Annotated in this window: 97 protein-coding genes (1 of these 97 cut by a window edge); 45 read left to right on the plus strand and 52 right to left on the minus strand. The window is 61.3% G+C overall.

Annotated features, from left to right (window positions below; translation table 11 throughout):
* Positions 1–285: 285 nt before the first annotated feature.
* Positions 286–570, minus strand: coding sequence for a 2Fe-2S iron-sulfur cluster-binding protein (locus SM753_RS14950; protein ID WP_138798779.1), 285 nt, complete (start codon positions 568–570; stop codon positions 286–288).
* A gap of 5 nt (positions 571–575) precedes the next feature.
* Complete coding sequence (locus SM753_RS14955) at positions 576–1,070, minus strand: GNAT family N-acetyltransferase (RefSeq protein ID WP_135535966.1); 495 nt, start codon at positions 1,068–1,070, stop codon at positions 576–578.
* 292 nt (positions 1,071–1,362) lie between these two features.
* On the opposite strand from SM753_RS14955, the gene SM753_RS14960 reads away from it, so the two are divergent.
* From SM753_RS14960 to SM753_RS14985, 6 genes are all read left to right on the plus strand, one after another.
* Entirely contained in the window at positions 1,363–2,283 is a 921-nt protein-coding gene (locus SM753_RS14960) for a Phenylacetic acid catabolic protein (RefSeq protein ID WP_135535965.1), read from the plus strand.
* 4 nt (positions 2,284–2,287) lie between these two features.
* Positions 2,288–2,683 carry a metal-sulfur cluster assembly factor gene (locus SM753_RS14965; protein WP_135535964.1) on the plus strand — a complete coding sequence of 132 codons (396 nt, stop codon included), beginning with the start codon at positions 2,288–2,290 and terminating at the stop codon, positions 2,681–2,683.
* Positions 2,680–2,901, plus strand: coding sequence for a phenylacetic acid degradation PaaB family protein (locus tag SM753_RS14970; protein ID WP_135535963.1), 222 nt, complete (start codon positions 2,680–2,682; stop codon positions 2,899–2,901). Before SM753_RS14965 ends, SM753_RS14970 begins: the two co-directional genes overlap by 4 nt.
* A complete protein-coding gene (locus SM753_RS14975; RefSeq protein ID WP_323192215.1) occupies positions 2,894–3,655 on the plus strand; it encodes a Phenylacetic acid catabolic protein in 762 nt (253 codons plus the stop codon). Before SM753_RS14970 ends, SM753_RS14975 begins: the two co-directional genes overlap by 8 nt.
* Positions 3,656–3,659: 4 nt before the next feature.
* Entirely contained in the window at positions 3,660–3,827 is a 168-nt protein-coding gene (locus tag SM753_RS14980; protein ID WP_323192216.1) for a hypothetical protein, read from the plus strand.
* Between the two features lie 125 nt (positions 3,828–3,952).
* Entirely contained in the window at positions 3,953–4,795 is an 843-nt protein-coding gene (locus SM753_RS14985; RefSeq protein ID WP_135535960.1) for an enoyl-CoA hydratase/isomerase family protein, read from the plus strand.
* Here the strand turns inward: SM753_RS14985 and SM753_RS14990 are convergent.
* Both SM753_RS14990 and SM753_RS14995 read right to left on the minus strand, forming a co-directional pair.
* The gene (locus tag SM753_RS14990) at positions 4,792–5,946 is read right to left on the minus strand and encodes an acyl-CoA dehydrogenase family protein (protein ID WP_323192217.1); all 1,155 of its coding nucleotides are present in this window, start codon (positions 5,944–5,946) and stop codon (positions 4,792–4,794) included. The genes SM753_RS14985 and SM753_RS14990 overlap by 4 nt on opposite strands.
* 110 nt (positions 5,947–6,056) lie before the next feature.
* Complete coding sequence (locus tag SM753_RS14995; protein ID WP_323192218.1) at positions 6,057–7,508, minus strand: aldehyde dehydrogenase family protein; 1,452 nt, start codon at positions 7,506–7,508, stop codon at positions 6,057–6,059.
* A 135-nt stretch (positions 7,509–7,643) separates the two neighbouring features.
* On the opposite strand from SM753_RS14995, the gene SM753_RS15000 reads away from it, so the two are divergent.
* Together SM753_RS15000 and SM753_RS15005 are read left to right on the plus strand one after the other, a co-directional pair.
* Positions 7,644–8,813, plus strand: coding sequence for a thiolase domain-containing protein (locus SM753_RS15000; RefSeq protein ID WP_323192219.1), 1,170 nt, complete (start codon positions 7,644–7,646; stop codon positions 8,811–8,813).
* On the plus strand, positions 8,810–10,219 hold the full coding sequence (locus SM753_RS15005; protein WP_323192220.1) for a zinc ribbon domain-containing protein: 1,410 nt from the start codon (positions 8,810–8,812) through the stop codon (positions 10,217–10,219). The genes SM753_RS15000 and SM753_RS15005 overlap by 4 nt, the downstream gene beginning before the upstream one ends.
* Here the strand turns inward: SM753_RS15005 and SM753_RS15010 are convergent.
* The 5 genes from SM753_RS15010 to SM753_RS15030 form a co-directional block, all read right to left on the minus strand.
* Positions 10,189–11,139 (minus strand): MBL fold metallo-hydrolase, encoded by a 951-nt coding sequence (locus SM753_RS15010; protein WP_323192221.1) that lies wholly within the window; start codon positions 11,137–11,139, stop codon positions 10,189–10,191. The two genes, SM753_RS15005 and SM753_RS15010, sit on opposite strands and share 31 nt — an antisense overlap.
* A complete protein-coding gene (locus SM753_RS15015; RefSeq protein ID WP_323192222.1) occupies positions 11,136–12,527 on the minus strand; it encodes a UbiD family decarboxylase in 1,392 nt (463 codons plus the stop codon). The genes SM753_RS15010 and SM753_RS15015 overlap by 4 nt, the downstream gene beginning before the upstream one ends.
* Positions 12,524–14,023 carry a UbiD family decarboxylase gene (locus SM753_RS15020; RefSeq protein ID WP_323192223.1) on the minus strand — a complete coding sequence of 500 codons (1,500 nt, stop codon included), beginning with the start codon at positions 14,021–14,023 and terminating at the stop codon, positions 12,524–12,526. The genes SM753_RS15015 and SM753_RS15020 overlap by 4 nt, the downstream gene beginning before the upstream one ends.
* Complete coding sequence (locus tag SM753_RS15025) at positions 14,020–14,520, minus strand: hypothetical protein (RefSeq protein ID WP_323192224.1); 501 nt, start codon at positions 14,518–14,520, stop codon at positions 14,020–14,022. The genes SM753_RS15020 and SM753_RS15025 overlap by 4 nt, the downstream gene beginning before the upstream one ends.
* Before the next feature lie 127 nt (positions 14,521–14,647).
* Positions 14,648–16,429 (minus strand): archaea-specific SMC-related protein, encoded by a 1,782-nt coding sequence (locus SM753_RS15030; protein WP_323192225.1) that lies wholly within the window; start codon positions 16,427–16,429, stop codon positions 14,648–14,650.
* 306 nt (positions 16,430–16,735) lie between these two features.
* Here SM753_RS15030 and rdfA (SM753_RS15035) point away from each other — a divergent pair, with 306 nt between their 5' ends.
* Entirely contained in the window at positions 16,736–17,389 is a 654-nt protein-coding gene (gene rdfA, locus SM753_RS15035; protein ID WP_323192226.1) for a rod-determining factor RdfA, read from the plus strand.
* A 79-nt stretch (positions 17,390–17,468) separates the two neighbouring features.
* Here rdfA (SM753_RS15035) and SM753_RS15040 read toward each other — a convergent pair whose 3' ends face one another.
* From SM753_RS15040 to SM753_RS15050, 3 genes are all read right to left on the minus strand, one after another.
* Positions 17,469–18,377 (minus strand): EamA family transporter, encoded by a 909-nt coding sequence (locus SM753_RS15040; protein WP_323192227.1) that lies wholly within the window; start codon positions 18,375–18,377, stop codon positions 17,469–17,471.
* Between the two features lie 144 nt (positions 18,378–18,521).
* Positions 18,522–21,854, minus strand: a complete 3,333-nt coding sequence (fdhF, locus tag SM753_RS15045; protein ID WP_323192228.1) for a formate dehydrogenase subunit alpha — start codon at positions 21,852–21,854, stop codon at positions 18,522–18,524.
* Positions 21,851–23,455, minus strand: a complete 1,605-nt coding sequence (locus SM753_RS15050; protein ID WP_323192229.1) for an NADH-ubiquinone oxidoreductase-F iron-sulfur binding region domain-containing protein — start codon at positions 23,453–23,455, stop codon at positions 21,851–21,853. The genes fdhF and SM753_RS15050 overlap by 4 nt, the downstream gene beginning before the upstream one ends.
* Positions 23,456–23,669: 214 nt before the next feature.
* On the opposite strand from SM753_RS15050, the gene SM753_RS15055 reads away from it, so the two are divergent.
* Positions 23,670–23,942, plus strand: coding sequence for a hypothetical protein (locus SM753_RS15055; protein ID WP_135535946.1), 273 nt, complete (start codon positions 23,670–23,672; stop codon positions 23,940–23,942).
* 696 nt (positions 23,943–24,638) lie between these two features.
* Entirely contained in the window at positions 24,639–25,841 is a 1,203-nt protein-coding gene (locus SM753_RS15060; protein WP_135535945.1) for an orc1/cdc6 family replication initiation protein, read from the plus strand.
* A gap of 188 nt (positions 25,842–26,029) precedes the next feature.
* Here the strand turns inward: SM753_RS15060 and SM753_RS15065 are convergent, their stop codons facing one another.
* The 4 genes from SM753_RS15065 to SM753_RS15080 form a co-directional block, all read right to left on the minus strand.
* Positions 26,030–26,413: a hypothetical protein gene (locus SM753_RS15065; protein WP_323192230.1), complete on the minus strand. Its 384-nt coding sequence runs from the start codon at positions 26,411–26,413 to the stop codon at positions 26,030–26,032.
* 114 nt (positions 26,414–26,527) lie between these two features.
* Positions 26,528–27,349, minus strand: a complete 822-nt coding sequence (locus SM753_RS15070) for a polyprenyl synthetase (protein WP_323192231.1) — start codon at positions 27,347–27,349, stop codon at positions 26,528–26,530.
* A gap of 5 nt (positions 27,350–27,354) precedes the next feature.
* Positions 27,355–28,830: an MATE family efflux transporter gene (locus tag SM753_RS15075; protein ID WP_323192232.1), complete on the minus strand. Its 1,476-nt coding sequence runs from the start codon at positions 28,828–28,830 to the stop codon at positions 27,355–27,357.
* Positions 28,830–29,429 (minus strand): TetR/AcrR family transcriptional regulator, encoded by a 600-nt coding sequence (locus SM753_RS15080; protein ID WP_323192233.1) that lies wholly within the window; start codon positions 29,427–29,429, stop codon positions 28,830–28,832. Before SM753_RS15080 ends, SM753_RS15075 begins: the two co-directional genes overlap by 1 nt.
* Positions 29,430–29,604: 175 nt before the next feature.
* On the opposite strand from SM753_RS15080, the gene SM753_RS15085 reads away from it, so the two are divergent.
* Complete coding sequence (locus SM753_RS15085) at positions 29,605–30,207, plus strand: TetR family transcriptional regulator C-terminal domain-containing protein (protein WP_323192234.1); 603 nt, start codon at positions 29,605–29,607, stop codon at positions 30,205–30,207.
* Between the two features lie 128 nt (positions 30,208–30,335).
* Here SM753_RS15085 and SM753_RS15090 read toward each other — a convergent pair whose 3' ends face one another.
* Positions 30,336–30,761 carry a zinc ribbon domain-containing protein gene (locus SM753_RS15090; RefSeq protein ID WP_323192235.1) on the minus strand — a complete coding sequence of 142 codons (426 nt, stop codon included), beginning with the start codon at positions 30,759–30,761 and terminating at the stop codon, positions 30,336–30,338.
* A 228-nt stretch (positions 30,762–30,989) separates the two neighbouring features.
* Here SM753_RS15090 and SM753_RS15095 point away from each other — a divergent pair, with 228 nt between their 5' ends.
* Complete coding sequence (locus tag SM753_RS15095) at positions 30,990–31,616, plus strand: TRIC cation channel family protein (protein ID WP_323192311.1); 627 nt, start codon at positions 30,990–30,992, stop codon at positions 31,614–31,616.
* A 132-nt stretch (positions 31,617–31,748) separates the two neighbouring features.
* Here SM753_RS15095 and SM753_RS15100 read toward each other — a convergent pair whose 3' ends face one another.
* Positions 31,749–32,123, minus strand: coding sequence for a DUF6176 family protein (locus SM753_RS15100; RefSeq protein ID WP_323192236.1), 375 nt, complete (start codon positions 32,121–32,123; stop codon positions 31,749–31,751).
* Positions 32,124–32,252: 129 nt separating this feature from the next.
* Here SM753_RS15100 and SM753_RS15105 point away from each other — a divergent pair, with 129 nt between their 5' ends.
* The 5 genes from SM753_RS15105 (at position 32,253) to SM753_RS15130 (ending at position 39,560) form a co-directional block, all read left to right on the plus strand.
* Complete coding sequence (locus tag SM753_RS15105) at positions 32,253–35,129, plus strand: bacterio-opsin activator domain-containing protein (RefSeq protein WP_323192237.1); 2,877 nt, start codon at positions 32,253–32,255, stop codon at positions 35,127–35,129.
* An 81-nt stretch (positions 35,130–35,210) separates the two neighbouring features.
* A complete protein-coding gene (locus SM753_RS15110; protein ID WP_135535938.1) occupies positions 35,211–35,357 on the plus strand; it encodes a rubrerythrin-like domain-containing protein in 147 nt (48 codons plus the stop codon).
* Between the two features lie 15 nt (positions 35,358–35,372).
* Positions 35,373–36,662 carry a glutamate dehydrogenase GdhB gene (gene gdhB / locus SM753_RS15115; RefSeq protein WP_323192238.1) on the plus strand — a complete coding sequence of 430 codons (1,290 nt, stop codon included), beginning with the start codon at positions 35,373–35,375 and terminating at the stop codon, positions 36,660–36,662.
* A gap of 378 nt (positions 36,663–37,040) precedes the next feature.
* Positions 37,041–37,616 (plus strand): DoxX family protein, encoded by a 576-nt coding sequence (locus tag SM753_RS15120; RefSeq protein ID WP_323192239.1) that lies wholly within the window; start codon positions 37,041–37,043, stop codon positions 37,614–37,616.
* A 306-nt stretch (positions 37,617–37,922) separates the two neighbouring features.
* Entirely contained in the window at positions 37,923–39,560 is a 1,638-nt protein-coding gene (locus SM753_RS15130; protein ID WP_323192240.1) for an NAD-binding protein, read from the plus strand.
* Between the two features lie 136 nt (positions 39,561–39,696).
* Here the strand turns inward: SM753_RS15130 and SM753_RS15135 are convergent, their stop codons facing one another.
* The 3 genes from SM753_RS15135 to SM753_RS15145 all read right to left on the minus strand — a co-directional run bounded on the left by SM753_RS15135 (position 39,697) and on the right by SM753_RS15145 (position 42,333).
* Positions 39,697–40,590: a universal stress protein gene (locus SM753_RS15135; protein WP_323192241.1), complete on the minus strand. Its 894-nt coding sequence runs from the start codon at positions 40,588–40,590 to the stop codon at positions 39,697–39,699.
* A 275-nt stretch (positions 40,591–40,865) separates the two neighbouring features.
* A complete protein-coding gene (locus tag SM753_RS15140) occupies positions 40,866–41,564 on the minus strand; it encodes a hypothetical protein (RefSeq protein ID WP_323192242.1) in 699 nt (232 codons plus the stop codon).
* 112 nt (positions 41,565–41,676) lie between these two features.
* On the minus strand, positions 41,677–42,333 hold the full coding sequence (locus tag SM753_RS15145; RefSeq protein ID WP_323192243.1) for a metal-dependent hydrolase: 657 nt from the start codon (positions 42,331–42,333) through the stop codon (positions 41,677–41,679).
* Between the two features lie 237 nt (positions 42,334–42,570).
* On the opposite strand from SM753_RS15145, the gene SM753_RS15150 reads away from it, so the two are divergent.
* Together SM753_RS15150 and crcB are read left to right on the plus strand one after the other, a co-directional pair.
* Positions 42,571–42,987 (plus strand): CrcB family protein, encoded by a 417-nt coding sequence (locus SM753_RS15150; RefSeq protein WP_323192244.1) that lies wholly within the window; start codon positions 42,571–42,573, stop codon positions 42,985–42,987.
* Complete coding sequence (crcB, locus tag SM753_RS15155) at positions 42,984–43,334, plus strand: fluoride efflux transporter CrcB (protein WP_323192245.1); 351 nt, start codon at positions 42,984–42,986, stop codon at positions 43,332–43,334. Before SM753_RS15150 ends, crcB begins: the two co-directional genes overlap by 4 nt.
* Before the next feature lie 690 nt (positions 43,335–44,024).
* Here the strand turns inward: crcB and SM753_RS15160 are convergent.
* The 4 genes from SM753_RS15160 to SM753_RS15175 form a co-directional block, all read right to left on the minus strand.
* Positions 44,025–44,309 carry a hypothetical protein gene (locus SM753_RS15160; RefSeq protein WP_323192246.1) on the minus strand — a complete coding sequence of 95 codons (285 nt, stop codon included), beginning with the start codon at positions 44,307–44,309 and terminating at the stop codon, positions 44,025–44,027.
* A 97-nt stretch (positions 44,310–44,406) separates the two neighbouring features.
* Positions 44,407–44,559 carry a hypothetical protein gene (locus tag SM753_RS15165; protein WP_323192247.1) on the minus strand — a complete coding sequence of 51 codons (153 nt, stop codon included), beginning with the start codon at positions 44,557–44,559 and terminating at the stop codon, positions 44,407–44,409.
* 165 nt (positions 44,560–44,724) lie between these two features.
* Complete coding sequence (locus SM753_RS15170; protein ID WP_135535928.1) at positions 44,725–46,020, minus strand: O-acetylhomoserine aminocarboxypropyltransferase/cysteine synthase family protein; 1,296 nt, start codon at positions 46,018–46,020, stop codon at positions 44,725–44,727.
* A 195-nt stretch (positions 46,021–46,215) separates the two neighbouring features.
* Complete coding sequence (locus SM753_RS15175) at positions 46,216–46,656, minus strand: TRAM domain-containing protein (protein WP_323192248.1); 441 nt, start codon at positions 46,654–46,656, stop codon at positions 46,216–46,218.
* A 915-nt stretch (positions 46,657–47,571) separates the two neighbouring features.
* Between SM753_RS15175 and SM753_RS15180 the strand changes: the two genes are divergently transcribed.
* Positions 47,572–48,336 (plus strand): IclR family transcriptional regulator, encoded by a 765-nt coding sequence (locus SM753_RS15180; protein WP_135535926.1) that lies wholly within the window; start codon positions 47,572–47,574, stop codon positions 48,334–48,336.
* Positions 48,337–48,443: 107 nt separating this feature from the next.
* Here the strand turns inward: SM753_RS15180 and SM753_RS15185 are convergent, their stop codons facing one another.
* A complete protein-coding gene (locus tag SM753_RS15185; RefSeq protein WP_323192249.1) occupies positions 48,444–49,307 on the minus strand; it encodes a fumarylacetoacetate hydrolase family protein in 864 nt (287 codons plus the stop codon).
* Between the two features lie 97 nt (positions 49,308–49,404).
* Here SM753_RS15185 and SM753_RS15190 point away from each other — a divergent pair, with 97 nt between their 5' ends.
* The 8 genes from SM753_RS15190 (at position 49,405) to SM753_RS15225 (ending at position 57,199) form a co-directional block, all read left to right on the plus strand.
* Positions 49,405–50,844, plus strand: a complete 1,440-nt coding sequence (locus SM753_RS15190; RefSeq protein WP_323192250.1) for an aldehyde dehydrogenase family protein — start codon at positions 49,405–49,407, stop codon at positions 50,842–50,844.
* Between the two features lie 108 nt (positions 50,845–50,952).
* Complete coding sequence (locus SM753_RS15195; protein ID WP_323192251.1) at positions 50,953–51,174, plus strand: hypothetical protein; 222 nt, start codon at positions 50,953–50,955, stop codon at positions 51,172–51,174.
* Positions 51,175–51,244: 70 nt separating this feature from the next.
* Positions 51,245–52,327, plus strand: coding sequence for a D-xylose 1-dehydrogenase Gfo6 (gene gfo6 / locus SM753_RS15200; protein ID WP_138798809.1), 1,083 nt, complete (start codon positions 51,245–51,247; stop codon positions 52,325–52,327).
* 98 nt (positions 52,328–52,425) lie between these two features.
* Entirely contained in the window at positions 52,426–53,292 is an 867-nt protein-coding gene (locus SM753_RS15205) for an MBL fold metallo-hydrolase (protein ID WP_323192252.1), read from the plus strand.
* Between the two features lie 67 nt (positions 53,293–53,359).
* Positions 53,360–54,535 (plus strand): mandelate racemase family protein, encoded by a 1,176-nt coding sequence (locus SM753_RS15210; protein ID WP_135535918.1) that lies wholly within the window; start codon positions 53,360–53,362, stop codon positions 54,533–54,535.
* Between the two features lie 86 nt (positions 54,536–54,621).
* Positions 54,622–55,290 carry a phosphoribosylanthranilate isomerase gene (locus SM753_RS15215; RefSeq protein WP_138798810.1) on the plus strand — a complete coding sequence of 223 codons (669 nt, stop codon included), beginning with the start codon at positions 54,622–54,624 and terminating at the stop codon, positions 55,288–55,290.
* Positions 55,287–56,207, plus strand: a complete 921-nt coding sequence (locus SM753_RS15220) for a carbohydrate kinase family protein (RefSeq protein WP_323192253.1) — start codon at positions 55,287–55,289, stop codon at positions 56,205–56,207. Before SM753_RS15215 ends, SM753_RS15220 begins: the two co-directional genes overlap by 4 nt.
* A gap of 62 nt (positions 56,208–56,269) precedes the next feature.
* Positions 56,270–57,199 carry a nucleoside hydrolase gene (locus SM753_RS15225; RefSeq protein ID WP_323192254.1) on the plus strand — a complete coding sequence of 310 codons (930 nt, stop codon included), beginning with the start codon at positions 56,270–56,272 and terminating at the stop codon, positions 57,197–57,199.
* Between the two features lie 90 nt (positions 57,200–57,289).
* Here SM753_RS15225 and SM753_RS15230 read toward each other — a convergent pair whose 3' ends face one another.
* Complete coding sequence (locus tag SM753_RS15230) at positions 57,290–58,696, minus strand: ADP-ribosylglycohydrolase family protein (RefSeq protein ID WP_323192255.1); 1,407 nt, start codon at positions 58,694–58,696, stop codon at positions 57,290–57,292.
* 139 nt (positions 58,697–58,835) lie between these two features.
* A complete protein-coding gene (locus tag SM753_RS15235) occupies positions 58,836–60,491 on the minus strand; it encodes a 5'-nucleotidase C-terminal domain-containing protein (protein WP_323192256.1) in 1,656 nt (551 codons plus the stop codon).
* A 304-nt stretch (positions 60,492–60,795) separates the two neighbouring features.
* On the opposite strand from SM753_RS15235, the gene SM753_RS15240 reads away from it, so the two are divergent.
* The 6 genes from SM753_RS15240 (at position 60,796) to SM753_RS15265 (ending at position 68,489) form a co-directional block, all read left to right on the plus strand.
* A complete protein-coding gene (locus SM753_RS15240; protein WP_323192257.1) occupies positions 60,796–62,103 on the plus strand; it encodes a Tat pathway signal protein in 1,308 nt (435 codons plus the stop codon).
* Between the two features lie 109 nt (positions 62,104–62,212).
* Positions 62,213–63,364 carry an iron transporter gene (locus tag SM753_RS15245; protein WP_323192258.1) on the plus strand — a complete coding sequence of 384 codons (1,152 nt, stop codon included), beginning with the start codon at positions 62,213–62,215 and terminating at the stop codon, positions 63,362–63,364.
* A gap of 145 nt (positions 63,365–63,509) precedes the next feature.
* Entirely contained in the window at positions 63,510–64,577 is a 1,068-nt protein-coding gene (locus SM753_RS15250; protein WP_323192259.1) for a BMP family protein, read from the plus strand.
* An 87-nt stretch (positions 64,578–64,664) separates the two neighbouring features.
* Positions 64,665–66,233, plus strand: coding sequence for an ABC transporter ATP-binding protein (locus SM753_RS15255; protein WP_323192260.1), 1,569 nt, complete (start codon positions 64,665–64,667; stop codon positions 66,231–66,233).
* Positions 66,230–67,444, plus strand: a complete 1,215-nt coding sequence (locus SM753_RS15260) for an ABC transporter permease (protein ID WP_323192261.1) — start codon at positions 66,230–66,232, stop codon at positions 67,442–67,444. Before SM753_RS15255 ends, SM753_RS15260 begins: the two co-directional genes overlap by 4 nt.
* Positions 67,437–68,489 (plus strand): ABC transporter permease, encoded by a 1,053-nt coding sequence (locus SM753_RS15265; protein ID WP_323192262.1) that lies wholly within the window; start codon positions 67,437–67,439, stop codon positions 68,487–68,489. The genes SM753_RS15260 and SM753_RS15265 overlap by 8 nt, the downstream gene beginning before the upstream one ends.
* 240 nt (positions 68,490–68,729) lie before the next feature.
* Here SM753_RS15265 and SM753_RS15270 read toward each other — a convergent pair whose 3' ends face one another.
* From SM753_RS15270 to SM753_RS15285, 4 genes are all read right to left on the minus strand, one after another.
* Complete coding sequence (locus SM753_RS15270; RefSeq protein WP_323192263.1) at positions 68,730–69,638, minus strand: EamA family transporter; 909 nt, start codon at positions 69,636–69,638, stop codon at positions 68,730–68,732.
* 90 nt (positions 69,639–69,728) lie between these two features.
* On the minus strand, positions 69,729–70,655 hold the full coding sequence (locus SM753_RS15275; RefSeq protein WP_323192264.1) for a nucleoside hydrolase: 927 nt from the start codon (positions 70,653–70,655) through the stop codon (positions 69,729–69,731).
* A gap of 473 nt (positions 70,656–71,128) precedes the next feature.
* A complete protein-coding gene (locus SM753_RS15280) occupies positions 71,129–72,325 on the minus strand; it encodes an integrase (RefSeq protein WP_323192265.1) in 1,197 nt (398 codons plus the stop codon).
* A gap of 225 nt (positions 72,326–72,550) precedes the next feature.
* A complete protein-coding gene (locus tag SM753_RS15285; protein WP_323192266.1) occupies positions 72,551–73,660 on the minus strand; it encodes a Xaa-Pro peptidase family protein in 1,110 nt (369 codons plus the stop codon).
* Between the two features lie 222 nt (positions 73,661–73,882).
* On the opposite strand from SM753_RS15285, the gene SM753_RS15290 reads away from it, so the two are divergent.
* From SM753_RS15290 to SM753_RS15300, 3 genes are all read left to right on the plus strand, one after another.
* Positions 73,883–74,647: an IclR family transcriptional regulator gene (locus tag SM753_RS15290; RefSeq protein ID WP_135535905.1), complete on the plus strand. Its 765-nt coding sequence runs from the start codon at positions 73,883–73,885 to the stop codon at positions 74,645–74,647.
* 643 nt (positions 74,648–75,290) lie between these two features.
* Positions 75,291–76,463 carry a pyridoxal phosphate-dependent aminotransferase gene (locus SM753_RS15295; RefSeq protein ID WP_323192267.1) on the plus strand — a complete coding sequence of 391 codons (1,173 nt, stop codon included), beginning with the start codon at positions 75,291–75,293 and terminating at the stop codon, positions 76,461–76,463.
* Positions 76,464–76,638: 175 nt separating this feature from the next.
* Positions 76,639–76,989, plus strand: coding sequence for a cupin domain-containing protein (locus SM753_RS15300; RefSeq protein ID WP_135535904.1), 351 nt, complete (start codon positions 76,639–76,641; stop codon positions 76,987–76,989).
* Between the two features lie 311 nt (positions 76,990–77,300).
* Here the strand turns inward: SM753_RS15300 and SM753_RS15305 are convergent, their stop codons facing one another.
* Both SM753_RS15305 and SM753_RS15310 read right to left on the minus strand, forming a co-directional pair.
* On the minus strand, positions 77,301–78,452 hold the full coding sequence (locus tag SM753_RS15305) for an FAD-dependent oxidoreductase (protein ID WP_323192268.1): 1,152 nt from the start codon (positions 78,450–78,452) through the stop codon (positions 77,301–77,303).
* 566 nt (positions 78,453–79,018) lie between these two features.
* A complete protein-coding gene (locus SM753_RS15310) occupies positions 79,019–79,801 on the minus strand; it encodes a 2-amino-3,7-dideoxy-D-threo-hept-6-ulosonate synthase (RefSeq protein ID WP_135535902.1) in 783 nt (260 codons plus the stop codon).
* Positions 79,802–80,203: 402 nt separating this feature from the next.
* On the opposite strand from SM753_RS15310, the gene SM753_RS15315 reads away from it, so the two are divergent.
* Both SM753_RS15315 and SM753_RS15320 read left to right on the plus strand, forming a co-directional pair.
* The gene (locus SM753_RS15315) at positions 80,204–82,303 is read left to right on the plus strand and encodes a heterodisulfide reductase-related iron-sulfur binding cluster (protein WP_323192269.1); all 2,100 of its coding nucleotides are present in this window, start codon (positions 80,204–80,206) and stop codon (positions 82,301–82,303) included.
* Between the two features lie 304 nt (positions 82,304–82,607).
* On the plus strand, positions 82,608–84,191 hold the full coding sequence (locus SM753_RS15320) for an aldehyde dehydrogenase family protein (RefSeq protein WP_323192270.1): 1,584 nt from the start codon (positions 82,608–82,610) through the stop codon (positions 84,189–84,191).
* A 261-nt stretch (positions 84,192–84,452) separates the two neighbouring features.
* Here the strand turns inward: SM753_RS15320 and SM753_RS15325 are convergent, their stop codons facing one another.
* Positions 84,453–85,244 (minus strand): SDR family oxidoreductase, encoded by a 792-nt coding sequence (locus SM753_RS15325; RefSeq protein ID WP_135536996.1) that lies wholly within the window; start codon positions 85,242–85,244, stop codon positions 84,453–84,455.
* A 747-nt stretch (positions 85,245–85,991) separates the two neighbouring features.
* A complete protein-coding gene (locus tag SM753_RS15330) occupies positions 85,992–87,023 on the minus strand; it encodes a proline racemase family protein (RefSeq protein ID WP_323192271.1) in 1,032 nt (343 codons plus the stop codon).
* Positions 87,024–87,439: 416 nt separating this feature from the next.
* Between SM753_RS15330 and SM753_RS15335 the strand changes: the two genes are divergently transcribed.
* Entirely contained in the window at positions 87,440–88,888 is a 1,449-nt protein-coding gene (locus SM753_RS15335) for a sodium/proline symporter (RefSeq protein ID WP_323192272.1), read from the plus strand.
* A 232-nt stretch (positions 88,889–89,120) separates the two neighbouring features.
* Here SM753_RS15335 and SM753_RS15340 read toward each other — a convergent pair whose 3' ends face one another.
* The 4 genes from SM753_RS15340 to SM753_RS15355 form a co-directional block, all read right to left on the minus strand.
* Positions 89,121–90,092: an ornithine cyclodeaminase family protein gene (locus SM753_RS15340; RefSeq protein ID WP_323192273.1), complete on the minus strand. Its 972-nt coding sequence runs from the start codon at positions 90,090–90,092 to the stop codon at positions 89,121–89,123.
* 826 nt (positions 90,093–90,918) lie between these two features.
* Complete coding sequence (locus SM753_RS15345; protein WP_323192274.1) at positions 90,919–91,305, minus strand: metalloregulator ArsR/SmtB family transcription factor; 387 nt, start codon at positions 91,303–91,305, stop codon at positions 90,919–90,921.
* 322 nt (positions 91,306–91,627) lie between these two features.
* Entirely contained in the window at positions 91,628–92,968 is a 1,341-nt protein-coding gene (locus tag SM753_RS15350; protein WP_323192275.1) for an RNase J family beta-CASP ribonuclease, read from the minus strand.
* 521 nt (positions 92,969–93,489) lie between these two features.
* The gene (locus tag SM753_RS15355; RefSeq protein WP_138798828.1) at positions 93,490–93,819 is read right to left on the minus strand and encodes a YbjQ family protein; all 330 of its coding nucleotides are present in this window, start codon (positions 93,817–93,819) and stop codon (positions 93,490–93,492) included.
* 342 nt (positions 93,820–94,161) lie between these two features.
* On the opposite strand from SM753_RS15355, the gene SM753_RS15360 reads away from it, so the two are divergent.
* Complete coding sequence (locus SM753_RS15360; RefSeq protein ID WP_135537003.1) at positions 94,162–94,440, plus strand: hypothetical protein; 279 nt, start codon at positions 94,162–94,164, stop codon at positions 94,438–94,440.
* Between the two features lie 35 nt (positions 94,441–94,475).
* Here the strand turns inward: SM753_RS15360 and SM753_RS15365 are convergent, their stop codons facing one another.
* The 8 genes from SM753_RS15365 to SM753_RS15400 all read right to left on the minus strand — a co-directional run bounded on the left by SM753_RS15365 (position 94,476) and on the right by SM753_RS15400 (position 105,479).
* The gene (locus SM753_RS15365; protein WP_135537004.1) at positions 94,476–94,715 is read right to left on the minus strand and encodes a DUF2061 domain-containing protein; all 240 of its coding nucleotides are present in this window, start codon (positions 94,713–94,715) and stop codon (positions 94,476–94,478) included.
* Between the two features lie 351 nt (positions 94,716–95,066).
* Entirely contained in the window at positions 95,067–97,694 is a 2,628-nt protein-coding gene (locus tag SM753_RS15370) for a heavy metal translocating P-type ATPase (protein ID WP_323192276.1), read from the minus strand.
* An 87-nt stretch (positions 97,695–97,781) separates the two neighbouring features.
* Complete coding sequence (locus SM753_RS15375) at positions 97,782–98,372, minus strand: AsnC family transcriptional regulator (protein ID WP_135537006.1); 591 nt, start codon at positions 98,370–98,372, stop codon at positions 97,782–97,784.
* A gap of 813 nt (positions 98,373–99,185) precedes the next feature.
* Positions 99,186–100,028, minus strand: a complete 843-nt coding sequence (locus tag SM753_RS15380; protein WP_323192277.1) for a hypothetical protein — start codon at positions 100,026–100,028, stop codon at positions 99,186–99,188.
* Between the two features lie 271 nt (positions 100,029–100,299).
* Positions 100,300–101,388: a hypothetical protein gene (locus SM753_RS15385; RefSeq protein WP_323192278.1), complete on the minus strand. Its 1,089-nt coding sequence runs from the start codon at positions 101,386–101,388 to the stop codon at positions 100,300–100,302.
* Positions 101,389–101,487: 99 nt separating this feature from the next.
* A complete protein-coding gene (locus tag SM753_RS15390) occupies positions 101,488–103,293 on the minus strand; it encodes an archaea-specific SMC-related protein (protein WP_323192279.1) in 1,806 nt (601 codons plus the stop codon).
* Between the two features lie 2 nt (positions 103,294–103,295).
* Complete coding sequence (gene rdfA, locus SM753_RS15395; protein ID WP_135537010.1) at positions 103,296–103,937, minus strand: rod-determining factor RdfA; 642 nt, start codon at positions 103,935–103,937, stop codon at positions 103,296–103,298.
* Between the two features lie 243 nt (positions 103,938–104,180).
* A complete protein-coding gene (locus tag SM753_RS15400; protein WP_323192280.1) occupies positions 104,181–105,479 on the minus strand; it encodes an amidohydrolase family protein in 1,299 nt (432 codons plus the stop codon).
* Between the two features lie 194 nt (positions 105,480–105,673).
* Here SM753_RS15400 and SM753_RS15405 point away from each other — a divergent pair, with 194 nt between their 5' ends.
* Positions 105,674–107,011 (plus strand): amidohydrolase family protein, encoded by a 1,338-nt coding sequence (locus tag SM753_RS15405; RefSeq protein WP_323192281.1) that lies wholly within the window; start codon positions 105,674–105,676, stop codon positions 107,009–107,011.
* A 64-nt stretch (positions 107,012–107,075) separates the two neighbouring features.
* Here SM753_RS15405 and SM753_RS15410 read toward each other — a convergent pair whose 3' ends face one another.
* On the minus strand, positions 107,076–108,794 hold the full coding sequence (locus SM753_RS15410) for an inositol monophosphatase family protein (protein ID WP_323192282.1): 1,719 nt from the start codon (positions 108,792–108,794) through the stop codon (positions 107,076–107,078).
* A gap of 265 nt (positions 108,795–109,059) precedes the next feature.
* Positions 109,060–110,415 carry a 7,8-didemethyl-8-hydroxy-5-deazariboflavin synthase subunit CofH gene (gene cofH, locus SM753_RS15415; RefSeq protein WP_323192283.1) on the minus strand — a complete coding sequence of 452 codons (1,356 nt, stop codon included), beginning with the start codon at positions 110,413–110,415 and terminating at the stop codon, positions 109,060–109,062.
* A 212-nt stretch (positions 110,416–110,627) separates the two neighbouring features.
* On the opposite strand from cofH, the gene thrC reads away from it, so the two are divergent.
* Entirely contained in the window at positions 110,628–111,887 is a 1,260-nt protein-coding gene (thrC, locus tag SM753_RS15420) for a threonine synthase (protein WP_135537015.1), read from the plus strand.
* Between the two features lie 166 nt (positions 111,888–112,053).
* Here thrC and SM753_RS15425 read toward each other — a convergent pair whose 3' ends face one another.
* Together SM753_RS15425 and SM753_RS15430 are read right to left on the minus strand one after the other, a co-directional pair.
* Positions 112,054–113,091 (minus strand): LLM class flavin-dependent oxidoreductase, encoded by a 1,038-nt coding sequence (locus tag SM753_RS15425; RefSeq protein ID WP_135537016.1) that lies wholly within the window; start codon positions 113,089–113,091, stop codon positions 112,054–112,056.
* 249 nt (positions 113,092–113,340) lie between these two features.
* Positions 113,341–114,981 (minus strand): D-aminoacylase, encoded by a 1,641-nt coding sequence (locus tag SM753_RS15430; RefSeq protein WP_323192284.1) that lies wholly within the window; start codon positions 114,979–114,981, stop codon positions 113,341–113,343.
* Positions 114,982–115,100: 119 nt separating this feature from the next.
* On the opposite strand from SM753_RS15430, the gene SM753_RS15435 reads away from it, so the two are divergent.
* On the plus strand, positions 115,101–115,343 hold the 5' portion of the coding sequence (locus tag SM753_RS15435) for a Zn-dependent hydrolase (protein WP_323192285.1). The gene runs 990 nt beyond the window's last position; the window shows 243 of its 1,233 coding nt (coding positions 1–243); the start codon lies at positions 115,101–115,103; its stop codon lies beyond the right edge, outside the window.

Raw genomic sequence — 115,343 nt, forward strand, 5'->3', positions numbered from 1 at the left:
TGTGAATGCGCTGGCGTACACCGAACACGGCAAGACGAATACGCGGAGCGTCGGTATAGAGACCGAACGACCCGATTAGCGGAGTCTGCGGCCGGCTCTGGGAACTATCGTCTTTGTCTCGTAGTAGTTCCATTTCTCGGCCCACTGTTCCCACACCCTTAGGGCGTGTCACACTTGGCGTATACGGGTTCCGTATACGGATTCAGCCGCGGAGTAGTGACTGACAGAGATCGATATCAAGAGAATCACGATGGTACGACGGCGTGGGATGAAACTCTGGCCCTATCAGGGACTCTCGTCCGTCTCGATCTTCATGTCGGATAGGGGCCTTGCGATGCAGGTCAGGACGTACCCTTCCTCCTTCTCGCTGTCCGAGAGGAACATGCCCTCGGTCTGTTCGACGTCACAGTCGGTCTCCCGCATCGCACAGCAGACGCCGCAGATTCCCATACGGCACTGATAGGGGAGGTCGATACCCGCTTCCTCCGCGGCTTCGAGGATCGACTGGTTCTCCGGGACTTCGAGCGTCACGTCTCTGTCGACGAGTTCGACGGTGTGCGTCTCGACCATGTGAACTACCGTTCCTCGGTTGATTTTTCGTACACGTGCTCGACGGGTTCGAAGCCGAACTCCTCGTACACCTGCGCGGCATCATCGTCGCCCTCCATCACGTCGATCCGGTAGAAGTCGACCTCGTGGGGGCTGCCGGCGAACCAGTCGTGGGCCTCGTCGAGCAACGCTTTTCCGACGCCTTTCCCCTGATGCTCGGGTTCGACGTAGTGCCCGTTGATGTACCCGTGGTCTTCGAGTCGGAATATCGGATGGTCCCCCATCACGCGCCCCTCGAGAGCGCCGATGAGCTCTCCGGTCTCCTCGTCTTCCGCGACGACGACCATTCCGTACTTCGAATCGACGAGTTGGTTCTCGAAATACTGCAACCAGCGGTCGTCGGCGTCCTCTTTGTGACGGTATCTGTCGTCGTACTTGGAGAGGTGGTCAGTGAATCCGTGCCAAAGGTCGAGCAGTTCCTCTCCGTCGTCCAACGTCGCCTGTCGAACGTCGTACGTCATGTGATACCGAACGAACCCGATTGACAAAAAAGATCCTGTCGAACGGATCTGATACCCCCCGAGGGATCAAACAGCGAAGACCGGCCGCACGAGAGTTCATCTCCTACGTTCGCGGGTGCGTGTCGACTATGGTCGAGGTCACGTTCGCCGTTGAATGGGGTACCGGCCGCCCCGCACGTTGTGGACTACTCGATTCAGACCCTGACGAGGATCCGGTTGTCAGAGCCGATACGCGCAACGTATACAGAAAACAATTATAAACCTGGCCCGGTAAGTCGATACTGTTCGAACCATGCCCACAGAGAAACAGTTGAAAGAACAGGTGCAAAACGGGAAGATGATCGAGTCCGAGGAGGAGATGACGGAGGGCTACAAGGAGGCGCTCAAGCAGATCCTGCTGGTGTCCGGAGACACCGAACTGATGAGCGCGCCGGCGTACTACGACCAGTCGCTGAACGCGCCGTCGCTCGACGCACGTACCTCCTGCGTGAGCGTCATTCAGGACGAACTCGGTCACGGCCACATCGCGTACCGCCTGCTCGAAGACCTCGGCGAGGACCGCGAGGAACTCATCTACGGGCGCGAACCGTACGAGTTCCGGAACACGTACGGGTTCGACCAGCACATCGAGAACTTCGCCGAACTCGTGACCGCACACGGGATCTTCGACCGTGCGGGGATGGTCCTACTCGGCGATATCTACGAGAACACGTCGTACGCGCCGTGGAAGCGCGCGCTCACGAAAGTCGAGAAGGAAGAGCAGTTCCACCTGCGCCACGGCGAGACGTGGATGCGCCGGCTGGCGAACAAGAACGACAAAACCAAAGACAAGCTACAGGAAGCCGTCGACTGGATGTTCCCCATCGGCGTCGAATGGTTCGGCATGCCCGACGACAAGAAGCGCAACACCGACCAGCTGGACTACCGCATCAAGGGCAAATCCAACGACGAACTCAGACAGGACTGGCTCTCGCGGACGCTTCCGCTGATGGACGAACTCGACCTGGACGTGCCGGCCCACCACGACGAGGAGGCCGACGAGTACGTCCTCGAATACGACCTGCCGATCGCTTTCGACGCTGAGAACAAGGACTGGCGGATGAACGAGCACATTTCATGGTCGGACGTGCTCGACCGCTGGCGGGACCGCGGCCCCGCCAACGAGAAGTACGTGAACCTCATCCAGTCCGGAAAAGTCGATGTCGGTATCTGATACGATGGCAACGACAAACCGAAACGTCGACAGTTCGGCCGGACCGCCACGAACCAGCGAATTCATCGAGAACCGTCGGACGGACTCGACCCCGTTCGAGGAGCGCCTGTGGGACGCGGTCGACGAGATCCCCGACCCGCACATCCCCGTCAGCCTCGTCGAGATGGCGATGGTCTACGACGTCGAGGAGACGGACGGACACGTCGACGTCGAGATGACGTACCCCTGCATGGGGTGCCCGGCGTACGACATGATCCAGAACGACGTCCGGAGCTGTCTCCGGGTCATCGAAGGCGTCGAGTCCGTCGACGTCGAGGTCGTCTGGGACCCCGTGTGGTCGAAAGACATGCTCACAGACGAAGTTCGCGAGAAAATGCGAGAATCCGGGATCGGACTATGAGCGACACTGAGAAATACGAAGTGTTCGCCCGCAAGAACCAGGGCGACGACACGAAACACGTCGGCAACGTCAGCGCGAAAAACGGAAGGCTGGCCAAGATGTACGCACACAACACGTTCGACGAAGAGGACTGGGACTACATGGCGGTCGTCAGACAGGGAGACCTCCTCGAGGTCGAACACGGAACTCCCAGAACCACGGTGACCACCGATGAGTGACTGGCCAGATGAGGCGGTCGAGTACCTTCAGGCGATCGCGGACACGAAGCTCGTCCTCGGCCACCGGAACGCCCAGTGGAGCCTGGCCGGGCCGTCGCTGGAGGACGACATCGGCGGGTCCAGCGCCGCCCAGGAGGAAGTCGGTCACGTCCGACAGTTGTTCCGCATGCTCCAGCAACAGGGACGGGACGACGACTGGCTCCAGGGCGACCGCGATCCGACGGAGTTCAACAACGTCTCCGCGCTCGACGTGATAGACGGCGAGTGGCCCGAGTACGTGGCGACGATAGCGCCCGCTGACCGGGCCGCGTGGTATCTCCTCGATGCGATCGACCGGGACGACATGGACGGGATGATCACGAAGATCGGGGAGGAAGAGTACTTCCATCTGGAGTATCACGACGCCAGACTGGAGACGCTGGCGGAGGAGTACCCCAGCAGGATCCAGGAGACGCTCGAAGAGACGCTTCCGCAGACGATGGCGTTCATCGGCCCGTCTACGTACGACGACGACGCCGACCCGCTGCTTGACGCCGGGTTCACCGACACCTCGATAGCGTCTATCAGAGACTCGTTCGCCGACCATTACCGGGAACTGTTCGACGACACGCCGGTGTCGCTCGACGGCGTCGACTGGACGGCCCCCGACCCGGACGACTGGGACGAAACCCGCCGTCGAGTCGGGTCGGGCGGCATCAGCGATGAGGACATCCGTCAGCTCACCGGCGAAGAGAACGCGATGTTCGCGAGGTGACACCGTGACCGACTCGGGAGAGCCGACGGTCGAGTGTCCGCACTGCGGTTCACAGGACACTGAGCAGGAGTCCGCATTCGGGAGCGAAGTGTCCAAATCGCAGTACTACTGCAACGGCTGTCACACGGTCTTCGAGCGGATCAAGTGGGAAGGGAAGCAGCCGGACGAGTAGCGAAACGGTGGCGATCCGGATTTCCCGGAATCGGCGGATAGCGCCGCTTAAACTGTCTTTCTATGGACCTCAGCACATATCCTGAGGGAAAATTACTTATAGACGGATGGTATTGCACTGTGTGTATGCAATCGTTTAGTGAGCTTGATCTGGAATATTTCCAGACAGAGCTGGAGGACAACGTAGGAACCATCCGACTCAACCGACCGCCGGCGAACGCGCACAACATCGACGTGCTCCTGGAGCTCCAGCGGGCCGTCGAGACCGTTCGCTTCGACGAGGAGGTTCGCGCCTGCCTGTTCGGCAGCGCGAACGAGAAGTTCTTCTCGACCGGCTTCGACATCCAGGCGCTACAGGACGAGTCCGGCAAGCAGGTCGGCTACGCCAGCCAGACGAGCAAGGAGGTCATCATGAAGATGCGCACGACAGACACCATCTTCATCGCGATGATCGACGGCCACTGCATGGGCGGCGGCCTCGAACTCGCGCTAGCCTGTGACTTCCGATACGCGGGCAACGACGACGACTACAACGTCGGTATGCCGGAGATACACCTCGGACTCATCGCCGGCGAGGCCGGGACGCAGTTGCTCCCGCGGTACATCGACCGCTCGACCGCCCTCGAAATGATGATCACGGGCGAGACTGTCACGCCCGAGGAAGCCGTCGAGCGCGGGATCTTCGACGAGGTTCACCCGCCGGACGAGGTCGAGGACGAGGCGTTCGAGTTCGCACGGCAGATCACCGAAAAATCGCACCTGGCGGTCGGGAACAACAAACTGGCCGTCAACGAGGGGCTCGAAATGCCGCTGTCGGACGCGCTCGCTCACGAGCGCGAGCTCCAGAACCGACTGCTCGGATCGGACGTTGCAAAGGAAGGCGTCGACGCGTACCTCGGCGACCACCAGCCGGACTTCAAGGCCGTCGAACTCGGCGACAAAGAACCCGGCGCTCCGGACGACGACTAGAGGTTCAGCGCTTCCGACGCGGCTGTTGTTTTCTGTATCTCGGTCGTTCCGCCGATGATACTCAGTATCTTCGCGTCCCTGTAGTACCGTTCGAGCGGCAGGTCCTTGCTGTACCCCTTGCCGCCGTGGACCTGCATCGCGTTCCGGGTGACGAACTCCGCGGCGTCGCTCGCGACGTACTTCGCCTTGCTCGACTTCCGGGTGTCCCCGTTTCCGTCGGCGATAGCCTTCGCGGAGTCGTAGACGAGATGGCGCGCGCCGTCTAGCTGGGCGTCCATTTCGGCGACGAGTACCTGGACGGCCTGATACTCTCCGACCGGTTGCCCGCCCTGCTCGCGGTCGCCCGCGTAGTCGATCGCGTCGTCGAACGCGGCGGTCGCTAACCCCGTCCCGATGGCCCCCAGTCCAGTCCGGGCCATGTCGATTGTTCCCATCGCGATGCGGAACCCGTGTCCGACATCGCCGAGCAGCGCCGACTCGTCGACGCGGACGCCGTCGAGCGTCGAGTCCCCGGTCACGTGGCCGCGCATGCCCATGAACTCCGTCCGGTCGAAGGTGAACCCCTCCCGTTCGTCGACGCCGGGCATCAGGAACACGCTCACGCCGTGACTGTCCTCCGGGGCGGGCCGCCTGCGTGCCACGACGAGATGAACGTCCGCGACGCCGGCGTTCGTGCCGAAGGACTTCTCGCCGTTTAGCAGGTAGCCGTCGTCGTCCGCCTCGGCGACGGTCGCGAGTTCGCTCGGGGAACTACCGGCACCAGGTTCGGTCAGCAGCATCGCACCGGTCATCTCGCCCCGCGCCATCGGCTCAAGATACCGCTCTTTCTGTTCCTCGCTGCCGAAGTTCGCGATAGGGAGCGCGGCGAACGTGTGGCCCTGAATCGTCTCCGCGACGGCACCGGAGGCCTGTGCGATCTGCTCGACCGCCAAACAGTACGAGAGGAAATCGGAGCCCTCGCCGCCGTACTCCTCGGGCAGTAGGATCCCGAGCAGCCCCCTGTCACCCGCTTTCTCGACAACGTCTCGGGGGAACTCGTCAGTTCGTTCGATGTCTTCGGCGTCCGGTTCGACGACTTCGGACGCGAAGGTCGCAGCCCGGTCACGGAACTCACGGTGCTCGTCGGAGAGCGCGCTCTCGATGAGACTCATACACTGCTACACGCGGGGCACGACACCATAAAAGTTCTCAGGAGACGGGAACGCTGACGAACTTGCCCCCAGAACGTTACCGACGCGAGGCGAGAGGCGGCTCCGAGACGTTACTCCAGGTTGACGTTCACGTTCTTCGTCTGGGTGTACTCGTGGAGCGCCTCGGTCCCCTGCTCGCGGCCGTAGCCGCTCTCCTTGAAGCCGCCGAAGGGGGTCTGGGGCTGCGTGACGGGATATTCGTTGACGCTGACCATGCCGTAGTCCAGATACTCGGCGACCGTGTGGGCCGTTTTGAGGTCGGAGGTCCACACGCCGGCCATCAGTCCGTACGGGGAGTCGTTGGCGATCTCGATCGCCTCCTCCCGGTCGGAGAAACTGATCACCGAGAGTACGGGTCCGAATATCTCCTCCTGCGCGATAGTCATGTCGTTCGTCACGTCCGTAAACACCGTCGGCTCGACGAAGTATCCGGCGTCCTTGTCCTCGGGGACGCCGCCGCCGGTGGCGACGGTCGCTCCCTCCTCCTTCCCGGTCTCGATGTAGTCGAGGACCTCCTGTTGCTGGCTCTCGCTCACGGTCGGCCCCATCTGGCCGTCGTCGTCGATGCCGCTTCCCAGCGGCGTCGACTCCGCTCGCTGGACGACGCGGTCGACGACCTCGTCGTGGACCGACTCGTGAACGACCAGACGCGACCCGGCCCAGCACATCTGGCCGGCATTCATGAAGATGCCGTAGTGACAGCCGGCGGCCGCCGCGTCGAGGTCGGCGTCGGGGAAGATGACGTTCGGCCCCTTCCCGCCGAGTTCGAGCGTGACGCCAGTGACGTTCTCCGATGCGCGCTCCATGACGCCCTTGCCAACGCCCGTGCTGCCGGTGAAGGCGACGTGGTCGACGTCCGGGTGTTCGGCGAGTCGGTTTCCGGCAGTGCTGCCGCGGCCGGGGACGACGTTCAAGACGCCCTCGGGGAGACCCGCCTCCTCCGCGGCCACGGCGTAGTACAGCGCCGAAAGCGGCGTCGTACTGGAGGGTTTCAGCACCGCCGTGTTACCACAGGCGAGCGCCGGCGCGAGGCTCCGGCCCGCGAGCTGGAACGGGTAGTTCCACGGGATCACGTGTCCGGTAACGCCGACCGGCTCGCGAACGGTGTAGTTTAGTCGGTCGCCGGGAACGGGGACCTCGTCGCCCTGGATCTTGTCGGTCCAGCCGGCGTAGTACCGGAACGTTTCGATGACCATGTCGATGTCGAGCGACGCCTCGAACGGCGTCTTCCCGTTGTCGTGGGACTCGACGTTTACGATCTCGTCCTTTCGCTCCTCGATGGCGTCGGCCATCGCGTGCAGATGCTGGCCGCGCTCGCGAGGTCCGAGCGACCGCCACTCCCCGTCGCGGTGGGCGGCCTCGTACGCCGCTGCGACGGCGCGGTCCACGTCCGCTTCGGCCGCCTCCGCGACATCGGCGTACGGCTCTTCCGTGGCCGGATCCTCGGTGACGAACGTCTCGCCGCTCTCCGCGGCGGTCCACTCTCCGTCGATATACAGGGTCGTCGGTCCGGAGTAACTCATACACGCGAGGGTACTGTTTGAGACAACAAAAGTGTACGGCATCCGGTTCCGAAAAGAGTGCGAAACCCCAGCGCTCCATCCCGTCCAGGCGGCGGTACCTACAACCTTTAGTTTCGCCGGTGATTACACCGACGCATGCGAGACGCATATGTGATGGGAGCCGGCCAATCTCCGTTCGGCTCCTTCCCAGAGGAGACGTACCTGACGCTGTTCGACGAGGCGTTCGATTCCGCACTCGACAGCGTCGAGGGGGACTTCTCCCCGGACATGATAGAGGAGGCGTACCTGGGAACGCTCGGCGTCGGCGGCCGTCAGTTGGGCCTCTCCGGGCCGGCGGTGACCGAACACGTCGGCCTCCACGGCATTCCCACGACGCGGGTCGAGAACGCCTGTGCCGCGAGCGGCTACGCCTTCCGGCAGGCGATCACCGCCGTTCGGTCAGGCATGGTCGACGTCGCCCTCGCGGGCGGGTACGAGGTGATGACCGACGCGAGTTCCGACCACACGCGCTGGTGGTTGGGCGTCAGCGGCCAGACCGAATGGGAACGGACCAGCGGCACGACGTTCGCCGGAGTGTACGCCCAGATGGCAAGCGCGCACATGGAACAGTACGACACGACCGTCGAGGACCTGAGCCGCGTCGCGGTGAAAAACCACGGCAACGGCGCGCAGAACCCGAAGGCCCACCTCGGCTTCGAGTGCTCGCTCGACGACGCCGTCTCCGCGCCGCCGGTCGCGGACCCGCTCAACCTCTATCACTGCTGTCCGACGACTGACGGCGCGAGCGCCGTGGTCGTCGCCAGCGAAGACGTCGCAAAGGAGTACGACGACGCGCCTGTCCGGGTCGCCGGAACGGGCGCGTCCAGCGGCAAGGTCGGCCTCTTCCAGCGGGAGTCGCTGACGAGTATCCCCGCGAGCGTCCGCGCCGGCGAGGACGCGTACGAGGCAGCCGGTATCGGCCCGGAGGACCTGGATTTCGCGGAGGTCCACGACTGTTTCGCTATCGCTGAACTGCTCGCATACGAGGACCTCGGCTTTTGCGACCGCGGCGAAGCGGGGCGACTCCTCCGTGAAGGGGTCACGGACCCCGACGGCGAACTGCCGACGAACACGAGCGGCGGCCTGAAATCGAAAGGGCACCCGATCGGCGCGACGGGGACCGGCCAGATCGTCGAGGCGTTCGAGCAGTTACGCGGCGAGGCCCACGTTCAGGTCGACGACCCGCGGTACGGGCTCGCTCACAACGTCGGCGGGAGCGGGGGCGGCGTCACGGTTCACATCCTCGAACGGGAGGAGGCAGCATGAGGGGGGTCACCGCCGCCGGGGTCTACCTCCCCCGGTTCCGGCTCTCGACTGAGGAGACGCAGGAAGCGTGGGGAACAGCCCACGCGTCCGGGATCGAACGGAAGGCGGTCCCCGCCGCCGACGAGGACGCACTGACGATGGCTATCGCTGCGGCGGAACGAGCCCTGGATGGGGGACCGGTCGACCGCGGCTCTCTGAACCTCGTGGCCGCCGCCACGACGACGCCGCCGCTCGAAGAGGGCGAGTTCGTCCCGCGGCTTGTCCGAGCGCTCGACCTGCCGGCCGACGTCGCGAGTTCGACCGCCACCCAGCACGCCGCGGCCGGCGCGGAGGCGCTCGGGCGAGCGCTCGACGCCGACGGCCCGGCGCTCGTCGTCGTCAGTGACTGTCCGGCGGGGGATCCAGCCGATGCGGATCACCCCCTCGGAGCGGGCGCGGCCGCGTTCGTGATCGACGACGATCCCGTGGTCGCGGTCCGAGATATCGCGTGGCACAGCGACGACACGCCCGGCGTCCGCTTCCGCGAGCGCGGCGAGGAGAACGTCGAATCGCTCGGGATTACGACGTACGAACGGAACGTCGTGCGCGAGGGCGTCACGGAGGCCGTCTCTGCACTCGACGTGGACGCTGAATCGGCGACCGGCGCTGCGGTCCACCAGCGCGACGGGAAGTTCCCCTACCGCGCCGCAGGGGACGCGGCGCTTTCCAACGAAGCCGTGGCGGCGGGAACAGTCGTGGATCAGGTGGGCGATTCCGGCGCTGCCACCGTTCCGATCGGCCTGCTCTCGGCGCTCTCCGAGGCGGACGGGTCGGAACTGACCGTCGCAGCCTTCTTCGGCAGCGGTACCGCGGCCGCGGTCGCGTTCGAGGGAGGTCTTCCCGTTACCGGGATCGACGCCGTCGACGGCGGTGACCCTATCGACTACACGGCGTATCTCCGGGAGCGGGGGTACGTGGTGGAGGGCGAGGTCACCGGCGGCGGCGCGCACGTGAGCATCCCGACGTGGCGTCGGTCGCTCGACCAGCGGTACCGGCTCGTCGCGGGGGAATGCCCGAAGTGCGGCGGCGTCACGTTCCCGCCCGAGGGAGCCTGCCAGGCGTGTCACTCGCGGGTGGAGTTCGAGCAGTTCGAAGCGCCGCGGACCGGGACGGTCCGGGCGCTAACCGTGATCGGCCAGGGCGGCGCGCCGCCGGAGTTCGCGACGCTCCAGCAGCGTGACGGAGCCTTCGCCGTCGCTATCATCGCGCTGGACGCCGAAGACGGAGCCGTGACGCTCCCGGCGCAGATCACCGACACGGACCCCGAGTCGGTGGACGTGGGCGACACCGTCCGGGCCACGATCCGGCGGATATACACGCAGGAAGGGGTGCCCCGTTACGGCGTCAAGTTCACGCCGGACGGGTAATCGTCGAGGCGGGGAGCGTACCGGATCGGGTCACCGTCGCGGCGCTCCACGACGCCGAGCGCGGCGAGTCGCCGGAGGTGGGCGGCCGCCTCACCGGCACCGAACTTCGCGTGGATCCCGTCCATCTCGCCGAAGAGGTCGCGAGCCGCGGCCCACGGCGTTGCCTCGCCCGCGTCGGCGACCGCGCGAAAGGCCTTCGCCGCGCGGTCGCGGTGATGCTCCCGCACCGACGCCACCGCGGCCTCGATGTCCACCGTGGTCCCGTGGCCCGGTTCGCCGCGGTCGAACTTCGCGTTCACGCGGTCTATCGACTGCAGGTAGTCGGCGAGCGGGTCGTCCATCCGCGTATCGCTGCCGCCGACGTTCGGCGTGTACGTCGGGAGCAACAGGTCGCCGAGAAACAGCGTCCCCTCGTACACGAACGACGCGTGGCCTCCCGTGTGGCCGGGCGTGTGGACGAAGGCAACGCCGGCGACGAGGTCGCCGTCAGCGTGAGCGCGAACTGCGTACTCGTCCGGAACAGGCGAAGGTCGGTCAGATTCGACGAGCGCCGCACACACCGGGTCGGGGACGCCCCACCGCCGGAGCGTCTCGGCGTCGCGGTTCAGGCGTCGGTCGCGGGCGGCGGCGTACTCTCCGACGAGCGGCGCGTCCTCGGCGTGCATGTGAACTGTCGCGCCCGCCGCCTCCGCGAGCCGACACGCCAGGCCAGCGTGGTCCATGTGCCAGTGAGACACGAGGACGTGTTCGACCTCGCGAACCGGAAGTCCGGCCTCGTCGAGGCCCGTTCGAAGGGCATTCCACGTCGTCTCCGTCGGGGAACCGGGATCGATTACGACCCCCTCGTCGGGGAGGGCGTACGCGCTGTTAACCCCCTCGGGCGACCCTGCACCGAGCGGGATCCGTTCGACGGCGGTCATCGTATCTCCTCGTCGAATCCGAGGTCGTTCCAGCGGTCGAGCGCCGACTCGCGGATGTTCTCCGGGAACGACGACTCGAAAGTCACCCGCGGCGCGATGTAATCCTCGTCCCATCGGGGGTCCCAGGTCGCGCTGATGTACAGCCGCGATCCCGTCTCCCCGTCTCGGCGGTACATCGGAGCGCTCGCGGCGGGCGCGTTCGGGTCGCTGAATATCCAGTCGTTGCCGGGATGGGCCTTCACCCACATGTCGTCCAGCGCTCTGGCGAGGTCGGTCGGCTCCGCGTACTCGTCCAGTACCAGCACCTTGTCGAAGAACTCGGAGAACGAGAAGAGCGCGTTCGCCAACTGCCAGTCGAACCCGGAGTAGAGTATCTCGCTCGACACGAGACACAGCCCGAGACGGCCTTCGACCGGAAGCTGGATCCACGACACCGGCGAAACCCCCCAGTACCGGTTCACCCGGCGGAACAGCGCCGCCGCCTCGACCAGACTCGTCAGGTGAATGTCGTCCGTCAGCGGCGCACCGAGCGGAGTGAAGGGGACGACGGGGTCCTCACGCAGTGCGAGCGAATCGGCGCCGAAGACGGCCGCTGCCGTCTCGCAACCGCGCTCCCAGATCGCCGACGACCCCTCGAACGACTCGTCGACCGGTCGTATCGTCCCGTCGACCCTGACCTCGGCGCTTGCGGGAACGACCCGGTCGCCGACTCTCGACAGCGGGATATCGTCGAGGCCGCACGCCCGCTGAGGGACTTTGATAAGCCCCCCGTCCTGTGTCCACCCCTGGAGCGCCGCGAGCAGGGACGCACCGGGGACGCCGAGGACGACGCTCGCCGGACGCTCCCCGTCGCACCAGTCGACGAACCGACGGGGGACCGAGATGCGAAGCCGAGAACTCCGGTGGACGTAGCCGCGAACCGGTGCCCACGAGGTGGTTCCATCGCGTTCGACGGCGACGAGTCCGAGGGTGAGTAGCTGTCTGCCCTCGTCGGCGACCGTCGGAAGCCCGAGCGAGTAGAGGTCCACGTCGTCCTCGACGGTCGCGGCGGGATCGACGAACACCGCGTCCTCTATCGGCCGCATCTCCCTGTCCGAGAGCACGTCGAGAAGGTCGGCGTATTCGCACTCCCGACCCAGCCCGATCGACGCGGCGATCCGACGCCAGGGTCGATGGTGACGGCTCGAAATCTGGTCCGGGCCGGCGTAGACGCCGCTTGCGAAGTCCACCTCACCCGAGGTCGATCCGAAGTGGATCGCTTCGCAGTTGTGCCGGAGCGCTTCGGTTGCGACTATCGCGCCTTCCTCGTCCCAGTGGACACGTTCGTCTACCGTCAGGAGGTCGTCTGCGGCGCGGAGGGCGTCGAGGTGTTCTCTGAGAGATGTCATCGTCCCGTCTCCCCCGGGTCGATGAACTGCAGGTGGTCGGCGTTCGCTCCGGCGTCAGTGAGTAACGTCTGCGCCCAGTACCGCGTATCGACGTCCTCGACCGTCGGGTCGGGGGCTTCGTCCTCGCCTCTGGTGGCGTCGATGTACGCCTTCGCCGTCTTCGCTTTCGACGTCCCCGTCTGAACGTTGCCTTTCTCGCTCGGCGTCTGGTAGATGTTCAGCGGGACCTTCGGCATCGTCTCGACGCCGAACTGGTGGAAGTCCTCGTCCGGGTCTGCGTGCAACGCGAGCGATTCAAGGACCGCGCGCTGGTCGAGGGGGTCGACATCAGCGTCGACGAAGACGAAGAAGTCTACGTGGAGCATCCCCCACGTCGTGAAGATGAAGTTCGCCAGTTCGTGGAGATAGCCCGGGGACGTCGAGTTCGTCGAGATGACGTACACCGTCCGCGGCGTCGACTGCCACGGCACGCAGAGGTCGATATCGAACCCGCCCGCCCGGAGACCGAGCGTCGCGTCGGGGCCCACGCACCCGATCTCCATGGAACTCGTCGAGTTCTCGGTGTAACCGACGCCCGTCCCCTCGACACAAAACGGAACGATCGGGCGTTTCTGATGGGTGATCGCGGTGACCTCGAGCGCGGGCATGGACCGTCGCGGTCCGTGCATGTATCCGAAGTAGTCGCCGAACGGCCCCTCGTCGCGTCGCGCGTTCGGAACGATCTCCCCCTCGATGACCATCTCCGCGGTCGCGGGCACCATCAGGTCGTTCGTTTCGCAGGGGACGAGTTCGATGGGGGACCCCTTGAGACCGCCAGCGAACTCGACCTCGCTTCGACCCGTTGGGATCCACATGACGGAACTGAACTGGACGGCGGGTTCGGCCCCGACGACGATAGCGACCGGCATCGGTTCGTCGCGGCGCTCGTACTTGTAGTAGTAGAGGTTCGGCGTCTGCTCGCCGGCCAGCAACAGCACGCTCGCAGTTTCGCTGTCGTGGATCATCGTCCGGTGGTACGACCAGTCCACCCAGTCGGAGTCCGGGTCCGGCGCGACGAGCGTGTGGAGATTCGAGTACCGACCGCCGTCGCCCGAATGGATGTACGGCCACGGGTAGTCGAGCAGGTCCACGTCGTCCGTGTTGACCACCTCCTTACACGGTGCGTCCGAGGCGGAGACTGATTCGGGGCCCCGGGGGTCCTGTAGCCTATCGATGGTCATCTCGTAGAACTCCCGCCGGGACACGTCCGGAGGCATCCCCATCCCGAGCGCGATGCGGTCCCAGGGGCGGCGCTGGGACCCTCGGTACGGGTCGCCGGCCAACTGCGCGCTCTCCGTTTCGTTCGACTCGAACAGGGGGATCTTGTCGTCGTGTTCGTTCGCCAGCATCGTGATCGCGCTCGCTTCCAGGTTCCACGACACCGGCTCTTCGATACGAGTTAACTGGTCCTCCGCTTCGAGTTTCTGCAGGTACTCACGGAAGCTATCGACCGTCATGATCCGTCGCCGTCGCTTCCAGTGAGTTCGCGCTGTTCGCGTTTGACCTTCAGGTCGACGTACTCGTCCACCAGATCGGGGTGTGCGTCCGAAAGATACTCGAACATGATAGTCCGACTCGCCTGAGAAACCGAACTGTACTGCCCGGTCTCGACGAGATACCGAAGTAACGTCTTCACCTCCTCAGACCGCGTGTTGATGACGGTCGGGTCGCTCTCCGTTTCCTCCATGACCGACTCGAGTACGTTCCTGTCGACGCTCTCGGACTCGATGTCGGTTTCGAGGATATCGATAAACCACTGTTCCTCCGTGTTCTCGTGGGGACCTTTCACCACTATCAGCGGGTCGGGATCCGCGAGGTCCTCTCGGTCCCGGCTAACCCTGGCTCGCGTGCTAAAGATCTCTTTCGTCTCCCTGTCGGTAATCTGAATGCTGATCTCCTCCTGCTCGGGGTGCGGGGGCAGATTGGTTTCGGAGGTGACGTATTCGTCGGACATACACGGTGGTATGTGTTTCCAAGTCGCCAAATAAAGTCTTATCGTGTGCTAACAGGGATGTGTCAGTCGAGAGCGGGTCTCCGAAGAGCGTCAGCCGGATACAGCGGCGATCCGCGCCGAATCAGGGTCAGGGAGCGACTTCCGTGTCTTTGGTGATAACGTTCCACTCGTCAGGGTCTATCACGTTCCCGTCGAACGAACTGTGTTCCGGGTACGCGGTGAACACGAGGATGTCCACCCTATCGTCGAGGTAGTCCACGAGGGTCGCCAGATTCTCCTCCGTGAGACCGCCGAGTTGGTCTAACAGCATGACCGGGACGTCGTCGGCGACCTCGAACGCCTCGTGGCCGGCGAGCGCAGCGACGATCCCGAGCAGTTCCAGTTCCCCTTCGCTCAACGCGTCGATGCTCGCTTCGCGGCCGTTTCTGGCGACGACGAGGTCGAAGGTGCTGGTCAGTCGCGCCGTCTCGAAACTCGTATCGAACCGGTCGAGCAGGTCGGCGATAGCGTCGTCGAACGCGTCGCGTGTCCGCCGCTTGATCTCCTCTTTCCGGTTCCGGAGCGATTCGATCTCCGCTTCGAGTTCTTCGTACTCCGTTTCGAGGACGGATCGCCGTTCTGCCTGCCGTTCGGCCCGCTCTAACTCCTCGCGTTTCTCGTCCAGTTGCGTCTCCGTGTGCTTTATCTCGCTTTTGATCTCCGTGAGTTCGTCGCTGTGCTCGGAAACGGAGTCGTTCAGGTCCGCTATTCGCTCGTCGAGGCTTTCGAGACGCTCGGTCGCCGATTCGAGGCTCTCGCGGCGGTCGGCGAGTTTCGTTTCGAGGTCGTCGATCTGCCGTTCGAGGTCGTCGCGACGGCGACCGGCTTCTCGGATCTCGTCTTGTTTGCGTTCGAGTTCCTCCGCGCGTTCGTCGTATTCGGCGGCCTCCGCCTTCAACTCGGAGATGCGCTCGCTCAGATCGTTTAGGTTGTCACGGAGTTCGTCCTCGGAGGTCTCCCCGCCACAGACCCAGCAGTTGAACTGGTCTTCGAGGAGGCCGTGGTCGACGTTCGTTAGGAGGTCGCCCCGGTCCTCCTCGAGTACCCGTTTGTTCACCGAATAGACCGACTGGAGAAGATCGACATCGCCCTGAATCGATTGCTGCTTCTCGCGGGCCTCGGCCAGTTCGGCGGTTACGTCCTCGTCGGGAACTGAGAGCGATTCGTACTCCTCACGGACCTCCTCTAGCTTGTTCTCTATTCGCGTTACGGAATCGGACAGTTGCTCTTTCCGCTGTTCCGTCTGAGACAGTTCCGCCTGAAGTTTGCTCAGTTCCTCTCGGTCCGAATCCTCGTCCCGTTCGTCCGTCTGGTCCAGTTCATCGCGAGTCGCTTCGAGGTCGTCAAGTTCGTTCGCGAGTTGTGTCACGTCTTCCTGGAGACTGGGGAGCCGTCGAGCGGCCTCTTGTGCCTGTTCGAGTTCCCGTTCGATGCTGGACCGTTCGGCTTTCCTGTCGGCGATTTCGGCTTCGATATTCTCGAAATCCAGCGGCTTCGCGAGTAACTCCTCCAGATTATCGCCCCGACGGACGACCTGACGGATCGCATTGTCCTCGTCGAGAAACGCGTACAGGTCAGCGCGGATCCGGTCGTACTCGTCATCAAGGAACGGCTCCCCGTTACGGACAACGGTGTCGTTGCGACGTTCGAGTTCGACGGAGTACTCCCCCTCCGGCGTTTCTAGATCGACACGTCCGGAGGTCTCACCTTCGGTTAGCGGCGTCTCGGTCCCCATCGAAGTCTCGATAGCCTTCAAAAAGCTAGATTTCCCCTGCCAGTTCGCACCCTGAACGACGTTTCTCCCGGGTCGGATATCCGCGGACCCACTCCGTATGCCGGCTATATTTTCGGACTCGACGGTCCATTCCATACAGGGTATTCGGTCGCCACTCGTTAAGGTTTACTGTTATTACTATCTTACATATCAAAATACCAATCCTGGCCATCGTGATTCGGAATATACACCATCTATAGCCGTCTAACCAGGCATTAAGAGAATTATACAATATTATATTTCTCCGAGACCGGAGAGCGAACTGGGAATATTCCCGGAGCCGAAGCGCTCATAAATGAACTAGTAGTGAATACTTTAACGCCTCCCGTCCGACAACCTTTTTGTCGGTAGAGACTTTCATTCGGGCACAGAATCCGACGCAGTAGTACTCTATCAAGGACAATGAGCTGTAAAATCGACACGGTCGTACAGAAACACGATCTCGACATCTCGCAGGCCGGGTACGGAGATATCGACGAGTATCTCCTCCAGCGCTGGACGGGCGAGGACGGGCGGCCAGCCGAGGGGTATCGCTCACTCACTGAGTGGTTCAACAAACGTCTACTCAAGCGGGTGTACGACGAACACAACCGGCAGACGACGGGGGTCAAGGTAGAGAGCGAATACGACGTGTTACAGTCGAAAGACGAACTCACGAGACGGGAGTTGGAGGACGACCTCCGCACAACGGGGATCGACGCCGACGAGGTGACGGCGGACATGATCTCGTGGAGTACGATGCGACACCACCTCAACGACTGTCTGGACGGTACCAAAGAGACGGAAACGGCGGATTCGGACTGGGAACGCAAGAGCGTCGAAATAGCCAGCGAGCAGGTAGAGGAGAAAGCCGTCGAGGCGGTTCGGTCGCTCTCGTCGAAAGGTGAGATCGCCGACTCCGGAGAACCCGGCATCGCCGTGAACGTGAATCTGTCCTGTCCCGAATGCCACGTCCAAACGCCGTTTTCCAAAGCAGTCGAACGGGGATACGTCTGCGGTGACCACGCTCACGACGACCCGGAAAACGGGGACGGCGAGTCAACGCGATCGCTTTAGATTAGCATCGGTAGCCAGGTTTCACGTTAGCTGTTCCAACCAACCTCCTGTGGTCTCCGTAATCAGACGGACTGACACGCTACCCGTTGACGGTGATTATCAGGACGCCGGCGATGACAGCGACCGACGCGGCGACGAGCTTCCACGTTACCCGTTCGAGTCGGTCGGGCATGAAAACGGCAGACAGCAACACGACCCACAGCGTGTTCGTGATGACGATCGGCGTGACGATACTTACTGGTGCGATCTCTAATGCGCCGTAGTAGCCCAGAAGGAACAGTGTATTTGCGATTCCTGCAAGCAGGAACCACCGCATACCGCCGTTGCGGAGCATCGACCGGTCCGGCAAACTGTTTCGCGACCGGAGATAGAGCGTGAATCCCAGGATCGCCGCGCTCGTTTTGACGACGAGCCCGACGGGTGCGGGCGTCCCTTCCTCGAACGCGAACTTGGCGAAGACCGGTTCTAACCCGTACGCGAACGCCGCTCCCAGCGGGATCACCAGCCCTATCAGGAGTTCCGACTTCGCCAGGTCGTCCGGGTTCTCGTTGTTTGTCTCCCACGCGATGGCGATAATGCCGCCCATCACAAGCAGAATACCCGCGAGATGCAGTACAGTCAACTGTTCGTCGAGCAGCATGATCCCGAACACCGTCGACGTGAGAGCCCACGCCGCCACGATGGGCGTCGTCCGACTCGCTCCGATGCGGTTGATACTCGTGTACGTTAGCAGTCGCCCGAGCAACGTTCCGACGAGTCCGGCGGCCATGAACCAGATCCCGGAAACGTACGTGAGGCCGTACTCCGGATAGTACGCGACGCCGACGAGCGGGAGGAGAACGACCACGTTCACGCCGATGACGACGACGACCGCCTCGTTCGCGTTTCCCTCGTCGGTTCCCATCCTGATGAACAGGTTCTGGGAGGCGATAGCCAACGCGGCACCGAGCGTCATCACAACGGCGAGGAGTGTCGTCGGGTCTACCATCGTATTTGTTATCTTTTCCTCGGATGCGATTATATGTCTGTGGTAGTTCTGTACGTCCAGAACGGATTAAGGTAACAGTCGGTAGATCGCGTATTATCCGTATCTCCGACCGGTTCCACGTCCTGCCGTTCTGTCACGGTATCGTTAGTCGTCCCCGGTAACTTCGTTGCTCCCCTTCCCTGCGTCAGGGCTTTGGAGCACGGTTTCGTCGGTTTCAGGCCCGATCGGCTCGGCGCGAACGCTCGATACCTTGAATTCGGGGATACCCGCCTGCGGGTCGAACGTCTCTTGCGTGAGCGTGTTCACCGCCCCGGCCGCGAAGTGCATCGGAATGAACAGCGTTCCTGGACCGACGCGGTCTGTCACCTGCGCTTTGACGATTATCTCGCCGCGACGGGAGCCGACGCGAACGTATTCGCCGTCCGAAACGCCGAGATCGGCGGCCGTGTCCGGATGGACTTCGACGAAACTCTCGCCGACGTGGCGCATCAGCCCCTCGACGCGACGGGTTATCTGACCGGTGTGCCAGTGATACAGCACCCGGCCGGTCGTGAGCGTGAGCGGGTACTCCTCGTCGGGTACCTCGCCGGGATGGCCGCTGTCAGCGGGGACGAAGCGTGCCAACCCGTCGTCGAAGTTGAACTCCCCGTCCTCGTAATCGTAGAGATACGGCGTCCCGGCGTGGTCTTCGTCCCAGCAGGGCCACTGGAGGCCGTGTTGATCCCCCGATTCGAGCCGGTCGTAGCTGACGCCGCCGTATATCGGGGCGAGGTCGCTTATCTCGTCCATGATCTCCCGCGGGTGGTCGTAGTCCCAGCCGTATCCCATCCGGTTTGCCAGCGCCTGCGTGATCTCCCAGTCTTGCCGGGCGTCTCCCGGCGGGTCGGCCACGCCGCTGACCCGCTGGATTCGCCGCTCAGTGTTCGTGAACGTCCCCTCTTTCTCCGGCGACGTCGCCGCAGGGAGGACCACGTCGGCGTGGTCCGCCGTCTCGGTCATGAAGATGTCCTGGACGACGAGGAAATCGAGTTCCTGAAGCGCCTCCTCGGCGTGCTGGAGGTCAGGTTCCGAGAGCGCCGGGTTCTCGCCGACGACGTACAGTCCACGCAGGTTCCCATCGTCGGCTTCGGAGAGCATCTCCGGGACCTTCAGCCCCGGTTCTTCCGGCGGCCGTTCGCCCCACTCGGCCGCGAATTTCTCGCCGACCTCGTCGTCGGCGGGATCCTGATACCCTGGGAGACTGCCCGGCAACGTTCCCATGTCTCCGCCGCCGCCCTGCACGTTGTTCTGCCCGCGGAACGGGGAGAGTCCCGCACCGGGTTTCCCGACCTGCCCGAGCGTGAGCGCCAGGTCCGTGAGCGCGAGGAGGTTCTGGGTTCCGTTGCTCTGTTGAGTCATCCCCATCGCCCACCCGAAGACGACGCTGTCGGCTTCGGCCAGCGTCTCGGCCGCCGATTTCAGTTCCTCTGGCGGGATACCGGCCATCTTCTCAACCATCTCGGGGGTGTACGACTGGACTTTCTCCCTGACGCGTTCGAATCCGGTCGTGTTCCGCTCGATGAACGCCTCGTCGTGGAGGTCCTGTTCAATGATGTACCGGATGAGGCCGTTGATCCAGGTCACGTCGTACCCCGGCGTCGTCCGCGTGAACTGGTCCGCGTGCTCGGCGATTCCGACCTTCCGCGGGTCGAACACCACTAGATCGGCCCCGTCGCGGACGTTCTGTTTGATCCGGGTCGCGAGTACCGGATGGGATTCCGTGGTGTTAGAGCCGGTGATTAGATAGGCGTCGGCCTCGCCGATGTCCTCGTTGATCCGATTCGTCATCGCGCCGTAGCCGAGAGTCTGTTGCAGTGCCGCGACCGTCGACGAGTGACAGAGCCGTGCGCAGTTGTCGATGTTTTTCGTCCCCAACACCTGACGGGCGAACTTCTGGACGAGGTAGGCCTCCTCGTTGCTTCCTTTCGAGGACGCGAGACAGCCGAGCGCGTCGATTCCGTGCTCGTCCTGGATATCACGTAGTTCGGCTGCAACGTAGTCGAGCGCCTCATCCCACCCGACGCTCTCGAATTCGCCGTCCTCGTTGCGGACGAGCGGTTCGGTGAGCCGACCCTCGCTGTTGGCGAACTCGTGACCGAACTTTCCTTTCACACAGGTCGAGAAGTTGTTCGCCGGAGCCGAATTGGGGTCGTCGACGGGCCGAACGCCAAGGCTCTCACCGTCCTTGCCGACCATCTCGAAGCGACAGCCGACCGCACAGAACCCGCAGGTCGTCTCCTCGGTGTCGAGGCCGCGCTTTCTGTAATCGCCGACCGCCGTCGCGATATCGAACAGGCGGCCTTCCGGGATCGCGCTCGCGGCGACGTTCTCGGCGGTGTGTTCGCCGAACAGCAACGCCTTCCGGCCGTAGTCCTCGGCGAGATCGGTCAGACCGCGCTTGCTTCGCGCCACGAATCGAGCCAGCCCGGTTTTCGTTTCGGTGCTGGAGCGGATAACGCCCGTGTCCGGCCCGCCGCTGCGGTTGGGCGCGGTCGTGTCGTCGAGCGTCTCGACGTCGTCCGCCTCGATCACCGTCCCGACGGAGTTTCGCTGGGTGAACCCGGGCAGCGGAAGCGTCGTCGTCTCTCCCATCCCTTTCTCCGTCAGCGCCCCGGTCGGACAGACGGTAGCGCAGTGTCCACAGGAGACACACGTCGAGTCCCCCATCGTTTCGGCGTCGGACTGGAACCCGATCCGGGTGTCCTCGCCCTGCCCTTCGATACGGAGTACGCCCTCGACCTGCACGTCGTTACAGCCCTCGACGCACCGGTTACAGAGGATGCACTTGTTGCGGTCTATCTGGATGAACGACGACGTGTCGTCTATCGGCTCGTACTCGTCGCGGTCGTCGAACACCCCGTAACGGGGGTGGTCGACACCCTCGCTAATGGCCGCGTCCTGAAGCTCACATCGGCCGTTACCGTTGCAGGTCGTGCATCGAAGGTTGTGATTCGAGAGGACGAGGTCGAGGTTGACGCTTCGGCTCTCCTCGGCGTCGGGCGTATCCGTCTCGACCGTCAGACCGTCCTCGGCCGGGAACGAACAGGACGGAACGAGCCCGTACTCCTCCGTCTCGACCATGCAAGTGCGACACTCGCTTCGGGGGCCGATCTCGTCGCTTCCGTCCCCCTCCCGGTCGTAGTAACAGAGCGCGGGGACATCGGCGTCGGCCTCGACGCCGTCAGCGCCCGGATCGACGCGTACGGTCTCGTCGTCGACGGCCTGCATGGCGTCGATAACTGTCGATCCGACCGGTACCGTGACCAGGTCACCGTTCACCGTGACTGTCGTCGGGCCGGAGCCGTCGGTTCCGACGTCGGGGTCGTTCGCCGTGCCGGTTTCGAACTGCGCCGTGACCGGCGTGTTGTGCTGTGGGTCTTCGAGGTCCGGGACGCCCGGAAGTGGTTCGTCGGAACTCGTGGAATCGTCAGTACTCATAGTTTCTCCGTACAGGTACCGCTCGGACAGCGGCCGTTCGCGTGGGCCTTGAACTCGGGTTCGAACTGGTCGATCGCCGTGACGACGGGTCGCGGTGCGTGGGCACCGGTCTTGCAGTTGCTCGTCCGCTGCATGACGCGGCCGAGTTCGCGTATCTTGGCCGTCTCGAACGACCCCCGGTACACCTCGCGCAGGAGTTCGGTGAGCTGTTGAGTGCCTTCCCGACCCGGAACGCACCGACCGCTGTTTTCCGCGGCCGCGAAGCGGGCGCGTTCACCCGCAGTCGCGACGGCACAGCGCTCGTCGGACAACAGTTCGACGACCCCGTCCGTTCCGAGGCCGGCGGCGGCAAGCGACTGCGCGGTCGGTGCCACGTCGAGGTCTCGGGTAATGCCCCCGAGAACGCCCCCGACGCACGCCATCTTGAACGGTCCAGTCATCCGAACGGCCTCGCGAACCGCGCCTATGCTTCCGGTGGAATCCAACTCCACAGTCGCCCGATCTGTCACGTCACCAGTCACGGTCACGAGTCGCGTGCCGGGGTCGGCCGCCGCCGGATCGAACGCGTCCGGGTCCCGGATCGCGTACTGCACCTGCGCGAACGTTCTCGGCGTGTGAACCACCGTCGGACGACCGTACAGACCGTACTCCGCAGGTGACGGTGGCTGAATTCGGGGTTCGATCCGGTCGGCCCCTTCCATCGCTTCCAACGCGGCGGTCGGTCCGCCGGCGCGATACTCGTCGGGGCCGGCGACGAGTTGTGGGACCACGGACAGTTCGGTGTCAGCTGCCTCGATCGCGCGCTCAAGATGCCGCTGGAGACCGGTGTCCGACTCGGGAACGTAGATTACCGCGTCGTCGGCACCGACGTACTCGGCGACGGCCGCGACGCCGTCGAGAACCGACAGCGGCGCTCCGGCAAGTAGTATGCGGTCCGCTCGCGTCCGTCTATCCGCGTCGTTCGCGTTAACGACGAGGACGGGATCGCCGTCAGTTTCCCGCACTCGCTCCCACGCGTCGGTGACAGCTTCGTCCTCGGTAGCGTCGCCCCGACCGCGGCCGAGTAAACCGATATCGGCGGCGACGCCCGCGCCTCGACTCGTCGAAACGAAATCGTGGTCGCTCGGATCGAGAGGGTCTACCCAGCCACACGGTCCGAGGATTCGTCTCCGGCCGACGCTCAGCAGGCTATCAGTCGGGACGGGTAGCGTCGATACGTCCCGGTCGTGCTCGACGACGCCGTCCGCACCGTCGGGGAGGATATCGGGCCCATCGCCAAGGTGGTCTGGTCCGTCGGCGGGGATGTCCTGACCGTGGGCATCTCCGTCAACGCCTCCTGTCGCCAGTTCACCGGACTCCGCATCGGCGACGATAGACCGTACCGTCGACGGGTCCGGGTCGGCGTAAAACCAGGTCCGATCACCCGCGGTTACGAGGACGAGCGGCTCGAGTTCGGTGATTCCGGTCGGCCCGGTCCGGACGACTGCAACAGTGTCAGCAGCGTCGCGAGCAGCGGTTAGCGCTCCGGGTTCACGGCCCCACGGCACGTCTGACGAAATACGCACGACTGGTGAGCGGCCGTCCGTTCCCGATTTACCCATTATCACTCTTCCAAAGCAGTTCAAGAGTTAAAGCTTACCGTACCGGGTATACTGAGTGTCCCGAAATATGAGGTCACGTTTCTGTGATCGTTTCGCTACTCTCACCACATTCGGAACCACGAGGGTAGTATGGAATTGACTAACCGGCGGGAACTGCGTCGGTCAGGTCTCGGATCCGAAGAGTACAGGCACGGCGGACTCTATACATCGCCCGATGGCAAATCCACGATTCGACGAACTCAGAGAAGAGGCAGCAGCGGCGGTCGGTGACGACGACCTTCGCTCCGTCTACACCGGTCTCATCCACGAGGACGGGCAACACGAGTACTACTTTGGGAACGACACGGAAGAGGCAGCGGAGTTGCGGGAAACGGCCGCGGTTCAACTCGGGATGATGCTCCGCGTCCTCGCGGACCGGTCCGATAGTAGCATCGACGAAATAACTGACCTCGCGGTTGAGCGCGCTGAGGAGATGCAGTTACGGTGAACGAACGGTTCTCTCGCTTCCAGACACCCCAGGCAACGAGTGAACGGGCGTTACCCCACACCCCAGATAACGAGTGAAAAACTGGATGGCAACACCCCAGACAACGAGTGAAAACCGTGCGTGTATTCGCTTCAAACGGTAAATTACGCCGGTTACACACCCCAGACAACGAGTGAAGAGAGCGAGCACACACACCCCAGGTAACGAGTGAAAACGCAAATAGGTACATCGGTGGATCAGACGATCAGAGCGATTACGGAAAAATAAACAAACAGGATAAAGCCAAAAGAGCGATCACGACACAGATAGCTAGAGCAAATATAAAAGAGACAGCTATGTGGTTACACTCAAACGATCAAAACCGGCAAGACGAACCACACCGCTAACGCTCACTACGCGTTATTATATATCTAGGTGTACAAGCAATACATACATACATACAGTGTCAGTAGAAGCCTCAGTACGACATATTTCGCTTATATCGGCTCTAGAGTCCTACCCTTTATATAACAATCGCGCTTGCACCGTGAGTTGCCGGGTGGCGACTCTCCGCGTTTTCACTCGTTGTCGGGGGTGTGCGTATGGAGTGGTTCTTATACTACTCTCCGGGTATAGCGACGCAAAACGGTAGGATAGCCGTTTTCACTCGGTACGAGGTCCCGGGGTTTTATACTTCACCGCCGTGACGGGTCAGCTATGACGGATCGTGAACTCACCGAATACAACGGCGATGACCTGTTCGCGACGGGTGATATCTTCGCCCGCCGTGAACTTCTCCGGGTCGGTCACGTTCCCGACCGGGACCGGATCGTCGGCCGCGACCAGGAGCTACAGAGCGTCGGGCAGGCGCTCGGCCCGGCGACGGACGGCGGCCCACCGTCGAACGTCGTGATATACGGGAAAACCGGGACCGGAAAGAGCCTCGTCGCCCGGCACGTCACACAGCGGGCCAGCCGGACCGCCGTTCAAAACGACGTCGCGTTCTCCCACGTCTACGTCGACTGTTCGGATGCGGACACCGAAACGCGAGTCGCACGCGAGATCACGACTCAACTCGCGGCTGAAAACGACGATACTCCCGATATTCCCCAACAGGGTATCGGCGCGAACGAGTACTACCGGTACCTCTGGGACCTCCTCGAATCACGCGATACCTGCATCATTCTTCTCGACGAGATCGACATCCTTCGGGACCAAGACGTCCTCATGCAACTATCGCGAGCCGAGGAGACCGGAAAGACGGACTGTTATCTGGGTGTCATTTCGATCAGTAACAAGATCGAATTCCGTGACCGCCTGAGCGAGCGTATCGATTCGAGTTTGCAGGACGAGGACATCATCTTTCAGCCCTACGACGCCGGCCAACTCCGAACTATCCTCGAAAACCGCCGCGACGCGTTTCAGGAGGGGGTCCTCGCCGACGCCGTGATTCCGAAGGTCGCAGCGCTGGCCGCACGCGAACACGGGGATGCTCGAAAGGCGATCAACATCCTGCAGAAAGCAGGCGAACTCGCCGAGCGGGAGAACGACGACTACGTTACCGAAGACCACGTCGAGCGTGGCCAGCAGAAAGCGGAGGTACAGCGGTTCCAGGAACTCGTGTCGGGGTCTACGCCTCACGTCAAGTATCTACTCCGCTCGTTGGCTCAACTCACCGAGAACCATCAGAGCGACGCGTTCGCGACCGGCGAGATATACAGCGTGTACCGCGACATCGCCGCAAACGAGGGAAGCGATCCGCTCAGTCAGGACCGCGTGTATCGTCTTCTCAAAGAGCAGTCGTTTCTCGGGGTTACGGAGTCCAGACACACCGGTGGCGGGAAAAGCGAAGGAAGCTATCTAGAACACCGCCTCATGCGAGGGACCGATATCGTTCTTCAGGCGCTTGACGAGCAGTAGAACCCGGAACTGACCATTTGATCGGGACTCTCGTACAAGGACGTGATTCCTGGGACAATGATCGGTTCCCTCGTACAGGGTCGTGATCCAGACCTCTTCGACGGAGCCGTGGATCACTGTAGAACGTTCGGATACCGTGATTCGGCGCACATCTGAACCACACCAATTAGTAGTTGATACGTCCGACGTCAACGGATTCGTTCGAGTAACCCGTCGTCCGTTCGATAGGCGAACTCCACGGCGGCCGCTCCGAGCAGGATACAGAGTAACAGAACACCGTACAGATACAGATGTACTGGGCTGTTCGGCGACATCGTCCTATTGATGAGGAACATCCCAAGCACATACGCCAATCCCCCACCGATTCCCAAATTTGAAAGCGATATTTCACTCGCTACAGCGATCCCGACACCGACCCCGCCCGCAACTAGCAGGACGAGAGCTATCGTCAGGCTATTTCCGATCTGCTCTCCGATAGACGCCCAGTAGACGTTGTTCGGCGGCCAGAGAAGATAGCCAGAAACAAAAAGCACCGTCGTACTCACGAAGATTTCCGTGATTCGACGGTTCATACGTTCGTATTGCCGTACTCTATTATAAACTCTCGGACCAGTGAGTTAAAAATGGAGACTGTGCGAAATTCATCGCTGCCGTGGACAATTCATCGCTGCCGTGGACGCTAATCGTCAATCGGAGACGCCATGAACCGACCCCGATCCAGTTCCTTCGACGAAGGTTCGCAGGAAACTCGTGTCGTATGCGGATGAAAGATGACAAAGCGATTTCTCGGCCTCGTCCAGTCGCTTTTCGGCGTGCTGGCGAAGTTCCCTTTCCTCGGAACCCTGGAACACGGAAAGAACGTCTCCCCCTCCCGAACCGAACGTTAATTGTATCTGATGTCCCGTACCGAATCCACGCCCGACCGTCGCGAAGTGCTGCCGGTGGGTACTATCGACCCCGGCGAGTGTCGCTCCGATAACGGCCGCACCTTCACCGAGAACGCCCGCCGTGTCGTCGATAAACGAACGGCAGTCAGGGGCTGTCGGGGTCGATGAGTAGTTGGTACTCAACGCACCGATGACCGACTCCTGAACGGCGGTAAGCGTCTCGAAACACGCTCCGAGGTGGGCGTTGTTGATCTCACTGAGCGCCGAGTACGCCGACGTGTACAGGTAGTCACCGGAAAGTAACGCGGGCATCGGATCCCGCGTCAACGAGTGAGCTATCCCGTTGTCGAATTGGATCAACAGTTCGCTCCGCAACCGACAGTACCCCCGGAGTAGTTCGACCGCCGTTGCCGCCGGGAGGACTGTCCCGGGATCTCGGGAAGCGGGAGTCGCTATCGATTCGAACGAAAGCATCAGTAGCTGACCGTACTTCCGGTCGTCGTACTCGTCGACCGTCTCCCGGGCCGCTGTTAATCGGTCTTTGTCCGCGGGTTTCAGCACACTTTCAAGATGGCTGTCGATCTCGGCTCGCAGCTCAGTGAGAGAGCGTTCGTAAGTCATTGTTGTCAGTCGTCTGTTGCTGTTGGCTCACCACCAGTGTCGTCGACGGCTACGTCCGAACCCGCTTCCGTGAGGTCGTTCTCCCGCCACGTCCCGCGCTGATACCACGCGTAAGCGATCACCGCGCCGGCCACGTTCGATATCGCGAACGAGAGCCAGATACCCGTCTCGCCGATGACGCCGGCTGAAACCCACGCGATCGGGAACCGTATCACTCCGAGCATCAGCACGGAAATCGCCGCCGCTGTGAGGGTCTTCCCGGCGCCGCGGAAGCTTCCAGTGTAGGCGCGCATGATCCCGATGAATCCGAACGACAGCGCGACGTACCGCAGGAACTCCGCAGAGATATCGACCACCTCGGAGTTAGTCGTAAACACGTCGGCGATAGGGGCCGCGGCGAACCAAACGACGATCCCGGCCACCGTGAGGACGCCGAAGAGTGTTTTCGCCGCGAGCGCCGCTGCCTGTTCGGCGCGGTCGGGCTTGTCCGCACCCATGTTTTGCCCCGTCATCGTTTCGACGCCGCGGGCGACTGCGATCGCCGGGAGGAAGATAACCGAGAAGACGCGCGTTCCGATCCCGTACGCGGCGACGACCGGATCCGGAAAGAGCGCGACGATGAACAACAGGAGATTCATCGACAACGCCCGTCCTGTCCCTTCGACAGACGCGGGAAGGCCGATCCGAACGAGACGGCGGAGGTACGAGAGATCGGGCACCATATCCCGGAGGTGGATCTGGACGCCACGCGTCCCGCGGAACATGATCGCCAGTCCGACGACCAGCGCGAGGCCGCGCGAAAACACCGTCGCGATCGCCGCTCCTTCGATACCGAGTTCGGGGAACGAAACCGTCCCGACGATCGGCGCGTTCTCGACGACGGTCCACCCGAAGATCAGGAACGGGTCGATGATGATGTTGAGGACCACCGAGCCGAACATGACGAGCATGGGGGTTATCGTGTCGCCGTAGCCCCGCATGAGCGCGACGAACACGAAAAACCCGAACATGAACAGCAGGCCCAGCGAGATGACTTCCATGTAGCTCGACGCCATCGGCAGCACGTCCTCAGAGGCGCCCATGACTTCGAGGAACTCCTCGACGAGGAAGTACCCGACTCCACCGAGGAGTATCGACGCGATGATGGCGAACGTCACGGTCTGTGACGCGGCGTACTCGGCCTCTCGCTCCTCGCCAGCACCCGTATACTGTGCGACGAGGACGCTTCCAGCGACCGAAATCCCCATTCCGAGCGAGATGAGCAGAAACACCATCGGGAACGCGAAACTGATCGCCGCCAGCGCGTCGGTGTTGTACTGACCGAGCCAGAACGTGTCCGCGAGGTTGTACGCGGTCTGAAAGAGGTTCGTGATGACGATCGGCATCGACAGGAAAAAGAGCGGCTTTCCGATGCCGCCGGACGTGAGGTCGAACTCCTCACGACCTTTGAATAGCGACCCGATCCGACTGCGGACACCCATCAGTACGGTACCTCCGCTGTCGTTTCGCCGATCAGATGTGTCTCGACGTACTCGATCATCATCTCGTCGAGTCTCTCGACCGAACGGTCGACTACGACCCCTCTCGTCCGGGCTCCAGTGATCGCTGTCGTGAGGAACTCCGCGACGAGTTCGTGTTCGATGCTGTCGTCGAATTCACCTGTCTCTATCCCGTCCGCCAAGATCTCCTGAATCCGACCAAGCAGGGCTTCGTCGAACTGGGTAAGCTTGGTCTGAACACCCTCGTTGTAGGGTGCCTGAGCCTTCACCTCTAGCATCGCGGTGTGAAATTCCGTTCCCGGAACAGCGTCACCGTCCGCGAGCAGCGTATCGAACAGCGAACGGAGTTGCTCGCGAGCGGTTTCACCGGACACTGTCTCGATCTGGGCCATGTATCTGTCGTAGAGGTGATCGAGAAACGCGGTGAACAGCTCCTCTTTCGTGTCGTAGTGGTAGTGTATCGAGGCTTTACTCCTCTCCGCTTCGGTGGCGATGTCCTGTAGCGTGAGATCGGCGTAGCCACGCTCGCAAAGAGCGCGGTATGTCGCGTTCAGTATCTCGGTTCGTGGTCCTTCGTCCATCTCAGTTAGTACGAACACTTACTAACCAGTCAGTCAAAAGGCTTTGGAACGACGGTAGTTTCAACTGGGGCTCGTGGCGGTTCCACCGAGGCGACAAACTGAGCGTTCGGTCCGGTGGCCGGCTATCGGATGCAGTTCAAAACCGTTATCTACCGTACGATAGTCTCAATACGTAATGGCCGATCCGCCGGAACGACCAGTCTCGGACCCGGACGAGGAGATAATGCGCGCTACATACCGGGCACTTCGCGAGTACGGGTACGCCGATCTCACGATCAAGCGGATCGCCGAGGAGTACGGGAAAACGACCGCCGCAGTTCACTACCACTACGACACGAAAGAGGACTTGCTGGCGGCGTTTCTGGACTTTCTCCTCGGTCAGTTCAGGGACGCGGTTCACGAGGTCGAAACGACCGATCCGGAGCAGCGATTGACTCTCCTACTGGACAAACTCCTCGTCGACCCCGAGGACCATCAGAACCTCCTGATCGCGATGCTCGAAATGCGGAGTCAGGCCCCGTACAAGGATACGTTCAGCGAGCGATTCGAACAGAACGACGAGTACATTCGGTACATGCTCAAAACGGTGATCGACCAGGGGATCGAGGAGGGCGTGTTCAACGATGTCGACGCAGAACACACCGCCCGGACGCTTATGACTATCGTCGACGGCGCTCGAACCCGCACGGTCGTACTTGACGACACGGATGTACTCGCAACGGCGAGAGAGAGCGCCGACGAGTACGTTACCGCCGTACTGTTGCGCGAAGATGGATAGTCCGGGCTGACGGGACGAAGCGACGTATCCGGAGTTCCTCCGAACTTCCGGGGATACGTCCGTCTGTCCGCACCGGTTTAGCAGGTTCTTCCGAAGATAGCTGCTATCAGTTCCAGCGCGTTGTGCTACTACTGATCATCCGCTCTCGTCGGGGATGTTCCGTCTCGCTCGCCTAGTTCTGTCGTACACCAGTGACAGAACTCGATGTCGCTATCGAGTTCCTTCCCGCAGTGAGGACAGTGTGACAGTTCTCCATCTTCGGTGGGTGTCAACCTATCGAGCGCGTTCTGGGCGTGAGCGAGGAAATACGCGTCGAGGACGCTCATTCCGCCCACGACGAGGGTCGGTGCGACCGCCAGGGGATCGACCGCGTTACCGTTCGCAAGCGCGTCTAATGCCGCCGGGTCGACGAAGAGGGTAGTGACGCCGAACAGGATAGCGAGCCATCCCAGCGCACGCCGCCATCGTTGGAGATATATATGGCCGAGCCCTGTGGCGAGCGCTGCGAGCAGTGCCGCGAGCCACGGACGTTTTTCTGAAGCTGACTGGCTCATACGTTGACTAACCAGTTAGTTAGCAATAAGTCTTTTTCACGTCGTCCACGATATCTGACAATACCGTCGTTATCTGTACGCTCGGTTTGTGCCATCCCGTCGACAGCAAATACGTAGCGCTCCTACCCGTCGACGATAAATGCGTAGCGCTCAATACACTCGCTGCCTTGAGGGAAACCAGTGGTTCTGGACCTCGCCAAAGGGTTGTTGCTTGACCCGTTCGCCGTGATGAACACGGTCGGACTGGTCGCGTTCGCGTTGGTAGGTGCGTCCAAGGCGATACGCGAGGAGTTCGACCTGTTCGGCGTGACCGTCGTCGGACTCGTAACGGCGTTCGCTGGCGGGGCGACGCGGGACGTCCTCGTGAACCGGATTCCGTTGGCCCTCAGGTCGTTAGGCGAGATAAGTCTCGGGATGCTGGGCGTGGGCCTGGCAGTCGGTCTGAGTGTCGTGTTCGACTCGCCGGACGACCACGCAGGAACGTTGATATCCGATGCGATCGGGCTCGCTGCGTTCACCACTGCTGGTGCCATCGTAGCGACCGACGCCGGTGTCTCGGGTTTCGGTGTCGTCGCCATCGCGACGATAAACGCAGTCGGTGGGGGCGCGTTCGCCGACATCCTGCTGGACCGGTCTCCCTTTATCCTGTTTGACGACTTCTACGCGAGCTGTGCAGTGCTCGGTGGAAGTACCTATTGGACACTGGTCGCTATCGATGCGTCCGCGAGCGCCGCAGCGATGGTATGTGCTGCCGTCACTGTCGGAGTACGGTTGGCGGCGGTAAACTACGGCTGGACTCTCCCGACGGCGCAGATGTTGGACGTGGCTTCCGAAAACCTCGGTCGGAGAAGATAAGTCGCGTCACGAGCAGTGGTAATCCTCGAAACAGCGACCTCCGGTCATCGGAACACCTCCGACCGGCGGAACACCTTCGATCGCACTCTCGATATATCATTGTGGTGGGGCCGCTCAGAGCGCGAGCTTAGATCACGCCCGGCGGTCAAGCGTCGAGGCGAAAAACAGCGTCTCGAGTCGGTTTCGCTCCTCGTCTCCGTCGCGGGCCGGTTCCAGACAGACCTCGTTCAGTACCGCCTCGTGTTCCGCGCTCAGCTCTAACAGGTCCTGATCGTCGATATCCTCTCGGTCCAACTCGGGCGGGAAATCGTCGCTCTGTTCTATGTAGTAGTAGAGGACGGGCCCCTCGCCGTCATCTTGGAGGAACGCGGCTTCCGTGTAGACCTCCTCTAAGTTCAGGCCACGCTCGAACAGTTCCTGTCTGTCGTCAAGCGAGTCGAAGTAATCGCGAAGCTGGTCCACTTTTTCCGGATCGACGCGCCGTTTGGAGAGAATGGCATCGACCATGCATAGATCCGGTACCTAATGTGTTAATATAAATGTTCTACAACCGCGTTCGAAAACCCGAGCACTAGATCGACAACGTATCTCTCGTATGAGTCAGACTTTTCGCCGCCAAGGTACTCAGATGACCGTATGGTACCGAACGGGGATACGTGCGGATCTCACCCTGACTATCGTATTCTGCTCGTCGGTCCGGACGAATGGCAGGACAAGGCCGGACCGGCTACCGCCCGACTGAACGGAATCCGAGTGACAGCCGTCACGACTGCGGAACAGGCCCGGAAGACGCTGGTTTCGGACGACCCGGTCGACTGTGTCGTCAGCGCCTACAACCTGGAAGGGACGACAGGGATTCGGTTCTCTGCGGAATCTATCGTGCAAAACGCCGCATCTGCGTTCGTTCTGGCACCTCTAACGGATGATATGCCTCCGGACTCGGGAACCGAGTCCGAACACGTGACCTGGGTGGTGCCGTTATACGCTGACGACGCGGGCCCAACCGGGGTTGGCGGACTCCGCACCGTTCTTTCACGGGAGCGTAAGTACACCCGCGACAGACAGCAAGCGGCCCAGTTCCGCGGTGTCTTCGACAACCCGGACCAGTTCGTCGCAGTCCTGGCGACGGACGGAACCATACGGTCGCTCAACGAAGCGGCGGCCACCCTTTTGAACGCGTCCGCAGAAACGGTCACTGGCAAGCGGATATGGGCCCTTCCGTGGAAAGACGGGAATCCCCAACGGCGGACAGTCCAGAAGGCTCTCCGCGGTGCTGCTGACGGATCCTACACCGAATTTGAGGGCGTTCTTTCACCGTCGAACGGTACGGCCAGCGTCGGCAACGAAGTCAGACTCAGGTTTCGCATCCAACCGGCCGCGGGTGACGGAGGCGACAGGCTACTCGTTCAGGGTGAGATGCTGACCGAACGGGAACGCCTCGAAGCCGAACTTCGCGCGTCGGAGGAACTCCATCGCGTCACCCTGAACAACATGACCGACACGGTCCTCGTTACGGACGACGAAGGGGAGTTCACGTACGTGTGCCCGAACGTTCACTTCATTTTCGGCTACGCCGCCGAGGAGATACACGAATTCGGGACTATCGACGCACTCCTCGGTGAGGAACTGATTGACCCCGACCGCCTCGAATCCGAAGGCGTTCTCACCAACATCGAGTGTACGGCGACTGATAAGAGCGGCACGGAGCACACGCTGCTCGTTAACGTCCGAGAAGTGTCTATCCAGGGCGGAACCAGACTTTACAGCTGTCGAGACATAACCAAGCGGAAACAACGGGAGCGGGCGCTGACACAACTTCAACAGACGAGCCGAAACCTGTTGTATGCGGAGACCAAGGCTGAGGTCGCAAACAGAGTTACCGCGGATGCGACTACCGCGCTCCCAAACGGTGGGATCGCACTGTATCACTTCGATGGAGCGGAGAACACGCTCTATCCGATGGCAGTTTCGGATCCGCTTCGGAAGATGCTCGGTTCGTTGCCCGAGGTGAGTCTCGACCAGCGGACATCTATCAACAGGGCCTTCGTCGAAGAGCGGGTGATACAGCCCGACGAGACCGACGTATCGGACGATCTGCAACCCCTGTTTACGAACCTAGACGACTTCGCTGCGATGTCGTTGGGGGAACATGGCGTGTTGCTGGCAGCGACGGTCGACGGGCCGTTCGACGGTGTAAACAAGGAAATCGCCGAGTTACTCGCGGCGACGACGGAGGCCGCGTTCGACCGTCTCGACCGGGAGTCGGAACTCCGAGAACGCGACGAGAGACTGCAACAGCAGAACCGTCAACTGTCCGAGATAAACCAGATAAACGAGATTATCCGAGAGATCGACCAGGCGATGGTTCACGCTGAAACCAGAGAGGAGATCGAAACCACTGTCTGTGAGCGCCTCTCCGCCAGTGACCGCTTCGCATTCGCCTGGATCGGTGAGAGTGCCGCGCGCAACCGCCGACTCCATCCGCGCGAGTGGGCCGGCGACAATCAGGGGTATCTGGATAGTATCTCCCTCTCGACGATGGACGACCAGACCCTCTCCGAGCCATCCCTCCAGACCATGCAGGACCGGTCTCTGACGGTTATGGATAACGTGGCCAATCAACTCCACGAGGCGACGTGGTGTAAGGAGGCTGTCTCGCGGAACTTCAACTCCATTCTCTCGATCCCGCTGGTCTACGACGACGTACTCTTCGGGACGCTTACGGTTTATCACAACGACCCGAACTCCTTCAGCGAGACGATTCGAACGGTGTTCAGTGAACTCGGTAGCACTATCGGCGCCGCAATAAACGGGATCCAGCGCAAAGAGGCACTCCGCAGCGACTCCGTTTTCAGACTGGCGTATGGGATCCGCGATCCATCCTTCGTTCTCTTCCGTCTCGCCAAATCGCTCGATTGTACTCTCGAGGTGAAAAGTGAGGTCACACAGGCGGACGAGACGACGCTCATCTTCGTCACCGTAGAGAACGCGTCAGCCGCGACCGTCGTCTCCGAAGCCACGTCGCTCGTCGATGTCACTGCCGGTGAGGTGATACGGGAGACGGAAAACGGCGGACTCGTGAGCCTCAAAGTACGCGATCCGTTTGTCACGTCGTCGCTTGCGACTCACGGCGCGACGCGCAGGACCCTCGAAGCATCGCCGACGGGAGTTCGTCTCGTCGTCGAAGTCCCCGATTCTGCGACGATCCGGACCGTCGACGAGATGCTCTCCGGTCAGTTCACGGATGTAGAACTGACGTCACAGCAAAAACAGACGCGTCCGTCTGAACCTCAACAGGAACTCGGGTCGCTGATGACAGAGCGCCAAGAAGAGATCGCTCAGGTCGCGTATCATAGCGGCTACTTCGACATGCAGCGAAACGTGTCCGGCCGGGACATCGCGACGACACTCGACATCTCACACACCGCCTTCTACGACCACATTCGCCGTATCGAGCAGAAGTTCTTCGCTGCGCTGTTCGATCGCCAGCAACAGTACATTACGGTTGAATAGTAACCCTTCGAACGCCGCACCGGGGTTTACTATTCAACTCCCTCATCTTTAATCCGATACCAATAAGGTAGAGCTGTTACTATGGACCGAGACGTGGAGTCCGACCCTGAGGCAGAATCGACGTACGAATGCTTGGGCTGTGGGCACATGGCCACGGAGACGAACCACCCCACTGACTGTCCTGAGTGCGGAGATACGATGCGAAACCGCGGTACACCGTTCGAATAACAACGAACACGATACATGCCCGCTAACACAGTTACAGACTCTGAATCAGACGACGAACCGGAACACGAATCCGCTCTAGAGACGGCCCGCCGACAGCTCCGCGAGGCGGCCACGCACGTCGACGTCGATCCTGGCGTTATCGAACGTCTCAAACACCCGACCCGGGTCGTCGAAGTCGCCGTGCCGCTCAAGCGCGACGACGGTAGCGTCGAGGTATTTACCGGCTATCGAGCACAGCACGACGACGTCAGAGGCCCCTACAAGGGAGGGCTCAGATACCACCCTGACGTATCGTCACAGGAGTGCGTCGGACTGGCGATGTGGATGACGTGGAAGTGCGCCGTCATGGACATCCCGTACGGCGGAGCGAAGGGTGGGATTATCGTCAACCCGAAAGAGCTCAGTACGGACGAAAAGGAGCGACTCACCCGCCGGTTCGCCGAGGAGATCCGCGACGAGGTCGGTCCGAACCAGGACATCCCCGCGCCGGACATGGGGACAGACGCGAAGACGATGGCCTGGTTCATGGACGCCTACAGTATGCAGGAGGGCGAAACCATCCCCGGGGTCGTCACTGGCAAGCCGCCGGTCATCGGCGGGAGCTACGGCCGCGAGGAGGCACCCGGCCGAAGCGTCGCCATCATCGCTCGCGAGGCTATCGACTACTACGACAAAGACATCCGGGACACCACCGTCGCAATTCAGGGGTACGGCAGCGTCGGAGCGAACGCCGCCCGCCTCCTCGACGAGTGGGGCGCGGATGTCGTCGCTGTTAGCGACGTTAACGGCGGAATTTACGATACTAGCGGTCTCGATACTCAGTCGGTTCCGTCGCACAAGGAGGAACCGGAAGGTGTCATGAGTCAAGAGGCCCCGAACACGGTAACGAACGAGGAACTCCTGGAACTCGACGTCGACGTCCTCATTCCCGCCGCGATCGGGAACGTGATCACGATCGACAACGCCGACGATATCAAGGCCGACATCGTCGTCGAGGGGGCAAACGGTCCGACGACTTCCGGTGCGGATTCCATCCTCAACGAACGCGATATCCCGGTCGTCCCCGACATCCTGGCTAACGCGGGCGGTGTGACCGTGTCGTACTTCGAGTGGCTACAGGACATCAACCGCCGCAAGTGGTCGAAAGAACGGGTCCAAAACGAACTCGAATCGGAGATAATGTCGGCGTGGGACAACGTCAGAGCGGAGGTCGAGGCGAGCGACACGAGTTGGCGGGACGCGGCTTACATCGTCGCGCTGAACCGGATCGGCGCAGCGAAGGAAGCACGCGGTCTCTGGCCATAACCGCGATCTGCTACGACGGTCCTGGGATTTGACTGTTTGTCCATAACGGGCCGCGTACGAACTATTTCCGGTACGTGCAACCCGTTTGGACCGAACTCTTGTCGGAACACGCTCTCGCCCCAACGAGTTGCGACTCCATGAAACACTGAGAACGCGGTGCTGACGCGGTGACTGTACCGACTATCGGTATTGGTCCCCCTTGGTTCAGGCGGCGGGTCTGATCGCGTACTCTTGGTCCGTTCGCTGGTTGGTCGTAACGCTGACCGGTTCCTCTTATATTATTTTGATAACTTATAGAAAAACCGTGCCAATGATTACCTAAATAGATATATATACTCGCTCTGCGTACATAGAAATAGGAAGTTTCCTTCCGTCACCATGACTACATCCACTCTCTCGCCAGAAACCCGCAACACGTTCGAAAGCACCATCGGCGGTTACACCGTCAGCGGTCGCGCCCACAGCCTCTCCGCGTGGTTCGTGCTCTCGCTCCGTCTAATGATGGGCTGTGCGTTCGCGTCCTCCGGATTCACGAAGATCACGGCTGCCGAACCGTTCAGTGCGGGCGGCTACCTCACACACGTCGCGGCGACCAACGGGAACCCGCTGGCTGACGTGTTCGCCTGGATGGGATCGACCCCGTGGTTCGTGGAGTTCGCGAACGTCGCGGTCCCGTGGGGCGAACTGTTCATCGGCCTCGGCCTGCTCGTCGGAGCGATGGTCCGCCTCGCCGCGTTTTTCGGCGCGCTCATGATGCTCATGTTCTACTTCGGGAACTGGGATATCGCTCACGGCGTCATCAACGGCGACTTCGCGTACATGCTCGTGTTCCTCGCCGTCGCGGCCTTCGGAGCCGGTCGCATCCTCGGCGTAGACGCCTGGATTGAGAACTACGACATCGGTGGTCAGACGCTCACCGAACGATTCCCCGCTCTCAGGTACGTTCTCGGATAGCGGCCGAAACTGTTCGGCGCGGACCCGAACGGACGCCGTACTCCGGGGTACGAACCGGCCCAGACCGCTGAACTCTATTTTATCCACTATTCTCTGTCCGTCATCGACGACTTGTCGTCACCGTTCCTGACTTCAGGGCACGTTGACTGTTACCCGTCCGCGGAGACGACTGTTGGTATCGGCGGACGTACCGAATCCTGATGTTCTTCGCTGCATTGTCGTCCGCGTTCGCTGGACTGCTCCAACGACTCACGCGCAAACGGTTACAGCCGACAGTATAAATACAGACAAAAAACACCCTCTCGTATGTCATTGCGCTCCCGCCGGACCGGCTTCTACCTGGCGTTGGTCCTCGTAACGACTCTGGTTTTCACCGGGGCGTACAACACAGGTATGGCGGTCTGGGAGAACCGTCCGCAACCGCTGTACCGCTCTCTCGAAGTGGTCATCCAGAGCTTTACCACAACCGGGTATGGCGAAGACGCGCCGTGGCAAACGCCGCAGATGAACGTCCTCGCGATCACGATGCAACTCGCCGGTATCGGGCTGATCCTCACCGCCGTGGACGTGTTCGCCGTCCCGTGGCTCCGGGACGCGCTTACTCCGACGGCTCCCACGGCAGTCTCGGATGCTCGGGGACACGTCATCATCTGCGACCACACCCCCAGAACCGACGCCTTCATCGAGGAGCTAGACGCTCGGGGACGCGAGTACGTCCTCATCGAATCCGATCAGGACGCGGCACGCGACCTCCACGAAGCGGGGTATAACGTCATTCACGGAGAGCCGGAGTCGACAGAAACGCTAGCGAACGCACGAACGGCTTCGGCGATAGCCGTCGTCGCCGACGCCGCCGACGATACGAACGCGAGTATCGCTCTCGCGGTCCGCGACGCCTACCCCGACGTGCGCGTGATAACGCTCGTACAAGACGCAGAACTCGCCCAGTACCATCGAGCGGCCGGCGCGAGCGAGGCCCTTTCTCCACGGCAGTTACTCGGCGAGAGTCTGGCAGAGCAAGCCCCCACTGCTGTCACGACGGATATCGAGGACGGCGTCGAGATCAGCGATGATCTCGAACTTGTCGAACTCACAGTCGCGGAAGACAGCGACCTCTGTCATCGGACGTTCGCGGAGGCGAAACTCCGGAACCGGTTCGGCGTGAACGTGATCGGCGCGTGGTTCAACGGCGACTTCGAGACGCCCGTCGACCCGGCCGACGAACTGGTGGCCAGAACGAGACTCCTCGTAGCAGGTAAGTCCGACCAGATAGCCGACCTGCAGGAGGCGACGTCCTCGACCGTCCGGGAGTTTTCCCCACAACACGTCGTCATCGCCGGGTTCGGTGACTCCGGGCGGGCCGCCTACGAGGCCTTAGTGGGGTCTACCACCCGGATTTCCGTCCTCGATATAGAAGACGAGGAACGCGTCGATACTGTCGGTGATGCCCGCGATCCGGACGTGTTAGAAGCGGCGGGTATCGAAGACGTATCGGCACTGATCCTCACGGTCGCAGACGACACGACCGCGGTTTTCGCGACGCTCATCGCGCGAGAGCTGAACCCGGACCTCCACATTGTCGTCCGGGCAAACGAGGAAGCGGACGTGAAGAAACTGTATCGAGCGGGCGCGGACTACGTGCAATCGTTAGCCACGGTCAGCGGACGTATGCTTGCCTCGACGGTGTTCGAGGACGAGGAGGTGCTGGCGTTCGACAAGCAGGTCAGCGTCGTGCGCCTCCCTGCCGGTAAACTAGCGGGAAGCACGCTCGTCGATGAGGCGGTCCGAACGGTAACCGGTTGTACTGTCGTCGCGGTAATCAGAGACGGAGACACGGTCACCGAGTTCGATCCGTCGACGTTCGCGTTCGAGGCCGATGACGAAGTCATCATCGCCGGTACTGATGAGGCTGTCACTCGGTTCGAGCGACAGTTCAGCGGCTAGTCCGTCGTGTTCGATCCGCGTGTCTAACGAGGGGGTAGTCTTTCTTCTGTCCCTGCTGTCTGTCTCTTTCGAATCCTCACCCGTGCCGACCGATCTGTACGTGCGGTTCTTTTTGTCGGGAAGTTCGGAAGCTGTGTCAGTCTTTGGACTGTTGTGGGGAAACTGAGAGTACAGGAATCTCCGACTCTCTGACGATCCGTTCGGTCGTACTACCGAGAACATATCGTTCGAGACCTGTTCGACCGTGCGTTCCCATTGCTATCAGATCGATCTCGTTCTCGCGTGCATACTGGAGCAGATCGCTCGACGGGATCCCTTCTCGAACGCTGGTAACTGCGTCGAGGCCGGCCTCTCTGGCGCGTGTCGCGATCGCTTCCGTCGCTGATTCACCCTGTGACCGGAACTGGTCTAGTAGTTCGGTTGGTGGGGTAACGTTCGGGTTGGCTGCGAGCGAACTCACGTCTACGACGTTAACTGCGTGGATGCGTGCGCCCGCTTCCTGTGCGATCGCGATCCCGTGGTCCATCGCCGCAGTCGCGGGTTCGCTCCCGTCTGTCGGAACGAGTATTTCGTCGTAACTGCCTGCTGGTGTGTTCTGTTCGGTCGCACGAACGGTCAGTACGGGAACGTCTGAGAGACGAACGACGCGTTCAGTTACACTACCCGTGATGTAACGGTTGATACCCGACCGACCGTGTGTCCCCATCGAAAGAAGATCGATCCCGTTCTCGTCGACGTATTCGAGTATCGCCTCGGACGGTTTTCCCTCGATGATTTCCGTGTGGATGGAGTCCGTCTCTTCTGCGACAGCCTCGACTGTCTCGATCGCGTTCGACCCTTCCTCTTCGAGTCGTTCGACGAACTCACGACTGACTCCTCCCGCATCGAATATTCCGCCTGCCGCCGTAACGTCGATCACGTTGAGCAGATGGACTGTCGCGTCAAACCGGCGTGAGAGTGCCAGTCCGTGTTCGCACGCCCGAACCGCGTGTTCGCTCCCGTCGGTCGGGACGAGAATTGTGTCGTACATGTGTTACGTAACCATTCGATCCATCTTCTCTTAAAACAAGGCCGTTATTCCCGGACAATGAGACTAACCGGGGGACATCTTGTCGGTCGGGACTCGCCCTGAGCCTCGCTTGTCGCCCGACGATCGGTGCCGACTGCCATGAGTTCCGCCGTCGTCGAGTCAGTTCGAACTACGTTGACGCTGACCGGTGGTCAGTCCCGCGCTCGCCCATTCAGTAGTTCGCGTTCGAACGGTCAGTCCCGCACCCGAACGTTCAGTACTCTGCGTTCGAACGGTCAGTGTCTGCGTCCATACGAAACGGTCAGCGCCATCAGTACGGAACCCACGACGATTACGACGCCGCTTCCCAGTACCAGCGATCTAGTTGCTCGCGGGAACTGCTCGGCGACCGGAACGAAGACTCGAACGTCCAGAGAGACGACCAGGAGTGCCCCTAAAACGTCGAACACGAGGTCCAGTGTGGTGTCACGCCTCCCGTAGTGTACGAGAACTGGTTCGACGTCGTACCGTTCACCGATGTCACGCGCGACGAGTTCTATCAACTCCCAGAACACCCCGCCGGCAAACGTAAAGAGAACCGTCAGCACCGCTATCAGCCCGAACGGGAGACCGAAACCGTCCCCACTTCCGGCCACGACGATCAGACTGTCGTAGAGAAGCGCTGCAATAAGCGCCGCGGAAACCGTATGGGTGAGAGAGTCCCACCACGGGATCGAATCGTACGGACCCAGCATTCCGAACGAGTGCAAACAGCCGGCCGCCGCGATCCACAGAGGTAACTCCGGTCCGAAACTGACACTCTGGGCAACGAGGAACTGAACGACGAACTCGACGACCGCTGGAAGTAGCGTGGCGCCGAACGAAACGAGCGCGTTCACGAGGGCGGCGGCGTTCCGCCGACGAATCGCTTCGAGTAGAATCACAACGATACCGGCTTGGAACAGCACTACGCCGGCAGCGGCTAGTTCTTCCATTCGTCCACACTGCCCGTACACGAGGCTAGTACGTGGCGATTACGGTTCTCCGATGGGCTGAAAAGGGACTCGATAAAGACTAAGCCGGAAGCGAGACAAGCGCTCGAAACCGTTATTCGTCCACCGTATTCGAGGATAGTTGTTCTCCCGAACGAGCCAGATAGCGCGCAGGAACGAGTGCGACGATACGCTTCGAAGAGTCGAAGTCGAGAAGGAGGCCAACCAGTCGGTCGGCAACCGCGGGGAGAGCACGTCGCACGACGGAGTAGACGGCGGCGACCGCCAGGGATCCGATCGCCAACAACCGTGGAACGCCGCCGAGAGCGATCAGCAATGGGCCGGCGAGCGCCACAGACAAGAGGAGGTCCTCGGGCGCTCCGTCGTACCGAACCCAGTGACGGGGCGCGATCCATCGACCGCGGCGGTGGTCGAATACGGCCCGATTCGAAGTCGCTTCCCACGGACGTAGCTCTAGCCCGCCACCGAAGATATCCGCGACGCTGTGGACGGCAGCGCCGATCAGGAAAAACAGGGCGGCTATCGGTTCAGCCGAGGGGTGCAAAACGGTGACCGGAACTGTCGCGACTGCGAGTACGCTGTAGTACACCGGATAGTGGAGCGTCTTCCGATGTCCGATGTACATATCGAGGTCCGGAACGACGCCGCCGAGAAATCCCGCAACGAGTGCGACCCCGGCGAACTCAGGCACGGCGAGTGCGTACGGCAGGGCGAGTAGCATGCCCGCCAGGGCGTGTGTTGGAAGCATCATCGTGTTGGATTCAAAGGGTCCCAAGTCACCTTAACCCGTCGGTCGTCCACGGTCGAACACTGCCTCCTCGGAACGTAACTGTCCGTGAGACAGTACTGACAGTATCGAGAACTTTCGTCGCCGGCCGCATTTCCGCACTGTGATAGAACGAACGAACTCGTTTGCCACCGGCGTGACTACTGTTCTTTTAAGTACCTACCGTATATACGCAGTACTACCCGCCTATTCAGAATAGACATGTCACGACCGGATTCGCCCGGCACAGTTGCTCTCGTCATTCTCATAGCGATCGGCGGGGCGCTGGGCGCGAACGCGCGGTATCTCGTCGGGACGGTCGTATCGGGACTCGGCGGGACGTTCGTGGCGAACGTTCTCGGCTGTTTCTCGCTCGGTCTGCTCGTGTACGGGACCCAGCGCACGGACCTGATCGCCGAACGGGCGAAACTGCTCCTTGGGACTGGGTTTCTCTCCTCGTTTACCACGTACAGCACGTTCGCTCTCGAAACGGCGCAGTCGGAACCGGTAATCGGTGTCGGCTACGTCGTCGCCAGCTACGCAGTCGGATTCACCGCCGTCTTGGCAGGCCGCTCGACGGCACTGCGCATCACGCCCGACCCGTCAGCGGCGGGCCGAACGGGTGAGTGTGACGCGTGATAGATCCGTCGTATCTGGTCGCCGTCGGCGGCGTCCTCGGAGCGCTACTGCGTCACTTCGTCAGTCGGGCCGTCCCGAGCGAAGCGTTTCCGCTGGGGACGTTCACCGTGAACGTCCTCGGGAGTTTCGTCCTCGGTCTAACAGTCTTTCAGGAGTTCGGAAACGAGGCGTTTCTGCTCGTCGGAACCGGAGCCTGCGGTTCCTTCACGACCTTCTCCTCGTTTTCGGTCGATGTTGTCCGACTCTGGGACGACGACCGCCTCTTATCTGTCGGGTACGCTGCGGCGAACCTCTTTGGTTCACTGTCGGCTATCGCCGTCGCATGGTTCCTGTCCCGCGGATTGTGACAACGATGCGTCGGCCACGGACGTTCCGGATTGCAGAAAAGGGTATAACTTATCACATATGTGGTTATTTATACCTGTAGAATATGTGGTTGGTTATATCTCCGGCTGATAGCGCTTAGCATTCGTCGCAGAATGTCTGTATTATAATTTTCAGATACAATCTTAGAAACCGGAATATCTGATTCCGAACGGTCCCAAGAAGAGTCCACGACTTGGTGCAGAAGGTCGATATACAACCCGCCGGCGACGCGAGTCCGAACACGTTGCGCTCGATGATGCCGTGATCTGAACCAACAGCCAGCAGTTCTACCTGTACGACGCCGTCGATCCCGTAACGAACGAGTTCCCATATCTAAGGCTCTTTACGACGGCTACGAAAGCATCAACGCGAAGCTTCTCCGAGAGAGATCCAGGAGAAACACGATGTCGAAGACGCAGTGTTTTTCGTCGCTCACGCCTAGAATCTACGGGTTGCACTTCACCGATCTGGCTTCCGATTTCAGACGGTTCGGCAGAGAAACCAGAATGCTGGCTAACGTATTTTCAAAGAGACAAAACGATGAATCTCCTCGTTCAGCGATAGCTTCAATCACGTAAGCCAGTGACTGTCAAAACGTCGTTGCACGCCTTCGCCGTTTGGTGGAACTTGCTAAACAGGATGGGACTGCTCGTGCGACCCGCCGCAGGTGGTCAGATAACGTCGTCGGGGTCGTGGATGTCGGCCATCCGTTGAGCTTCGACGGCGTACTGTTCCTGCAGGTCCGGGTCGTTGACCGAGCCGAGATTGTCGAGGTCGGCGTCGACGGCGGCGGTCGTTTCGCGCACGTCGCCGAAACTGGTGAGCGCTCGTTCCTTGCGGAAGTACCGCTCACCGTCGGTGGTTGCGTAGGTGAGGATGATCATGTTCTGTTCGTCGTCGGAGTACGTTCGTTCGACCAACCACACCTGAACGCTGTCGTCGGACTCGTCGCGCATACCTTCGCGTTCACGAGCGACCCGGAAATGCGTAGTGATAGGGACTCCGTCGCAGTGTCAGGACGACAGTGGGCTGGAACCGGCACCCCAGCCGTACTCAGGGCCGCCCGCCGGTGACTGTCTGGTCACGAAAGGCCGTGTGCCGATCCGTCCACTCTACGACGGACGTGGGGTTCAGCGTCGGGCGCGACCCGTTGATGACCACTGCCTCGTCCGTATCGCGGTCCACGTTCCCGTGTTGGCTCCTCATCCTGAGTATTGACCAACAGTGAGTTGCACCTGGCCCGGGTTCCACGAGGACTTCATGGGTTTCGCAAGTACTCCACCAAGTTATGTATCAAACTTCCACTTTATGGGTTCGCGGACACGGCTTGAGTTAGAACAGCAAAGAATCGGGCAGGAATCGAACTTTCCTTCAGGTCGCTGCGTCGATAGCCGCTTCCAGATCGGCGATGATACGGCCGGGGTCCTCGATTCCGACGGAGAGGCGAACGAGGTCGTCAGTCACGCCGGAGGCATCCTTTTCAGCGTCGCTGAGTTGCTGGTGGGTCGTACTGGCCGGATGGATGATCAGCGTCTTTGCGTCACCGACGTTCGCGAGCATACTCGCGAGCTCCGTCGATTCGACGGTTTTCCGGGCGGCGTCGTACCCACCGGCCAGTCCGAACGTTATCATCCCGCCGTAGCCGCCGTCGAGGTACTCGCTGGCGTTCTCGTGGGTCGCGTGGGATTCGAGGCCAGGGTAGTTCACCCACGACACGTCCTCGTGGGCCTCGAGGAACTCGGCGACCGCCATCGCGTTTTCGGAGTGGCGCTCCATCCGAAGCGGGAGCGTTTCAAGTCCCTGAAGGGTCTGCCACGCGTCGAAGGGGGCCTGCTGGTTACCGAGGTCGCGCAGTCCGCGGGCGATGGCGGCGTAGGTAAACGCCGCTTCACCGAACGTCTCCGAGAAGTTGACGCCGTGGTACGCCGGGTTGTCTTGAGCGATTTCGGAGTACTTCTCGGCGTGTTCGTCCCACGGGAAGGACCCGCCGTCGACGACTACCCCGCCGATGGTCGTCCCGGAGCCGTGGAGCCATTTCGTCGTCGAGTTCCACACGAGGTCGGCCCCGTGTTCGAGCGGACGGCAGAGATAGGGCGTCGCGAACGTGTTGTCGACGAGCAGGGGAACACCGTTGTCGTGGGCGATATCGGCGATCCGCTGGATGTCCGGCGTGTCGAGCGCCGGGTTCCCGATGGTTTCGACGTGGACGTACGCAGTGTCCTCGTCGATAGCCTCCTCGTACTCGTCGTAGCTTAGCGTGTCGACGAACCGGGTGGAAATCCCGCGCCGTTCGACGGAGTGCGTGAAGTAGGTGTAGGTCCCACCGTACAGCGAGGATGAGGTGACGATATTGTCCCCGGCCTCCGCGAGCAGGAAGGTTGTGAGGTCGAGTGACGCCATCCCCGAGGCGGTGACGGCTGCCCCGACACCTCCTTCGAGTGCGGCAAGTCGCTCCTGCAGCGTTTCGAGAGTCGGGTTCATCAGCCGCGAGTAGATGTATCCCGGTTCTTCGAGTGCGAACTGGGCCGCCGCGTCGTCGGCGTCGTCGAACACGTACGACGTGGTTTGATAGAGCGGCGGAGCCCGTGCCCCGGTGGCCGGGTCCGGCTCCTGGCCGGCGTGTAACGAGTCGGTCGCGAACGAACGGTTGTCGGGATCGTCGCTCATAGACAGACGAACTGGCCCCTGCGTTATTATGGTGGGTGTGACAGACCAATCTTGCCGATTCCGATGACGGAGGAGTTGAGTCCCCCGAACCATTGATGAGGCGACGTGCTTCGAGTGCTTTTTCTAAGATCTCTGAGAATACGGCTTTGAAACAGCGGTTTTCGATGCCTTCCGCCCGGGAGCGTTCGTGGCGCGTTATTCGTAGTAGTCCTTTCGCTCGGAAACCCGTCCGAAGGCGACGTTCGGCGTCACGTCCGTGATCTCCGCGACGACGCGTTCTCCGACCTCTGTATCGGGGACGATGACAACGTAGCCCCGTTTCACGCGAGCGATCCCGTCTCCCTGTTCACCGATATCTTCGATGGTAACTGTGCGTTGGTCGCCTTCCTCGACAGGGAGGTCTGGATCGGTTCGCCTCTCTTTGGGTTCACTCTCCCGAAGAGATCGCCCGCTACTCGTCTCCTTTTCGGACTCTCCGTCTGCCGAGTCACTTGGCAACAGTGCTACACGGTATACCTCTCCGTCTTTTGCAGCACCGACTGTGATCTCTTGTCGCGGTATCTCGATCACCGCAGAGCCCTGTCGGTTGTCGACCCGCGCGCTGAATAGGCAGAGGAGGTCGTCTGAGTCTTCCATCGGTCTCTTCATGGGGCAACCGAGAATATCGTAATGAGTCTACCGGTACTCGGCAATATCCAGTGTTCACTCGTACCTGCGTGATGACATCGTTCCGCTTGTTCTACCTCCGGTTGGACAGTGTCATCAGAGATCTGTGCAGTATAATTAACAAAATAGTTACACCTGTGGCGAAGTTCCCACGGCGATGTACGAAGAGATCGCTGTAGAGAGTGCAGGTTCACTACGAAGTAATATTGCACAACCTATGGAATATTCGCGGGGAAACGCTAGTCCGTTGCAGGGGGTGTCTTCGGTCACAATGGGATTGCTCCGATGGTTCTGGGACCGACCCGACTCACGGCGAAACAGAATGGACGACGATCCTGGGTCATCGTTCGTATGCATGATTAATAGGGTATATTGACCGAAAACATGTGAAGTGGTGAAATCTCACTCTGACCGAAGATTTTCCGAAAACCCATTTTATCCGCGAAGCAGGTCGCTACCTCTCCCCTGATATGGTGGTGAATACTCGACAGGATGGTTGTTATAATATTGTCTATATTGCGAATTACAAAGGCGGCTGACGACCGGAAGAACGCCTCAATAATCGCCTATTAGACGTGGTATACAGAAGATCGGATCGTCGTAGATTATTATTGTAATTCTTACATAGGTGTGAGGGGCGGGAAGATTTTACACTGATATGACTGTAATAGGTATCGCCGCAGTCTGTTCACCACCGACGAACGCCGGTCGGTTTACTACCGATTGCAGCGGTCGGCGACGACTATGGATCGACTATCGTTGTCCCGTAATCCGCCGGCAACCGAAAAAACTGGCACCGAGTCGTGCAATGTCGACCTTAGCCGATCAGAACGTTCGCCACAGGTGAACGGATAGATACTTATGGAAAACAACATTGTACTATGTATGGGAAAGCAAGCGTCCAACCCGGTCCGGTCCGTCGAGACGGCGTTCGAGGTTCTGGAGACGCTCCGTCGCCTCGACGGGGCGGGCGTCACCGCCGTCGCGAACGAACTCGACCTGCCGAAAAGCAGCGTTTACAACCACCTCGAAACGCTCGAACAGGAGGAGTACGTCGTCAAACAGGGTTCCGAGTACTACGTCGGTCTGCGCTTTCTCGATCTCGGCCGGTACGCCCGTCAACGCGACGACCTCTACGAGACTGCGCGTCCCGAACTGGAGTCTCTCGCCGACGAAACCGGCGAACTCGTCAACCTCCTCGTCGAGGAACACGGACAGGGCGTCTACCTCTGTCGGGTCCGCGGCGACAAGGCAGTCAACGTCGCGGCGAGTACGGGGAACCGCGTCTATCTGCACAGCACCGCGCTCGGAAAGGCAGTCCTCGCACACAGCTCGGAGTCGCGGGTCGACGAGGTTCTGAACAGGCACGGAATGCCGACCGAGACTGAACGGACGACGACCGATCCGGCCGAACTAAAGGATCAACTCGACGAAATTCGTGAGCGAGGCGTCGCGTTCGACCGGGAGGAGCGGATCGCCGGTCTCTGCTGTGTCGCGGTGCCCATTCTGGGTGACGACGGGCGACCGATCGCCGCGATCAGCGTCTCCGGTCCCAAGAGCCGGATGAAAGGCGAACGTCTGGAATCGAAACTCCCTGAACTGTTAGAGAGCGCGGCGAACGTCGTCAAACTGAACCTCACCTACTCGTAATTTCCCGATTCGTGTAACGGCGTTCGGCTACGCGAAACCGCGTTCACTATGGACGAACGGACGTTCTCAGACTTGTCGTGCGGAGTTATTGCCGGCAAAACGGCGTTTCAGACTTCGATAACGGGATTGAACAGATCCCCGACGCCCTCGATAGTGATTGTGACCTCGTCGTCAGGCATGAGAGTGAACCCCTCTTCCGGGACGAGCGACGTCCCGGTAAGCAGGACGCCGGTCTCTGGAACCGCGTTGTGTGCGCGCCAGTAGTCGACGAGTTCCTCGCAGGTCCGGGCCATCTTCCCGGTCGAGGTCTCGTCGTCGTACAGCGTCTCGCCATCGCGGACGATGGACATTGAGATGGTCAGGTCGTGCGGGTCGCCGATCGCTTCGGAGGAGGCGATGCAGGGTCCGAGGGCACAACAGCGGTCGTACACCTTGGCTTGCGGGAGATGAAGCGGGTTTTCACCCTCGATCTCGCGACTGCTCACGTCGTTGCCGACCGTGTAGCCGACGACCTCCCCGTCGTAGAGGACGATCCCGAGTTCCGGTTCGGGGACGTTCCACGAGGAGTCACCGCGGACGCCGATCGCCTCGCCGGGGCCGACAGTCCGACTCGGTGTCGCCTTGAAGAATATCTCGGGGCGTTCGGCCTCGTAGGCGTCGAGATACATCTCCGGCATGCCGCTCTCGGTCTCGCGGGCCTCCTCGCTGATCTCGTAGGTGACGCCTGCGGCCCACACCTCGTCGGGAACCAGCGGAAGCGCTGTCTCGTCCGGGTGAACGTCGACGACGGGAGCGTCGGAGGTGAGGTCGGACGCGAGCGCGTCGACGCCTGTGCCGGCGACGTTCGCGGCCGCCGCGAGGTCGGTGAACCCATCGAGACGGGGTTTGACCGCCGTGAGGTCATACGTGGCGTCACCGTCGGCGGCGAGCAGACTGATGTCGTTACCGCTGGCAAGACGATAGTATCGCATGGCTGGACTGAGTGCCTCGTTTGTGATAAATCTCCCGTCGCCGTCAGGACGGATACGAGGGTAAAGCGTTATGGGCGAACGGACACAAACGCTGAGTATGGCGACAGAGTACTCGAACTACGTCGACGGCGAGTGGACGGCCTCGAACAGCGGCGAAACATTCGAAACGCGGGACCCAGCAAATCCCGACGAGACCGTCGCAACTTATCCGCAGTCGGACGCGGAGGACGCCGCGGCGGCCGTTGAGGCGGCCGTCACTGCCAGCGACGAGTGGGGGGCGACCCCCGGCCCCGAACGCGGCCGGATCCTCTCGCGAACCGGCGCGTTGCTCGCCGAGCGGAAGGAGGAACTGACAGAACTCCTCGTACGCGAGGAGGGTAAGACCCGCAGCGAAGCCGGCGGCGAGGTTCAGCGCGCCATCGACATCTTCGACTACTACGGCGCGAAGGCGAGCGACCTCGGTGGCACGGTCAAGGGGTCCAGTTCCAGAAACACGAACCTCTACACGAAAAACGAGCCGGTGGGCGTCGCCGGCCTGATCACGCCGTGGAACTACCCCATTGCCATCCCCGCCTGGAAGATCGCGCCCGCGCTGGCGGCCGGCAACGCCGCAGTCATCAAGCCCGCGTCGCTCGCGCCAGGTGTCGTCCACGAGATGGCCAAAGCGCTTGACGAAGCTGGACTCCCGGACGGCGCTCTCAACGTCGTTACCGGCCCCGGCAGTGAAGTCGGTGGTACTATCGCCAGCCATCCCGACGTGGACGCCATCTCCTTCACCGGCAGCACGCAAGTCGGGAACGGCGTCTACGACACTGCGACGGACGACGGCAAGCGCGTCCAGCTAGAGATGGGCGGCAAGAATCCGACGGTCGTCTCCGACTCCGCTGACGTCGAGGAAGCCGCCGATATCGTGGCGGCGGGAGCGTTCGGCGTGACCGGTCAGGCCTGTACCGCCTGCTCCCGGGCCATCGTCTACGAGGAGGTGTACGACGAGTTCGTCGACGCGGTCGTCGACCGCGCGGCGGCGATCGAACCGGGACACGGCCTCGACGACCCGGACATGGGTCCTCACGTGAGTGAGTCCGAACTGGAGAGCACGGCCGAATACGTCGAGGTGGGCCAGGACGAGGGTGCCACTCTGGAGACTGGTGGCAACGCGATAGAGGGCGACGGGTACTTCGTCGAACCGGCCGTCTTCTCCGACGTCGAACCGGACTTCCGGATCGCCCAGGAGGAGATCTTCGGTCCGGTGCTTTCGGTCATTCCCGTGAGCGGCTACGAGGAGGCGCTCGACGTGGCCAACGGCGTCGACTTCGGCCTCTCGGCCAGCATCGTCACTGACGACCACACCGAGGCAAACCGCTTCGTCGAGGAGGCCGAATCGGGCGTCGTGAAGGTCAACGAGAAGACGACCGGACTGGAACTGCACGTCCCGTTCGGCGGGATGAAAGCGTCTTCCAGCGAAACCTACCGCGAGCAGGGCGACGCAGGTCTGGATTTCTACACCATCAGCAAGACGGTGTACGACAACTACTGAGCGCGTCGGTCCGCCGGAGTTTTTCGAACGGAACGTACGCGACCGAGAGAACGCGACCCGCGGTCAGAAGTAGTCGTCGAGGTCGTCGCCGTCGAGGGCACAGACCGGGTGCTGGAACTCATCGAGCGGATGCGCGACCGGGGAATCTCCGTGTTGTTCATCTCGCACAACCTGGAGTACCTCCAGCGTGTCGCTGACCGGATCAAGGTGCTCCATCAGGGCCACGACGCCGGCGTGTTGGACGCCGAGTCAGTTACTCGCGACGAGGTCGTCTCGCGGATGGTAAGCGGCCGGTCGGGCGTGGAAGAGAGCGAACAGCAGACGGCCTGACCCGAACCCTTCGGTCGTCGTCGCCCCTGCCAACGCAACGCATATTACGTCCGGGTGAGAGGATCACTGCATGGAGATAGAAGCGCTTGCCGACGACTTCGAGCGGCGGGACTGGCAGGAGATCACCGAGACGGACGACCCTATCCGCTTTGCCATGATCGGGGTCGGCTGGTGGACACGGGAGCAGGCGATGCCCGCCGTTGCGAACGCGGACCTCTGTGAAACGACCGTGCTGGTCAGCGGCGACCGCGAGAAGGTCTCGGAGGCCGCCGAGGAGTCTCCGACTGTCGAACGTTCGATCACCTACGACGAGTTCCACGAGGGCGCGGCGAGCGACGCTTACGACGCCATCTACGTCGTTACGCCGAACGCGCTCCACCTCCCCTTCGTCGAGACGGCCGCGGAACTCGACAAAGCGATCCTTTGTGAGAAGCCGATGGAGGCGACGATAGAGCGTGCCGAGCGGATGGTCGAGGTCTGCGACGAGCACGACGCGACGCTGATGATCGCCTACCGGATGCACACCGAACCCGCGGTCCGGCGCGCGAAAGAATTCATCGACGAGGGGCTGATCGGCGACCCCGTCTTCGTCAACGGTAACATGACCGAGCCGATACTCGATCTGGTGCCCGACCCCGACCAGTGGCGACTCGACGGCGAGCTATCGGGCGGGTGTGCGGTCATGGACATCGGCCTGTACCCGTTGAACACCAGCCGGTTCCTGCTTGATGAGGACCCCGTGAGAGTACGCGGCACGGTCGCGTCGGTGCAGGAGGAGTTCGATGACGTACCGGACGAGCACGGCGCGTTCCAGCTCGATTTCCCGAACCACGTGTACGCGGTCTGTACGGCCAGCCAGAACGCCTACATGGCGAGTCACATCTCGGTTATCGGGACGGAGGGACGAGTCCGCGTCGAACCCGCCTTCTACCCGTGGGACGACCGGGCGCTCACCGTCTCGCGCAGCGGGACGACGTTCGACGTGGATTTCGAGGGGATAGACCAGATGGAAGAGGAGTTCGAGTACTTCTCACACTGCCTGCTGGCCGGCGAGGAGCCGTATCCGGACGGCGACCACGGACTGGTCGACATCGAGGCGATCAAGGCGGTGTACGAGGCGTCGGAGACTGGAACCACGGTCGAACTGGACTGAGTATTCCGGGGTACGTCCGGTAATTGGCCACGACGACGGCCGGTTCGGTCCGCCCCTTGTACCAACGTTTTTGGTCCGTGCCGACGAACGTCCGAGATATGATACGTTCGACCTGGGGCGACTGGTTCGTCCGGGAAGAGATCGAGGGGGCCGACCCCGGCGACGGAGTGATTGTCTGGTATCTCGGCTGCAACGGGTTCGTCCTCCGGTCGCAGTCGACGACGCTTTACATCGACCCGTACTTCGGGGCGGGCGACCCGCCGAACATCATCCGGATGATCCCGGTGCCGCTCTCCCCGGCGGACGCGACGGACTGCGAGGCCGTCCTCGTCACGCACGAACACATCGACCACATGCATCCGCCGTCGTACAGCCCGCTGGTGAACGACCTCAGCGCGGATCTCCACGCGCCGGCCGCGTCCTACGAGTCGCCGGATTACGACGGCGACCTGGAAGTGCCCGACGAGCGGCGCAACGAGATAGCGGCGGGCGACGACTTCGAGGTCGGCGACTTCACCGTCCACGTTCGGGGCGCGAACGACCCCGACGCGATAGAACCGGTGAGCTACGTCGTCGAACACGACGCCGGCACGTTCTTCCACGGCGGCGACAGCCGGCCCGCCGAGGCGTTCGAGGCGGTCGGAGCGGAGTTCGACCTCGACGTCGGCGCGCTCGCGTTCGGCTCCGTCGGGGAGATATACAAACCCGAACTCGGCCGCGGCGAGCGGACCCGCTGGTACATGGACGAGAACCAGGTGATCGAGGCCGCCAACCAGCTCGGGCTCGATAGGCTCGTCCCATCCCATCACGACATGTGGCAGGGCGTCGGCGCGGACCCGAAGGTACTGCACGAACACGCGGCGTCTCACGAGTATCCACGAGTCATCGAACCCCCCCACGTCGGCTGTTCGTTCCGGCTTGCGACGCCCGGTATCCGACGGATCGGCGCGCTTGGCGGGGAGTAAACCCCGACGAGGACGGGTTCCGTCCGGGGTGGACAGTTTTATTAGCCGGACCTCGGAAAGCTACAGCATGGCACCGACGATTACGAAGATAGTGAGCCGCGAGTTCGAATATCCGCTGGAGGACGTCGGCACCGACGAACACGGGTTCAATCTCGTGTACGAGCCGGGTGAGACGACCTATCGGAAACTGTTCGGCGTGAAGATCCACACCGATGAGGGGATCACTGGCGAGTACGTCGGCGGGAACTCGCCGGCCGCGGCCCAGTACAACATCATCGCGAAGTACCTGATCGGGAAAGACCCCCTCAAGCGCGAGAAACACTGGTCCGAGATCAAGCGCGCACTCCGCAAGTACGACCGGATGGGGATCGGTCCCATCGACATCGCGCTCTGGGACTTCGCCGGGAAGTACTACGACGCGCCGATCCACGAACTGCTGGGCACGTACCGCGAGCGTATCCCCGCCTATGCCTCGACGTATCACGGCGACGACGCCGGCGGACTGGACTCCCCCGAGGCGTTCGCCGACTTCGCCGAGGAGTGTCGCGACGAGGGGTTCAGCGGGTTCAAGATCCACGGCTGGGGCGGCGGTGACGAGTCCCGGGACCTCTCCCGGGAAGTCGAGGCCGTCCGTGCCGTCGGCGAGCGAGTCGGCGACGAGATGGACCTGATGCACGACCCGGCCTGCGAACTGGAGACGTTCGCCGACGCGCTCGAACTCGGCCGCGCGGTAGACGAGCAGGACTTCTTCTGGTACGAGGACCCGTTCCGCGACGGCGGTATCTCTCAGCACGCCCACCGGAAACTCGCCCGGAAACTCGACACGCCGATCCTCCAGACCGAGCACATCCGGGGCCTCGAGATCAAATCCGACTTCGCGGCCAACGACGCCACGGACTTCCTGCGAGCGGATCCAGAGTACGACGCGGGTATCACCGGGGCGATGAAGGTCGCCCACATGGCCGAGGCGTACGGCCTGGACGTGGAGTTCCACGCGCCCGGCCCCGCTCAGCGCCACTGCATCGCGGCGTGTCGCAACTCCAACTACTACGAGATGGCGCTGGTCCACCCGCACTGCCAGAACACCCAACCGCCCGTCTACGAGGGGGGCTACTCCGATATGATGGGCGCCGTCGCCGACGACGGCACTGTCGCCGTGCCGGACGGACCGGGCCTCGGCGTGGAGTACGACTGGGAGTACATCGAGGAGAACACGACCGGCGACGTTCACACGTACGAGTGAGCGGACGGCGGGTTCGCCCGCAGTCCCGTGAGTGCCGGTACCGGACCCCGTGAAGCTTATTGTAGTGGCCTTCGAATCCTGTTTTCGTGATAGTTCAGATCTATTCGCTGACGTCCGTCGACGACGTGCGAGCCTGTGCCGACGCCGGCGTCGACCACATCGGTGTCGCCGCTGGCGACCAGGACCTCCCTGCGTCCATCTCAAACGACCACGCACGGACGCTCTTCGAGGAGGCCCCCGACGAAATGTCCACGGTCGCGCTTACCGTCGAGACGGACATCGACGAGATACGCTCCTACGCCGAGGACGTCCGACCGGACATACTGCATCTCTGTCCGGACGTCGACGCCCTGACGGTCGACGAGGTACGCGAGGTTCGGGAGGCGATCCCGGCGTCGATGGACGTGATGCGCGCGCTCGACGTCGTCGACGACGAGTCGGTCGACGTGGCGACGCGTCTCGACCCCGTCTGCGACTGGTTCCTCCTCGACACGGCCACGGACGCCGTCGAGGGGATCGGTGCGTCCGGCGAGACCCACGACTGGTCGATAAGCCGAGAGATAGTCGAGGAGACCGAGACCCCGACGATCCTCGCCGGGGGGCTCTCGCCGGAGAACGTCGCCGACGCGGTCCGGGCGGTCGACCCGGCGGGCGTCGACTCGTACACTCACACCTCGCGGAGCGAACGACAGAAGGATCCGGAGAAGGTTCGCGAGTTCGCGCAGGCCGCCCGAACGGCCGGCGAGTCGCCGTGACCGACTCCAGCGTCGTCGCGGTGGGGAACACGCTCATCGACCACACTTACCACCTGACGAACCTCCCGGGTCCGGACGAGGGGGCGTTCGTCCGGAACTACGAGCGGCGACTCGGCGGCGTGGCGACGAACGTCGCGACGATCCTCGCCCGGTTCGGGCACGAGACCGGGGTCGTCTCCTGCGTCGCAGACGACGAGGACGGGGACGACGTCCTCGACCGCCTCGACTCGTCGCCGATCGACCACGTGACGGTTCACCGCCTCTCGGGCGGTCGGACGTCGTACTGTCTCGTCCTCACGGACCCGGACGGCCAGCGGGCGATCATCGGCGGCGGGGAGTCCGCCCTCGAACTCTCGCTCACCGAGGCCGACGTGGAGACCGTCGCTGACGCGAACGCCACGTTCACGTCTGCCTACGCACCGCTCGACGTGGTCGAGACGCTCGCTGCCGTCGACACTCCGCTCGTCTACGACCTCGCTGGCGAGTTCACCGACCTGACCGACCGCGGTCTCACCCGGGGGGCGCTCGACGGCCTCGCGCCCGATATCGACCGGTTCGTCGCCAACCTCACCTCGGTGCGGTCGTATCTCCGAACGGACGCCGGGCCGCGTGACTGCTGTGCTCGACTCCGCGCGCGGGGCTTCGATGCGGGGGCGGTCACGTGCGGGTCCGACGGCGTCTACCTGTTCGAAGGGGACGCAGTCCGGGAGATACCGGCGTTCGAGGTCTCCGTGACGGACACGACCGGTGCCGGCGACGCGTTCACGGCGGGGCTTATCCACGCCTGGGTGCTCGACGGCGTCGGGATCGAGGACGCCGGCCGGTTCGCCAGCGCCGTTGCGGCGCTCAACTGTACCGAGACCGGTGCCCACTCCGGTTCACCTACGCTGGCCGATGTCGAGTCGTTTCTGGACTGACCGGTGGCGCGGCCGCCGCCATACGGTATAATTATAACCCTTGCCCAGAGGATCGTAGTCACATGGTAACACGAGTACATCTCGACGTAGACCCCGGGAGCGACGACGCCGTAATGATCGCGATGGCGCTCGGCCACCCGTCGATCGAGGTCGCGAGCATGAGCACCGTCGGCGGTAACTCCACCGTCGACAACACCACGCGGAACGCACTCGCCATACTCGAACGGTTCGACCGGACCGACGTTCCGGTCGCGCGCGGGGCGAGCGAGCCGATGGAAGGGACGTTCGACACGGCGGAGTGGATCCACGGCGAGAACGGGATCCGCGGCGATCTGTCGGAGCCGTCGACGGAACCGGTCGAGGCCCACGGCGCGGAACTGATCGTTCGGCAGGCCCGCGAGCACGGCGACGACATCACAATCGTCGCGGTCGGCCCGATGACGAACCTCGCAATGGCGCTCCAGCTAGAGCCGTCGCTCCCCGACATGGTCGACGGCATCTATCTGATGGGCGGCGCTGCGACGGTCGCGGGGAACAAGACGCCGATGGCCGAGGCGAACTTCCACAACGACCCGGTCGCCGCAAGTAGAGTGATCCAATCCGGACGGCCGTTCATGGCCGGCTTGGACGCGACCCACGATGCGACCGTTTCGGGGGAGATGATAGACGAGTACTCCGGACTCGACGAACCGTACGACATTGTCGGTCCGTGGCTCGACTACCCCGACGAGATCAAGAGACTCGGCGGGGGGATGGACCCTGCGATCCACGACGCGGCGGTCGTGGCCCACCTGATCGATCCGGAAGTCCTGACCTTCGAGTCGTACTACCTCGACGTCGAGACTACCAGCGGGCTCTGCCGGGGAGCGGTCGTCTGCGACGAGCGGAGGGTGACCGACAACGACCCGAACGCTGAGGTCGCGGTCGCGGCCGACACGGGGCGGTTCAGAAGCGTGTTCGAGGAGGCCATCGACGGACTCCTCGAAGGGTGATAGGAGCTGTTGTACGTCAGTTCGGTAGTTCGTCGATGCGGGGTCGGCGAACACCGGGACACAGGTCCAACAGTCCTTGAGAGTGGTTCGCTATTCGCCCGTCTCGCGAACGAGAGAGAGCGTCTCGGCGGCGAGGTCCGAGATCGGCTGTCGCTGGTAGGAGACGAGCGACGTCTCCACTGTGTCGTCGAGCGGGTCTGTCCAGTCGTTCGGGAGCGCCTCGGCACCGTGGAGTAGCCCGAGAATCGACCCGAGAGTCGCCGCGTGCGAATCGGTGTCGAACCCGGCCTGGACGGCCAGACAGAGCGACTCGCCGAAGTCGCCTTCTCCCCAGAGGAGTCCGATGGCGAGTACCTCCGCGTTACTGATCGTGTGGACCCAGTCGAACTGGTTCGATTCGTCCCACCGCTCGTGGACCCGCTCCACGGCCTCCTCGTAGTCGAGGCCGTTCTCCCGCCACTCGATCACGTCCGAAACGGCCTCCGCCAGCCGGCACTCGGCGGGGATCTCGGACAGCCCGATCTCAAGCAGCCGTCGGGGGTCCGACTCGAAGGGCGCGGCGGCCATCATCGCGGCCGCGAACATCTCCCCGTAGATGCCGTTTTTGACGTGGCTGACAGAGGCGTCCCGCCACGCGTACTCCGCGGCCTGCTCGGGGTCTCCCAGGGCGACGAACCCCCACATGTCCGCGCGGATCAGCGCGCCGACGTGCTCGCGGTACGGGTTCCGAAGCGTCGCGGATTCCGGGGGCATCACGAGGTTCAGCAGGTTGCGGTAAGCGACCCGCTCGGCGGTGTACGTGTTGAACACCGGGAGGTTCTGGAGCCAGTAGTTCGCCACGTCGACCGGCTCGAAGTCGACCCCGTACTCGTCGAGGATACCCAGCCCGACGGCGACGTAGTCGATATCGTCGTCGACGGGCATGTGGGGCACGTCGTTGACGAACATGCTTCCCTCCGCGTCCGACGACTCGACCGTGTTGTAGATGTCGTACTCCTCGGCGAGTTCGTCGTCCGAGCGCATGTAGCCGCTGAGGGGGAACTGGTTGCTCGCTTTCAGGTACGAGTGGATCTTGTCGCGGGACCACCCCTGTACCGGCTTGCCCAGAAAGCAGCCGGCCACCGCACCGAGCCAGCCGCCGTAGATCACGTCGTACGGGTCGTCGAGGTCATCGAACCCGCCCTCGATCTGTCGCGGCCCCTCCGGGCGCGCGTCGCGGATCCCGTCGAGCGAGGACGGTTCGTGATACGGGAAATCCGGCCGGACGGGGAGTTCGCGGCTCGCATCGAGGAGTTCGTGTAGTTCCTCCTGGGTGACCGCGTCCGCGTCGAGGAGAGCGTCGAACCGCTCTTCGAGTTGCGAAACGTCCCTGCCCTCGTCTCTGCACTGGCGGCGCTCGTACTGTACTTCGCGTTTGTTCGGGTCGAGAAACAGCGGCGACGGGAGCGCGTCTTCGATCTCGACCTCTATCATCCCCGGATCGTATTCAGCTGTCATACTGTTGAAGGGTGCCTCCGAGCCAGCATAAAGATATGGCCGGTTCCGTCCGGTCAGCGTCACCGAGGCCAGCCGGCGAGTGCGGCCTGCCGGGAAGCCGTTCGCCGCCGGGAAACGGAGGAGCGGGACCGCGTGGACGCTACTCGGTCGCGATCCGTCCTTCGACCTCGGGCGATATCGTTCCGTCGGCCTCGACCGAGTTCGCGACGATAACTGACAGCAGTTCTCCCCCGTTCGCGTCGATAATGCGCGGCGCGTCCTGGAACATCGTGTATCCGTCGCCGCCCGTCGCGGTGAAGTTGTTCGTCGCGACGGTGTACGTCGCGTCGGCGTCGAGGGGTTCCCCGTCGATCAGCACCTCGGTGACGCGGTCGCCCTGGGACTGGTCCGGGTCGTAGGTGTAGCTCATCCCGCTCACCTGGAGGAACCCGCCACCGCCGGTCGAACTGAGTTCCAGCGCCTCGACCAGGGTTTCGCCGGACACCTCGATGGTCACGAGGTTGTTCCCGAACGGGAGGACGCTGTACACTACTCGCTTGGAGATGTCCCCTTCGGGATACACCTGGTCCGTCCGGATCCCGCCGCCGTTCTGGATGGCGACGTCCGTGTCGCCACGACTGCGGAGCGCGTCGGCGATGTAGTTCCCGAAGTTGGACTCCTCGTGACGGACGACGTCCTCACGCGCATCGAGCGGAACGGTCGTCTCCCCGATGACGGTGTCTAGCTTGTCACTGAGTTGTTGCTCGTACCCCTGTGCGACTTCGAGGACGTCCGGGTGGGGTTCGACCTCGCCTTCTTCCACGGCGGCGGCGGTGTCGTACACCGTCAGGCTGTGGTCCGTCCGCTCCCCGTCCTCGACGGTGAGCGTGAGTTCGCCGAGGTACTCGTACTCGTCGTCGACGAACGAGAGCACCGTGTCGTTGACGACCGAGGGCTCCTCGGAGAACGTCGCGGCGTGGTCGCCGACGATAGCGTCTATCCCGTCGACGTTCTCCGCGAGTTCCACGGCGGCCTGACTCGCCACGTGTGACATGACGACGACGAGGTCGGCCCCGTCGTCCCGCATGTCGCTTACGGTCTCACTCACCGGGTCCACGAGGCCGGGAACGTCGGTGGTTTCCCCCATCGAGGTGATGGTGGGTGCTGCGACGTTGATGATGCCCGTGAGTCCGACCGTAACATCGCCAGCGTCAACGAGTTCGTACCTGCTCGCTCCCTGTTCCGCGCCGAAGACATCGCCCGTTTCGGTGTTTCGGACGTTCGCGCTCACCCATTTGAACTCGCTGTCAGAGATGCGCTCGCGGGTGACGTCCGGGCCCATGTCGAAGTCGTGATTGCCGAACGTGTCGAACTCCAACCCGCCCGCGTTGAACGCGTCGGTTATGTGTTTCCCGTCGAACTGCGCGGAGAGCACGGACGACGCCAGGTCGTCACCGCTGCCGAGCGTTATCGAGTTCTCGTTCCGGTCCGCGATCTGGTTCATCAACTCGAAGTACGTCGCGACGTTCGCTTGCCCTTCGAGGTCGCCGTAACTCCCGTGAACGTGCGTGTCGTGTACGAGCGTCACTTCGCCGGAGGCCGGTTTCGCTTCGGTCGTGTCGGTCTCGCTCGGCTCCGTCGACTCTTCGTCGTCCGGTTCCGTCGTGTCGCCGTCACCGTCCGACGACTCGTTACAGCCGGCGATCCCGGCCACGCCGACGGCGGCAGTGGTCGCGATGAACCGTCGCCGGTCGATACCGTTGTCCGAATCAGTGTCACTGGTTACCGAGCGCTCGTCGTCAGCCTTCTCTGACATGTCATCATATAGCGTGTAACTGGGTAATAAAGCCTCTCCTGCAGTCCCACGCAGGAAATTTTCGCAAATTTACTATATATTTGCAGCCGTTTGCCGGAAAACCGACACCACGAGATATATGTAGTGTCTGTGACGGGTCCGCCGCCGAATACCTGCAAGCGTGGGCACGATACATCCGGCGACGCCGAGCGGTTCCGCCGCGATCAGTGATGGCTCAGTTTCGTGGTTCGATCCATCGAAACATGCGCTGTCGGGGCGAGAGGCCGGTGAATTATTTATGACCCGCTCCAAGATACAGTACGTAATGAGAGAGGACCCTGGGAACCTGACGCGTCGAGAGGCGCTCCGTGTGGCCGTCACGGTCGGTGGGGCAGCGGGGCTTTCGGCGTGTCTCGCCATCGAGGACGGTTCCGAGGAATCGACAGACGCCGAGCGTAGCCCCGAACGAACGACAGAGGCCGACGCCCCGTCGGAACCCCCGGACCGGCAGCACGCGTGGAACGAGTTCTCCGGCCCGGACGAGTACGGCAACCCGGTTCTCCCGAAACACCACGTGTTGATCCTGGCCGACTACACTGCCGATGGACCGGTCGACGACGCCGACCGGACGCGGGCGGAAAACGCGTTCCGGGAACTGGAGCAGGCGTACGACTGGTCGTCGACCGGCCTCCTGTTCACCGTCGGATACACCCCGGCGTACTTCGACAGGTACGACGACCCGCTTCCGGAGTCGGTCGACCTGCCCCGACCCGAAGCGTTAGCCCCGTTCGAGGACCCGGAGTTCGACACGCCTGACCTCCTCGTTCACCTTTCGAGCGACCGTGCTTCGGCGGTGCTCGAAGCCGAACGCGCCCTGTTTGGGGACTCGGAGACGGTCAACGGACACGACGTGAGCGAAACCCTAGAGGGGTTCGTCGAACGAGACGACCGTCGAACGGGTTTCATCGGCCCCGGCCTCCCGGCCGAACACGACGACGCAGACGGGGTTCCCGAGGATGCGGTCCCCGAGGAGGCACCCCTGTTCATGGGATTCAAATCGGGGTTCGCACGCAACCAGGCGACGGAAGACGGCGTCACGATCCCGGACGGGCCGTTCGCAGGCGGCACCACTCAGCACCTGTCGCTGATACGGACGGAGCTAGAACAGTGGTACAACCAGGACTCCCGGGAACAGCGCGTCGCCAAGATGTTTTCCCCCACGCACGCACAGGAGGACCTCGTGGAGGGCGTGGGCGAGACCCTCGGGGATTCGACACGGGTCGAGGAGACCGGGATCGCCGAACGGGTCGAGGACGACGCGTTCGAGAGGGGAGTTGTCGGACACACGCAGAAAACGGCCCGTGCGCGGGACGAAGACGGGAATCCGCGCCTCTTACGCCGGGATTTCGCGACGGTGGACGGCGGGCAAACCGGTGTGCATTTCCTCGGCCTCCAGGCGTCGATCACGGACTTCGTGGAAACACGGGAGGCGATGAACGGCGAGGACGTGGCAAACGTCGGCGGCGTCGGCACCAAGAACAACAACGGTATCCTCCAGTACATCACGGTGACCCGCCGCGGGAACTATCTTGTCCCCCCGCGTTCGAAGCGGTCGTTCCCCCGTCCGAGGTAAGCGGCGTCCGGTAAAGGAGCGCTCACCCGAACGGTGGGTTCCGAGTGCTTCTCCCCCAACTGTTTATGCAAGCCGACAACTAGTGGAAAGTAGTGAGTCATGCCTACGTATGAAGGAGACTGAGGCAGCCACACGCCGGAAGCTCCTCGCCGCGGGAGCGGCAGCGTTCGGAACGGTCGTGGCCGGCTGTTTGTCCGGGGGCGAGGACACCGAAACCGAACGGACGACCGGGACGGGGACAGACGGGACGACACCGGCCACCGAAACGACCGAGGAGGACCTCCCGACGGTCGAGTCCCAGGACGATCCGATGGTGTACGTCCCGGCACACAGGAACGGAATGCGGATGGTCGGTATGCAGGACGCCGGCCCGTACACGGTGGCGATGTCGTACACGTTACTCCACGACTTCTGGGTGTTGACGGGTCAGGACCGGAGTTACGTTCGGATAGAGGACGGACAGGGGATGCATCTCATGGCGTCGGTGTGGGACTCGGAGCACGGGCAGGTCGTCCCACTGGGGAGCCCCCCGGTCGAAGTAAGAGACACCGAAGGCGGCGATGTCATAACCGAGAAATCGATGTGGCCGATGCTGTCCCAGCGGATGGGGCCACATTTCGGGGACAACGTCTCGTTTCCGGACGAGGGGGAGTACTCTGTGCGTCTCACGCTGGACCCCGTCTCTGCGAGGCAGTTGGGCGACTATCGCGGCCGGTTCACCGAGTCGGTGACCGCCGAGTTCGACCTGCTGTTCAGATACGACATCATGAACAACATCCGCGAGGAGTTCCTGGACGAGTCCGGGCAAGCGGGCGCACTCGAACCGATGGAGATGAGCGGGATGCCCGACGGACAGCTTCCGGAGCCGATGGACCTACCGGGACGACACGCAGGCGTCGCAACGAGCGCCGACGCGAAGTTCGCCGTCCAGCTACTCGACGCGACTCCCGCAGGGATCGACAGTTCGGACCCGTATCTTGCAGTGTCCGCTCGAACCCCGTACAACCGGTATCCGCTCCCGTTTATGGGTCTCCGTGCGACGGTGTCTGATGGCACTGAGCGGAAGTTCCGCGGCCCCTTGAAGGCCGGTATCCATCCCGGTCTCGGGTATCACTACGGCACACCGGTTCCGGCTCTTTCGACGAACGACGAGTTGCTCCTGGAGGTCGGGTCGCCGCCACAGATAGCGCGACATCGCGGCTATCAAACCGCGTTCATGGACTTCGACGATATGTCGCTCGCGCTCGGTGATACCGAATAGCCTGAACGAACCGCCCGACACACGGATTTCTGTGTCCCGGGCACTGTACCCATCACCCGGAGTCCGGCAGTTGCTTACTCCTTTTCATTTTATCGAACTTCGATGCAACCCTTAAGTATAAATAACATAGGCGTTTTGTTGGCCTATGCCACAGACTAGCCTAGGACGAAGGGCATACGTAAAGGCTCTCGGAGCGGGTTCAGTCGTTAGCATCGCTGGCTGCCTCGGCGGGGACGACAGCGGCTCCGACGATTCGGTCAACATCGCGATCGTGTACCCGGTCGCGGGACTCGGTGACCAGGGATTCAGCGACAACGCTCAGGTGGGGCTAAAGCAGGCCGAGGAGGAACTCGACATCACCTTCGCGGAAGGTGAACCGAGTAGCAACTCGGAGTATCAGGACTTCCACAATCAGTTCGCCGCCTCGCAAGACCCCGACTACGACCTCATCATCGGACTCACGTTCGACCAGGTCACGCCGATCAAGAACGTCTCCGGCGACTTCTCGGACCAGAACTGGACGCTGATCGACGCCGCGGTACAGGACCGGGACAACGTTTCCAACATCTCGTTTACGGAACACGAGGGGTCCTATCTCGCCGGAACGCTGGCGGGCCACATCGCCACTGAAGGGTTCGAGTCGGAGACCGCATCTGCGCCCGGCGAGGGCGTCGTCGGATTCGTCGGTGGCAACCGTAACCCGGTCATCGAGCGCTTCGAGGCCGGCTACCGCGCCGGCGTCAAGGATGTCGACGAGAGCATCGAGTTCCGGTCCGCGTACGCGGGTGCATTCAACGCGCCGGACCAGGGCCAGTCGATCGCACAGTCCATGTACAACGAAGGCGCCGACATCGTGTACCACGCCGCGGGTGGGACCGGTATCGGCATGTTCGAGGCCGCTCAGGAGGCTGGACGGCCCGCGTTGGGGGTCGACACTGACCAGTCCGTGACGGCGAGTGACTACTCCGACGTCATCGTTGCGAGCATGCTCAAGCGAATGGACTCGGCCGTGTACACGACCATCGAAAACATCGTGAACGACGAGTGGGACGGGTCCTCGAACGTGCAGTTGGGCCTCGATGACGACGCTCACGAACTCGTGTACGGGGACTCGATCGGAGACGCCGTCCCCGATTCGGCCAGAGAGATGGTCGACACCGCTCGCCAGCAGATCATCGATGGCGAGATATCACCTCCGGAAACGGTGGACTGATACGACACTGTCCAGTCAGGAATGAGAAACTGAGACTCGAAGGCTATTTAAATACCATTATCAAATGTTCCAACAAACCGTGGACATATGAGTCACTCAGTCGAACTAACGGACATACGAAAGACTTTCCCTGGGGTCGTCGCCAACGACGATGTCAGTCTGAGCGTCGGTGGCGGCGATATCCACGTCATTCTCGGGGAAAACGGCGCGGGAAAATCCACGTTGATGAACGTTCTGTACGGGCTGTATCAGCCCGATAGCGGAACGATCCGGATCAACGGCGAAGAGAAACGTTTCGACTCCCCACAGGACGCGATCGACGAGGGCATCGGGATGATCCACCAGCACTTCAAACTGGTCGGCCCGATGACGGTGACCGAGAACATCGTTCTCGGCTCCGAACCGACAGACTCCTTCGGGATCGGCGTGGACATGAAGACCGCCAGACGAGAGGTACGGGAGATCAGCGAGCGGTACGGGTTCGACATCGACCCCGACGCCGTCGTCGAGGATGTGAGCGTCGGCGTCAGACAGCGCGTGGAGATCCTGAAGGCGCTGTATCGGGGTGCGGACATTCTCATCCTCGACGAGCCGACGGCCGTGCTCACGCCCGACGAGATCGAGTCGCTGTTCGAGGTGTTCGAGGAGCTGATCGACCAGGGGAAAACTATCATCTTCATCACGCACAAACTCGACGAGGCGATGACTGTCGCCGACGACATCACGGTGTTGCGTGAGGGTCAAAACGTCACGACTCTCCCGGTCGAGGAGGCGACGAACAATCACCTCGCTGAGCTGATGGTCGGGGACGAGGTTCTGCTCGAACTGAACCGCGAGCCGCATCCGAAAGGTGACGTACTGCTCACCGTGGACGACCTTCAGGTGGCAAACGACGACACGACGCTGGTCGAGGGCGTCGACCTGACCGTCCGGGAGGGCGAAACGCTCGGCATCGCCGGCGTCGACGGGAACGGGCAGTCGGAGTTGTCGGACGCGATCGCGGGCCTGATCGACGCCGACGGCGGATCGGTTACGTTCGACGGCGAGGACGTCACGGACTGGGACCGCAAGCGACTGAACGACGCCGGGCTCGCGTACATCCCGCCGGACCGGCAGGAACAGGGGCTCGTGATGAACTTCGACCACGGCGAGAACGTCATTCTGGGCGAACAACACACCTTCCCGATCGGACGCCGGATGCGGGACGACGAACTGGCCGAGAAGATAATCGAGGAGTACGACGTTCGGACCTCAGGCACGGGAGCGCCCGCGAAGTCGCTCTCCGGCGGAAACCAACAGAAACTGCTCGTCGGCCGCGAGCTAGAGCGGGACCCGAAACTGGTCATCGCGAGCAACCCGACGCGGGGGCTAGACGTCGGGAGCATCGAGTTCATTCACGAGCAACTGCTCTCCGTCAGACGCGACGACAGGGCCGTGCTGCTCATCTCCTCGAAACTGGACGAACTCCAGCAGCTCTCGGACCGGATCGCAGTGATGTACGAAGGGGAGATCATCGACACGGTCGACCCCGAAACCGTGACCGAACGCGAACTGGGACTACTGATGGCTGGACAGGAACTAACGGACGTTTCCTCGAACTCCGCTCGCGGAGAGGGAACGTCACAGACAGCGGGTATCGACGGTGAGAGCGAATGAGCGACGCCGGACCGAAACTCCCCGACAGAGCGAAACGGATCCTCGGCCGTCTCGTCGACGCGTCGGCTAGAGAGCGCATCCTCATCAGCTTCGCCTCGCTCGCTCTGGCGCTCGTCGTCGGTGCGATCCTGCTGCTCGCGTCGGGTGCGTTCGCGACGTGTGGCTCGCCGTTTCTCGTGTTCGGCGGGATCGAGTTCTGTTACAACCCCATCGAGGTGTATCGGGTGATGTTGAACGGCGCGATCGGTTCGCCGTACAGCATCGGCTTGACGCTCCGGGAGACCACGCTGTTGATCCTGGCCGGCGTAGCGGTCGCCGTGACATTCCAGGCCGGCATCTTCAACATCGGGACGCAGGGCCAGTTCGTCGTCGGCGGCCTGGCGGGTGCGGCACTCGTGCAGTACACGGCCGATATACTTCCGGCCAACGCCGTCGGCGGGATCCTGCTGTTCGTCCTCGGCCTCGCCGCCGCGGGAGTTGCCGGTGCGCTGTACGGTGCGCTCCCCGGCGTCTTGCTTGCCTACTACGACGCCAACGAGGTCATCACGACGATCATGTTGAACTTCATCGCGACCGCAGTCGCGTTCACGACCGTCAGGTCGTTCCTTCGAGAGGGGGCTGCCGTCCAGACGGCACTGGTCCCGGACTACGCCGTCCCGCCCAGTATCGTCTTCCCGGAGGCGTCCTCGTTTTCGGTGCTCATCTTCATCCCGACGCTGCTTATCGCGTTCGGCGCGCACTACATGTTGAAAAACTCCCCGCTGGGATACAACATCCGTCTAAGCGGGGAACAGCCCGCTGCGGCGAAGTACAGCGGTGTCGACGCCAAACGCGTGATCGTCCGGACGTTCACCCTGTCGGGACTCATCGGCGGTCTTACGGGCGGCGTGTTCGTCTTCATGGTGCTCGGCTACTGGCAGCCGAGCGTTCCGCAGGTCGGGTTCGACGGCATCACCGTCTCGGTGCTGGCGGCGAACAACCCGCTCGGCGTCATTCCGGCGGCGGCGCTGTTCGGCGTCATCAAAAGCGGCGCGATAGCGCTCGACCTGCAACTCGGCGTGCCGCGCCAGCTAGCCGGCGTTCTGCGAGGCATCATCATCCTGTTCGTGGCGATGCCCGAGTTCATGCGCATGATCGGGCGAAAGTTCGGACTCGGAGAGACCTCGGCGACGCCCGCACAGGAAGGGATAACGGAGGAAAACGATGATTGAGAACACCCGATTAACCCGTCGGCGCATCGGCCTGCTAGTGATCACTGCAGTCGCGGTTCTGGGCGTGGTCGCGTCACCGTACAGGACCGATATCCGGAACCTCTTCACCGTCGGCTTCTTCAACACCGCGCTTACGCTTGCCGTCCCGATCACGCTCGCGGGGGTCGGCGGCCTCTACTCCGAGAAAAGCGGCGTCATCAACATCGGTATCGAGGGGCTCTTGATCGCGGCCGCGTTCACGAGCGTTCTCGTCACTGGGACGACCGTGAGTACGGTCGGCGCGGACAACGCGGTGTGGCTCGGGTTGCTGGCGGCAGTCGTCGTGAGTACGCTCGGCGCGCTGCTGTTCGGCGTTATCTGCATCAGATACAAAGCCGACCAGATCATCGCGGGGCTGGCCATCTGGTTCGTGTTCCTCGGCCTCGCACCGTTCTTCAGCCGCGTCTACTGGGGTCAGATCAACAGTCCGACCGTGGCGACGTTCGACCAGATAGCGATCCCGGTCCTCTCGGAGATCCCCTGGCTCGGTACGTTGCTGTTCACCAACTATCCCACCACGTATCTGATGTTGATCATCGTCCCGGTCGCGTGGTACGTGCTGAAGTTTACCTCGTTCGGGATGTGGGTCCGTGCGAGCGGCGAACATCCGGAGGCGCTCGACACCGCCGGCATAAGCGTAAACCGGGTCAGATACGCGAGCATCATGATCTCGGGAGCGCTCTCGGGTATCGGCGGTGCGGCCATGACGCTCTCGACCGTCGGCCAGTTCATCGGGCAGGGCCAGACCATTGTCAACGGTCGCGGCTTCATCGGTATCGTCGCGTACCTCATGGGGAACTACAACCCGATCGGAACGTTCGGGGCGGCGGCGCTGTTCGCCGGACTCGACGCGCTGCAGGTCCGCCTCCAGCAGATCGGCTTCGACATCGCACCGGAACTGTTCGGAGCGATCCCCTACATTGCTGTCATCGTCGTGCTCGTCTTCTTCGGCTACACGCGGATCCCCGACCGCGCCGGGGAGAACTACGAAAGCGGCGACGACTAGCGGACCTCGGCCCGCGTGCTGCCGTTTCGTCTTTCTCCGCCGAACTACCGCTCCCGTCTGCCTCTCGATCGAACGAACGACGGCGGCGCGACAAATCTGTCCTCCGCGGATCGAGATTCTCGTTTCGGTGCCCAACCGAGCGCGGAGCGAGCCGTCTCGGTCGAGAACGTCGACTCGTCGCCCTCGAGGCAAACGGATAGTCTGTTACACCGCAACGCTTGAAACGCGTTGACGCCGGCGCTATCCGGAGAGAGAGACGACTGTCGCACCGACGATGATCATTACGGTCGAGACGACGATGAGTGGGGTGACCTCCTCCAGTTTCGAGGAGAGAAAGACAGAGGAGAGCCCGACGACGATGAGCGGTGACGTCTGAATGAGTGGGACTGCGATGACGACTGGTGCCGTTTCGAGCGCCGAGAACGCGGCGACGAGGCCGAGCGTGGTCGCAACGCCGGCACCGAGATACCACTTGGCGTACGGTTCGCGGGCTATCGAGGGGGAGGGGAGCCCCGACGTGACGCCGGTGTACACCGCGAAGCCGGCAAAGGCTGTGGTGACGACTATCGCGGATCCGGGAAGGATCGACCCGCCCTCTGCGAGGGCGATGGAGACGAAGATCGGTTCGATGCCGAGAAACACTGCCGCGAGGATCGGGAGCGTCATCAACAGTGTCAGATCACGGCGTGAAACCTCGAGCGCCATGCTCTCCTCGGTCTGGTAGGAGATGACGGCGATCCCCGCGACGATCAGGACGACGCCGACCAGGTGGAACGGTGTCAGCGATTCGCCAAGTACGAGAACGGCAAGGAGCGTCGCGAACAGCGCGTTCGCCGAGACGATGGGCGACGTTCGGTTCGCGCCGATGCGCTGGATGCTACTGAACGAGAAGATGCGAGCGAACAGCGATCCGCTCAATCCCGCAGCGGCGAACGCGGCTATCGCCTCGGTCGACATCGCCGAGATGTCGTACAAAAGCACCGCCGGCGGGATGAGCAAGACGACGTTGCTGAGCAGGGTCACGAAGACGACGTCCGTGACCGAACCCTTCTGCGTTCCCAGTCGAACGAACAGGTACTGGAACGCGAACATGAGCGATGCGACCGTCGCAAGGATGGTTCCGAGGAGGGCGTCGGAGAGTTGCAGCATCTAGTACATGATTTCGCTTTAGGAGGCACATAAGACCACGTTTTCCGGAGCCAACCGCCTGGTTCGGTGCCGGGGTTACAACAGAGCCTCTCAGTATTTCGCGACCGAGTCGAGGAGGAGGTCGACGAACGCCTCGCGGTCGATGTCGACACCGACGGACGCGTTCGGCTCAGCGTCGAGAACGCCGTACCGGTCGCAGACGGTACGGCCGAGTGTGTGTTCGCCGTCCGTCTCCACCGCGACGTGCATCGGCTCCGTTTCGATGACATCTCTGTCCATCACTTCCGCGACTGCACACGCGTCGTGGATGGGAACGCCCTCCCAGCCGAACCGGTCCTCGTGGAACCGGAGGAAGAAGTCGAGCCACTCCGCGACGGTTTCACCGACATCGGAGCCGAGTTTCCGGAACCGGTCGAAGGTCTCGGCGCGAACCCGCGCAGCGCGCGTCACGTCGAGGCCGATCATGGTGACGGGGACGTCAGACCGAAAGACGATGTCAGCGGCCTCCGGGTCGACCAGGATGTTGTACTCCGCCGCCGGCGTGTAGTTCCCCGTTCCTACAGCTCCGCCCATCAACACTATTTCGTCGAGGTGTGATTCGACCTCAGGATGGCGTTTGAGCAGCATGCCGACGTTAGTGAGGGGGCCGGTCGGCACCAGCGTGACGCTCCCGGCCTGCTTGGCCGTCCTCGCGATGAGGTCGACGCCGTCCTCGTCGACTGTGTCGACCGTCGGTTCGGGGAGGTCGGGCCCGTCGAGGCCGGACTCGCCGTGGACGTCGTCCGCGACCATCAGGTCACGTACCATCGGTTCGGCCATGCCGCTCGCAACCGGAACGTCCGTGCGGTCCGCGAGTGTCAACACCTGCCTTGCGTTCCGCGTAGTCTTCGACAGCGTCTGGTTCCCCGCGACGGTCGTGATCGCGCGAACCGACAGTTCGGGCGCAGTCAGCGCGAGCAGCGTCGCGATCGCGTCATCGTGACCGGGATCGCAGTCTAGAATGATGTCCGTCGTCATCTGTATAGTACTCGTCTTCCTGTTGACCGGAGAGAACTAATAGCATTGGGTAACTGAAGGTTTCGCGTGTAGTTTGACGAACTCGACTAAACGATAGTTTGCGGGTGCGAGTCAGTCGCTTTCGGAGAACGAGACTACTGCTGTGCTAGTCGGGCAGATCTCGAATTTTACATCTGGAGCGACCGAATCCCGCTCCGCTCGCTATGTAAAACCATACAGGACCGCACCAGCTTGCATCGTACCATTACTGCCTAATATGAACGATAGCAGAGTATATTCTCTAACTATAAAAATAATGGTAGTTATTTATGGGTGCTTGCAACAGATATATTACTCATAATCCAGCTCTATTCGCGACTGTAGAACAAGTATACGGGATATCATAGTATGTGGAAGCAACACCACACGACGATACTGGAGAGCGAGCAGTTGCTACACGATAGGACATATCGTGGAGTGTCGCGAGCGTATCGCTACCCCTCGTCGCTGAACACGTCGGACCCGATGTCGGAGAGTTCGCTCGCCTCGATGTGCGAGTACATCTCCGACGTCGTCGACGGGTCGGCGTGGCGAAGCGCCCGCTGGGCCGCCGAGTGTCCGGCTTCACGGTAGTACATCTCGCCCGCGCCGCGACGGCCGCCGTGCAGCGTCAGGTAGTCCTTCGGATCGTCGCTGGTGTCGACCCCCGCCGCGTCGCTCAGCCGCTTGAACAGGCGTCTGCCGCCCGACGTTGACAGTGCAGGGGGCGTGCAGTCGAACTCGCGTATCGCGGCGAGCGGGTCATCGAACGAGTTCAGACGGTCGTCGATATCGTCTTCGCTATGGCCCCGATTCCGCAGTTCGTCCCGTGATTCGTTCCAGAGGCTCGGGCTGTGAAACGTCGGAAACAGCGGCCAGTCGTCGTTGGGGTCGAGAACCTCTCGCCACCGTCGGATCGCCGGAAGCGGCTTGTCGGTGAGCGGTGCTTGCTCGTCGTTTTGGCTCTTGCCGAGCACCTCGATGGTACCCGCTTCCAGGTTCAGATCCGCCCACGTCGCACCGTTACGCCCGTCGCGGTCGTCGTCGCTTTTCGACAGTACCTCGGCTCCTCGGACCCCGGAGTAACCGATCAGGTACGCGAGCGCGCGGTCTCGGACCGGCGCGAGCGCGTCGTGTCCATCTGCGTCTATCGCCTCGTGTGCTCGCTCGTCAAGATGGCGGAGGAGCCTCTGTCGCTGTTCCGGACTCCAGAACTGCTGGTTCCCGGACGCCCGCGACGGCCGGTCAGGCATCGCGTCGATGACTCTCGGGCCGTCGGCGGGGTTTTCTTCGATCTCTCGCCACGTCTCACACCAGCCGAGGTACGTTCGGACGGTGTTGAAGTACGTCCACGCGGTCGCCCGAGTGATCCCCCCGTTTGAATCCCCGTCGTTCGCTTTGACGCGGCGTGAGAGATACTTCGTCCACCGTGCGAGGGTCTGTTCGTCTACGTCTTCCAGGTACCTGATGTCGCGTTCTTCCATCCAATCGACCCACGTGGGCAGGACCCGTTCGAGCTGGGCGGCGTACGAGCCGGACCGCGACCCGTCCTCGTGAATCGCGGTCGCTTTGTCGTCGAGAAAGTCTTCCAGCGGATCGGCGAGCGCGGTTTCACTGCGTTCCTCCGGCATCTCGGTCTGGCGTGGGTCCATCGTCTAGTACCTGTCAGCCTCACCGTACTAGAATGTACTGCTGTTTTACTCCTAAACGTGAGTGGAAATGATGTGATATCCGATAGCTCTTTTTGGGTTCTATATTAATTATCTATATATACTACGAATAACGATATATGTGGCACAGAATGCAGAGTGACTGATGCAATTTATCTGGGACCGACGCAACCGGCGTATCCTATCCGGCTGAAATAACCCGGATGCTTAGAGCGGTTTCCAGGTCCGGGGCGAGTCGTTGAGGCGTTCACAGCCGTTCTCAGTCACCCTTACGAGATCCTCGATCCGAACGCCGAACTCGTCGTTGAAGTAGATCCCCGGTTCGATGCTGAACACCATACCCGGTTCGAGTTCCCGGTTATTACCGGCGACGATGTACGGCGCTTCGTGGACATCTAGTCCGACGCCGTGGCCGGTGCGATGTGTGAACCATTCTCCGTAGCCGGCTTCTTCGATGACGCTACGAACTGTTCTATCGACTTCAGCCGCAGTGATACCTGGTTCGACGGCGTCTACACCCGCGTCAAGCGCCGCATGGACAGTGGCGTGAACGGTTTCGAACTCGTCCGGGGGCTCTCCGTCGAATACGACAGTTCTCGTCTGATCGCCGGGGTAGCGATCGACAGTCGTTCCGAAATCGAGTACGACCGGGTCACCGCTCCGAATCTCGCGGTCGCTGCTGCGATGATGCGGGCGTGCCCCGTTCGGGCCCGACCCGACGATGGTAGCAAAGGCTGGGCCGGTCCCTCCCTCTGTTAATCGCCGATTGATCTCTTCTACGAGTTCCGACTCGGTCATCCCGATAACCTCGTCGCCCAGGGAACGGATCTCCCTGCTCACCTCATCTGACGCGGATGCGGCTGAGCTCAACGAATCCAGTTCGTCTTCGTCCTTGATCATGCGCAGGTCGTCCAGCACGAGCGTGGCACGTTCGAATTCCGCTTCGGGGAGTTTAGACTGTAGGTCGAGCAGGAACTTCGCCCACAGCGATTCATTGACCAGTACGTCCCCCTCCTTAACGTTGTGACGGCTGAGAGTCGAGTCGATGATCGAATCCGGCCCTGTCGTATCGTCCCAGGTTCGGATATCCTCTACCCAGCTTGCGGTGTTTATCTGCTCGTAATACATTTCCGGAGCGATAAACGTCGGGTCGCCCTCGTCCGGAAGCACGAACAGGAGATGGCGCTCGCTCGGTTCGTCGTCGAACCCCGTCAAATAGTACATGTTCGAACCCGGTCCTATCACCAGCGCGTCTGCTTCCCGCCGGCGCAACTCCGCTTGGCAACGTGACGTTCGGCGTTCGAAAACTGATCCCATACCCCCTATTCAGTGGGCGGCCGTATTTAAGTCCCCATATTACGTCTGGGAATAACTCGGACTGAGTGTTCCTTTCTCGGGAACTCTCTTCGTTCATTGCCGCACTGCCATTCACTCGCGACTACTGTATCGGAATATCGGTTTCAAAATACAGTCCGACAGCAATAATCCCCTGTTCCATAACTATATTACACGATAGGAGCAAAGAGGTATCAAATCGCCATGAGCAAAAAAGATCCAACTATCCTTGAAACACCTGAAAACTCGTTTCAGATAGTCGAATCACTCAAGGAATTAGACGGTGCAAATCTAACTGAGATCGCGAGACATACCGGCTTAGCGAAAAGTACCGTCCACGACCACCTCTCTACCCTTCAGTATCACAACTACGTCGTGAAAGAAGACGACGAATACAACGTCGGGCTCGGGTTTTTCGAGATCGGTGAATACGCTCGACGACGTCTGAAAGTGTATCAGACCGCCCGTCCCGAGATCAAAGAACTAGCGAAAGAGACGGGTGAACTGGCGAACCTCATGGTCGAAGAGCACGGCAGAGGCGTCTATCTCCACCGAGAACGAGGGGATAACGCTGTCACGTTGGACACGTACACTGGAAAGAGACGATACTTACACCGTACCGCTCTCGGGAAGGCTATTCTCGCACACCTCCCCGAGGATCGGGTCAACGAAATACTGGATCAGCACGGGCTCCCGCAAGCGACTGAGAACACTATCACCGACCGAGAGAAACTCTTCGACGAGTTAGAGAAGATACGAGACGAAGATATCGCATACTGCCGCCAGGAGAGAGTGAACGGACTGAAGTGCGTTGCCGCCCCGTTTCTGAGTTCGAACAACGAGGTACTCGGTGCGATAAGCGTCGCAGCTCCGACGACACGGATGAAAGGGGAGCGGTTCGAGGAGGAGATCCCGGAACTCGTTCTTCAGGCAGCGAACGTTATCGAGATAAACGTAACGTATTCCTGATAACCCTCTACGCCCTCCCGTTATTCCGGTCACAGTTGAACTCTTCAGGTATTCTTTCAGCTGTTCTCCGAACAGTATCGTCTACCTCTCCCGGACTCTGCGTACCGTCCGGAAACGAGAGTAGCCCTTTCCACACGACGTGAGTTGAACCCGTTTACGTGCTTGCTCTGCTCCCGGTTCCGAATAACCGAACAGATCGTTGCTTTGCAGTCTCGTTCACCACTTCCTTTACGGACATAGGTGTGTAACGCATATCGGCTTCCGCTTCGGGTCGTCCTTCCCTACAGTCTGATATCGCCGGTGTAGCGGGCCTTGGTTGGAAATCGCGAGTATTCTCTTCTCGGGAACCGCAGTTCGAGAACGCCCGTAACGTGGGCCGATTAACCGATAGCTCCCACGTACCGGAAGAATCCCGCTGATCCAGCTAACTGGCCTGCTGTACACATTCCCTCGAAAACCAACGCTTGCGCCAAAGCCGTCCCCGGTGGAACTACTGACAGTATTCCGCTCTACGGAAACCACGGCCGTACCCCGTGTTCAGACACAAAGAAACGAGTGCCTCTCCTGCCGACTGCACGTGATCGTGTACTGGTCCACTGACGTATTGGGGTAATTTTATACATGTGTAAAATGAGAGTCGACTATGCTCGGTCAACAGACTGCAGCGGACAGAATGGACCATATCCCGTTTTCGGGCATCCGAGAGATCTTCGAAGAGTGCGACCGCCTCGAGGCTGCTGGTGAAGACGTTGTCCATCTCGAGATAGGCCGTCCCGATTTCGACACCCCGAAACCGATCAAGGATGCGGCCGTTTCGGCGCTCGACTCGGGTCACGTCCACTACACGTCCAACTACGGGATCAGCGAACTTCGAGAGACGATCGCGGCGAAGTTCGACCGCGATAACGACATCGCATACGACCCGGACCAGGAAGTGATCGTAACGACGGGGGCCACAGAAGCGATCCTCGTGAGCGTCTTCGCGTTCGTCGGCCAGGGGGACGAAGTACTCGTTCCGAACCCGAGTTGGACGTATGCGCCCAGTGTTCGGATGGCCGGTGGGACACCTGTTTCCTATAGCCTCGACCCCGAGACCGGGTTCCAGCCCGACCTAAGCGAACTCCGCGAAAACGTCTCTGACCGAACCGAGCTTCTCATCGTTAACAGTCCGCAGAATCCGACGGGTGGCGTCGTCGACGAGGACCGGATCGACACCCTGGCTGAGTTCGCCGTCGAGAACGACCTCGTCGTCCTGTCCGACGAAATCTACGAGAAGATCCTCTACGACGATTCGGAACACCACAGCTTGGCCGCGCATCCCGAGCTATACGACAGAACGATCTCCGTTAACGGCGTTTCCAAAGCCTATTCGATGACCGGATGGCGACTCGGATACCTCGGAGCGCCGGAGGAGCTTATCGATCCCATCATTCGAGTCCGACAGTATACGACGACTTGCGCGCCATCGCTCTCGCAACACGCGGCCGTTCGCGCCATCGGGAGCGGCCTCCACGAACCGATGGTGGAGGCGTTTGCCGACCGACGTGACCGTCTCCTCGAACGTCTGGACCGGATCCCCGGGATGGACTGTCCCGTCCCCAGCGGCGCGTTCTACGCGTTCCCGACGCTTCCTGAGGGGTACGAGGACGAGAACGAATTCGTCTGGTCGCTCCTCCGAGAGAAAAACGTGGCAATGGTGCCCGGTTCCGTGTTCGGATCGAACGGCAACGGACGGCTCCGTATCGCGTACTCGAACTCGGTCGAGCGGATCGACGAGGCGTTCGACCGCATCGAGGCGTGGTTGGCTGACCAGTAAACGACTCGTTCCGGACTGCTCCGGTGCGGTTCAGAACAACCCGCCCGGGTCGATATTGTGTTCTGTTCCTCCGTTTCGATAGCTGGTTACGGAGCGGTGGCACTAATGCACGTGAGTCCTCCACGCATGACCCAAAATATTATATAACTAGTCGCCAATTCTACATACGCGACCAATGAAGCCTGTTAACTTCGACAACGCCGAAACGTATGAGCCCGATGATGGATGGCGGCGAGTTTCGCTTGCTGGTAGCGACCAGTTCACGTTTGAGTGGTTTGAGAAGCCACCGGGGCATTCCTCACCCATGCACGACCACGAAAACGAACAGGTCTGTCTCGTTCTAGAGGGTGAACTCACCATCTTCACCGAGAACGACGACGTTACGCTCTCACGGTTCGATTCTGTCCTTCTGGAATCGTGGGAACGTCATCGCGTCGAAAACACCGGGGACGAAACCGCCGTAGCGGTCGACGTCTTTGCTCCCGGGCGCGGATTCGACTTCTGGACCGATCGAGATGACGAGTAGTCGACGAGAGACGATCTGCGAATAGGTATCGAGACGAAAACTCGTCCGGCGGTGAATCACTCGATTAGCCGCATGCCTGTTCATGCGATGGTTTTCACAGACCCACGGAGCCGGATAGTCAACGACCGTGCGATTCTACCGGGCGGGACCGTTCCCGGCCCGCCCAGTATCGCCGGCAGTTCGACGGTTCATTCTGCCCCACTGCCACTGAAAATCTAGATTAGCTGATGGCTTCTGTCTGTCACCGCTCACACGAAGTAACTACGCGACGGTTTCTCTGCAGGACCGTCCGTTTCGTCTGTCCGTTACGTTCAATCTATGACCGTTCCTTCTTCGAGCGTCGATCCGTCATCGAACCGATCTAGCGTCAACATCGAGATGTCGACCGTCGACGGCTTTCCGTCGACTATGAGTTCAGCTACTAGCTTTCCCGTCGCCGGTGCCTGCATGAACCCGTGTCCCGAAAAGCCGACGGCGTTTACGAACCCGGGTCGGATTTCCTCGATTATCGGATGGTGGTCCGGTGTCACAGCGTACAGCCCCGCCCAGGAATCTCGAATCTCCGACCTCGGTCCGAAATATCCCGCACACTCCGCCGCTTGTTCGATCACCTGTGCAGACCAGTCGAGCGAGACACGCTGTGAGAAGTCGTCCGGATCCATTTCCGGATCCGTCTCGTCGAAATGTCCGCCCGCGACGACGTTGCCGTTTCGCTCCGGCCGGAAGTGAACGCTCCTATCGGCGTCGATCGTAAACGGAACTGAATCCGGTACCGAAGTTTCCGGGTCGAGGATAACTAACTGACGCCGACGGGGCGAAACGGGAAGTGAAACGTTTGCCATTTCCGCTATCCGGGCCGCCCAGGGGCCTGCGGCGTTGACTACGTAATCGGCCGTGATCGTCGTCTCCTCCGTCTTGACACCGGTGACTCTCCCGTTTTCCTGCAGGACGTCCGTTACCTCTTCTTTCGTTCGGATATCTACGCCCTCATCGCTCGCAGCGGTGGCGAACCCCTGTAGTCCCAGATGAGGGTCCGCGAACCCGTCCGTTGGTGAGTACGCCGCACCCGCGAAGTCGTCAGCATCCAAAGCCGGACAGATTTCCGCCGCCTCGTCCGGGCTGATGAATTCGCTCTCCACGCCGACCTCGTTTTGCCGTTTCACGTTTTCCCGGAACTGCTCCGCCGTCGCGTCTTCACGGGCGAGAAACAGATAGCCGGGTCGCCGATATCTGATGTCGACGCCGAACTCATCTTCGAACGTTTCCCACACCTTGATACTCTCCTGTGAGAGCTTTGCGCTTACCGGAGACGAAAACTGCGCCCGTATCCCGCCGTTTGCTCTGTCCGTGCTTCCGGATCCAAGGTTCGACTTCTCTAGTATCGTTACGTCCGCTCCGCGCTTTGCAAGATAATAGCCGCACGAAACGCCGACTATTCCACCACCTATGATAACAGCATCCATAGTGACGTATTACGAGTCGGTCTATATAACGCTACCTGTTACTTCGGTATGTTGCTTATATTATACTCGGAGCGAACTTTCACGGAAAGGGTGCTAGTTCTTCATATCACAAATATAGTCTTTACTCAGAGAGGAACGAGACCGAGATCAGCGTATATGGTTCTTCGCCGGACTGAGCTACTTGTACACACTGACTACTGGGCTATCTAGCCTATTCTCTCGGGGTCCTTTCCTCCCTGCGGAATGTTTGTTCGGTTCGTTGTGCTATCTTCCGAAAAAACGGCCGGACGACTCATTGAACGGCACATATATTACACTAATAGTGCCGTAATATATGGGATTCTACATCTCCGTTCGGAAACTCACGGGACTGTGTTTTGATTCATCATCCACGGCTCAGTCCCTCAGCGTCCCGATTCACCCAGAAGTTCCGGAGAGAGGAACAAAATCCGTCGCATTGGAAACCGAGATCCTCCGAATTTCTCTTCGAACCGTTCCGAGCTTTTCTCGGTATCTCATCCGTGTTCACTTCTGCGAGGATAGTCGAATTCCTTCTATAGAGACACTCAGAGGTCGGAAGAGCGGAGCGCCGACTCTACGCCGGCGTCGTCGTGGACTATATCTGCGACCGCAGTTGCCATCGCCCCGGGGGACGAGTGCTGGAAGACGGACCGACCCATCGAAACCCCTGCGGCACCTGCGTCCATCGCGCCGCGGACGTTGCTCAACATCTCCTCGGTCGATTGCGGGCTCCCACCGGCCATAATGACTGGCACTCCCACTGCCTCGGTGACGGATTCGTAGCTCTCGACGGATCCGCTGTAAGCCGTCTTGACGATATCTGCACCGACCTCTTCCCCGAGGCGAGCCGCGTGAGCCAGGTTCTCGGCGTCGTGTTCGTCGACATCCGGCCCCCGCGCGTAGGTCATGGCAAGCACTGGAAGACCGAACTCGTGTGCGTCCTTCGTCACCGTTGCGAGCTGTTCGATCTGTCTGGGCTCGTAGTTGCTGCCGACATTGAGGTGGATCGAGACAGCGTCTGCGCCCGCGCGAACGGCCTCTTTGACGGTTCCTGTGACCCGTTTATCGTTCGGGTCCGGTCCTCGCGTTGTCGAGGCGTTGAGGTGGATGATGTACCCTTTACCGTTTTTGTTCGGATGAACTCGGGGGGCAAGCCCTTTCTGCGTGAGAACACTGTCAGCGCCACCGCGTGTGACCGCGTCGATCGTCTCTTCGATATTTGTAAGCCCGCGTGTCGCTCCGATCGTAATTCCGTGGTCCATCGGGATATTGACGTACTTTCCGTCCCGTCCGATGCGGTCGAGTCGTGCTTTGGTTCCTGTCTGCATGGTCCATATCAGTGTACTACGATGACTAATGCTTTCCGAATCTCGGATTTATCCGGAATGATTAAAGCGTAATGAAGTTCGATACCCGCTCGATCGAATCCTCTCTCCATTCCCTGTCGGATCTGATCCGTCTGCTCCCGGACGATTTCTCAATCGGCACTGTGTGGCGGGGTGTAATCGCAGTTGCTGCATGTCAAAGAGCGGCCCTGTAGTTCTATACGATCCTCTTCGCACCTCGGGCAAACGAACGACATTGAACGCCAGTATCTTGCCTTACTTGTTAAATCTATCTTTACTTGGGGCATGTTACCATGTGTCTTCTTATGTTTATCGAACGACAGTATCGACGACAGGCCCCGCGAAGTGATAAGATTTAAGCGCTCGGTCCTCCGGTGGTTGCACATGACTTACGTAGCCCAGGCGGAGGGTGCAGTTACACGCGAGACGTTCTGGACGATCAGCGAGGTCGGAGAGGTCCTGTTTTACTACCTCGCGGCGGTCGCGATTCTGGTGTTCCTGTACGGGGTGTACGAGCGGTTCGCCCGCTACGCCCGCGGCACCGACGACTGGTTCGACCGCTTGAACGACCTGCCCGGGCGCGTTGTCTCGGCGACAAAGATCGTCTTCTCTAACCAGAAGCAGTTCGACCGTGACCGCTACGCCGGGCTGATGCACGCGTTCATCTTCTGGGGCTTCCTGACGCTTTTGATCGGTACGACCATCCTCGGCATCGACATGGACATCGCCCGAAAGCTCGGCGACTCGTTCTGGACCGGCGATTTCTATCTGGCGTACTCGCTGACGATGGACGCGATGGGCCTGCTGTTCGTCGTCGGTATCGGCATGGCACTGTACCGGCGCTACTGGGTCCGCAACGAGCGCCTCTGGGGCAAACACACCAGTGCTGAAGACGACCTTTTCATCTGGTCGCTGTTCCTGCTCGGCGTCGGCGGCTACGTCGCCGAGGGGATCCGTATCGTCGGCACCGGCTTCCCCGAGTTCGAAACCGTCAGCTTCGTCGGCTGGTTCCTCGCCGACGTGTTCGTTATCGCCGGCATGACCGAGTCGCTGGCCGTCGACCTCTACTGGTGGGCGTGGTGGTCCCACGCCGTCCTCGCGCTGGCGTTCGTCGCATCGGTCCCGTACGCGAAACCGTTCCACATGATCTCCTCGTACGCAAACGTCGTCACGCGCGACGAGAAAGCGGGCAAACGCCTGCCCGGCGTCCCCGAGGACGCCAGTCCCGACGAGATCGGCTACAGCGACGTCGAGGACTTCTCCTGGAAGGACGTTCTCGACCAGGACGCCTGCACGAAATGCGGCCGGTGCTCGTCGGCTTGCCCGGCGAAAGCATCGGGCCGGCCGCTCGACCCGCGCGACGTGATCCTTGACCTGAAGTCCTACCGCGAGTCGGTCGAGGCCGGCGAGACCGAGGAGAAGGCGATCATCGCCGATGGCGGGGCGAGCGTCATCGACAGTTCGACGATGGAGTCATGTATGGCCTGCATGGCGTGTATGGACGCCTGTCCGGTCGAGATAGAGCATTTGAAACAGTTCACGGGGATGAACCGGCGGCTGACCGAGTCGGGGCAGATGGACGAGAACGTCCAGGAGGCGATGATGAACGTGTTCCAGAACGGCAACACGTTCGGGGACCCCGACCGCAAACGCCCGGACTGGGCCGAGGAGTTGGACTTCGAGGTGCCGGACGCCCGCGAGGAGGCGGTCGAATACGTCTGGTACGTGGGCGACTATCCGAGCTACGATGAGCGCAACAAACGGATCGCGCGGGCGCTGGCGACTGTGTTCGAGCACGCGGGCGTCGACTACGGGATCCTCTACGAAGACGAACAGACGGCGGGTAACGACGTGCGCCGTGTGGGCGAGGAGGGACTGTACGAGATGCTGGTCGAGGACAACGCTGCCGCCATTCAGGACTGCGAGTTCGAGAAGATAGTGACGACGGACCCGCACGCGTTCAACACGTTCATGAACGAGTATCCGGAGTTCGACGCCTGCGAGTGGGAGGCCGAGGACGTGTTCCACTATACGCAGGTAGTCGACGATCTGGCGAGTCAGGGCGCGCTGGCCCTGGACGGGACGGAACTGGACTACACGGTTACGTATCACGACCCGTGTCACCTGGGGCGGTACAACGACGTGTTCGAGGCACCCCGTGACCTGGTCCGCGCGACAGGGGCTGATCTCTACGAGATGCCGCGGAACCGCTCGGACTCGTTCTGTTGTGGCGGCGGCGGTGGCGGGTTGTGGATGGACTTCGACGAGGAGCCAAAGCCGAGCGAGGAACGGTTGCGGGAGGCCTTGGAAGACACGGAGGCGGGCGGCGCGGTCGAGAAGTTCGTCGTGGCCTGCCCGATGTGTGCGACGATGTACGAGGACGGGCGCAAGACCGGCGGGTTCGAAGACGAGATAGAGGTCGTCGGACTCACCGAACTGGTCGCAGAGGCGCTCGGCCAGGCGGAGCGCGTCGCCGCGTTGTAGACAGCGGCAATATCCGAGACGTTAGCCTGCTCTGACCCGTAACCGAACGACAAGACCTACCGACTGACCGGTACTGAACGTAGATACGTCACGCATACGCGACTGTCGATGTCGAGTGTCGTCGGAAAGCTATCGTAGCGCTCGCAAGTCATCACAGACCAGATCCCCGGACTACGTGCGATCTAAGTCTGTAGACCGTTGCAAATGCCTCTATAGGCCGATGATCAGTGAGTCGCTAGCTTCCCGTGGCTCTGGACAGACACACACCAAAACATATAAGACCTAGTAGACATCCCTTTTACCCGTGCAACCTGTAGAATACGATGACGAGCTGACGTACCATACACATAAGCAAAATGGCACAGAAGAGGACTTCCACGACACCTACGAGGAAGCGATAGAGTCCGTCAAGACCGAATTCGGCGAGTTCCATCCGCTCTGGATCGATGGAGACAGCGTCGAGACCGAGGACCGATTCAGCGTTACGAACCCCGGGAACCTCGATACGGAGATCGGTGAGTTCGCCGCAGGCGGAGAAGCGGAAGTCAACACTGCTGTCAGTGCAGCCAAGGACGCGTCCACCGAATGGGAGCAGATGGACGTGGAATCGCGCGTCGAGATCTTCCAGAACGCCGCCGAGATCATGCGAGAGCGGAAGTACGAACTCGCAGCGACGCTCTCCCTCGAAAACGGGAAGAACCGGACCGAGGCGATGGCCGACGTCGACGAGTCTATCGACTTCCTGGAGTTCTACAGCCGCGAGTTCGAACGGTCGGACGGGTACGAGTTCGACACCGGCGAGCCGACGCCGGGACAGCACACCACGAACCTGCTGCGACCATACGGCGTTTTCGCGGTTATTTCGCCGTTTAACTTCCCGATGGCGCTGCTCGTGGGGATGACAACGGGCGCACTGGTCACGGGCAACACCGTCGTCGCAAAGCCCGCCTCCACGACGCCGCTGACCGCACAAAAGTACACGAGTATCCTCTCCGAAGCGGGCATTCCGGATGGCGTGTTTAACCTGGTCATGGGTGGCGGTCGATCGGTCGGTCAGCCCCTCATCGAACACGAGGACGTTTCCGGCGTCGCATTCACTGGCTCCCGAGACGTGGGGTACAACATCCAGAAGACGTTCTTCGAGCAGGGCAAGCGGGGTCCGGTCATCGCCGAACTCGGCGGAAAGAACCCGGTGATCGTGAGCGACGAGGCGGACCTCGACGACGCGGTCGAAGGCGTCATGAAAGGCGCGTTCACGTTCAGTGGCCAGAAGTGTTCCGCGACATCCCGCGTGTACGTTCACGACGATGTCATCGACGAGTTCACGGACCAACTGGTCGCAGAGACCGAACAGTTAGGTATCGGTCCCGCGGAAGATCGCGATACCGTCATCTCTCCGCTGATCGACGATAGCGCCCTCGAACACTACCAGTCGATCACCGAGCAGGCCCGGGCTGACGGGACAGTTCGAACGGGCGGCTCCGCGATCGATGAGGGCGACCTCGCCGACGGGCGGTTCGTCGAACCGACCGTCGTCACGGATATCCCCCACGAACACGAACTCGCACGCGAGGAACACTTCGTTCCGTTCGTGACGATCCACCCGATATCGGACCTGGACGAAGGGATCGAAAAATCGAACGACAGCGAATACGGCCTCTGTGCGGGCCTCTTCTCGGAGGACGAGGCGGAGATCGACCAGTGGTTCGACGAGGTCGAATCCGGAATGTGTTACGTGAACAGATCGCAGAGCGCAACCACGGGCGCGCTGGTGCAGGCACAGCCGTTCGGCGGCTGGAAGTTCTCCGGTACGACGGGGAAGTTTGCCGGTGGGTACTGGTATCTCCAGCAGTTCATGCGCGAGCAGAGCCGAACGCGCGTCGAATAACCCGACTCGTCCCGTTTCCGCGAACTGTTTTCGTCACACGTTCGAACGACGACTCTCTCGACGCCCGACCAGCGGTCTGTTTCACAGCGGGCCTGAGCTAACACCTCGTCACGACCGGCTCAACGAACGAGTGCGCGCGGTTTCGACTGTCATTCTGTGTTCTGGCCGTAGGGTTGTAACTGAGTGGTACGCGTCGACGGCCTATCGAAAAATGGGGTTTCTCCGTGGGCGGGGTCCGATTCCGGTCGTGGCCCGAGAGGCCTACAGGTTGGATTTGCCGTTACCGCCGTCGATCGGTATTGCGACTCCGTTGATGTAGCTGGAGTGGTCTGAGGACAGGAACGCGACGGTGTCACCGAGCTCTCGCGGTTCTCCTATCCGGCCGAGCGGGATCCCGTCACCGCGGGCCTCTAATCCATCCTCGTAGGAGTCGTACTCGCCGCGTTCGACGCCCTGGTTGATGAGATCCTCGATCCGGCTGGTCTCGTGCGGACCGGGAAGGACGGCGTTCACGCGGACCTCCGGTGCCAGTTCCTTCGACAGCGTCTTTTCGAGTCCGATCACACTCATCCGAACTGAGTTCGATAGGACCAGCGAATCGATAGCCTCCTTGACGCTTCGTGACGTGATGTTGACGACCGTTCCGCCGTCTCCAGCCTGCAAATGCTCGGCAGACTCGCGGACTAACCGAACGACGCTCATCACGAGGAGGTCGAACGCCTGATACCAGTCGTCGTCTTCCATCTCCATGAACGGACCGCTCGGCGGGCCACCCGCCGACGTGACGAGGTGGTCGATCGTTCCGAACTCGTCGACAGTCTGGCTGACCAGGGATTCGATGTCGGCTTTGTCGGTGAGATCTGCTGTTACCCCGATCACCTTTCCGGATCCGAGTTCGTCGACGCTTTCGACGGCCTCGTTTAGCTGTTCGGGGTCTCGTCCGTTCATGACGACGTGTGCGTTACCTTCGGCGAGGGATTCGGCGGAAGCGCGGCCGAGTCCGCTACTCGATGCAGTCACGAGGGCTACCTGACCATCAAAATCCAGTGACATTGTACTGGATAGTGGACTTCCCATATTAATATATCTTTGGTCATCGGCGTTTTCGAGACTCACCGCTCCGAAAAGAGAGGCAAAGCACAGATCCGTGGACTGCAATTCAGAACTGTCCCGCGTCGTAACTGGCGATGAACACTGACTGGGGTGGGAAGCGGGTATCGTCTCTCTCATACACTGTTCCTCTTTCGGGAACTTCGCCTGGCCAGTCGGCCCCGAGACAGCCGGGGCTAACGGATGCACTGCCTGAATTTACGTCAATACCACTGTAAATTCCGGCAACGGCGATCCGGCCCGATGCACCGTCCGTTCTCCGAAAACGCGAAAACCGTGCGGAGAACCGCTGAGATGTGATTCCGCTCTGATACTCGACTGTTCGCACGCTACAAACGCGGAACCGAAACGCCACGGGGTTATTCCTCAGAGGGGAACAGAACGGACCCTGATTCGGTCAATTTGACGGCGAATTCAACACTGTTTCCGCGGCACGGATGCGGACGTGAGTGTCCGATTGAACTGTGCTCTTCCCGTGACAACGACTGGGATACATTTGTTTACAGAGCGTACTTCGGCGTCGGTGCCCGAGACTGCTCTCCGACCTGTCTACCCGATTTCGCATCGCTGTCACCGGGTGCTTCGGGTTCTCCGATACCCCAGGTGGGCTTCGCGGCGGTGATCTGTTCCATACTTTGCCGCCGAGATGTATTCCGGTATGCGGAACGACCCGTTTCGGACCGTATCGAATCACCTGAGGAAGAACCCGTTCTCAAACGGGTCGGCCGGATCGAGGACGAACTGGCTCTGTCCGGTGAGGTAGGCGTTTCCGGTGATATTGGGCAGAACCGCATCGTACCCTCCGTACGACTCGGTTTCCTCGTACGTCCCCGTGAATTCGGAGCCGACGATGCTTTCGACGACCAGTTCCTCGGTCGGGGCGAGGTGACCACGGTGAGACTGTAGTGCCACGCGACCGCTCACACCGGTGCCGGTCGGACACCGGTCGACTTCCCCATCAGCGAAAATACACACGTTCCTCGTATCCGCACTGCTGTTCTCCGGTTCGCCGCGGATGATGGTTCCATAGAGGAAGCTGAGATCGTCTTCGAACGGGTGTTCGATGTCCCGGGACTCGCTCACCGCGGCTTTGATCGCGCGACCGGCATCGACAAGTTCCCCGACGGAGTCGGAGTCGAGGTCGACGCCGAGGTCAGCAGCGTCGCAGTAGGCGTAGAACGCACCGCCGAAAGCGAGGTCGTACTCGACGGACCCGAGTTCGGGAACCTCGACCGAGCAGTCCGTTTCGACGACGAACGAGGGGACGTTTTCGAAGGTAACCGTCCCCGCGTTGCCTCGCTCGTCGACTTGCACTCTGGCAGTGACGAGGCCGGCAGGCGTGTCCATCGCGACAGTCGTTACCGGTGTCTCGGCCTCGACGAACTCCGTTTCGACCGCTACCTTCGCCAACGCGATGACTCCGTGGCCACACATCGTGCTGTAACCCTCGTTATGGAGGAACAGGACGCCGAAATCAGCGTCGTCCGTGACCGGGTCAGTCACCACTGCGCCGTACATATCCGCGTGACCGCGCGGCTCTAGAATTATCGCTTTGCGGAACTCGTCGAGGTTGTTCTCCATGTACCTGCGTTTTTCCAGCATCGTATCGCCCTCTACTGACGGAAGGCCGTCAGTCACGATGCGTAGCGGTTCGCCTCCCGTGTGTGCGTCTATCGTGGAGATAGTCGTCCACTGCTCTGGTGGTGACCAGTTCACGTCCATCGTCTGTCTCCCTTAGCCTACTCGCGGATGCCAAAAAGTGTACTGGTCGGTACAGTTCAGGCTTGGGACATCCACGTTCCGGGAAGATAGCGGACCGCTCGCCAGAGCGTGTACGAGGCTTCGACAGCGAGTACGTCCGATTCGCTGATCCGCATTCACTGTGGGATCGGTTCTGTCTTCGAGCGAGTTCGCTGGGGGTCTACATCTGACGCTGAGAGAGACGGGCACTCCACCGGCTCGCACTTCCACAGTGGGTCCGAACGATCCACGTCCCCACCGGGAGCTGTATTTTTCAGCTCACCAATCATTGAGTTTCACGATTAAATATAAATATGGGTGGGGTTTACAGATGAGTGAGGTACACAAACATGGTAAGCGCAGGCAGTAATACAGCCATAGGCTTAGTAGGCTATCTAGTGGTTGTGGCCGTGATCGGGTACTGGGGTTCAAAGAAGATCAATACGGAAGCGGACTTCTTCATCGGGGGTGACCAACTGCCCGGATGGGCGTTGGCGCTCTCGGAGCGAAGTTCCGACATGTCCGGGTGGCTCCTGTTAGGGATGCCCGGTCTCGCGTGGGCTGCTGGCTTGTCGTCAGTCTGGGCCATTGTCGGAGCCGCTGGCGGTGCAATCTTCCAGTGGGTCGTCTACTCCCGTCCGTTCATGGAAGGTAGAAAAGAAACTGGAGCGATCACCCCGATAGGGCTCCTCGCGGAAAAACTCCCGACGGAGTCACCCGTACTTCGCATCCTGCCCGGCATCGTCGCGTTCGTGTTCTACATGGGCTATGTCGGGTCCCAGTTCCTGGCCGGTGGGAAGATATTCGAGAGCGTCTTCGGCGTCAACGCGACGACCGGATTACTCGTCGTCGCAGTGCTGATCATCGCCTACGCGCTTGCGGGCGGCTTCCTGGCGGTCGTCTGGACTGACACGATGCAAGCGTTACTGATGGTTTTCACGCTCGTGGTCCTCCCGGGCATCTTGCTCGTTCAGGTTCTGATGGACCCGTCGATGTCGATCATGGGAAGCCTCGAAGCGTCCGGCGGCGGACGGTCTTCGTGGTTAGGCGGTGCAACAGGTGGAGCCGCGTTCGTCCTCATCGGGGCGAACCTCAGTTGGTTCCTGGCCTGTCTCGGCGGCTATCCGCACCTCACGCAGCGGTTAATGGCTGTCCGAAACGAACAGGAGCGCCGAACCGCGATCATCGTCTCGACGGTCTGGGGCGTTCTGACGGCCATCGGGACGGTTCTCCTTGGCCTTCTCGCCCGGACGATTCACGGCGCACCTGAAGCGATCCAGGCCGACCGCGAAATGGTCCTTCCGTACATGGTCCTGGAGCACACTCCGGGACTTCTCGGAGGTATTCTGCTTGCGGGCGCCCTCGCTGCGATGATGTCTACTGCAGACTCCCAGCTGGTCGTGGCGAGTTCGGCGGCAGCACACGACATCTACAACAAAGTGGTCAAGAAAGGCGAGGACTTCACGGAGAAAAAGCGGGTTCGGATCTCCCGCATCGGTACGCTGGCTGTCGGTGCGGTCGGTCTCGCTATCGCCGCTTTAGCTCAGAGCCTCGTGTACACGCTAGTTAGCTATTCCGCGACCGGGCTGTTCTCCGCGTTCGGTCCGGCGTTCACGCTCTTGTTCTTCTGGGGTGACCGGTTCTCGAAGGCAGGGCTCATTGCGGCGTTCCTCGCTGGACCGATCGTCACTGTGCTGTGGGTGACGATGGGGTATACTGACATCGTGACGGTCCGTCTCGTCGCGCCGCCGGTCGGATTCGCCGCTGCGATCATCGCATCGCTGATCTGGCCTCGCGGCAAAGAAGTCACGGAGAAGCCAAAGCCCGGGGCTACACCGCAGGATTAGGCGAATTCGTCTTCCACGATTCTCACGCTCTCCGTGAGTGACCTCCGACGTTCGAGTGATCATCCCCGCCGACGTTCGAGTTACCTCCTCCCGGTGACGCTGCGAGCGATCCGTAGCTACGGGGTGTGAAATACCGAACTGACGGACAACAGTCCCTATCAAGGGAAAGCGGCGATTCGAACACACACCGCGTCTACCGTGCGACACCGTAGAGTTCGTCGCCCGCACCGGATCAGGTCGGCTGTGTGGTTCCGACTCCTTTCTCGCGGGCCGCTTCGTACACCTCTGTCGCCGCGGCGGCGTCGAGTACGGCAGTCCCCACGCTCTCGACTACGAGTATCTCGTCTCTCGATTCACGTCCTGTCGTCCCTTCGAACAGCGCCGCTATCGGGATGAGGTCGTCCGCCGCCAGATCGGTTGCGGCCAGATCGCCGATCGTCGTCACCTCCTCGGGGACGTCCGCGAACACCCGGGACGCGCGGTCGAAGACGGCTGGTTCGAGCTCCTGCATCTCTGCGTCGTACGCCCCGACTGCGACGACCACTGTCCCCGGTGAGAGCGCCGCGGCCGGGAAGACCGGCTCGGAACTGGTCGTCGCCGTGACGACGACGGACGCGTCGCGAACGGCCGCTGCGGGCGTGTCGACGGCAGTCGCCGAGATCCCGTGTTCGCGGAGGTCCGCGACGCAGTCGTGTTTCGAGTCGCTCGGCGAATAGACGGAGACGGACTCGATGTCAGTTAACGCGGCGATCGCCCGGGTCTGCCAGCGCGCCTGTGCGCCAGCGCCGATGACGCCGAGCGTAATGGGTTCGTTCGCGAGTTCGCGGGCGGCCAGCCCGCCGATACAGCCGGTTCGAGCGTTCGTGATTCGGGTACCGTCCATGAATGCGGCCGGCTGGCCCGTTCGCGCGTCTGAGAGAACGATCTGTGCGTGAAGCATCGGCAGCGAGCGCTTCTTGTTTCCGTCGTGGAGGCTGACCAGTTTCGTCGCGAAGTACTCCTCCGCGTGAATGTACGCCGGCATGACTAATCCGGTGCCGAGTGGTTCACTGGAGTCGAGGTCAGCGCCGATCGGGTAGTGCGGTCGCTCCGGGCGTTCGACCTCTCCCGAATGCTGTTTTTCGAGGGCTCGTTCGACGATCGGGGCGAGCGTCTCGATGTCGATCAGTCGCTCGATCTCCGCGTCAGTGAGGAACAGAACCATGCGAGCACGTACGGGATCCGGGATGTTATGTGTTCCTGTCACGTTTCGGGAATACTCGGGAAATACGAAGACGGGATTCTGTGTTTCCTACGTGACTTCTAGCCGCAAACGCCTAACGTCCACTCGTTTCACGATTCGATGTCGATATCGACGAGGGGGTGGCGACAGACGCGGATCGCGCCGAGGACATGTCGGCGACGTTCAACCGAACTGAGATGAAGGCGGTAGCTCTGGATTCGCACTGGTGATCGTCGAATGTTCAGCTCCGCATCAGAGAGTTCGGGTGTCCGGGGATACCGATGCAAAAATTGCTCTGTGGGGCCTAGCTATGGGAGGCCTCGCTGTACCCTTGTACCACGTTCCAGCGGTTCGTTGGACTGTTCATGCAACGAGTTGCGACCCGTTACGTTGGGCGTATCCGTTTCTAGTGTTGATGTTGAAACCGTTTGGAACTATTCATAGCCCCAACCACGTTCGCCATTGTCCGAATTAGATTGTATTTCTACAATCACTAACACGAAACTGGCACAACTCCTGTCGACGTCGCCACGGTTTTCGATCCGGCTCCATACTCGTCCAAGGACGCTTTGTGTTAGATATCCATATTGTAAAACCACCATTCGAACAAACCTGTTGGCATTATATAAATTTGATGTGGGAGCACACCGCTCTTGGGCGTGCGAGCGAGAGGATATACTTGGGATCGCCTCTTTGTCTCAAACACCGCTCGCTGGACTCGGTTCGGGAAGTAAAAGTTGCCGTAGCGTTCGTTCAGAGCGTTCGAAAGCCGCCCTCCGGATCGAGACAACTGTTCCTGGCTCGCCCGTTAATCGGTGTCGATAGCAGCGGCGAGTCCGAGAATGTCCTCTACAGCAGTGTCTGCTATCCGGTAGTAGTTCCATCTTCCCTTTTTTCGGCTTTTCACTAGCCCGGCCTCTCTCAGTTTCCGAACGTGCGTCGCAACCGTTGACTGCGGGGCGTCGAGGATGATCATTAACTCGCAACCGCACAGTTCGCCGTGCCGGAGCGCTTCGAGCAGTTGGAGGCGATCTCTGTTCGCGAGTGCTCGAAACACGGTACGTTCACCTTCGAGAGTCTCGTCGTCAGACCGATAGCCTACTAATTCCGAGACCTGGTCGTCCGGGTTTTCGTCGTATAGGCGCTCGAGTGTTTCTCTCCCCACGTCGCCCGGGATGTCAGATTCCGAATCCATATTTTAATTTCTCGATTCTAAAATCGCTTAAGCCTGCCGGATTCAGATCATCTGTGATCAGTTTCCCAGTAATACTCTCTGCCAGTAGACTCGGTAGATATATTGTTGAATAACAATATGGTGGCCCACTACAGTCCTACTGATCGATAGTACCGAGATCGATGCCCTGTCTATCAGGCCTCCCTCTCCTGTTCAACACGGCGTCACGGGAACTTGACGGATCAACGTTTACCGGTGTCTAACTCGACGACTACGGTTCAGCGAGTGTATTCGGTACACGCGGGAAAACCCTGCTTCCCGCCAGTCGACCGGAACGGGACGCTCAGACCAACTGAATGGTGTTCCCGTTCTCGGTGACGTGTAGATCGCGTCCGAGTTTGTAGCCCTCGTTCCCCGCGAGGTCGACGTAGCCGGAAAAGCCGCCCATGTCCTGATGTGCCGGGATGACGTGCTGGGGTTGAAGCGCGTCGAGCATCTCGTAGTGGCCTTCCTGTCGAAGGTGGCCGGAGACGTGAACGTCGTCGTAGATACGCGCGCCCTGCATCTTCAGTAGCCTCTCGGACTGGTACCGTTGGCCCTCGTTCGTCGGTTCGGGAATAACTCTCGCCGAGAAGATGACCTTGTCACCGTTGTCGATCTGGTACGGTGTCTCGCCGCGTCCCATACGGGTGAGCATCGCTCGCGGTTCGCCCTGATGGCCTGTCACGACGGGGAGGAAGTTCTCTTTCCCTTCGTTCATGACTCGTTTGAACGCCCGGTCAACTGACTTGCGGTGGCCGAACATCCCGACGTCGTCCGGGAACGGAACGCCGATCTTGTCGGCTGTTCCGGAGTACTGCTCCATCGAGCGTCCGAGTAGCACCGGTTCGCGACCGATCTCCTTGGCGAACTCAATGATACTTTTCACGCGAGCGATGTGGCTGGAGAACGTGGTTGCGACGATACCGCCATCGAAGTCTTCGAGGCTTCGCATTACGTCTCGAAGCTGACTTCTGGCGACGGCCTCGCTCGGCGTCCGGCCTTTCTTGTTGGCGTTGGTACAGTCCTCGATGTAACAGAGGACGCCATCGCCCTCGCGGCCGATCTCTCGGAACCGCTTCATGTCGATGGGGTCGCCGACGACCGGCGTGTGGTCCATCCGCTTGTCGAGACCGTAGACGACAGCGCCCTCGGGCGTGTGCAGAACCGGGTTGATCGCGTCAATGATCGAGTGAGTGACGTTGACAAACTCGAGTTCGTTTCGCTCACCGATAGACATCGTCTCGCCCGCTTCCATCTTCACGAGATCGTTGTCTACCTGGAACTTGCTCTCATCTTGGATCTCCTCTTTGACGAGTTCGATCGTAAACGGGGACGCGACGATCGGCGCGTCGTACCGATGCCCCAACTTCGTGATCGCACCGATGTGGTCGAGGTGACCGTGGGTCGGCACGATGGCTTTCACGTCGCCTTCGAGTTCGCTCATCACCCGGTCGTCGGGGATAGCGCCCATGTCGATCAGGTCGAGCGAGTGCATCTGCTCGGTCCGGATGTTGTCGTGAATCAGTACCTGCGAGAGATTGAGTCCCATGTCGAAGATGACGATGTCCTCGCCCGCACGAACGGCCGTCATCTGGCGACCGACCTCCTCGTAACCGCCGATAGTTGCGATTTCGATTTCCATACTGTAGGTCCGATCAGAACGGTCCCAGAATCCGATGTAGAATCCGCCTGGTGAAGGAGAGCAGGTCGGGAGAACCGTTTCGGCGGCGATCGATAGGATATCGAGCCGTTCGGTTAGATCAAATTCGGCGACCTGCCCGGGGACAGCACGTCTTTCGGTTATCCGCCTCTTTGTATTCGCTATATAAATACCCGGCGGAGTGTCGTTGGCGTTCGTATATTCCAACTACTCCAGACTGATTATAAATGTGTTTTGTCGTCGTATGATCGCTGTAGAACCGTATCTGTTCCCCCTCGACCGAGGCGTATCGGGTCCGTACTCTTCGGTACGAACGCCTTGCACCCACAGACGTCCGGCTGGCCGAAGTGCGCCTGATACTCTCTGACAGTCATCACGGGAAGTAATTATCAGTGGTCTCGTGGCCGACAGTTCGGAGAACACTGCGTCTGGGTGTCACTACATCTATATGTAGGTGTGGGCGTCTTTCCGGATGGTTGATTCCGGACGTGCGGCCGGTGACTCTACCGATTGCGAGTCGTGACAGCGGTGCCTGAGAGGTTGACCCACAGCATCCCTTCCGCCATCTCCTCGTAATCGAACGTGGCCCCGACAACTGCGTCCGCACCGAGGTCTTCCGCCTCGGCCCGAATGTCATTTATCGCTTCTGTGCGTCCCTTCTCGATTTTCTTTTCGTACGAACCGCTCCGTCCCCCCACGACATCTCGGATCCCGGCGGCGATGTCACTGACGACGTTCGCACCGATGACCGCTTCCCCCGAGACCACGCCGAGATACTCTGTGACCTCCTGACCGTCGAGACCGTCCGTCGTTGTGATGGTAAGGTCTTCCATACGGGCTCTCATAAGCGGTGCAAGAATATAAGTTTAGACCTGTATATATAAAATCTATCCGGCAAGAAAACCACTGGAGAACTCTCCGCCGATCGGATCGTCTTTCCGTTCTCGTCGGGGGTCCACGCCATTCGACTCACTATCGAGTCGAGCCGTTACCACTACTCTCGTGCTACGAGGGCCGATACGACGTTTCCCCTAGTGTGAGTGCAGACCCACCGAGCTCGGCCTCGCCTCTGGGTCTGAAGCGACTGGGATCCGATGCATCACGACGAAGTCAGTTCCATATGGCGGGGACGACTGATCGAAACGTACAGACCGAATCCACTCATTGGTGAACGCATGTCACGCACTGTTTCGGAGTTACGGAACGAGATCCGTCAGGCCGTGGGGAGATACGAACGCGCCGAATCGACCGCCTTCACGAAGGAAGCCCTCGCCGCGATCTGTGACGACACGGGGTACGAGATCGATACGGATCGCCTCCCACCTAAATCCCGGATGCGAGCGGGCATCCTCGCGGCAATCGATGCCGTAGATGAAACCGACCCGGACGGCGTCGAGCGTCCCTTCCGCAAGGCAGAACTCCGATCGATCGCGGAGGCAGTCCAAACAGAATAACCACCGCTTCGAACGTCAGCACCGCCGTTTGCGGGTCAGTTCGTCGGCGAAAATCCCCAGGAGATCCGGTCCCAGAGGCGTTCGTACGTGTAGTACGTTCCCGTTTTGACGAGATTGGTAACTAATCCGATGTTGAGGGCGTCACTCACGTCTCCGACGACGACCCACGCGACGGAGATAGTGATTATGACCATGAGGATGCGGTAACAGAACGTTTTGGTGATCGCCCGTAACTGGCCTTGGTGGGGAGAGCGCGAAACGAACCTCCGGAGCATAGCGGAACTCTCGGTTGTTCCGACTAAAAAGTAACCCCTAACAACATCGCATCTGGGGATTTGTAACCCAAAATAGTTTCGGAGGGGTGAAAAGAGAGGACGGTCCGACTGACATTCGTTCCAGGTACGATCCCTCGGCGACACCCGGTCCTGCGATGATACCCGCTCCGCTCGGAGATCACGCAGTCGGCACTGACCGTGTCCAGCCAGCGAATTAGTACTCTTGGTCTCTCACTCCAACCTAACGCAGTGAACCCGGAACTCTCAATCCGTGAAGCCGCGCTGACTGTCTCCGCGGACTTTCGGGGAGCGGACGCGGTTTCGGTCCTGCGAACGCGGAACGACCTCGGATTACCGGCGGATGATCCCGAGGAGTTCGTAATCGTGGTCGGGGGTGTACCGGCGGAACAGGAGACTGTTCGATAGCACGGAGACGCTGGAGAACGCCATCGCTACCGCGGCCAACACGGGTTGGAGCAGTCCGAGCGACGCCAGCGGAATGAGCGTCGTGTTGTAGCCGAGCGCCCACACGAGGTTCTGTTTGATCTTCTGAAGGGTGGCGTCGGAGATGCGAATCGCCTTCACGACGTCGTGCGGGTCGTCGCGCATCAGCGTCACGTCGGCGGCCTCTATCGCGACGTCCGTCCCGCTCCCGATAGCCGTCCCGACGTGCGCGACGGCGAGGGCAGGCGCGTCATTCACGCCGTCGCCGACCATCATCGCTTTTCGACCCTGTTTCTGGATGGCCTCGACCGCGTCGGACTTGTCCTCTGGTAGGACCCCGGCCCGAACGTTTTCCGGGTCGATACCGACCTGTTCGGCGACGGCGCGTGCGGTCCGCTCGTTGTCGCCCGTGATCATCATCACGTCTATCCCGCGTTCCTGAAGCGCGGCGACGGCCCGCTTCGCGCTCTCCTTGACGGTGTCGGCGTCGGCGACGACGCCCAGAAGTTCGCCCTCGCTCGTGTCGGCCGGCCGGCGTGCGACGAGCATCGCCGTCTTCCCCTCGTTTTCCAGCCGTTCCATCGTTTCCGCGGCCGGCGACGGGTCGACGCCGTTGTCCCGGAGCAGTTTCCGGTTCCCGACCAGGACCTCCGCGCCGCCGACCGTCGCACGCACGCCGTGACCGGGTACGTTTTCGAACCCGGTGGCTTCGGACACCTCCAGCCCGCGTTCTTCGGCTCCCTCGACGATCGCCCGGGCAAGCGGGTGTTCGCTGCCGCTTTCGGCCGCGGCAGCGAGGCGGAGTACGTCGTCTTCAGTGAGTCGGTCCCGGTCGACCAGTCGGCCGCCGTCGGCCGCTGGCGCACTGCTGTCGGGGCCTGACCGGTCGTCCGGGTCGAAGACGACCACGTCGGTCAGTTCCATTGCGCCTTCGGTGAGTGTTCCCGTCTTGTCGAACACGACCGTATCGACGTCTTTCGCGCGTTCGAGGACGTCGCCGCCTTTGAACAGGACGCCGTTTTGCGCGCCTATCGTCGTGCCGACCATCGTCGCTGCCGGCGTCGCCAGCCCCAGCGCACAGGGACAGGCGATGAGGACGGAGGACGCGAAGACGATGACGGCGAACTCGAAGACGGAGACGGTTCCACCGGCCGGCGCTGGCCCGCCCGCGACCTGGCCCCACAGCGGGAGCCAGTCGACGAAGCCCGCGAGTACGTCCGGGAAGAGGAACCAGACGACGCCCCAGAACAGGGCGTTCGCGATGACAGCGGGCACGAAGTACGCCGAGATGCGGTCGGCGAGGTTCTGGATATTCGGCTGACGGGACTGTGCCTCCTTGACGGTCTGGACGATCTGTTGGAGCGCCGTATCCTCGCCGACCTTCGTCGCCTCGACGACCAGCAGTCCGTTCTCGTTTATCGTCGACCCGACGACCTCGTCGCCGTTGCTCTTTTCTACGGGGACGGACTCGCCGGTGACCATGGACTCGTCGACCGCTGACTGGCCGTCGACGACCACGCCGTCCGTGGGGATCTTTTCGCCGGGACGGACTTTCATCCGGTCGCCGACCTCGACGTCCTCTAGCGGTATTTCCCGTTCGTCCCCGTCCTCGCCGACGACAGTGGCCGTTTCGGCTTCCATCTCCAGTAGCCTCCGGAGCGCGTCGCTGGCCTGGCCTTTCGACCGGGCTTCGAGGTAGTTCCCGAGCGTGATGAACACCAGAATGAGCGCCGCGGTGTCGAAGTACATGCCCCCGGCGATGAGACCGAGTAGGACGACTACGCTGTAGATGTAGGCCGTCGAGGATCCGAGCGCGATGAGTACGTCCATGTTGGCCCGCTTGTTCTTGACGAGAGCGTTGTACGAGTTCCTGTAGAACTGCCAGCCCAGGACGGCCTGGACGGGCGTCGCGAGCAGGAACTCGACCCAGCCGAATTCGACGCCGAAGACCGTCTCCGGGAGCATCGCCCCGCCGAGAAGGTACTTCTCGACGATGAAAAACAGCAGTGGAACCGAGAGGATAGCCCCGAACAGTGTCAGCCGGAGCTGCGTCCGGATCTCTTCTTGCCGGGCGGCGTCGCGTCGCTCCTGGTCGGTCGTCTCGGCAGTGTCGTCGTCGCGGACTGGCGTGTAACCCGCGTCCTCGATGGCATCGTAGAGCGTTTCCCGGGAAACGTCCGCGGGGTTGTACTCGACCTGCGCCTCGTCGGTCGCGTAGTTCGCCCCCGCGCTGATGACTCCGGGCACCGACTCCAGCGCATCCGCGTTAGTCTCTGCGCAGTTCGCACACGTCATATCGGAGATGCCGATGGTGACCGTCGCTGTCTCGGCGTGATATCCGGCGTCCTCGATAGCGTCGTATATCTCGCCGAGCGATACGGCTCCGGGATCGTACTCGACGGTACCCTCATCGGTGGCGAAGTTGATGTTCGCCTCCGAGACGCCGTCGAGATTCTCCAGGGATTCAGTGATCGTCTGCGAGCAGTTCGCGCAGCTCATGCCCTGGATTTCGAGGTGTGCGGTTTGCGAACTCATTAGTTTGTTATAGGGCGTCGCTTCTTACCTCCTTTTCCCATAGAAATCCGAAGTGTAAAGCGGGATATAATTTGGAACCCAAAGTGTTCACGCGCCTTCTTCGAGACGGTCGTACCGTTCCTCGAACCGTCGTTGACAGGAAGCACAGCAGAAGTGATACGCCTGACCGTCTATATTGGCGGTTTCACCCTCGCTGTCGACCGTGTTCCCGCACTCCGCACAGGTGAGCGCGAACTCGGTCCCGTCGAGCGAGGGCTTCCACTCGACTTCGTCCATCAGCGTCACTGTGTAGTCCACGTCGTCGCTGCTCTCGAGTAGACCGCCGAGCCACTGGCGGACGTTCTGACTCTGCGCGCGACCGTAAAACCAGATCTCGCCGTCGGCGGTCACGAACACGTGTTCGACTGCTTCGGCGTCGCCGATCCGGACTTTCAGGTCGTCGACATCCCCGCTGGCGACTTCTACCTGAACGAATACCGGGACTCCAGCACGGAGTTGGGAGCGATCGACGTCGATCGTAAAGCGGTTGATAACACCCGCCTCTCGAAGACGGGACACGCGGTCCGAGACGGCCGGCCCCGAGAGCCCGATCTCGTCGGCGATATCGCTAAACGGTCGTCGTCCGTCCTCTCCGAGGAGCGTCAGAATCTCCATGTCGGTTTCGTCGAGATCCCGCATAGCTCAACTTCGATATCCGGAGTGAATACGTTGTCGATGTACTTTGATATCTAAGGTAGGATCGGTGAGATACTTAGGATATGTAGTGATATCTCGCTATCCCTGGTCTCTGGTCCGAGTGGATGCGTTGGATTCAGGGGTGGACTTGCAAACTCTCAGAGAATGACCTGCAAGCGCTGCGAACAGACCACCGAAAACGTCGCGGCCGTTACGCCGGCGACGGCGGACCAAGTGGTAGAGACGGTAACTGTGGCGGGTGACGCTGAGTTAGGGCACTACTGTGGCGGTCAATAACTCGGCATTCGATACGATACCGGACCGGCAATTCCTGGCATAATAACCAGTATTCAATACTATCTGTGCAATTGGTAGAAACTAAGATAGATAGATATATCTACTTTTTTGAATTGAACGGGTTACAGCAACGACTGAGAGAACTCGTATCCCGTCTCGGCCGCCGAAACCGGGATCCGACTTCTCGATGACGATATCCTGCCTAATGCCTTCACGTTTTTTGCCGATACAAGCCCTGGACGGCTTTTGACCGGGTGAATATCCGGATTCGGTTCCTACAGTAGTAAACAGTTGCTGCTAGATGTGACTCTTCCACTATCGATAGTACACGGTGATTCTGTGGGTGTAGTTCGCACAGCAACGATGGGCCAAACTTCTGATCTCACCGAACACTCCCAAGAAATGATTAGATAGACTAATAGTAATATAACAACTATTACTTTGTACCAGTCGGATATTTTAGTAATATAGATCGGTTATATCTGGTCGCGACTGCCGAGACAAACTACGCCGTGGGTATCACACATGGTTTGACGGTTCCGTAACCCCCTGCGAGTCCGTTTTTTCGATATAGAGGTCCCGATTGATGATCAGGTCGGCGATCGTATTGCTGTCGATGATCTCGGTCGCGGTCTCGTCAGAGTCCGCTCCTTCGGAAAACCGTATTACCTCGAACGAGTCCAGCGCGTTACGGTTCTCCGTGACCGGTTCGATCACCTCGATCAGTTCGTCACTGGCTTCGTTCCGGAACGTGTACCCGGTTTCGAACCCGACCACGGGAACGTCTACAGGCCAGTCCCACTGGAAGTTCCGAACGTACTGGTCGAACTGCCAAACTAACTGCTCGGCGTCTATCTCTTCGTCGACGGCGGTTTCGGTTAACTGTTCGAGAGTGCGGTCCCAGTAGTCGATGACGCACGCTTTCAGATCACCCTGAAGTTCGTCTTCGACGAGTTTCTCCTCGATCGGATAGCCCATCTCGATCGCGATGATCGCGTGCTGGTCGAGATGGTTGAGACACCGCTGGCACTCCATCTCGAAGATAGAGATATCGATTGGGTTTTCGAGAGTGAGGTGAGCGAGTTCGTTCCCGCAGTTCGGACACCACAGGAACAGGACGCCGTTGTCCGCACGATACATCTCGTTGAGGACCGTGAGATCGTCGAAGGCCTTCTCCTCGGGCGGTCGAGGTTCGTCTTCTGCCTTCTGGTGTTCGGTGTCGACGCTTTTCCCGGCGAACTTGGCCAACTCTCGGTCCTTCAACAACGATTTGATCACAGAATCGTGTGACGAGTGGGATTCCTCCTCGAGGATCCGCTCGATCTGTTTTTTCGTCCAGTCTCGGACTCTGATCGTTGCCATTGCATAAGATCTCTTTATGTTGCATAATAACTTTTCCCATACTTTGGATGGTCGCCCTGCGGAAAAACCCCATGCGATACCGGAGAGGAAACGAACGATCGGCCGCGACTGGCGGAACTGTTCGGGCGTCAGGGCTGGTCTCGGGATCCAATCTGGTGGCTGGTCTGGCCCCGAAACGTGCCATTGGAACAGGCCACAGCGGTGTTCGGAGAGTCCGGACCGCGATACGCGCGTCTCTTCGCCAGCGGTCGCTGACCGGGCGCTGGAGTGTCTACTGCGAAACGTCTGAGGTGCCGAGGTCTATCCGCCGCCGTACTTCCCTCGGAGTCACCGTGATCTGGTCGGCTCCGAGTCGCTGCGTGACGAGATCGATCAGCGCAGTTTCTTCGAGGAGGTGGCGGGCGTGGTCCCGGTCGACGCCCAGCGCCGTTTTCACCTCGTAGAACGTGTTCGCTTCGTTGACGATCGACGCGAGTTCGGAGACGGTCAGATCCTTCGGAATCCCCAGTCCGTCCGCGATGACCGAGTCGTCACCGTCTCCGCTGTCCGTCGCCGCTATCAGTTCGGCGACCGACGTATCGTCGAGTTCGGAGGCGTCCGCCTCGTCGGTACCGGGTCCGGTACTTTCGTTGCCGGCTTCGGCGTCTGTCTCAGCCGTTTTTGCGGTCGTCCGGGTCCCGGTCGCCGTCGGGGTCCGTTCCTCATCTTCAGTGGAGTTCTCTAACGGTCCGTCTCTGGACGTCTCGGGGCTGTCGCTCTCGGGTTTCTCCTCCGGAGCGATTTCGGACGATCTGGTTACGCCGTTTTCCGTCATCGAGTTCTCGTCCGAGGTGTCTCCGCCCGTTCCGTCGGTGTCGGCGAATCCGTGTACCTGTGGTCCGGTTTCGTTAGGGTCGTGGATATCGTATTCGACCATGTACCGTCGGACCGTCTCCGAGGTGACATCGGCCCCAAGCGCCTCGGTCATCTCCGGGAAGGTGTCGTATTTCTCGTACACCGTCTGCAACGCGTCCGGGTCCTTGTACGCCGGAACGGATTTCGAATCAGTTCGACCCGTCGACGTGCCGACGCCGGACGCTACGGGGCTGCGGTTCTCCCGTGCCTGCTCCACCGACAGGGACACACAGAGATCCACGTCGACGCAACCGTCCCGGAGGTCGACGTTCTCCGCCCGGATCGAAACACTGTCGCGGACGTCGACGCCGTCTAACACGGGCACCCCGACGGTCAGGTTCGCGGTTATCTCGTCTTGCTCTCCCTCCAACTGCTCGCCTATTTCGACGTTTTTGACCTCGGCGTTGGACGCCTCTAAACACTCGAGTACCTCAGTTAGCTCTCCGAATGCGGCACTAACCACCATATGACAACCATTAACACTACGTTACTATTACGTTCTCCAACCGGCAGTATTGTCCGCTAAAAACAGCGTCACGCAACGTGTGCGCGGGAGAACGATAGCTCAGTCGGCGCTGACCTGCTTGTTCGTCGCGACCGACCAGTTACTCGGGTCGATCTCTCGCCCTTCGAAGGCGGTGTACTCCGGATACGCGGTGAACACGAGGTACTCGGTCCGCTCGTGGAGATAATCGATGAGTGTGTGTAGATTGTCGTCAGCCAGCCCGCCGACGCCGTCGACGAGCAGTAGCGGCACCGCCTCGTCGACATCGAACGATTCGTAGCCCGCAAGCGCCGCGACGAACCCTATCAGTTCGAGCTCGCCCTCACTGAGGGCGTCCAGACTGGCCTCTCGACCGTCGCGCGCGACGACGAGGTCGAAGTCGGAGGTGAGCCGGGCGGTCTCGAAGCCGGTCCCGAACCGAGAGAGGATCTCGTCCATCGCTTCGTCGAACGCCTCTCTGGCCCGCCGTTTGATCCTGTCTTTTCGATTCCGGAGCTCTTCGATCTCGGTTCGGATCTCCTCGCTTTCGGCTTCCAGCGTCTCGACCTGGTCGGCCCGCGTTTCCAGCTGTGATAACTCGTCTCTGCTGTCTTTGAGTTCGGCTTCCCGATACTTGATCTCGCTTTCGACGTCGGAGATCGCTTCGACAGTCTCGTCGACAGCGTCCGAGAGCTCTTCGACCCGTTCCTGAGCGTTTTCGTATCGGTCCGTCGCGTCCTCCAGACTCTGGCGTCGGTCGGTAAGGGTATCTTCGAGTTCGGTTATCTCGGCTTCTAGGTCCCGTTTCCGGCGGTTCGCCTGGTCGATCTCTTCGCGCCGCGCTTCGAGTTCCTCGACGTCGTCACGGTACGTCTCGATCTGCGTCCGCAGGTCCGTGATCTTGTCGCCGAGCTGGTCGAGCTGTTCCTCCATCTCTGCACGCTCTGCTTCGTTGCCGCAGGTCCAGCAGACGACGCTGTCCCCCGTGAGTTCCCGTTCAACTTCTGTAAGGAGGTCCAGTCGGTTCTCCTTCAGCACCATCTCGTTCGCCGAATACACCGACTGTAACACTTCAGAGTCCCGTTTGACTTGTTGCAGTCGGTCACGGGCGGTGGCCAGTCTGTTCTCGATGTCGTCGTCGTCCGGGATTTCGAGCGACTTTAGTTCGGACCGACGCTGTTCGAGGCGTTCCTCGGTCCGCTCGATGGTTCGCTCTAGCCTCTCGATCTGGTTTTCGGCCTGACTCCGTTCCGTCTGTACCGCGCTCAACTGCTGCTGTGGCGACGGGCTCTCCTCGTCTTCACCGGCCGCTTCACCACCGTCGCTGGCCGCGATACCCTCGCGCTGTTGCTGTAGCTCCGCTATCTCGTTTTCGAGTTGCGTGACCTGCGCCTGTACCCCCGGCAGGCGCTTTTTCGCCTCCTTCGCCTGCGAGAGCTCCGACGTTATCTGCTCGCGCTCGCGTTTCAGGTCGGCGATCTGTTCGTCGATGTTCTGAAAGTCGAGCGGTCGCATGAGGACGTCTTCCAGGTTCTCGCCCCGTCGAACCGCGCTCCGGACTTCGTTCCGTTCGTCGAGACAGGCGAACAGTTCCGCTCGAATGACATCGTACTCGTTTTCGAGATACGGGGTCCCTTTCCGGCGGACGGTCCCGTTTTCACGGACGAGGTCTACCGCGATATCTCGTTCGGGCGTCTGTAGCCGCACCCGACCGCTGTCCTTGCTCTCAGTGAGTTCCGTCGACGTTCCGAGTGCCGTCTTGATGGCCTCGATGAAACTAGATTTTCCCTGCCAGTTCGACCCTCTGACAGCGTTCAGTCCCGGCTCGATAGTCGTCTCTCCGTCCAGTATACCGGCGATGTTTTCGATGTCGATGTTCCAGGTCATTATCAGTCAGAGGTGACGTGTGTTTGGTCGTGCTGTTCGCAGACGTAGCCCCGTTCGGCCGCGACCTCGAAGGGGACGCGCGTCGGACAGGACCCGCAACTGATCTGGATCTGTACCTCGACGGTCGAGGTTTCGACCCCGTCGATTCGCCCTTTCGTCTCTAAGGAGGAAAGCGCCCGTTCGGCTTTCTCCCTGGTCACCTCGCGCGCCATTTCGAGGCTCTCCCGTTCCCACTCGGTCTCGGCGGTCTGTGGGGGTTTCTCGCCGTCGAGACAGTCCTTCAGATGCGTTCGCATCGTCCCGTACGATACCATGTCTTCTCGGACACGTTCGCCGTCGATCCCGTCCGCCAGGAGGCTCTCGACCATTTCCTCGCTGACGAGGTCGTCGTCGCTGCGTAACGCTTCGTAATCGCTGTCGACGCGTGCGCCCAGTGCGTCGCGGCCGTGTTCGTCGTACACCTGCTTGAGGAGGCGCTTGTTGAACCACTCCGTGAGCGACCGATAGCCCATCTGCGTGCGGTCGTCGGTCCCTTTCCACCGAGCGAGTAGCCCGTCGTCGATCGACTCGTACGCCGGATCCGCCGACTCTAACCCGTACTGGTCCACTACCAGGTCTACCTTGCAGCCGGGATCAGTTGGCATTACGTGTTCGTACCTCTCTCGTCGGTAATAAATCTTGACCAAGCGTTTACGTACTGCATTCCGATTCGGGTGGCCGGGGCAACGCGGAGTCGGATTAACGAACTAAGCTTGTTAACTATGAGGCGAGGATGGCGCTAGTGGGCGCGTCAGTAGATAACAGACTAAGTCTGTTAAAACCCGAAAGTACACAGTGACCGATGGTGAACGGGCAGTTTCGACCGAAGCGGCGGCGACACCGCTGGTTCAGAGCCTGTCCCAGAGTTCGGCGCTCGCCTTGCCGACGGCATCCATGTCTGCACTGTCCACGCCACGTACACCCCGCTCCGGGCTATACACGGTGTCCCCGTCGATGACCGTCCGCGTCACGTCGGCCTTGCTTGCGGCGCTGACGACGTAATACGGCGCACTCTCGGGGAGAACCGGATTCGGCCCCATGTCGAGCGTGACGAAGTCGCCGCGCTTGCCGACTTCGATGCTCCCGATCCGGTCGTCCATCCCGAGAACCTCCGCGCTTCCGATAGTCGCCCACTCCAGGGCTTTCGCCATGTCGAACCCGCTCGGGTTGTTCTTTTTCAGTTTGTGGATGCCGACGGCCGACCGCATCGTTTCGAACATGTCGGGGTCCCATCCGTCGTCCCCGATACCTATCGTCATGTCGTGTTCTTCCATCGTTTCTACGTCTGCGATGCCGACGGCGTTGTTGATGTTCGAGTAAGGGTTGTGAGCGACTTTCACGTCGTTCTCGGCGAGGATCTCTATCTCGCGTTCCGTGGAGTGGACGCAGTGGGCGGCGATAACCTCCGCGTCGAAAAAGCCCATGGAGTCGAGGGCGGGAACGGGTCGCTCCCCGTACTCCTTGATCGACTCGTGGACGTCGACTAGACCCTCCTCCAGATGGATCTGGATCGGCCGGTCGTCTTGGACCGCGCGGTCGACGCATTCGTCGACGACTGTCTCCGTGTTCGTAAACAGGGTGTGGAGGCAGTAGTGACCGGTTACGTCGTCGTATTCGTCTTCGGCCTCCTGGATGTACCGCCGGTTCTCGTCGATCCCCTCGATGGCCTCCGACTCCGAGTTCCGCGCCGTGGTTTCGAACGTTATCATGCCTCGGATCGGCGTCTGCGAGACGCCGTCCGCGACGGCGTCTAATGCCCCCGGGAGCGTGTTCGGTCCGGAGTAGTTGTCGCAAAACGCCGTGACGCCGCCCTGGACCATCTCCGTACACGACCCGAGCGCCGACAGGCGTGCGTCCCGCATCGTGAACGCTTCGTCGACTTCCCACCAGATATCGACTAGCGCTTCGTAGAAGCTCTCGGGCGACGCCGTTAGCGGTGCCCCGCGGATCGGGAGCGCGTACATGTGCGTGTGGCAGTTCACGAGACCCGGGATCACTACCTCGTCGCGGGCGTCGATCGTTTCCTCGCCGGTCTCGTACCCGTCCGCGATGTCGACGATTTCGCCGTCCTCGACGACCACGTGGACCTCTTCTCTGACCTCTCGCTCACCGTTCATCGTGATGAGCGTACCTGCGTTCAGTATCACACCGTGTCAGATACTGTCGCAATACAAAAAAGTACCTCCCGGTTCGCCGTGTGGACGGTCGGGTCCGGGCCACACACGGTTGCCACATTCGCTGACCGTGTGTCCGTGTCGACCGTCGGCGTCGCTTGCCGACAACTATATGATATCCTACACTATCGCCAACTGTTTTGGTCGTCCGCGATACGAGTTCGTTCATGACGGATCGCCTAATCGAGAACGCGCGTATCGTTAGCGCGACCGGCGTCCAAACGGGTGCCATCGCCATCGACGACGGCCGGATACGGGCAGTGGGACCGGATGTCGCCAGCGAGTACGGCGACGCGGCGGACGTTATCGACGCTGACCGCATGGTCGCCATGCCCGGCGTCGTCGACGTTCACAACCACATGCACGACTCGGACCTGTTTCCGGACGGAATCGACTTCGCGTCGGAGACGGCGAGTGCCGCCGCCGGCGGGGTGACGACCGTCGTCGAACTGCCGACGCAGACGCCGATAACTTCGCCGGAAGCGTTCCGGGAGAAGCGAGAGGAGTGTGCCGACCTCGCTCACGTCGACTTCGGCCTGGTCGCCGGCAACGTCGAGGACTCCGACCTCGATGTCGACGGGATCATAGCCGAGGGGACGCGCGATTTCAAGACGTTCACGGCAGACCCGTATCTCGCCTCCGACGAAACGATCGTCTCCCTGATGGAGAAGGTCGGTAACGCCGGAGGGAAAGTCCGCGTTCACTGCGAGACGCAGGGGATCTTAGACCACGCCCGTGCGTCGATCGACGAGAACACGCCGGACGTGTACATGGACTCCCGCCCGCTCGAAGCGGAACTCGACGCTATCAGCCGGATGGGGTGGTTTGCCGAATACGCAGACTGTCCGCTTCATGTTGTTCACGTCTCCAGCGGGAGCGGGGCCCGCGAAGGCGGGCGGTTCAAGTCTCGTGCGAACGTGCCAGTGACCCTGGAAACGTGTCCGCATTACCTCGCGTTTTCGAAAGAAGACGTCGAGGAGAAGGGGCCGTTCCTGAAGGTTAATCCCAGCCTGAAATCCCCCACCGAGGTCGAACGGCTCTGGGAAGCGGTCCGGGACGGGACGATCGATCTCATCGCCAGTGAGCATTTCCCCACCTATCGGGAGGACCGCGAGCGCGGGTGGGAGAACATCTGGGAACCGTACGCCGGGCTCCCCGGTATCGAAACGATGCTCGAATTCCTCGTCAGCGCCGGCGTTCACGAGGACCGACTCTCCTGGCCGCGGCTTCACGAACTCGTCTGTGCGCGGCCGGCCAGGGAGGCCGGCGTGTACCCGCAGAAGGGATCGCTTCAGGAGGGAACCGACGCGGACATCGTACTGGTCCGCGAAGAGGAGTTCGAGGTTTCGGCAGACGACCTCCGGTACGTCGGCGGCTGGACGCCGTACGAGGGTCAGGAGTGGAGCGCGCGAGTCGACACGGTCATCGCGGACGGCGACGTGATCGCCCGCGATCACGAACTCCGGGTCTCGCCCGGCCGGGGAGAGTTCCTCTCACGGTCGTAGTTCAGCGGCGTAGTTATGAAAATCCGACACTCCGAAATCGCGACAGCAGTGCAGTCCGGGGGAGTCAGTCCGCGCTGCTTTGCTGCGTCGTCTGCAAGTCCTGCTCCCCGTCGAGGTGACGGAGAAGCGCCTCGTGGACCGGTCCGTTCGATCCGACCAGTTCGTTCCGCGTCTCGTGTGCGGCGATCGGGTCGTACGGGTCGCCGTCCGCGTTCGTGACCGTGGCTCCGGCCTCGCGTGCGATCACGATACCGGCGGCGACGTCCCAGGGATAGGTGTCGTACTCCCACAGGGCGTCGGCGCTCCCGCTCGCGAGGAAACAGAGGCTGAGCGCCGCCGAGCCGAGACTGCGAACGCCGCGAGTCTCCTGGTAGCAGTGCGAGAGGAACGCACCGTCCGGGTCGTATCCGGAGAGGAGCATGCACTCGTCCAGGGACGCCCGGTCCGTCGTCGAGATGGGCATGCCGTCCAGGGTCGCTCCGTCGCCCTCGATCCCGGCGAACATCTCGTCGGTCTCGGGCGCGTAAACGACTCCCATCACCGGGTTCTCGTCTTCTAAGAGCGCGATGGAGATGGAGTAGTTCGGGTTGCCGTGCGCGAAGTTCCCGGTCCCGTCGAGCGGATCGACTAGCCAGGTGTACTCGCTCGACCCGACCCGTTCGTCGCTCTCCTCGGACCGGATCCCGTGGTCGGGGAACTCGTTCTCGATGACGGTCGTGATGATGTTGTCCGCCTTGTAGTCCGCCTCGGTGACGATGTCCGACTTGTCCGATTTGTACTCCACGGACTCCGTCTGCCCGTGGAGTTCCCTGAGCGCTTCGCCGGCAGCTTTCGCGGCGTCCTCCGCGACCTGCTTGGCCTGCCGGACCACGTCGGTACCGGGGTCCGAGTCCGTCCCTCCGACGAGGTGGTCGTCGCCGCGGTCGTGTCTGTTCTCGCGGACGCTCCAGCCGAGTTTCTCGGATATCGAGGTGAAGAAGTCGTCGTCGTAGCTCGTGTTGACAACGAGCGCCGATGTGTCGGCCCCGCCGACGGTGACTACGTCCTCCGCTTCGAGTTGCGCGTGCGAGCGCCCCCCGTCGACGAGGAGGTTCGCGGGGCCGTTGGAGACGACCTCTATCGTGGTGTCGGCGTCGACGATGAGCGGCCGCACGCCCATCCGGTGGGTCTGGAGCGGAACGATCTGTAGCGACGCGTTGTTCACCGGGAAGTGAACGGGCCCCCCGGCGGAGAGCGAGACGCCGGTCGACCCAGTCGGCGTCGACACCGCGAGACCGCTCCCCTCGTACTCGCCGACGAACTCGCCGTCGGCGAACACCTGCAAGCGGGTGATCTTCCTGTCAACGGGATTCTCCGGCGGTTCGTGTTCGATCATGACGTCGTTGATGCCGGTACAGTCGACCCCGTCGGCCTCGACGTGTAACTGCTGGCGGCGGTCGACCGTGGCGCCCCCGCGGACGGTTTCGTCCAGGGCGTCCGTCAGTTCGCTCGGCGAGATGCTCGCGAGGAACGCGAGGGTCCCGGCGTTGACTCCGAGGATCGGGATCTGCTTCGGGCTGAACTGCCTGACGCCTTCGAGATACGTTCCGTCACCCCCCAGGGTCACGCCCAGGTACTCGCGTTCCGGGGTGTACACTGGATCGATGTCGTCTCCGACCTCAACGACGTGAACCGGTATCTCCTGTCCGTCCGCCCAGGATTCGAGCGTCGATAGTTCCTGTTCGCTGTCCGGGCTGACGAGCGCGATTATCTCCTCGACCGTAGCTAAGCGTCTTCCGTACATGGTTATCACTCACTGCTAGCTATCCGAGCGCTGCCATCGGCGACCGCGCCGAAGGTACATGGGATATGCTAGCGTCCACCGTATCATCGAGGTAGTTCCGTATAAAAGCTCTGTCGCCACGTCCGGTGTGGCGCGGTTTGCCGTCTGTTTGGCTCTGTACTAACCGAGGGGCGTTTCGGTTTGGCCCTGTACGTCGAAGATCGACCCGGGTCGTTCGACGGTCGGTGCGGGACGCCGCGACGCGGGACTGACGGCCTAGGGGGCGTTACTCGACGAGCGGCGTTCCGTCGGCGCGAGGGCCGAGACGGGGGCCGATCCGGTCGGATTCGGGATCGACCCGCCGGCGCTGTTCGTAGTCCGACGACCGTTCGACCGGCGGCCGCCCGATAGCCGAGAGCATGTCACAGTACTCCTCGAACGACCGGAACTCGCCGTAACTGCCGCCCGCGCGCTTGGTGATCTCCTCCGAGAGGATCGTCCCCATGAAGTCGTTCGCCCCGCAGTTGAGCATCTTCAGCCCCTGAGCGTCGCCGTATTTCACCCACGACGACTGGATGTTCTCGATGTTGTCGAGAAACAGGCGCGAGACGGCGATCATCAGTTCGTCTTCGTCGGTGCTCGCTCCCGACTCGACGACGCCGTGTTCGGCGAGCGGCGTCTGTTCGTGGACGAACGACAGCGGGACGAACTCGGTGATGTTGCCCGTCCTGTCCTGCAGGTCCCGAATCACGTCCAGATGCTGGACGCGATGCATCTCGTTTTCCACGTGCCCGTACATGATCGTGGCCGTCATCGGCAGTCCGACGTTGGCGGCCGCTTCCATCGACGCAACCCACTCGTCGGTGCCGATCTTCCCCGGGCAGATCACGTCCCGAACCTCGTCGACGAGGATCTCCGCTGCGGTCCCGGGAACCGAGTCCAGACCAGCGTCGCGGAGGCGACGGTACACCGTCTCGTACTCCCAGTCGGTGCCGCGCCGAGCGTGATAGGCCTCCTCCGGCGTCATCGAATGGACGTGGACGCCGTCGACGCTCATCGCTTCGATCTGCTCGCAGTAGGTTCCGGGGTCCACGTCGTACGCGGCGGGGGACCTGTAGTTGAGATCGCTTCGATCGCTCGCTTCCAGTCGCTCCGCGTGGTCGTCGTCCAGTACCAGCCCCGGATGGAGGCCGCTCACGGAACAGACCTCGTAGATACCCCGCTCGACGGCGTCTCGCACTGTCTCTCGCGACTCGTCCGGCGTTTTCGTGAACCCGCCGTGGTCCCCGGTGTGGGTCGATTCGAACTTCTCGGCAGTGTTTTTGAAGTTACAGAACTGGCACCCCGTGTTACACGCCGTCGTCACGTTGTTGTTGAGGTTGGCGACGAACGTCACTTCCTCGCCCACCGTCTCCGCACGCCGGCGATCGGCGATCCGGAGCACCTTCTCTTTGCGCTCGTAGTCGATCTCGGCGCTGCCCGTTCCGGTGGTGAGCAGTTCGACGCCGTCGTCGACGGTCAACCGCTCTCCGTTCCGGGCCTTTTCGAGCGCGTTCTCGAACGACTGCGTCGTTTGCGGGAGATGACTGTATTCCATTCGACCGGCAGGTCCGGCGACCGCCGACCGAAATGCGTCGGACATGACCCGAAAACGGTCGGCCCAGAGGATAAGTGTGCCCCCGCCTGACCGTTCCACAGTCGCCACAGCCGTTTGGGACGCGTTTGGAGCGTGTGTCGCGTATCGGGTCGGTGATCGCTGCGTGCATGTCCTGCAAACGCCGGCTCACCGGCAGCGAACGGCGGAAGGGGATATTGTGCGGTGTTTTTTAGTAGTGGCCTTGCCTGATGTCCAGTATGGCAATGGAGCATGTCACTACGTTAGAGTGCACTATTTGCGAGCGTGAGTACGACCCGGACCAGATCATCTACACGTGCCCCGAGCACGAGGGGGTGAAAGGCATCCTCGAAGTCAAATACGACTACGACGTCATCCACGACAACTTCGACGCAGAACTCGACGGGAAGATCCAGGGACAGTGGAAGTACGAGGCGTTCCTGCCGGTCGACGACGACGCGGAGGTCGTGACTCTCAACGAGGGAGGGACGGACCTGTTCGACGCGCCGAACCTGAGCGAGGCCCTCGGCGTCGAGACGCTCGTCAAGGACGACGGCCGCAACCCGACCGGCTGTTTCAAGGACCGCGCCAGTTCCGTCGCGGTAACGAAAGCGCGACACGCTGGCCGCGACATCATCACCTGCGCCTCGACTGGGAACGCGGCGGCCTCGCTCTCCGGCTACGCGGCCCGCGGCGGCCTCGACTGCCGTATCTTCGTCCCCGGCGCTGCGCCCGCGGGCAAACTCGCCCAGCCGCTCGTCTACGGCGCGGACGTGCTGGCGGTCAACGGTTCGTACGACGAGGCGTACGACTTGAGCGTCGAGGTCACTGACGAGTACGGCTGGTACAACCGCAACGCGGCGATCAACCCGTTCCAGGTAGAGGGGAAACGGACCGTCGGCCACGAACTCGCGGAGCAGTCGAAGGTCCGCGGGGAAGTCCCCGACTGGGTCGTCTTCTCGATGGGTGACGGCTGCACTATCGCCGGCGCGTGGAAGGGGTTCAAGGAGTTCTACGACCTCGACTACGTCGACGACTACCCGAAGATGCTCGGCGTCCAGGCGGAGGGGGCCTCGGCCATCCACGACGCCTTCCAGGGTCACGACGACATCGACGACCTCGCGGACACGATCGCAGACAGCATCGCAGTCGGCCGGCCGCGTAACACGATCAAGGCTTGCCGCGCGCCACAGCAAAGCGGCGGGGACACCGTACTCGTCTCCGACGAGGAGATCCTCGAAGCGGAGAAGCTCCTCGGTAGCACCGAGGGGATCTACTCCGAGCCCGCAGGCGCGACGCCAGTCGCCGGCGTTCGGGAGGCGCTGGAGCAGGGGATCATCGAGCAGGACGAGACTGTCGTCGTCGTCTCGACCGGGTTCGGCCTCAAAGACACCGAGAGCGCGAAGAAAGCCACCGGAGACGTAAACCGGATAGATCCCGAAATATCCGAGGTCGAGGCGCTGTTCGGCGACGCCGAGGCCGCGGCGGCCGACGACTGATAAGGACTGCTGTCAGTCAGTTCGGTATTTCTCCGACACGCGTCGCCGAACACCATGACACAGTTACAGCGGTTCCTCTGACGGTCGCGCCGACGAACCGACGCCGCCGGATTTTCTCGTCCGACCGGAGTACGACCCGAAAAGTGAAACGGCGAACGGCGCGTCGCTACAGGTAGCCGTCGGCGAACTCGTCGATCATTAGCTGGCGGTCGTCGCCCAGCGGGTAGAGGATCGGGCACTGACAGCCGTTGTCGGCGTACTCGCGGACCTTCTCTCGGCACTGTTCGGGGGTGCCGCTGGCCGTGAGCTTGTGAACGACTTCGTCCGGGATGAGATGCATCCCCTCCTTGATGTCTTCCTCGTCGGCCGGCCAGCCACCGATCGCGTCGCCCACCTCGTCGATGAGGTCCTGGCTGACGCCGCTGGCTTTCATGATGTGGGGCTGCTGGCCAAGGTACTGCGTGATGAGTTCGCGGGCGTTGTCGAGCGCCTGATCCACGTCGTGGTCCATCGAACAGACGACGAGTTGCGGCCGGTCGATGTCTTCGAGCGAGCGACCGCCGCGTTCTGCTCCGGTTTCGAGCGCGTCCAGCGCCTTCTCGTTGTACTCGGGACTGACGAGGTAGTTCAACAGGGCACCGTCGGCGAAGTGGCCCGTGAGTTCGAGCATCTTGAAGCCGGTACCGCCGACGTACACCGGAACCGTCCGCGGCCCCGAGTCGCCGTGAACGACGTCTAACTCCACGTCGCGCATCTGGACGAACTCGCCGTCGTAGGTGACGTTCTCCATGTCGAGCAGGTCCTGTGTCACCTCGACACATTCACGCATGGCCCGGAGAGCGCCGCTCCGGTCGATGCCTACCTTCTCGGCCAGCGGGTCCCACCACGCACCGATCCCACATTGGATGCGGTTCGGCCCGGCGAGTTCCTCAAGCGTGCTCATCGTCTGTGCGATGAGCGCGGTGTTTCGCGTCCAGTTGTTGATGACGCCGGTTCCGAGTTTGATCCTGTCCGTGACGGCGGCGTACGCACCGAGCGGCGTGACGCCGTCGCGTGCGAGCCGTGATTCGGCCTGCCATATCTCGTCTATCCCCTGGTCCTCCGCGTACTGGACGAGTTCGAGGTTCTCCTGCAACGAGTGTTTGTCCTGTAGGTAGATGCCTACACGGTCGCCTCTGTCGAACACCTGTTTGCTATCGCTCATTGGAAGTCCGTTGTGAACTAAACCGACACTTTATAAATAAGTATGGGTGGGATACTCATAGGGACTGCTGTAACTGTGTACCGGTATTCGCCGACCGGGGGTTGCCGAAATACCGAACTGGCTGACAGCAGTCCCTATCAGACAGTGGCCGGTCGACTGGCGAACGGGTCAGTTCGGGCAGATCGGCCGGTGGGAACGAGGCCGCACGTCCGTGTGTCGGCAGTGTGCCACAGCGACAAACGCGTGTCGCTACTCGATGGTCGATCGGTCGAGCCACGGCCGCGAGTCTCCGCCCCACTCGTCGGTCGAGCGGAGGATCTCTCCGTTACGAGCGCCCGTCGTTTCGCCGTCCCTGACTGCGATCGCCCCGCCGACCAGGACGAACTCGAAGCCGTCGGTGAACTGGAACGGGTCCTCGTACGTCGCGTTCTCCGATACGGCGTCCAGGTCGAAGACGACGAGGTCGGCGACGTACCCCTCCTTCACGTAGCCCCGGTCGTCTAACCCGAGGATGTCGGCGGGGTGGCCGGCCGCCTTGTGCGCCATCAGCGATAGCGGCAGTACGTCTCGCTCCCGGACGTACCGTTCGAGAATGCGGCCGAACGTTCCGATGGCACGCGGATGTGGTTTCCCGCCGAAGATACCGTCCGTACAGAACGTCCCGCGCTCGTCCGCGAGGAACCGCTCGATGTCCTCCTCCGACATGACGAAGTCCGCCATCGTCACGTCGAGGCCTTCATCGACGAGGAGTTCACACATCGCGTCGACAGGGTCGAGGCCCCGCTCGGATGCGATCTCCTCGACCGTCTCCCCCTGGTGGTCGCCGCTCGCCGTCCGGGTGATGAGGATGTTGTCCCACGTGCCCGCCGCGCGGGCCAGATTCTCCCAGTCGCCGGGAGAGGAGATGTCATCGGCGATGCGCTCTCTGACGTCCGCGCCCCGCAGTCGTTCGATGATGTCTTCGGTTTCGCCCTGTCGCGCCCACGGCGGCAACAGCGCGGTGAGCATCGTCGACCCCGCAGTGTAAGGGTACTGGTCGAACGAGACCCGCTGTCCCGCGTCGACGGCGTCGTCGAACAGGTCCAGCACGTCCGTCGAGTCGCCCCAGTTCTGTCGGCCGCCGACTTTCAGGTGCGAGACGTGCGCGTGACAGCCGCCGCGACGACAGATGTCGAGATAGCGGTCGATAGATTCGACGACGCGGTCGGTCTCGTTCCAGACGTGAGAGATCATAAAGGAGTCCCGGTCAGCGAGCGTTTCGGCGAGCGCCTCCAGTTCCGGGTCGCGGCCGTAGGAACTGGGCGGGTAGATCATCCCCTTGGACATCCCGAACGCGCCGCCGTCGATAGCCCGGTCGAGTCTGTCCCGGAGGTCGCCGACCTCCTCGTCCGTGAGCGCTCGGTCCTCGAAGCCGGCGATGTGCGACCGGAGATTCCCGTGCGGGGCGTAGTGAGCGGCGTTGACCGCCGGCACTGCCGCGTCGAGTTCGTCGAGATATTCGGCGACGGAGTTCCAGGGCCACGTCCGGTCTATCGTTCCGTCGAGGGACTGGATGCGCTTTTCCCACTCCGACTTCAGGTCGTCCGGCACCGGGGCGACGCTGACGCCGTCCTGTCCGAGCACTTCGGTCGTGATACCCTGCGTGAGTTTCTCCTCGGCGGCCGGCTTGTTTATCAGCCGTAGCTCCGAGTGAGCGTGCATGTCCACGAATCCGGGAGCGAGATACGACTCGTCGAGGTCGACGGTTCGGTCGGCACCGGCCGGTTCGTCGCCGATGCGCTCGATGCGACCGTCGTCGACCAGTACGTGTGCGGTGTAGGCCGGACCGCCGGTTCCATCGAGGACCCGCGCGTTTCGAAACTCTATCGACTCCGTGCTAACAGACGGCATATCTCGTCTCTCGTGGATCGGCCGTTTGGTTCTTTCGGTGAACTGCATCCTCCGTAGGCTCGCGGGTCGGCACTGATCCCTTCGGAATGTTAAAGTTCGACCCTGTGGTGTGTTCTGGCATGGCCGAAGTGACTATCGACGAGCAGCGATTCCGCCAGCGGTTCGACGAGTTCAGCGAGATCGGCGCGACCGAAAACGGCGGCGTGAACCGCCCCAGCCTGTCCGACGAGAACAAGGAGGCCCGAGACACCGTCGTCGAGTGGTTCCGCGACGCCGGTCTGGAGGTCCGCATCGATAAGATGGGCAACATCTTCGGCCGGCGAACCAGCGCGGATCCGGACGCCGACCCCGTCATGTGTGGC

It is taken from the genome of Halostella sp. PRR32, assembly GCF_034808085.1.
GTDB lineage: Archaea > Halobacteriota > Halobacteria > Halobacteriales > Natronoarchaeaceae > Halostella > Halostella pelagica.

Excerpts from the sequence above, each read along its gene's own strand:
- SM753_RS15410 (WP_323192282.1), bottom strand. The coding sequence starts at position 108,794 with ATGTACGGAAGACGCTTAGCTACGGTCGAGGAGATAATCGCGCTCGTC.
- SM753_RS15065 (WP_323192230.1), bottom strand. The coding sequence starts at position 26,413 with ATGAACCGTCGAATCACGGAAATCTTCGTGAGTACGACGGTGCTTTTT.
- SM753_RS15020 (WP_323192223.1), bottom strand. The coding sequence starts at position 14,023 with ATGACGGTCGATAGCTTCCGTGAGTACCTGCAGAAACTCGAAGCGGAG.
- SM753_RS15185 (WP_323192249.1), bottom strand. The coding sequence starts at position 49,307 with ATGCGATACTATCGTCTTGCCAGCGGTAACGACATCAGTCTGCTCGCC.
- SM753_RS15015 (WP_323192222.1), bottom strand. The coding sequence starts at position 12,527 with ATGACATCTCTCAGAGAACACCTCGACGCCCTCCGCGCCGCAGACGAC.
- SM753_RS15375 (WP_135537006.1), bottom strand. The coding sequence starts at position 98,372 with ATGCGGGATCTCGACGAAACCGACATGGAGATTCTGACGCTCCTCGGA.
- SM753_RS15245 (WP_323192258.1), top strand. The coding sequence starts at position 62,213 with ATGAAGGAGACTGAGGCAGCCACACGCCGGAAGCTCCTCGCCGCGGGA.
- SM753_RS14970 (WP_135535963.1), top strand. The coding sequence starts at position 2,680 with ATGAGCGACACTGAGAAATACGAAGTGTTCGCCCGCAAGAACCAGGGC.
- rdfA (WP_323192226.1), top strand. The coding sequence starts at position 16,736 with ATGAGCTGTAAAATCGACACGGTCGTACAGAAACACGATCTCGACATC.
- SM753_RS15380 (WP_323192277.1), bottom strand. The coding sequence starts at position 100,028 with ATGGCAACGATCAGAGTCCGAGACTGGACGAAAAAACAGATCGAGCGG.
- SM753_RS15290 (WP_135535905.1), top strand. The coding sequence starts at position 73,883 with ATGAGCAAAAAAGATCCAACTATCCTTGAAACACCTGAAAACTCGTTT.
- SM753_RS14990 (WP_323192217.1), bottom strand. The coding sequence starts at position 5,946 with ATGAGTCTCATCGAGAGCGCGCTCTCCGACGAGCACCGTGAGTTCCGT.
- SM753_RS15325 (WP_135536996.1), bottom strand. The coding sequence starts at position 85,244 with ATGTCACTGGATTTTGATGGTCAGGTAGCCCTCGTGACTGCATCGAGT.
- SM753_RS15300 (WP_135535904.1), top strand. The coding sequence starts at position 76,639 with ATGAAGCCTGTTAACTTCGACAACGCCGAAACGTATGAGCCCGATGAT.
- SM753_RS15060 (WP_135535945.1), top strand. The coding sequence starts at position 24,639 with ATGACGGATCGTGAACTCACCGAATACAACGGCGATGACCTGTTCGCG.
- SM753_RS15250 (WP_323192259.1), top strand. The coding sequence starts at position 63,510 with ATGCCACAGACTAGCCTAGGACGAAGGGCATACGTAAAGGCTCTCGGA.
- SM753_RS15130 (WP_323192240.1), top strand. The coding sequence starts at position 37,923 with ATGTCATTGCGCTCCCGCCGGACCGGCTTCTACCTGGCGTTGGTCCTC.
- SM753_RS15090 (WP_323192235.1), bottom strand. The coding sequence starts at position 30,761 with ATGAGCCAGTCAGCTTCAGAAAAACGTCCGTGGCTCGCGGCACTGCTC.
- SM753_RS15050 (WP_323192229.1), bottom strand. The coding sequence starts at position 23,455 with ATGGGTAAATCGGGAACGGACGGCCGCTCACCAGTCGTGCGTATTTCG.
- gfo6 (WP_138798809.1), top strand. The coding sequence starts at position 51,245 with ATGGAGATAGAAGCGCTTGCCGACGACTTCGAGCGGCGGGACTGGCAG.
- SM753_RS15265 (WP_323192262.1), top strand. The coding sequence starts at position 67,437 with ATGATTGAGAACACCCGATTAACCCGTCGGCGCATCGGCCTGCTAGTG.
- SM753_RS15270 (WP_323192263.1), bottom strand. The coding sequence starts at position 69,638 with ATGCTGCAACTCTCCGACGCCCTCCTCGGAACCATCCTTGCGACGGTC.
- SM753_RS15355 (WP_138798828.1), bottom strand. The coding sequence starts at position 93,819 with ATGGAAGACCTTACCATCACAACGACGGACGGTCTCGACGGTCAGGAG.
- SM753_RS15310 (WP_135535902.1), bottom strand. The coding sequence starts at position 79,801 with ATGCAGACAGGAACCAAAGCACGACTCGACCGCATCGGACGGGACGGA.
- SM753_RS15360 (WP_135537003.1), top strand. The coding sequence starts at position 94,162 with ATGTCACGCACTGTTTCGGAGTTACGGAACGAGATCCGTCAGGCCGTG.
- SM753_RS15070 (WP_323192231.1), bottom strand. The coding sequence starts at position 27,349 with ATGACTTACGAACGCTCTCTCACTGAGCTGCGAGCCGAGATCGACAGC.
- gdhB (WP_323192238.1), top strand. The coding sequence starts at position 35,373 with ATGCCCGCTAACACAGTTACAGACTCTGAATCAGACGACGAACCGGAA.
- SM753_RS15260 (WP_323192261.1), top strand. The coding sequence starts at position 66,230 with ATGAGCGACGCCGGACCGAAACTCCCCGACAGAGCGAAACGGATCCTC.
- SM753_RS15345 (WP_323192274.1), bottom strand. The coding sequence starts at position 91,305 with ATGGATTCGGAATCTGACATCCCGGGCGACGTGGGGAGAGAAACACTC.
- SM753_RS14985 (WP_135535960.1), top strand. The coding sequence starts at position 3,953 with ATGCAATCGTTTAGTGAGCTTGATCTGGAATATTTCCAGACAGAGCTG.
- SM753_RS15430 (WP_323192284.1), bottom strand. The coding sequence starts at position 114,981 with ATGCCGTCTGTTAGCACGGAGTCGATAGAGTTTCGAAACGCGCGGGTC.
- SM753_RS15205 (WP_323192252.1), top strand. The coding sequence starts at position 52,426 with ATGATACGTTCGACCTGGGGCGACTGGTTCGTCCGGGAAGAGATCGAG.
- SM753_RS14975 (WP_323192215.1), top strand. The coding sequence starts at position 2,894 with ATGAGTGACTGGCCAGATGAGGCGGTCGAGTACCTTCAGGCGATCGCG.
- SM753_RS15295 (WP_323192267.1), top strand. The coding sequence starts at position 75,291 with ATGCTCGGTCAACAGACTGCAGCGGACAGAATGGACCATATCCCGTTT.
- SM753_RS15025 (WP_323192224.1), bottom strand. The coding sequence starts at position 14,520 with ATGTCCGACGAATACGTCACCTCCGAAACCAATCTGCCCCCGCACCCC.
- SM753_RS15405 (WP_323192281.1), top strand. The coding sequence starts at position 105,674 with ATGACGGATCGCCTAATCGAGAACGCGCGTATCGTTAGCGCGACCGGC.
- fdhF (WP_323192228.1), bottom strand. The coding sequence starts at position 21,854 with ATGAGTACTGACGATTCCACGAGTTCCGACGAACCACTTCCGGGCGTC.
- SM753_RS15145 (WP_323192243.1), bottom strand. The coding sequence starts at position 42,333 with ATGATGCTTCCAACACACGCCCTGGCGGGCATGCTACTCGCCCTGCCG.
- SM753_RS15275 (WP_323192264.1), bottom strand. The coding sequence starts at position 70,655 with ATGACGACGGACATCATTCTAGACTGCGATCCCGGTCACGATGACGCG.
- SM753_RS15170 (WP_135535928.1), bottom strand. The coding sequence starts at position 46,020 with ATGAGCGACGATCCCGACAACCGTTCGTTCGCGACCGACTCGTTACAC.
- SM753_RS15120 (WP_323192239.1), top strand. The coding sequence starts at position 37,041 with ATGACTACATCCACTCTCTCGCCAGAAACCCGCAACACGTTCGAAAGC.
- SM753_RS15010 (WP_323192221.1), bottom strand. The coding sequence starts at position 11,139 with ATGACCGCCGTCGAACGGATCCCGCTCGGTGCAGGGTCGCCCGAGGGG.
- SM753_RS15100 (WP_323192236.1), bottom strand. The coding sequence starts at position 32,123 with ATGGTCGATGCCATTCTCTCCAAACGGCGCGTCGATCCGGAAAAAGTG.
- SM753_RS15240 (WP_323192257.1), top strand. The coding sequence starts at position 60,796 with ATGAGAGAGGACCCTGGGAACCTGACGCGTCGAGAGGCGCTCCGTGTG.
- SM753_RS15305 (WP_323192268.1), bottom strand. The coding sequence starts at position 78,452 with ATGGATGCTGTTATCATAGGTGGTGGAATAGTCGGCGTTTCGTGCGGC.
- SM753_RS15255 (WP_323192260.1), top strand. The coding sequence starts at position 64,665 with ATGAGTCACTCAGTCGAACTAACGGACATACGAAAGACTTTCCCTGGG.
- SM753_RS14965 (WP_135535964.1), top strand. The coding sequence starts at position 2,288 with ATGGCAACGACAAACCGAAACGTCGACAGTTCGGCCGGACCGCCACGA.
- cofH (WP_323192283.1), bottom strand. The coding sequence starts at position 110,415 with ATGTCCGACGCATTTCGGTCGGCGGTCGCCGGACCTGCCGGTCGAATG.
- SM753_RS15080 (WP_323192233.1), bottom strand. The coding sequence starts at position 29,429 with ATGGACGAAGGACCACGAACCGAGATACTGAACGCGACATACCGCGCT.
- rdfA (WP_135537010.1), bottom strand. The coding sequence starts at position 103,937 with ATGCCAACTGATCCCGGCTGCAAGGTAGACCTGGTAGTGGACCAGTAC.
- SM753_RS15370 (WP_323192276.1), bottom strand. The coding sequence starts at position 97,694 with ATGAGTTCGCAAACCGCACACCTCGAAATCCAGGGCATGAGCTGCGCG.
- SM753_RS15105 (WP_323192237.1), top strand. The coding sequence starts at position 32,253 with ATGGTACCGAACGGGGATACGTGCGGATCTCACCCTGACTATCGTATT.
- SM753_RS15425 (WP_135537016.1), bottom strand. The coding sequence starts at position 113,091 with ATGAGCGATAGCAAACAGGTGTTCGACAGAGGCGACCGTGTAGGCATC.
- SM753_RS15280 (WP_323192265.1), bottom strand. The coding sequence starts at position 72,325 with ATGGACCCACGCCAGACCGAGATGCCGGAGGAACGCAGTGAAACCGCG.
- SM753_RS15180 (WP_135535926.1), top strand. The coding sequence starts at position 47,572 with ATGGGAAAGCAAGCGTCCAACCCGGTCCGGTCCGTCGAGACGGCGTTC.
- SM753_RS15230 (WP_323192255.1), bottom strand. The coding sequence starts at position 58,696 with ATGACAGCTGAATACGATCCGGGGATGATAGAGGTCGAGATCGAAGAC.
- SM753_RS15165 (WP_323192247.1), bottom strand. The coding sequence starts at position 44,559 with ATGAGGAGCCAACACGGGAACGTGGACCGCGATACGGACGAGGCAGTG.
- SM753_RS15075 (WP_323192232.1), bottom strand. The coding sequence starts at position 28,830 with ATGGGTGTCCGCAGTCGGATCGGGTCGCTATTCAAAGGTCGTGAGGAG.
- SM753_RS15040 (WP_323192227.1), bottom strand. The coding sequence starts at position 18,377 with ATGGTAGACCCGACGACACTCCTCGCCGTTGTGATGACGCTCGGTGCC.
- SM753_RS15385 (WP_323192278.1), bottom strand. The coding sequence starts at position 101,388 with ATGGTGGTTAGTGCCGCATTCGGAGAGCTAACTGAGGTACTCGAGTGT.
- SM753_RS14955 (WP_135535966.1), bottom strand. The coding sequence starts at position 1,070 with ATGACGTACGACGTTCGACAGGCGACGTTGGACGACGGAGAGGAACTG.
- SM753_RS15095 (WP_323192311.1), top strand. The coding sequence starts at position 30,990 with ATGAACACGGTCGGACTGGTCGCGTTCGCGTTGGTAGGTGCGTCCAAG.
- SM753_RS15365 (WP_135537004.1), bottom strand. The coding sequence starts at position 94,715 with ATGCTCCGGAGGTTCGTTTCGCGCTCTCCCCACCAAGGCCAGTTACGG.
- SM753_RS15085 (WP_323192234.1), top strand. The coding sequence starts at position 29,605 with ATGGCCGATCCGCCGGAACGACCAGTCTCGGACCCGGACGAGGAGATA.
- SM753_RS15315 (WP_323192269.1), top strand. The coding sequence starts at position 80,204 with ATGACTTACGTAGCCCAGGCGGAGGGTGCAGTTACACGCGAGACGTTC.
- SM753_RS15000 (WP_323192219.1), top strand. The coding sequence starts at position 7,644 with ATGCGAGACGCATATGTGATGGGAGCCGGCCAATCTCCGTTCGGCTCC.
- SM753_RS15140 (WP_323192242.1), bottom strand. The coding sequence starts at position 41,564 with ATGGAAGAACTAGCCGCTGCCGGCGTAGTGCTGTTCCAAGCCGGTATC.
- SM753_RS14960 (WP_135535965.1), top strand. The coding sequence starts at position 1,363 with ATGCCCACAGAGAAACAGTTGAAAGAACAGGTGCAAAACGGGAAGATG.
- SM753_RS15160 (WP_323192246.1), bottom strand. The coding sequence starts at position 44,309 with ATGCGCGACGAGTCCGACGACAGCGTTCAGGTGTGGTTGGTCGAACGA.
- SM753_RS15110 (WP_135535938.1), top strand. The coding sequence starts at position 35,211 with ATGGACCGAGACGTGGAGTCCGACCCTGAGGCAGAATCGACGTACGAA.
- SM753_RS15285 (WP_323192266.1), bottom strand. The coding sequence starts at position 73,660 with ATGGGATCAGTTTTCGAACGCCGAACGTCACGTTGCCAAGCGGAGTTG.
- SM753_RS15030 (WP_323192225.1), bottom strand. The coding sequence starts at position 16,429 with ATGGAATGGACCGTCGAGTCCGAAAATATAGCCGGCATACGGAGTGGG.
- SM753_RS15005 (WP_323192220.1), top strand. The coding sequence starts at position 8,810 with ATGAGGGGGGTCACCGCCGCCGGGGTCTACCTCCCCCGGTTCCGGCTC.
- SM753_RS15210 (WP_135535918.1), top strand. The coding sequence starts at position 53,360 with ATGGCACCGACGATTACGAAGATAGTGAGCCGCGAGTTCGAATATCCG.
- SM753_RS15350 (WP_323192275.1), bottom strand. The coding sequence starts at position 92,968 with ATGGAAATCGAAATCGCAACTATCGGCGGTTACGAGGAGGTCGGTCGC.
- SM753_RS14995 (WP_323192218.1), bottom strand. The coding sequence starts at position 7,508 with ATGAGTTACTCCGGACCGACGACCCTGTATATCGACGGAGAGTGGACC.
- SM753_RS15225 (WP_323192254.1), top strand. The coding sequence starts at position 56,270 with ATGGTAACACGAGTACATCTCGACGTAGACCCCGGGAGCGACGACGCC.
- thrC (WP_135537015.1), top strand. The coding sequence starts at position 110,628 with ATGGCAATGGAGCATGTCACTACGTTAGAGTGCACTATTTGCGAGCGT.
- SM753_RS15390 (WP_323192279.1), bottom strand. The coding sequence starts at position 103,293 with ATGACCTGGAACATCGACATCGAAAACATCGCCGGTATACTGGACGGA.
- SM753_RS15340 (WP_323192273.1), bottom strand. The coding sequence starts at position 90,092 with ATGGTTCTGTTCCTCACTGACGCGGAGATCGAGCGACTGATCGACATC.
- SM753_RS15235 (WP_323192256.1), bottom strand. The coding sequence starts at position 60,491 with ATGTCAGAGAAGGCTGACGACGAGCGCTCGGTAACCAGTGACACTGAT.
- SM753_RS15055 (WP_135535946.1), top strand. The coding sequence starts at position 23,670 with ATGGCAAATCCACGATTCGACGAACTCAGAGAAGAGGCAGCAGCGGCG.
- SM753_RS14950 (WP_138798779.1), bottom strand. The coding sequence starts at position 570 with ATGGTCGAGACGCACACCGTCGAACTCGTCGACAGAGACGTGACGCTC.
- SM753_RS15175 (WP_323192248.1), bottom strand. The coding sequence starts at position 46,656 with ATGGAAGACTCAGACGACCTCCTCTGCCTATTCAGCGCGCGGGTCGAC.
- SM753_RS15150 (WP_323192244.1), top strand. The coding sequence starts at position 42,571 with ATGTCACGACCGGATTCGCCCGGCACAGTTGCTCTCGTCATTCTCATA.
- SM753_RS15330 (WP_323192271.1), bottom strand. The coding sequence starts at position 87,023 with ATGGACGTGAACTGGTCACCACCAGAGCAGTGGACGACTATCTCCACG.
- SM753_RS15135 (WP_323192241.1), bottom strand. The coding sequence starts at position 40,590 with ATGTACGACACAATTCTCGTCCCGACCGACGGGAGCGAACACGCGGTT.
- SM753_RS15190 (WP_323192250.1), top strand. The coding sequence starts at position 49,405 with ATGGCGACAGAGTACTCGAACTACGTCGACGGCGAGTGGACGGCCTCG.